The sequence below is a fragment of the Paenibacillus sp. DMB20 genome, from assembly GCF_000987955.1.
GTDB lineage: Bacteria > Bacillota > Bacilli > Paenibacillales > Paenibacillaceae > Paenibacillus_AQ.
Window position 1 is genome coordinate 115,344 of the sequence record NZ_LAZU01000041.1, and the last position, 94,898, is coordinate 210,241.

Here is a 94,898-nt window from a genome sequence, read left to right on the forward strand (position 1 = left end):
TATTTCTTCCCGTTCGCCTCCGCTTTAAGTTCCTTCAACATACTTTCATACGCCTTGGTAAGAAACAGAGGATACGGTGGCACGATCTCTCCAGACTTAAACACATAACCTTCTGGGATCCCGCCTGGCTGCTGCAATTCCGGTGCTTTGTATTTGGACAACATCTTCGTGTATTCGTTGTAATCTGAACTGGTTATACCGAGATAGCTAAATGACAGCGAATTATCAGTCCCATCATACAGCACGGTTAAATAACCTGGTTTTTTATCTTGGGGATGAAATATGTCCATAGCCTCTTTTTTCTGACGTTCAAGATTGCTCTTGTTTGATGTCGCCTGCGTCTTCGACTGTTTCTGCGGCGCAGCACCTACCTCTGTAGCAAATCCGCTTGCTGATCCCAACACTAGCAGAATGCTTGTTGCAGCAATGATCATTTTCTTCGTAAGGTTCATGGATGAATCTCCTTTCGGCCTTGTGGGCATGTGGTTTTGTTTACTTATATAACCCCTGAGCTTCTGAAAAAGGGACACTATGAAGTGAAGTTATTTCACCATGCTACCTGCAAAACGGATGAATTCGGACTTGGACGAACTCCATCAAGCCATCCTCCTCTCTACCTACATATAACACTTAAGGAGCGGTAAATGGGACATTTTTCAAAAAAAAGAATTAGGTAGATGCAGAAAAAAAGCCATGATCGCAATCGATCATAGCTGCGTCTTTATGCGCCAGAGACATGACTTTATTTGAGAAATAATAATAAGAGCAATCCTCCGATAACTACGAAGGTCGTTATGATTCTGGTCAGGAATCCTCCACTTGTCAATTTTGTGTCATAGCTACCAATCAAAAACAGGAAATTTGTGTCAAAAAAGATATAAGTGACTTAAGGTTAATTGTATTCTCTTCCCAACAAATAATCTTATTTGTCCATATTAATTACTGCATTTCGCTATGGGGTCAGTTCCCAGCGAGAGTCGCTCTGAACTTGCGCTTTTCTTCTATGCACAACTCCATGTTCCTTGCATCGGTCAACGGTAACGGCATGCGCATGGCAAGCTGCTCTAACCATCCGATGACAGCGGCTGCACTCCGTACCGCTCCAGCACCCGGTAAATCGCATCCGTTCCGAACCCAATGGCTTCTACGGGAATGCGTTCATCCGCCGCATGAATCAGTTTGGTAAACTGCATGTCCTTGGGCAGCGGCATTGGCAGGAAACCGTAGGTTTGGATGCCGAGCCTCGCAAACCATCTTCCGTCCGTCCCTCCGGGCAGCAGCATCGGCACCGGAACGGCCTCCTTATCCGCTTCTTTCAGCACATCGGACAGCAAACCGAACATCCCCATGTCGGGAACTGCGGCGCATGGGTCATGGCGCAGCACCTCCAGCCCGACCGAATCATGAATCGCGAATCGGCGCAGCTCGTCCATAAATTGCTGCGGAGTGACGCCCGGCAGCGTTCGGCCGTCCAGCTCGACCGTAATTTCGCTCGGATGAACGTTGATTTTCTCGCCGCCGCGAACGACGGTCGCGCTGACCGTATTACGCAGAAGCGGAGCGAACGTCCCGCTCTTTTCCCCCAGCAGCTTCAGGATGAGGCCGCCGAGCCGGGGAAGCAGCAGCCCTCTCAGCAGCAGCGCCGGCAGCAGCGGCAGCGCGGCGGCCATGCCTTCAATCATCAACCGGGCCGCCGGTGCCGCACGTATCGGCAGCTTATTCCTGCTAAGCGATTGAAGCATGTTCCCCAATTGCGCCATACCGTCGGTTCCCGGCTTGCCCATGGAGCCGTGGCCTCCGTCTCCTCGAATCGTCGCTTTGAGCCAACAGAGCTGCTTCTCCGCCACCATAATCGGATAAAAGGTTTTCCCCAGCGCATGAAACGCGAAGCCGCCAAATTCGCCGAGCGCATACTTTACGCCCGCAAAATAATCGGCATGCCGCTCTACCAGGAAGGAAGCACCGTATTCGCCCCCTGCTTCCTCGTCGCTGACAATCGCCAGAATGAGATCGCCGCGCAGCGGAAGCTTGCAGACATGCGCGCGGAGGAAAGCCGATACGAGCATCGCCACGCCGCCTTTCATATCAAGAGCGCCCCGTCCCCAGACGAAGCCGCCCTCAATGTCGCCCCCGAACGGGTCGCGGCTCCAGGCTTGCATGTCGACGCCAACGACGTCGACATGCCCGTACAGCAGCAGCGGCGGTGCCTCCCCGCTGCCCTTCATCCTGGCCAGCAGATTGGGTCGGGCCGGATCAAGCACCTCGATCCGCGTCTCAATGCCCGCATCCTCAAGCAGTTGCTGGATATACATGATGCATGCGGCTTCCTTGCCCGGCGGATTTGTTGTATTGAAGCGGATCAATGCCTGCAAAATCTCCACGGGAGACGGCAGCTCTGCGAGGCGCCGGACTCCATCCTGTTCCAACTCGTCATTGGCCACCCGGATACCCATGACAATGCTCCTTCCTATAATAGACTGCCCGTGTATGACCGGTCGGCAGGAGAAACGCCTGGCAAGCCGCGAAGGCCGAACTCACCCTGCAGCCTTGCGAGCCGCCGCTCCTGCTCTTCAGCTGACGTGCCTTTGGTGCGAAACACCGATTCCAGCATCGCCAGCGCTTGCCGAACATGCGCCTCCTCCACTTGCTCTCCCGTCTCCCGCAGCCGATCGACCAACTGCTGCACGCCGCGGTAAGGCGAAGTGACGCCTTGTTCATATTCGGCTGCGTTCCAGTTGCGGTTGCGGACGCAAGTGGCGATAGCCAGACAACGATTCAGCAGTTCAATCGAATAAGCGTCCGTCTGCCGGCTTGCGGCAAACAGATGCGCCTTATCCTCCTTGTCGTCAAAAGCGAATACGCGCAGTCCGTAGGGTGGAGCCAGTCGTTTCAATACATTGCCCGGACCCAGTTCCACGGCAGCGGCAACGCCAATGCTCTTCTGAAATGCAAGGACCGCCGGCCAATTGACGGGGTCCGTCAATCCCCTTGCCAGCATACCCGCGATCTCCGCCGTATACCCGTAAGGCAGACCCGTCAAGGAGGAAACTACGGGAAAATCTATTTCTCCAAACGAGACGCGGCTCAGCACTTCGGCAAAATGCGCCGCCGCCGGCGCCATCAACGGGCTATGGAACGGGGCGCTTACCTGCAGCGGAATGACTGCGGCCCCATGGGCGGACAGTCTTTCGGACGCTTCATGGACGGCCTCTTTGTGGCCCGAAATCACCGTTTGCCGCTCTGAATTCATATTCGATACCACAACAATACGGCTTTCGTCTGCGCAGCCCGCGCTAGTTTCCAAGCATACTTTGGCGACAACATCGGGACTCGGCCCATTCACGGCGGCCATCGCGCCGATCCCCGCAGCGGCGGCCCCTTGCATCAACTCGCCGCGGCGGCGTACGAGACTGAGCGCATCCGGGAACGTTATGGCCCCCGCGCAGGTTAAAGCGGTAATCTCGCCCAAGCTGTGGCCAGCAGCCATCGCAGGTAAGTATCCCCATTCCCGGCTGTAGACGCGGTACATCGCCACGCCAAGCGCAAGAATGGCGGGCTGGGCATTGTCCGTCCGCGTCAGCTCCGTCATCGGTCCCTCATACATCAGGCTGTCAAGGCGCATGCCCAGCGCTTCGTTCGCTTCCTCCATCGTCGCTTTGACAACCGCATGCCGCTCGCTCAGCGCTTTTCCCATTCCGACGCGCTGCGAGCCCTGACCGGGAAACCATATCGCATGTTTGTTCAGCATCTTTCATCACGCTCCTTACGGGTCAGATCGGGGCAGGCGCCTCGGTCAGCTTTTTGTTAATCACCGCTACAACATCGCGTTCCCGCTCATGCAGGAAAAAATGTCCGCCTTCAAACAGCATCAGCTCGCAGCCTCCCGTCGCATAACGCTCCCATTCACCGAGCGGGCCTTTGACGCAGCCGTCATCCTTGCCGCTCAAGATGGCGAGCCGGAGCGGCAGCGGCGGCCGCATCCAATGCTCGTATTCGCCGACAAGCTTGAAGTCGGCTCTAAGGATCGGCATAAACATATCCAGCAGCTCCCGATGGCGGAACAGCTCGCCCGGCATGCCGCCGAGCCGTTTCAGTTCCTCGAGAAACTCATCATCCGGTAGCATATGGGTCCGGCGAGCCTCCTCCTGCTCGCAATGCGGCGCCCCTCTGCCGGAGAGGAAGACCGCCCTAGGCAGCGGGAATCCTTCCTGCCGCAGCGCATGCAGCAGCTCATAACCAAGCAGGCTGCCCATGCTGTGGCCGAATAAAGCATATGAATCGGAGCCAAGCGCCGTCTCCAGCACCAGCGACAGCAAATCCTGCACGGCTTCTGCCACATCCGCATAGAAAGGCTCACCCATCCGGCTTCCTCTGCCCGCCAATTCGGCCGGCACCAGACGCACGCCAGGATGCAGCCGGTTCGTCCAGCGCTTGTACGCTTGTGCGGAGCCTCCTGCATATGGCAAACAAATTAATGATATCGTCATAACGCCCGCCTCCCGGGTAACATGTTGACGCAAGCGGCCTTTACGCGCCGGCGACCAGCGTGGTCCAGAACGCTTTTTCCTTCGCGAACAAATCGTCCGCGAGCGCCAGCTCTCTGCCGCGTTCGAAGTCCCCCGTCACAAAGCGGTCCTTCACCTGATCCCATCCATCCCTCACTGCGCCAAGCTGACTGGACAACGACTCATATAGTGTTTCGCCGATCAGCCTCTTCTCCCGCATGGAGCGGAGCAGCGACATGTTGGCGATTTGCCGGTTGCAAATGATATTGACGCCGACAAGGCCATAGGTCAAATGAGCTTGCTTCTTTTCCGGGTCGGAATCTACATTCCACATGCCCTCTATTGAGAACTCGCCAAGCTCCCTCGCCAGCCGCTCCGCATTTTCCACCACTTCAGCCAGCTTTAACTCGTAGGGCGGAACCTTTTCATGCAGGTTGTATACGTAGAAGGCAGGCCCCAAATAGTCCGGATTCACGTTGTATTCCGAGTTGCCGTACGCCTTGAGCAGCCTTTCCTCCGGCACCTCGTGCTCCTCGTAGCCCGCAAGCGTGTCGTCAATGACGTAGAAGACGCCGCGCTCCTTGTCGTATCCGTTAAACAGCGAATAATGATACCAATGGAACTTTTTCCAGGCCATGCTGCCCGGAAGCCAGTCGTACAAATCGACGTTAACGCTCAAGTTGCGTCCGCCCGTAAGCATCGCCCTGATTTCCTCCAGCACCGTCTCCTTGCTGCGGAAATGACCGGGCTCGATATAGCGGATCACCTGCGACAGCGGGAATCTGGCAGGATCATCCATATAATACAGCGTGTCAATTGTCGGATAGCTAAAATCCTTGTCGGTTGCAGCCTCCCAAGGATAGTAACGATAAATGTTCAAATACGCCGCATCCCTGTAGCTGGGCTCCTCCGACACCGCAATGGAAAACGCCTGGTTCAGCATGCAGTTCATCCAAAACTCGTTAAACGGTTTCCTTTTCATCGACAGCTTCATCTTTCGCCGCCTCCTTAGACTCAGAATGTTGGTTTAAGCAAGCTTGCTTGCCGCAAGCACAGCACTGATTTTTTTGCTTGCTCCGTCTTCGACCAGCGCGTGTAGAATCGCCGTATAATCATCCGCCAGCGCCCGGACGGTCTCTTCGCGGAAAAGACTTGTCGCATATTCCAGCGCAAAGCCGATCCTGCCGTCCCGCTCCGCCGCTTCAAGCGTCAAATCGAATTTGCTGACGCCCGGATCGAACTCCTTGGGGTCGAATTCAATGCCGCCCGAACGGTAAGCGACGCGATCGATATTTTGCAAAATAAACATCGTATCGAACAGCGGATTGCGGCTGCGGTCCTGTTCGATTCCCAGCTTTTGCACCAAATCCTCGAACGGATAATTCTGGTGCTCCAGCGCCAGCAGCACATCCTCATGCAGCTCGGACAAATAATCGCCGACGGTGCGGTACGATTCCGGGAAGCTGCGAATCGCGACCGTATTGACGAACATCCCGATCAACCCTTCCAGCTCAGCATGATTGCGGCCCGCTACCGGCGTGCCCATAATGATATCCTCCTCACCGCTCCATTTGCTCAGCAGCATCGAATAAGCCCCGAGCAGCACCGTATACAACGTCGTGCCGCGCTCGCGCGCAAACGCCTTGATCTTGAGCGTCAGCGCCTCATCCAGTCTGAAGATGATCAGACCGCCCTTGAAGTTTTGCAGTTCCGGCCTTGGCAGGGCCGTCTTGAGCGCAAGCGTCGGCAGCTCCCCTTCGAACGCCTCCAGCCAGTAGCGCTCATGCCCCATATAGGCCTCGCTGCCGATTTGTTCTTCTTGCCATACCGTGTAGTCCCGGTACTGGATATCCAGCTCCGGCAGCTCGCCGCCGCCGTACAAAGTGGTCAGTTCCTGCAGCAGGACGCTGACGGAGACGCCGTCGGTAATAATATGATGAAAGTCCAGCAGCAGCAGATGGCGCTCCTCGCCAAGCGGAATTAATCCGGCCCGGAACAGCGGGAGACTGCCGAGATCAAACGGACGGATAAAGCGCTCCATCAGCGCGCTGATGCCGCCGAACACTCCTTCGGCTCCGCCTTCCGCGAGCAGCTTGCCCGCCGCCATTCTCAGCCTGGCACCCCGCTCCAGCGTAAATACCGGCTCCGCATGCACGCGCTGGCGGAACTCGTCCTCCTCGTGGTGGAACGTCGTTCTGAGCGATTCATGGCGACGCGTTATCGCAAGGAAAGCTTCCTTCAGCCGCTCCACATCGAGCTTGCCTTGCATATGCACGGCGAACGGCACATGGTACATCGTTGCCTCGCCCGAGATCAGCCCCATCATAAATTGGCGGCGCTGCGGCCTCGACATCGGGTAATGCTCGCGCTCCGGCTGTTTCGGAATGCGCGCGGCCGCCACGGTTCCGCTAGTGTCCAGATGGGCCGCTAAACCTTCAAGCGTAGGATTCATAAAAATATCGCGCAGCGGCATTTGCATGCCAAAGCGTTCCGCAATGCGGCTGACCATGCCTGCCGCCTTCAGGGAATGGCCACCGAGCTCGAAAAAGCTGTCCTTGGCGCTGATCGCATCCGTACCGAGCAGCTCCTTCCAAATCTCCGCCAGCTTGCGCTCGGTATCCGTCGATAGCGGAACAAGCTCGCTTCTGCCAGCGTCGGCCGGTCCCGGCTTCGGCAGCGCCCTTCTGTCGATTTTGCCCGTTGGCGTAAGCGGAATCGCATCCAGAACGACCATGCAGGCCGGAACCATATAAGAAGGCAGCTTGTCCCCGAGATATTCGCGCAGCTGCCCGGTCAACCGGCCGGATGGCGTGGCGCCGTCCGGATCCGCATCCGCTGCCGCGGCGTTCTGCATGACGACATACGCACAAAGCGCATATTCCCCATCCTCTTCCTGAAACGCGGTGACGACCGTTTCCTTCACCTGCTCATGGCGAAGCAGCAACTGCTCAATTTCACCGATTTCTATCCGGTGCCCCCTGATTTTCACCTGGAAATCGCGGCGCCCCGCATAGGCAAACTCCCCATTTTCAAGCCTGCGCCCAAGGTCGCCCGTGCGATACATGCGTTCGCCCGGCGCATACGGATTCGGCACAAAAGCGACATCCCATTCGGGATGGCTGAGATACCCACGCCCGACGCCCGGCCCGCCGATGCAAATTTCGCCCGCCACGCCTGTAGGCTGCAGCTTCAGTCCTTCGTCAAGCACCATCATGACGGAACCTTGGATCGGCGTGCCGATCGAAATGTCCTCGCCTTCGGTCACTTCCCGGATCGAGGTCCACACCGTCGTCTCCGTCGGACCGTACAAATTAAACAATCTGGCTCCTGTAGCGGCGCGCAGCCTGCCGAGCACATCGACCGTCAGCGGTTCCGCCCCGATCATCAATATCCGCAGCTTTTGCAAACCGTCCGTTTCGCCTCGCTGATTCATCCACCATTTGAAGCGCGACGGCGTAATTTGCAGCACATCGACGTCGTGCGCGTCGATCAGGCCTTGCAGCAAGGCGGCGTCGCCCCGTTCCTCTTCATTGGCCAATACAACCCGCATACCCATTGTGAGCGGAAGCAGATTTTCAACGACAAAAATATCAAAGGAGACCGATGCCATCGCCAAGATGCTCTGACCCTTCTCAAACGGAATCCGGTTTCGGAAGCCGCTGATGAAATGCGCCAGCCCGCGATGCTCGATCATCACTCCTTTGGGACGCCCGGTCGAGCCCGATGTATACAGCACATACGCCAAATGGTCCGGCTTATGGACACACTCCGGATTGCCTCTGTCCGCCGCATACAGCTCCGGATCGTCCAGATACATCTCGGCAATGGCTCTCGTTACGACTCCCGCATATGCTTTTTCCGTCAGCAGAAGCGCTTCGCCGCAATCCTCAAGCATCCAGTCGATCCTCTCTTTCGGATAAGCGGGATCAATGGCGACATATGCGCCTCCGGCTTTCAGAACACCCAAAATGCCGACAAGCAGCAGCGGGCTGCGGGACGCCATCAGCGCGACAATGCGCTCGGGCCCCACGCCCTTCGCCAGCAAGGAATGGGCAAGCCGGTTCGCGCGTTCGTTCAGCTCGGCGTACGTCACCGTCTCCGGGCCGAATTGAATCGCCGCCGCATCCGGCGTGCGCGCCGCCTGGCGCTCCACTTCCTGCACAAACCCCGTCCATTCCGCCGTTGCTTGCGCGGAAGCCGTCGCTGCGTCCTCTTGCCGGCCCGTCATGCCTTTCTGAGCTCGGATTTCCATCCTACCATTGCTCCCCTCTCTACTCGCGGCCTGTACCGGCATGCCTCCTCCGGCCAACTGAGCTAGCAATTGCTCCCGCTCGGTTTCACTCATCAGCTCAAGCTCGCCGACCGTGCGACCCAGCGATCTGCACATCTCCCGCACGAGTACGGTATAACTCTCCGCCATGCGGCGTGCGGTTTCCTCATAAAACAAATCTGCTGCGTATTCCAGTTGAAGCTCGATTTCCGCTTCCCGCTCCACCGCTTCCAGAGTCAGGTCGAACTTGCTTGTCCCCGCCTCGAACGGCATTTCGCCAAAGACGATGCCGCCTGCTTCCATCACCGCCCGGTCCATATTTTGCAAGACAAACATAGCGTCAAACAAAGGATTGCGGCTTCTGTCCCTATCTGCCTTCAGCCCTTCGACGAGCTCCTCGAAAGGATACGTCTGGCGCGAAAGCGCCTCTACGACATGGTTATGCAGCTCCGCCATATAGGCCCGTACCGTCTTGTCTCTTTCCGGCCTGGTCCGCAATGCCAGCGTGTTGACGAACATGCCGATCATGCCATGCGTATCGGCATGATCCCTGCCGGCGGCGGGGGTGCCCACAATGACTTCGGTCTGCCCGCTGTATTTGGCCAGCATCGCGGCAAAAGCGCCCAGCAGCACCGTATACAGCGTCGTCTTCGCTTCCCGCGCCAGCTTTCGCGCCTCCGCCGTTGTCCACGCGTCCAGCCGGAACGAATGGCGTCGGCCCTTATAGCTCGGCAGAGATGGCCGCGGCCGATCCGTCGGCAGCTCCAGTACAGAAAGCTTGCCTTCAAAGAGCTCCATCCAGTACCGCTCATGCTCCGCATAAGCGGCATTTGCAAATCCGGCTTCCTGCCACACCGCATAATCGCTGTATTGCACGCGCAGCTCCGGCAGCGCTTGTCCGGCATACAGCTGCGACAGCTCACTCACCAGCAAACCGGAGGATACGCCGTCCGTAATAATATGATGAATATCCAGCAGCAGCAGATGATCTTCCTCATTCAGTCGCAGCAGCCCCGCCCGCAGCAGCGGCAGCTTGTCCAGATGGAACGGGCGCTGGAAAACTTTCATCAGCCTCGTCACCTCGGCGCCGTCCGGCGGCGCTCCCCGCAACGCATCGTCTCCGATCAACGCCGCGCGATCCAGCGCCTCCAACTTGAACGCATACGGCGGTTGAACCATTTGCCTAAATTCGTCCTTTGACATATGGAAGGTCGTCCGCAAGCTTTCGTGGCGGTCGATCAGCGCCGTAAACGCGTCTTCCAGACGCGCTGTATCCAGCTTGCCCTGCAAGCGGAGCGCGAACGGCACATGATACATGGTGGCGTCTCCGGCCAGCAACTGCATCATATATTGGCGGCGCTGGGCGCGCGACATCGGATACCACTCGCGGGGCTCCGCCTTCGGGATCGGCTCGGCCTCCTCTCCGGCGCCGTCCCGCTCCTTCAGCCAGGCGGCCAATTCCGCAATGGAGGTAAGCTCGAATATCAGGCTGAGCGGAACCAGGGTGCTCGTCGCCTGCTGCAGCTTGCCCGCCAGCACGGCAGCCTTCAAGGAGTGGCCGCCAAGCTCGAAAAAGTCGTCGTGAATGCCGATTGGCCCAGCCGTATCGCCCAGCACATCCTCCCAAATGGCGGCGACGCGCTCTTCCATCCCGTCTCGCGGCAGCTCCGGCTTTCCACGCTCCCGTAGCCCGAATTCCGGCTCCGGCAAGGCGCGCCGGTCCACTTTCCCGTTCGGCGTCAGCGGTATCGCGTCAATCGCCGCGATATAGGCCGGAATCATCGCCTCCGGCATCTTGTCTTTCAGCTTTCTTCGCCATTCCCGCGAAGGGAGCTTGTCCGAAGCGACCACATACGCGCACAACTCCTTGTCGCCGCTTGCCTGCTCGCGGACGACCACAACCGCATCCTCCACATCGGGAAGGGAAACCAATTGCGAGCGAATCTCGTTCATTTCAATCCGCACGCCTCTGATTTTCACCTGTTGGTCGGCCCGGCCCACATACATCACATTGCCGTCCGGTAGCCACTTGGCGATATCGCCGGTGCGATACATGAAGCGGCCCTCATGATACGGATGCGGTAAAAAGTGCTCGGCTGTCATATCCGGCTTGTTCACATAACCGTCGGCAAGGCCGCTGCCGGCAATATACAGCTCCCCGGCTGCACCGATAGGAGCAAGCTGGCCGCCATAGCCGAATATATAAATTTCGACATTGTGCATCGGCCCGCCAATCGGCACATAGCCGCCGCGATAAGCGCCCGGCTTGTAAACGTACATATTGGAGCAAACCGTCGCCTCCGTCGGACCGTAGCCGTTAATAATTCGAATCTCGGGATTTAGCTTCGTGTACAGCTCCAGCGTTTCGTCTTGAATCGGCTCTACCCCAACAAGCATTTTGTCTAGCGTCATCGCGGAAGCCGATGGCTCCAGCTGCCTCGCAACCTCTTTCAGCAGAGACGGCGGCAAATAAGCGAATGTAATCCGCTCTTCCGCAATCACCTCAGCAATTCGCCTTGGATCAAGCAATTTCGGCTCTGGATAAAGCACCGTGCAAGCCCCGAACATAAGCGGCATAAACAGCTCCGCTACGCTGACGTCAAACGAAATATTGGTCAGGCTGAGGCATCTGTCTCCCTCACCGTATTGCCCATCGAAGAACATCCTGAACGAATGTCCGAAATTGTAAAAGCTGCGGTGCGGTACAATGACGCCCTTCGGCTGACCCGTAGAACCGGAGGTATAGATGACGTACATCGGATCGGCGGCGTCCTGCGGCCATACGGCGGTGGCATCTGCATCGTCTTCGCCGGAGAACAGCTTCTCATCCGCAATGTCCAGCACCTGTAATGAGGACGGCATGACGTCTGCAGCTCCGGAACGCGCGCCGTCCGCGAATACCAGCTCCGCGCCGCTGTCCTCAAGCATAAAGCGGATGCGCTCCTCGGGATAATGCGGATCTACAGGCATATAAGCGCCTCCGGCTTTCATAACGGCGAGCATAGCGGTCAGCATGGGTATGGAGCGCTCCGCCATGATGCCGACTACGCTGCCGAGTCCCACACCTTTGGCGCGCAAGGTTCGCGCCAGCGCATCGGTGCGGCGATCCAGCTCCCGATAGGTCATGGATTCACCGCCGCAAGATACAGCCGGCAGGTCGGGAACGGCCGCCGCCTGTTCCTTGAAGCAATCATGCAGGCAACGTGGCGGCGGAAAATACGCTTTGCGTCTCCCCAGCGCCAGCATGTGCAAGCGCTCCTCCTCCGTCAGCATCTCTACTTCGCCGAGCGCAACGTCGGGACGAAGCGTCACGCAGCGAAGCAGCTGCACATAATGCCGCATGAACCGCTCGGCTGTCGCGCGGCGAAACAAATCGGCATTATATTCCACGACAAGCCGCAATTCCTCACCATTCTCCACAGCCTGAATCATCAAATCGTATTTGGCCGTGCCATGCTCAAAGCGCTGGTGGCGATACGACAATCCCTTCGATGAAGCATTTGGAATACCCAGATTTTGCATGATGAACATCGTGTCAAACAGCGGACTCCGGCTGGCGTCCCTTCTATCCAGCCATTGCGCGATTTCCTCGAATGGATAATCGGCGTTGGCGTAAGCCCCGGTCGCCATCTCTTTCACTTCGGACAAAAAGGCTCTGAACGGCTTGTCCGCGCGCGGATAAGCGCGCAGCGCCAGCGTGCCGGTGAACATGCCCGCGATTGCTTCCAGCTCGCGCCTGTTCCGTCCCGCAATCGGCGTGCCGACGGCAATGTCCTCGGCCCCTGTATAGTGGGCGAGGAAAGTGTAATACGCCGATAGCAGCACCATAAACGGAGTCGTGCCCGATTCGGCCGCTAGGCTGCGCACAGCCGTCGTCAAACCGGCCTCGACGTACACGTCGAACGTTTCGCCGCGGTTGCCTTTGACGGGCGGACGCGGGGCATCGGTCGGAAGCGCAAGCAGCGGCCAGTCTCCCCGGCATTGCTCGCGCCAATACCGTTCGGCGTTCCCGGAGAGCGGCGTGCTCTCCTGCCATACCGCATAATCCTTGTATTGCAGCTGCAGCGGCGGCAACGAACCGCCTTGATATAAAGTCATCAGATCGGACAAAAGAATGCCCGCCGACATGCCGTCGGATGCAATATGATGCATATCAAGAAACAGCACATGGCGCTCCGGCCTCAGCGTCAGCAAGGCTGCGCGGAGCAGCGGAGCCGTATCGAGCCTGAACGGCCGAAACAAGCTTTGCAGCACGCCGTCCGCTTCCGCTTCATCGGCCTCCATCCGAATCAGGCGGAAAGGAATGGCTGCATGAATGCGCTGCCTGATCTCTCCGTCGATGACGTGGAAGGTGGTGCGAAGCGTCTCGTGACGCTCCACGATGGCTTGCAGGACGGCCTCCAGCCGGTCTGCATCCATAGCCCCGTCCAAGTGCAACAATTCGGGCAAATTGTAGCTGCGATCATCCGGCATCGCCTGCTGTTGCAAGTACATGCGTTTCTGCGGCGATGAAACCGGATAATGTTCTTGCGGGGCCGCCTTTGGAATCGGCTCCAGCGTATCGCCGGACAAAGCGTCGGACGCTTGGCTGGTCAACGGTCCGACATGCCCGCCGGAAGCTCCTGCTCCGTCACGGCCGCAGGCCGCCGCTTGCCCGTCATGACCGCCGCTCCCAACGTCCGCACCTTGTCCATCGTGCCCAGCGTTCGTTCTTTGCGCTGTCGCCGCGTGGCTCTCCCCGACCCGCCGCTCGATCAGCGCCGTGAACGAAGGCAGATCCGCATGCCCCAGCAAATCCGCCGCCTGAATGCGGACGCCTGCAAGCTCGCTGAGCCGGTTTACAATTTTGAGCGCAATAATGGAATCTCCGCCCAGCTCATAAAACCCGGCATCCGCAGGCAATTCGTCATAACCGAGCAGCTCTCCCCAGACATCTGCGACATGCTGCTCCCATTCCAGGCCGGAGCGCTCCCCGATTAACGCAACGCCGCGGCGGCGCTGACTCGTCATCCCGCCGCTCTGCTCCAGCGCGGCTTGCCATCTGGCAAACGTCTCGTTCATTTCTTGCCCAAGCTCCTCGGGAATATCTCCACTGAGCGAATATCCGCTCCAGGCCGCAAATGGCGTATGAAGCACCGCTCCGGCGCGCGCCTCCTCCACCCAGCAACGGTGAGAATCGAACGGATACGTCGGAAGCGGCAGCCGTTGGCGGCGTTGTCCTAGGTAGATCGCCTTCCAGTCGATCTCGTATCCGGCCACGTAACGTTGGCCCAGCTCCAGCGCGTCCATTTCCTTTGGAACGGGTTGCTGCCGCATATTCCCGGCCGCAGCCGAATCGGCCGTTCCGAAGCGGACGTTCGGCAGCGCAAGGCCGGTAAGTCCGCTTTCGGCTGCGGCATGCAAGGTCTGGGCAAGTTCTTCCCAGCCGCTTACCGCAATCGCCAGGCGATAGCGATGGGCTCCCCGGCCGACGGCCAAGGTGTAGCAAAGGTCGGCCAGGCTGCGGCTCTCATCGCCGCGATGCTGCAAAACCCAGTCCCGCATCAGCAGCACGAGCCTTTCCAGCGCCGTCATGCTATACGCGGACAAGCAGAACAGCTCCGCTCTATCCGAACGACCCGAAGGCATCCCGGCGGGAGCCTCTTCCAGCACAACATGGCAATTGGTCCCGCTCATGCCGAAAGCGCTTACTCCGCATCTTCTTGCTTCGCCGTCCGTCTCCCATGGTGTCAATTCGTCATTGATATAAACAGGCGAATCCACAAACGGAATGTTGCGGTTCGGCGAGCGGTAATGAAGCGTTGGCGGAAGCTGCTTGTGGACAAGCGACAGGATCGCCTTGAGCAGCCCTGCAATGCCGGCGGCATGGTCAAGATGGCCGATATTTGTTTTCAGCGAGCCGATGGCGCAAAATTGCCGTTTATCGGTATATCTCCGGAAGGCGCGCGTCAGTCCGTTGATTTCGATCGGGTCGCCCAGCGAGGTTCCCGTGCCATGCGCCTCCATATACGTCACCGTTTCGGGATCAATGTCCGCATCCTGCCAGGCGCGTGCAATAACGTCCTCCTGCGCGAGGGCGTTCGGGGCGGTAATGCCGACCGAGCTGCCGTCCTGATTCATCGCGCTGCCTTTGATGACGGCATAAATATGGTCGCCGTCCTCCTGCGCGCGGGACAGCGGCTTCAGCAGCAGCGCAATCACGCCGTCGCCGATGCCCGTTCCGTCCGCCGAGTCGTCGAACGTTCTGGCCCGGTTGTCGCTTGACTCGATGCCAAGCCGTATGCCGGTATCCAGCGGCAGCACGTTAATTTTGACGCTGCCGGCAATCGCCGCCTCGCATTCGCCGCTGCGGATCGATTGGCATGCCAGATGGACAGCTACCAGCGAGGAGGAGCAGGCGGTGTCCACGCTGATCGCCGGTCCGCGCAAATTAAGCAAATACGAAATCCGGCTCGGTATCATGGAGCTCAGATTGCCGGGCGCCGCCATGGACAAGGCGTCCGGGTCCAGCGCTTCGATGATTCGCTTGTAATCATGCAGCGAATCCCCGTTATAGCCGATATAGACGCCGGTGCGCGAACCATGCAGCGCATCTCCGCCGTATCCCGCATTTTCAAGCGCGCCCCAAGCCGTCTGCAGAAACAGGCGCTGCGCCGGACTCATCAGCGAGGCTTCCTTGGGCGAAAGCCGGAAAAAAGAATAGTCAAAACCTGAAATATCTTCGATATACGCCCCGTCAAAAAAAGGAAACGGAGCCGTATTGCGCCTCCATGCGGCGCAAATACGGCCTCAATTCCTCCTTGCGTGAATCCGGAAACCCGCCTACCAGGTCCTTGCCGCTCCGGAGAAGCTCCCAGAAGGCTTCGTGCGATTCCGCGCGCGGCAGCTTGGCGGATATCCCGACAATCGCAATATCCTTGAGGGAAACATTGGAGACGGAGCCCCCGCTTCGCCCCTTCCGCCCGGTTGTGTCTTTTTTGGCATCCAGCAAATCCAGTTGAAACATGGCGCCCTTCCCTCCTAACTAGTAATGGAATCGCTGACGGCCTGTTCTTTTTCTGCCTTTCCGCCGCTCCCGCGCAGCAGCAGCAACACATGCGTCGCGATGCCAAGTCCGCTGATCAGAGTTAATAATCCAAGCTTACCGGACTGCCAATCGCCCGCCCATTGCAGCACGATATACAAGGTGCCTGTGCTGCACACATGGGCCGCAAGCGCCCCCCCAAAGCGAACGCGAGCCCACGCGAACGGTACCGTATACGATCGCTCCCAGTGCCGCAAATGCGCCAACCGTCACATTCATAAATACCGCGCCGAACAATGCGGCCTGGAGAAGAACCGTCCACAGAACCGAAAGACGTTGACTGAGCGTATGGAACAGCATTCCTCTGAACAGCCATTCCTCCAGCAAAGACCCCAGCAGCAAGCTGCCGAGCACAAATATGATCAGGCTGCCTCCGGCAACAAAAGCGACCAGATCCGAAATGGCCTGAAAGTTCGCTTTTATCCACGGGAGACGGGTAAACGCGGCGATAAACAAGCCGAGCCAGACGCCCGTCCCTGCGGACAGCAGCAACGTTCCGCCGCGCGCAGGAACAACCCCCAAATCCTTCAGCGAAATTTTTTGCCAGCGCAGCAGCGGAAGATAGACGGCAAGCACGATGATATTGGATACAATCAGCACAATGCCGGAATTGCCTTTGATCCACTCTTTCAGCCCGGGATCGCCGACCCAGTTGTAGAGCGCTTGATTGACAAGCATCACAATTGCCGCATAAATGACCAAATATAAGACGGTATTTCCCGCTATTCGCAATCCCTTCACAAAGGCGTCACCGCCTCGGAAGACGGCCGCCCGGAGATCGAAGAGCGATGCTTGACCGCAAGGAATATGCCAACCGCAATCATGGCGGCCGCCACAGCCATCACGATAAACATGATGGTGACATCCGTCGTCTCCGGCCCGTAATGCCAAAGCAGGTACTGACTGCCCTGACAGGCGACTTGCGCGGCAATCGGCGCCCAGATGGATTTAAACCAGACATACAAGAGCGCAAAAATAACCGCGCCGAGAAAACCGTACAGCGAGAGCGGAATGTCTCCGAAAAAGAACAACGCCCCGTACAACACGCCCTGAAGCACAATTGCGGTCCAAACCGGGAGCACGCGTCTGAACTCATTCATCAGAATGCCTCTGAATAATGTCTCCTTGTAAATATTTCCGAGAATCAGGAAAACCAGAAATACATACCATTCCGCGCGGTTCAGGTAATCAAACAATTCGCGGAACCGGTACTTGTCCGATGCAATGGCGGGAAGCCGGGAGAAAGCGACCGTAAACAGGCCGGCTCCAAGCCCGATCCATAAAGCGATCGCCACCGATTTGCCGCCCATCACGCGGAACTTAGCCGCCTTGAACAGATTTTCTTTGAATATAAACCTCCAGGCCAGCAGCATGAGCGGCAAACCCACCATATCGTTCAAAATAATGACGGTTACCGTATTCTGTTCAAACCATGTGCTTCTGGGGTACACATAATCGAAAAACAATGTCGTCACGATAAAAAACCATGCAAAATACAGGCCGATAACAACGGCCACGCGAGCCAACATCATTCCCCACGCCTTCATGCGGTCAGCTCCCCTTTTGTGCAGCAGACGGCGCGTCAGCCGTCAACGCTTGACCGGCGCATGCGCCGATGCCGCCGTTGCCGGAGGTCCGCCAGACATAGACGGAACCTCCAATCAACGCAGCCAGACAGAGCGCTGTAATGATATACAGCGAAACATCGCCCAGCTTGTCAAACCATACGTAGAACCCGATGTATTTAAATAGAAAGATTGTGCCCATTGCCGTATTCTGTACCAGAATAGGCGCCCACAGCGACCCGGTGCGTAAATACAGCGCCCCGTAAATCAGGCCCGAACCGATGCTGATGACCGAAAGCGCCGCGCTCGGCTGGAAGTAGGCGTAAGCCGCAGCTTGCAGCACCAAGGCCGCATATACCGGCATAACCCTGCGAAGCTCGCTGAAAATGAGGCCTCTAAACAATATTTCTTCAAATGCCGGGCCGATCAAACCAGCGCCCAGAATGACGTACCAGATCGAATCCCCTCTGATCAGATCGTCGACCAGCGCGGGAATGGACGGAAATTGCCGGGCAATATCGTCAATGACGATAAGACCGATGCTGAACAAGCTTCCGGCAAGACCCAGGCCAATCATCAGCAAGACGCGTGAGGCGCTCAGTCGTTTGAAGCCCGACGCGCGGAACAGATTTTTTTCCGCATGGGGCCAGATCCATCCTTTGATACGAAAGATGATCATGTACGCAAGCGTAATCAGCGTGAACAGAACGACCATAAACATGGCCGGGTTGCGATCCAGAAACTTGGCGAAGGACAGCGTCACTTCATAATTGTAAGTAGAGCGAAGCAGATAGAGCAGCGCATAAAAGACCCCGAGATAAAGCGCGATATTCCCTATCATGGTCAACACTTTTTTCACAGGAAAGCTCCTTTCTTCCTTCTGTCAGATGTATGCTCAGGGTCAGGCGCAACCCGGCTTGGACCATGCTACGCCCCCGAGTCGGCGCTGTGGGCTGCGGCACGATATTGCTCGACCACGCTCGACAGCAGTTCCAGATAATCGGAAGCCCAATCCAGCACCGCCTCCTTGCCGAGGCGCCGGGCGTCGTACGTCCATACCCCGCCAAGTTCTGGCCCTTCCGCCCCGCTTGGTGCGGCAGCGCCGTCCATATACAGCACAACATCGAATCGTTCCAATAGTGCCTCCCGCTCCTTGAACCCGTGCTGCGCTGCTCCTGCAAATAACGGGAACAAGGCAAATCCCGCTTCGGCTTGCGGCTGCTTTCTGATTTGCCGCGCGGTATAACATTCTCCCGCGCTCACCCGTTTGGCGGCATGCCGCAGCAGCGTATCGAAATCGCGCACCTCCGCAAAGTCGATTTCCTTCGGGGCAATCAGCCCGTTGTCCGTCATTGCCGGAAGCACAAGCCGGCCGATGCCGGACTCGCCGTGCCAGAAGTACAGATATACGGCATACACCGCGGCTTCAATCGTTACCGAGCTGGATGCCGAAAGTTCCATAAGCCCTTCCACAACCGCCCGGTCCAGTTGGAACTTAACGCTGCCGATACGCTCCGCGGCATAACCGCTACTGACGCAGTCGTCTGCCACCGGCAGACCGCTCCAGCTCCAGCTCGCGAGCTCGCGATTTCTCGACTCCAGATAAGCCGCAAGCGATGCGATCGTCGGATAGGTGAATAAATCCGTTACACCGAGAGCGCCGGGATAAAACTCCTCCAGCCGTTGATGCGCCCGCACCAGCAACAGCGATTCTCCCCCGACATCGAAGAAACGATGATGGATGCCGAAGTCGTCCCTTTGCAGGATTTCGCGCCATACGTCGGCAATTGCCAGTTCGATATCGCTTGCCGCTTCGACAAACGGAGTGCCGCTATCCGCCGCCAGCTCCGGCTCCGGCAACGCCTTTCGGTCGATTTTGCCGTTGGGAGACAGGGGCATGACTCGCAATTCCACCACGGCCTGCGGAATCATATAATCCGGCAGGCACAGCGCTGCAAAATCCCGCAGTTCCTGATGGTCCGCAGGTTCGGAGCAAACGATGTACGCGCATAAATATTCACTTCCGCTTGCGGCGTCCCGCTTCATGACCACCGCTTCGGAAACCGCCGGATGACCGAGCAGCACATGCTCGATCTCCCCGCATTCGATGCGCTGGCCCCTTATTTTTACCTGATGGTCGATTCGGCCCAAATATTCGATCGTTCCGTCCGGCAGCCATCTGGCAAGGTCTCCTGTTCGATACATCAGACTGCCCGCCGCAAACGGATTATCGACGAACTTTTCTTCCGTCAAATCGGGCCGGCCGATATAACCACGTGCCAGGCCCGCGCCGGATATGCACAGTTCCCCGGCAATGCCGACAGGCTGGAGCTTCATCGCTTCGCTCACGATATAAAGCGATATGTTGTCGATCGGCTTGCCAATCGGCACCCGGATCGGAATATCGCCGTCAGAGCAATCGTAATAGGAAACGTCAACCGTCGCCTCGGTCGGGCCGTACAAGTTCACAAGCCTGGCATCGAACGGAACTCCGATCCGCTCGCGAAACCGCCGCACCTGATCCGCAGTCAGCGCTTCGCCGCTAGCGAACACATGCCTCAGGCTCTCCAGCCTGGCCTCGCCGCGCAGCAAGCCGGGATGCTCCAGAAACAGGTGCAGCATGGACGGCACAAAATGCATCGTCGTTACGCCATGCCGCGCGATCGTATCCATCATAAGCACAGGGTCCTTTTCGCCGCCCGGAGGCAGCAGGACCAGCTTGGCTCCCGCAAAGCTCCACCAGAACAGCTCCCAGACCGATACGTCGAAGGTAATCGGCGTTTTCTGCATAATGACTCCGCTTGCGTCCAGTCCGTATTGCTTCTGCATCCAGCCGATCCGGTTGACGACGGAATGATGCTCGATCATGACGCCTTTCGGCTGTCCGGTCGATCCCGAAGTATACAGCACATAAGCAAGCGAACGTGAATCATGCAGCTTCTCCACAGGGGAGTCGTCCCGTTCCTGCGCCAGCGCCTCATGAACGTCCATAACTGGCAGGAACGTCTCCAACTCTTCGGGGGCCTTGCCCTTCGTCAAGACAAGCTTGGCTCCGGAATTGTCCAACATGTAGAGGATTCGCTCCGGCGGCAAGCCCGGCGCAACAGGCACATATGCTCCGCCCGCCTTCAGCACGCCAAAGATGGCAATCATCATTTCCAGGCTGCGATCCATTACAACGGCCACGCGCTCCTCGCGCTGGACGCCTTGTTTTCTGAGCGCCTGTGCCAGCCGGTTCGACCTCCGGTTCAATTCCGCATAGGTCAATGCTTCTTCCTCCGCGGCAACCGCAACCGCAACGGCCTGCGGCGTTTCCGCCGCTTGCCTTTCGAGGTAAACCTCTACCGTATCGCCGATTGCATACGGCACGGCCGTGCGATTGAACGCTTCGCTCTGCTTCTCCGCCGCCGCGGCGCCCTGCAGCCCGATCCCTCCGAGCGGCCGTTCCGGGTCGGCCAGTGCAAGGCCAATAATACGGAAATACCATTCCGCCATTTTGCATATACTGTCTTCTTTAAACAGTGCGGTCGCATATTCAATCGTCAAGGCCGCGCCTTTTGCGCCCTGATCCGCAATCTCAAACGTCAAGTCCAGCTTCGATACGCGATTGTCCGGCACTTGCGCCTCGAATTGCAAGGCGTCCGCCGCCGCATGTCCTGCCTCCATATGCTGCATGACAAACATCGTGTCAAACAGCGGATTGCGGCTCAGGTCGCGCGGCACATCCAGCATCGTCACCATATGCTCAAACGGGAGCAAGCCGTTATCCAGCCCCGAAAGCGCAGTTTCTTTGAGCTGCTCGGCGAACGCTCTGAACGGCAGTTCGTCAGATGGCCTGCTGCGAATCGGCAGAGTATTGACAAACATACCGACCAGAGACTCGGTTGCGGGATGGAAGCGGCCGGCAATCGGACTACCGACAATAAGATCGTCTTGCCCCGTCATCAGATGCAGTAACGTATGGTAAGCGGCAAGCCAGATATGGAATGGCGTAACTCCCCATTGCTCTGCTGCTGCGCTAACTCCCTTAACAATCTCCGCCGGAATCGGCAGCGCAAGCTTTGCGCCTTCGAAGCTTTGTTCGGAAGGACGTGGATAATCGGTCGGCAGTTGCAGCACAGGAAGCGTACCCGCTAGCTGGAACGTCCAATATTGCTCTTGCTGCTCTCTCGCCTCCGAAACCATCCACTCCTGCTGCCAAACGGCGGCATCCTTATAGTGAATGGGCAGCGGCTGCAAGGAGCCGCCGCGATACAGTTGCTCGAAATCGCGCGCCATCACATTCATGGACACGCCGTCGGCGACGATGTGGTGAATGTCCAGCAGCAGCGTATGGCGATTTTCACCGTCCGTCGCGAGAAACGCCCGAATTAACGGAGCCTTTCGCAAATCGAACGGGCGGACGACCGCGCGCGCAAATGTGTTCAAGTCCACCGCATCCATCAAAGCATGCACGGCGAGTTCAAACGAAACCCGCTCATGGACACGCTGCACCGGCTTGCCGTCTGCCCAGTCAAAGCTGGTGCGCAGCGGTTCATGGCGGTCAATCAACCCTTGAATCGCCTCGCGGAGCCTGTTCTGATCAAGCTGGCCCGTCAGGTTCAAGGCGAGCGGAAGATTGTAGGCCGTGCTGCCCTGATAAAGCTGCTGCAGCACAAACAGCCTGTTTTGCGCGAGCGACAACGGGTAGAACGGCCGGCTTTCCGCCCGCGCAATAACCGCGGCCCGCTTGGGGGCCGCATTGTCGATGCGGGCCGCCATTTCCCGCAGCAGGGGAGCGTCGAACACATCCTTCATCGCAAATGCCGCTCCACAACGCTGCTCAATCAAGCCTGCGAGCTGCGCGGCACGCAAGGAATGACCGCCCAATTGGAAGAAATGGGCTTCTCTCCCGATCGCCGCCGGGTCGTCCGGCCCGCTTGCGGCCAGACCGAGCACCTCCCGCCAAAGCTCGGCCAGCCGCTGCTCCGTCGGCGTAGCCGGCGCCTCGCCGCAAGCCGCCGGTTCAGCGAACCGGGGCTGCGGCAGGCGGCTGCGGTCGGCTTTGCCGCTCGGACTCAGCGGAAATGCTTCCATAGCAATAAAATACGAAGGAATCATATACTCCGGCAGCAGTTCCTTAAGTGCAGCCCGAAGGTTCGCTTCCTTCGGCGCCTTCCCGTCCGCTGTCGCGAGATATGCGCAAAGTGCCGGCTCTCCCATATGATCCCTCACCGCCGTCACCACGGCATCGCGGACTTCCGCCTGCAAGAGGAGCGCATGCTCGATCTCGCCGCATTCGATGCGGAGACCGCGCAGCTTGACCTGATGGTCAAAGCGTCCCAAAAATTCAATATTGCCGTCCGGTAACCATCTTGCCCGATCACCGGTACGGTACAGCTTCTCTCCTGCGGCAAACGGATTCGGAACAAAGCTTTGCTCCGTCAAATCCGGCCTGTTGCGATATCCGCGCGCAAGACCGGCACCTGCGATGCACAGCTCACCGGACACGCCGATCGGCTGTGGTCTCATCCGTTCGTCCACAATATAGAGCCGGATGTTATGGATTGGCTTGCCGATCGGAATCGATCCCGCCCCAGCATCCGGGCAATCGTAATAGCTGACATCGACCGTCGCTTCCGTAGGGCCATACAGATTAATGAGCCGGCACCCTCCGTCGCCGCGCTCCATCAGGCTGTAAAAACCTGCGACATGCGCGGGCTTGAGCGCTTCGCCGCTCGCAAATACGTATCGCAGGGAAGAAAGCTCGCCGCTTCTGCCGCTGTCCGCCGCATAGGGTAAAAAGACACCCAACATGGACGGCACAAAATGCATCACCGTCACCGCCTGCTCCTCAATCGCTTGCAGCATGACCGCTGGCTCCTTCTCTCCGCCGGGCTCCAGCAAATAAAGAGAAGCGCCGGCCAAGCTCCACCAGAACAGCTCCCATACGGAAACGTCGAACGTAATCGGCGTTTTTTGCAAAATAACGTCGCGCTCATTCAGCGGATAAGCCGTCTGCATCCAGTTCAGCCGGTTGATCACCGCGCGGTGCTCCACCATAACGCCTTTGGGTTTGCCGGTGGAGCCTGACGTATAAATGACATACGCCAAATGCTCGGGGCCCGCTTGAGGCGACAGGTCCGTTTCTTCTTCGCCCTTCGGCAGCTCCGATGCGGCGGCAGCCGCAAGCGCGTCCAGATCGAGCGTTTCTCCCTGGAAGGCCGGGAGCGTACGAATCCACTTGGCCCCCGCCAGAAGCAGCCTGGCCCCGCTATCCTCCAGAATGCCGCGGATCCGCTCGGGCGGATGCTCCGGGTCGATCGGCAAATAGGCCCCTCCCGCCTTGAGCACCGCCATGATCGCAATCATCATGGACAACGAGCGCTGAGCGGCAATCGGCACCATCGTTTCGACCGCAACCCCCTTGCCTCTTAGCACGGCAGCCATGCGTTCGGCGCGGTCATTCAGCTCCCCGTACGTCAGCGAGCCTTCGGCCGACCGCACCGCCGGGAAGTCCGGCCACCGCCGGGCGGACTCGGCGAACCATCCGTGAATCGTCTTCTCCGCGGGGTACGGATGTCCCGTATCATTCCATGCCGCAAAGGCGGCTTCTTCGGCAGGCGTCGCCATTGCGACGTCGCCACAGTTCAGGTCGGGGCTGGCGGCCATTTGCTCCAAAATATAAAGCAGCCGCGCCGCCAACCGCTCCATCGTGCCTTTATCGAACAATCCCGTATTATACTCCAGCTCCGCTCGCAGACCGCCTTCGCCATCGCTGTACAGATCGAGTTTGAAGTCCAGCTTGGATGTTCCGTGGCTGACGGGCAAAGGCTCCATGCTCCAGCCGTCGCCGCGCGCAACCAGCTTCTCGTCTTCAAACTGGTTGTGAACGATCAGCATCGTATCGAACAGCGGGTTGCGCGACGGGTCATGCGGATGCCGGGCAGCTTCCATCATGTGCTCGAAGCTGACATCGCCATGTTCGTATGCGGCAAGCAAACGCCCATGGGTCTCGCCGACAAACGTCAGGATCGGCAGCTCGTCCGCCACCCGCATCCGAATCGGCAGAAACTGGTTGAACATGCCGATCATCCGGGCGGTGTCCGGATGCGCCCGGCCTGCCGCCAAAGAACCGATTGCAAATTCCGACTGATGCGTCGTTCCCTTGAGCAACAGCGCGTAAGCCGCAAAAAGCAGGCTGTTCATGCTCGCCCCGGCGCTTGCGGCCGTCTCTTTCAGCCGTGCGGCGAGCGCCGCCGGAATGTGGAAGGTATACGTATCGCCCGCAAATGTCTGACGGTCGCCGCGCGGCCGATCCAGCGGCATATCGAGCGGCGTCGGCGGCTCTGCAAGCTGCTCCGTCCAAAACGCTCGGCTTGACCTGCCCCGCTCCGATCCGGACTGTCTCTCCTGCCAAACGGCATAATCCTTGTAATGCAGAGCCAGAGGCGCAAGCTCCGTTCCGTCGATCAAAGCGATCAACTCCTCCAGCAGCAGCTTGACGGATATGCCGTCCGCCGCGATGTGGTGGATGTTGAGCAGCAGATAGGCCTCCGCTCCTTCCGATTCGGGTCGGCAATAACATGCGACGAGCAGCGGCGCTGCGGCAAGCTCGAGCGGCCGGAAAAACTCGCTCAAGCATTCCGGCAGCGGCGTCTCCGCGAGCTCCGCCGTTTGCAGAACAAAGGCGGCCGAATCGTGCACGATCTGGGCCGGAACGCCGTCGATCCAATGGTAGGAGGTCCGCAGCGGCTCATGCCGTTCGATCAACTTCCGAAGCGCCGGCCCGATTCTAGTCTCACCCACCGCACCCGACAGTTTAAGCGCAAGGGGAATATGGTAGGTTAGTCCGATATCAGCCATGCTTTCCGCTAAAAACATGCGCCGCTGCGGCGGGCTGAGCGGATAGGATGCGGCTTTTGGCGCGCCCGCAACAGGTTCGTACGCTTCCTTGGCAGCCCTGTCGATCCAGGCCGCCTGCTCTCTGACCGTCGGCAGCTTGAAAATTTCCTGAAGCGGCATGCGCACCCGGCAATGCTTGTAGATGGCCGAGGTCAAAGCGGCCGCCTTCAGGGAATGGCCGCCATGCTCAAAGAAGTGGTCAAGCGCACCAACCTGCCCTGCATGAAGCACTTCTTGCCACAATCCTGCAACAATCATCTCCGTATCTGTGGCGGGCGCTTCATAGGGGAGCGCTCGCTCCGGCGCAGGCAGACGTTTCTTGTCCACCTTGCCGCTCCCGTTCAGCGGCAGCTTCTCCAGCTGCACAAATGCGGCGGGAATCATAAATGCCGGTAGCTTGCCTGTCAGTTGGCTCCGAACGCTTGCCTCCCCTTCGGTTTGCTCCGCAACGATATAAGCGCATAAATACGGCGCGCCGTCATTCTCGATCAGCGTCACAAACGCTTCCTTTACGCCTGCGCAATCCAGCAGCCTGCATTCGATTTCGCCCAATTCAATCCGGTATCCCCGCAGCTTGACCTGGCTGTCGATCCGGTCCAGAAACTCCAAATTACCGTCAGGCAAGCGGCGCACCAGGTCGCCGGTTCCATACACGGTTTCGCCTTCCCGGAACGGATGCGGCCGGAACTTCGAAGCGGTATGCTCCGGCAAATTCACATAGCCGGATGCGACACCGTCGCCTGCAATCCACAGCTCGCCCGGCACCCAGTCCGGCTGCAATCGGCCCTGCTCATTCAGCACCAGCGTTTCCGAACGCGCGATCGGCGCGCCGATCGGCACGGTGGCCGTTCCTTGTCCGTCCCATGTCTCCGTGACCCTATAGCAGGTAGCGAACACTGTCGTTTCCGTAGGGCCGTAAACATGCAGCAGCACGCCCGGTCCAAGCGCGCGGAGCGCTTTGCGGATATGCGGCACGGAAGCCCGCTCACCGCCAAATAAAATATGGCGCAGGCCGCGCAGCGAATTCAGTCCATGTTCGACCAGCGTATTGAACAGCGCCGTCGTCACAAAGAATACGGTAATGCCTCTGCCCTCAATCAACTCGGTCAGCCGCACAACGTCGGCAACCTCTTCCTCGCCGACCAGCGTCAGCTTCGCGCCGTTCAACAGCGCTCCGTACAAATCGAACGTTGAACCGTCAAAGGCGTAGTTGGAAAGCTGCAACAGCGCATCGTTTTCCGAAATGCTTACATAATCGGTATGGACGGCAATCCGGGACACATTGCGATGCTTGGTCATAATCCCTTTCGGCTTGCCCGTCGAGCCGGACGTGTACATGATATAAGCGAGATCGTCCGCCGAGCCGTCGAAGTCCAGATCATAGCCGGACTCGCCGGCCCATCTCGTATCGAGTTCATCCATGTCGACGACATCGATGCTGTCTCCGGCAATCCGGGCGCCCATCTCCATCGTCGCAGCCGCAGCCACGATCGTCTGCGCTTCCGTATCCTGCAGCATAAACAAAATCCGTTCTTCGGGATATTGCGGATCGATCGGCACATAGACGGCTCCCGCTTTCAGCACAGCCAAGATTGCCGCAATCATATCGGGCGAGCGACGCAAAAGCAGCGCCACCTTCGCCCCCGGCGCGACGCCGCGCCGCGCAAGCGCGCGCGCGAACCGGTTGGCACGTTCATTCAGCTCGCTGTAGGTATACGTACGCTCGCCCATTTCAACGGCAATCTGCCGCGGTGTCTCCACCGCTTGCCGTTCAAACAGCCTGTGCAGCGACAACTCCTGCGGCGGTGCGGCGAATGAACGGCCAAGCCGGAGCAGCCGTTCCCGCTCTTCTGCATCGATGGGTTCAAGCTCGCCAAGCGCAGCATGCGGCTGCGCGGCGACTGCCCGGGCCAGCGCTACATAATGCCGAGCCAATTGCACGGCGGCACGTTCATCGTACAAATCCAGTGCATACTCCAGCGAAAATGCGATACTAACGCCGTTATCCGCGCACTCCCAAGTCAGGTCGAACTTGGCCGAGCCGCTGTCCATCGCTTGGGGGGTATAAACGACATCCTTGCTCCGCCATTCGGGGAGCTCCATATTTTGCAGCGTAAACACCGTATTAAACAGCGGATTCCGCCCGTATTCACGTTTTACATTCGCCAGCTCGACTATTTCTTCATAAGGCACATCCCCGTTGCCGATAGCCGCCAGCGTCTCCCCATTGACCTGCTTCACCCATTGATCGAAGCGCAAACTGCTTTGCCCGCGCAGGCGGATCGGAACCATGTTGACAAACATCCCGACTAAGCTTTGCAGCTCCGGCCGCGCCCGTCTCGCGGCTACCGTGCCGACAACGATGTCGGATTCGCCCGTATATTTCGCAAGCAGCGCATAATAAATCGAAAGCAGGACGGTGTATAACGTTACGCCCTCGCGTCTAGCCAACGCCCGCAGCGATCCGGCAAGCTCAGGCTCCAGCTCGAAGCGCTCAATGGCCCCGCGATAGCTTGGCGTCTGCGGCCTTGGACGGGGGGACGGAAGCGCCGGAGACGGCACGCCATCCCGAAAGATTTCGCGCCAATAAAGCTTCTGACGCTCCAGCCAGCCGCCGCTTCGGCCTGCTTTCTCCCACAGCGCCATATCTCCGCCATGAATGGACAACGGCTCCGGCGCGTTCCCCTCGTAAAACCTCGTAAGATCGGACATCAAAATGCCCATCGACGTTCCGTCCGTAATGATATGATGCATATCCAGCAGCAGCACGCTTGACTCGCGCTCCAGGCGCACAAGCTCCATGCGCAGCAGCGGCGCTTGATCCAGACGAAACGGCTGCAGGAAGCTGCGCTGCCGCAGTGCCAGTGCAGGTGCCGGCCAGCCGCTTCCGTCAACGATGGCAAGCGGCGGCTCGACCGCCTGCTCGATGCGCTGCATCACATTGCCTTCCTCCATATAAAAGGACGTCCGCAGCGCCGGATGCCGCTCTATCAGCGCCCGCCACGCTGCGCGGAATCGTTCGATATCGAGCGGGCCCTTCACCTGTACCGTAAACGGCAGATGGTAGCCCAGCAGCCCCGGATTCAGCTCTTCCAAAATGAACAGCCGCTTTTGCGCCGAGGTCGCCGGATAAACCGTCCGCTCCTCCGCTTTGGCCACCAGCGGAGGAGCGGCGGCGGCAGTTCCTTCTCCCTCCTGCGCCTTTTGCTCCAGCAAAGCGGCCAGCGAACTCACCGTATCATGCAAAAACAGCTCGGTAAGCGTAAGCTCGACGCCAAACGCCTCTTGCAGCCTGGCGGCGGCATAAGCCGCCTTGAGCGAATTGCCTCCTTGCTCGAGAAAGCCGTCCTTCCGGCCTATGTATTCCTTTTTCAACACCTCGCGCCAGATGGACATGATCCGCTCTTCCGTCTCCGTGGCCGGCTCCAAGCCGACATCCCCGCGCAAGGCATCGCCGCCTTCCGCATCACGCCGCTCTAACGCGGCCGCGGCTTCCAGCTCCGCCAGCTCGGCAAGCGCTTCGGCAAACTCGCCTTCGTGCAGCGCTTCCGCCAATACGTAGCGTTGAATTTTGCCGGAGGTCGTTTTCGGAATTCGCCGAACGGGGACAACAAAGGCAACGTCCAGACCGGCCGCTCCGTTCAGCAGTTTTTTCACCTTGGCCATCAGCGGTACAAATCCGCCGGTCTTGCCGCGATGCTGAATAAAAACGGCGATCGCATCCCGTTTGGCCGTCGGATCCTGAACGGCTGCAATCGCCGTTCTCCCGATTTCGGCCCCTTTCAGGCCGCTGATCAACGCCTCCAGGTCATGCGGATACACATTTTGCCCGTTGACGAAAATGACGTCCTTCATGCGGCCGGTCACATATAATCGCCCTTCCAGCAAGAAACCCAAATCTCCCGTATTCAGCCAGCCGTTCGGGGAAATCGTTTGTTTGTTTACATCGGGCCGCTTATAGTAGCCGCTTGTAACGTTGCGGCCTCTAATATGAATCAAGCCTACGCTGCCTGCTGCTGAAGGGTTTCCCGCTTCGTCGCAAATACGCACCTCGCACTCTTGTACGGGGAAACCCAGCTCGACGATCTCGATCGCGGCATGATCCCCGTGCGCGGCCATTCGTACAGGCTGTCCGACAGCGAGCGATTGGCGCTCAAGCTTAACGGTATTCAAGTGATCTACCGTCCCCGGGAACGTCACGGCCAGACTCGCTTCCGCAAGCCCGTATACCGGGAAGATACAATTCCCCTTTAACCCGTACGGCTTCAACGCCTCCAGAAAATCGCGGCAATGGGCGGCCGATATCGGTTCGGCCCCGTTAAAAATCAGCCTGACGCAAGACAAATCCCATTCGTCCGCTCCTTCCGGCTTCCAATGCTGCAGAAAATGCACATAACCGAAATTCGGCGAAGAGAGGCATGTCACCCGATGCTTATGCGTAAGTTCCAGCCATTTCATCGGATGAAGCACAAACGTCGAGGTCGGCAAGTGCAACTGATTCATGCCGCAAAACAGCGGCGTAAGATGAAAGCCGATGAGCCCCATATCATGCGTCAGCGGCAGCCAGCTTAGCGAAGAATCCCGCTCCGTCGACTGCGCCCCATGGATAATGGCGCACATGTTCGATAGAAGATTGCCGTGCGTCAGCACGACCCCCTTCGGGTCTCCGGTAGAGCCCGATGTAAACTGGATGAATGCGGTGTCCGTCTCGGCTGCGTCATACGGCTCCGCCTCGGGACGGCCTGCATCCGCAGCCGCCGCAAGCACCTCCGCAATCGGCACGCTGCTAGACTCGAGCCGGACCAGCGCCTCCGTTTCTCCGTGCTTTAAAGCGTAGCCTTGAATTCCCGGCCAAAGCTCTTCATCGCAGAGCAATCTAAGCGCTTCCAACTGCTTGCATACCTGGATCAGCTTTTTGCGTCCTTCGTCCGTACGCGCCGCCGTCACAGGTACGGGGACAATGCCGCCGAGCACACAAGCCCAGAACAAAAGGATAAATCGTTCGTTATCTTCCGTCTGCAAGACGGCAAAGTCGCCTGGCCCAAGGCCCTGCTCGCGCAGCAGATGGAGCGCTCTTCCGGCCAATGCAAGTAATTGGCCGTACGACAAGTAGCGCTCCTGACCGCTTTCGCAAAATAAAATTCCCGCATCGTTTTCCTTGCGCTCCAGCAATACGCCGGACAAATTACGGATGGTTCTCATCGTCGGCAGCCCTCCGTTCTGTGTCTTATCACACCGTTGTGGAATGCAGTTCTTGATAATCCTCCGTTACGATGCGATTATGCTCGTCCATAATGACGACATGCGGACGATACGTGCGGGCTACCGATTCCTCCATCATCGCGTAAGAAATAATAATGACGCGGTCGCCCGGCTGCACCAGTCTGGCAGCGGCGCCGTTCAAGCAAACCATACCCGAGCCTCTTGGGCCGGTTATGACATACGTCTCTAGCCTGGCTCCGTTATTTATATTGACAACTTGCACTTTTTTCGTTCTCCAGTATGTTCGATGCATCCAAAATATCCTGATCGATGGTTATGCTTCCTACGTAATTCAAATTGGCCTCCGTCACGACAGCATGGTGAATTTTGGACTTATGCATCTCTCTAAACATGAATACACTCTCCTCTTCTTATAACGAACGTTATTTTCCAAATATTCTTTTTAAGGAACATTCAGAGTGCAAACAAACCTACATTGTTTCTCTGTCTTAACGAAAAAGAACAAGTAGGAGCAATCAAGATGTTCAAAAAAGAAATTCTGCTACAAATTCGTGCCGATGGGCTGTTCGTACGGAATTAGCAAGTTCATGCTTATGTGTGGAATCAAGCTGAATGGGTAATTTCATGCGATTGTGAGGAGGGCATGTTGACTGGCAAGCTCATGCTTTTTTGTGGAATCTTGCTGATTGGGCAAGCTCATGCTATTGGACGAGGTCATGCTAATTAGGCAGGTTGATTCTATTGTGAGGTTCCGGTTGATTGAAAATTCTGACAGTAGAAACAAAAAAACGTGGCTTGTACATCGCAGCAGCTCATCATACCGGCAATTTAGTGTAATCAGGTGTAGCGGTAATGAATTAAAGTGCTGCAGCGCAATATAGTTCTAAATAGGGAATTTCTTGAAATCTACCCTTATAGTAGTGCTAAACCTTCACTTGCGATAGGGTGATAATCTTACAATAGAGGGGGAAATTCTTTTTTTACTTTTTTGATCAGCCCTACCAGAGATTAAGAGCCCTATGCAAAAAAGCATTTCCGCTCTTGCTTGAAACCAGCAGCTTGACAAACAAAAACAGATTAAAAATCGTAACTTTGTAACGAAGCGATTGGCGGCAATAGTGGAGCGCTTTTTTGCGGTCGGAACGGTTCAGATAACTGAGCGTATAATATTTGCTTGCGATGCCGATGTCAATGTAAGAGAGCAGTTTCGCTTTATTGCTGACGGAATCGGACTGAGCGACCAAATCCCGGATATGCTCGCGCACCTTGATAGATTTGAAGCTAAGTCCCTCGATTTTTATATATATTTCCTCGTTAAGATGAATCGTATCGGGATCAAGCTGCCAGCGGTCGCAGAAGAAGTAAAGGCTGTCGGGAGACTCCCGGTAGACGGAATGAGGTTTGGTTTGCAGCGCAATTCTGTATGTGTCGAAAAAGCGGAGCAGATAGGTCGTATCTTCCCCCAGATAAAAATGTTCGTTGATCAAGCCGACTTCGTCCAGCAGCTCCCGGCGGAATACCATCGTGTTCAGTTGAAAAAAAATTGCGCGTATGCGACAAAAACGCCTCGAACAATCCTTTTTTGAATACGATCGTTTCTCCGTCATTCCATGTTTCGAACGTTGTTCGCATCGAATGCAGCAAAGACCGCTCAACCTTGTTGTCGAAGTTGTAGGAGGTAATATCCCCGTGCTGTTCCACCCACAGCGCAAAGCTGATATCCGCTTTTGTCAGCGCAAGCGTTCTCATGCTGTCGGTCAAATGGCAAGGATACCATTCGTCATCGGAATCAAGAAACGCCAAATATTCGCCTTGCGCCGCCAGCATCCCCGTGTTTCGCGCGCCGCCCGGTCCTTTTTCCCGTTCATTGCACACATAGCGGATTCGCGCGTCTTTGTGCGTCCACTCGCGGATTGCCTCTTTCGTATGATCCGTGCTTTGGTCATCCACGACGATCAGCTCCCAGTTGACGTAAGACTGGCTCAAGATAGACTCGATCGCGCCGGAAATCATCTGCGCCCGATTATACGTTGGCATCACAATGCTTATCAACTGCTCCATTCGTTTCACTCCGATCGTTACAAAATAAATGCCTTAAATCATCGTCAGTGTAAATGCGGAATGGGAAGCCGTCAAGTCCAATAAGCATACGGCGGTTTAAGCATGAGCAACTGCTTATGAGTTAAAAAGTCTCTGATTACAATACTGGATAGACACTTGCTCGCAAACTTCCGAAACGTAATAGGCCCTCCGCTTTGCGCAGAGCGACGCATTTGGTTGCCTCCCTTCAATTGCTCGTACTCCCTCACGGCATAGTGACGTTCTTCCGCAGTTTTGAACAGGTTCGCATGGTAAGGACTGTTTTATTTCCTTCTTCCACTAGAGTAATCGTCGATTCACATTGACCGGGGCTACAGCATCGCCATCACTGCCGGAATAAACCCACCACAAAGACTAAAGTACGCTTATCGATTAAAACATCCATGGTCGTAGCCGGAGTCATCATTCATGACCGTAAAATGTTATGCTCCTTTTCTTCCACAATCAAACATGCTTGTGCTAAACTCGTTAGTAACACTAGACTGGCCTCACCTCGAAGAAAAAGTGCGAAGATAACTGGAAAAAGAAGAATAATGGAGATCGCATAATTTCGTGAAAACTCTTTATCATCCTTCACAAATATCGCTCCAGCACGTTTTAATGAGATACTCATAGCAACTCACTTCCTGTCACTTTAATAAAGATGTCGCCTAGCCTTGGCTCTTTCGTTCCAATCGATCAATTAAGCCTTGTTTCATCCAATCGGCTATTGGATCAGCCGTTCCCTCACCTAGCGGGAGCTTGTATGGTCCCCCATTTATTAAGTCCACATAAACTACGTTTTCTGATGCTGTTTTTTAAGTTCCTTGGGTGAGCCTATGGTTTCCGCTAACAATGCATAACCGAAACGCTTCTCCGTTTTCATTCTTCTCGTAAGCTGTCCGTGATTGTATTTCCGCAAGGGTATGATCGGAACCGTGCCGTCTGCCTCCTGAGACGGAGACGAAAACCATTCTGCCGTCCCTCACTCCTAGTCAGAGCATAAGTTATCGTTATATTACACGCCTGTTGATATACCGTTAAGTATACTTAGGCATCATCCAATAAAAGCATTTATCAGTCAAAGAATACATACTCTCTCTGGATTTAGACACGCAGCTGCAAAAACATAGTTCGAACTGAAAGGGGCAAGAATGATGAAGCTGATCTATCAATTAGAACATGTGAATAAAAACGTACAAAAAAAGGAAAGGTTGTCGCCAATCAAAACATAAGCTTCCACGTTCAACAAGGGGAAATTCTCGGTTTGCTCGGTCCGAATGGAGCAGGCAAATCCACGCTAATCAAGCAGATGGTAGGTCACCTTGCACCCACCTCAGGTTCGGTACGCTATAAAGGAACCAGCGTACAGACACAAACAAAGCGAGTTGCCCAGGAGGTGGCCTACTACTCGCAAGAGCCTCACGCCCTGACCAGTTTAAAAACCTGGGAAGCTTTGTATTTTACAGGAAGATTGCGGGGGTTGACGAAGCAGTCCTCCGTAAAGCAATCAGAGGAATTGTTGGAACGCTTTGGTATGTTGGACCTCCGTCATAAGCTGTTGAAAAAACGTTTCCGGCGGACAGAAGCGTTTAATCGGGATTGGTACTTGCTTGATCGGCTTTTCCCCCGTTATGATCCTGGATGAACCGACCAATGAACTGGACCCTAAAAAGAGAAGGCTCGTATGGGATCTGATTCAGGAACGCAATCGCCAAGGAGTAACCGTAATCTTGGTGACACACAACGTGCTGGAGGCCGAACAGGTCGTGGACAGAGTAGCTGTTGTAAATCACGGCAAGCTATTGGCCATCGATCATGTCAGTGTCTTAAAACAAAGGGTCGATCAGCGGATGAAGCTGGAAATTACGACTTCCTTAGGCGAAAGCGATTATGTTTGCCGAAGCTTAAGCGCGCTGGGACAGTGGACCAAAATGGGAGAAAACCGAATCCGGACACTGATCGAGAAGCAAAACGCCAGCTACGCGATTGACTGCCTGACTGAGCAGCATTTACCGATTGAAGAATATTCGTTGGTCCCTCCTAATCTTGAAGATGTCTATTTTCATATCGATGACGAACAGGATAAGCCTGCCAAAACGGAGGTGGTCTAAACATGGAAAAGATGAAACCATCCATGCAAAGCCATGACTTGCAACTTCAAGAAGCGGCCTTTCTCCAAGGGCACGAGCAGCAGAGCATAATCCAACGCAGAATCACAGAATGGCTGATCTTAGCCCGCATTCAATTCACGATCATCCGCGAGGCATGGGTTTGGATTTTCATCATGGCATGCATGTTTCCGTTAACGACGCTGTTGTTTCTCAAATTCTTTACGGTCGCCCCCACGCCGGCTGTCATGACACGTATTATTACAGGGAATATGCTCTTCGGCTTAATCGTCATGGGACTCAATTCCATGGCTCAGGAGATATCTTGGCAGAAGCATCAAGGCCACTTCACGTACTATTCGTCCCTGCCGATTGCCAAGGTAAACTTCATCTTCGCCAATTTGCTGCGCGGCTTGATCATGAGCGTACCGTCTTTTATTATCCTGGCCATAATTGGTCAACTTGCTTACGGCATTCAATTCCACTACAGCTGGGGACTTGTCCCTGTATTGCTGCTCACCGTCTTTAGCGTGGTTGGCGCGGGTGTACTGATCGGCTTCTGGTCGCCTAGCCATCAATTGACGAATATGCTGGTCCAGGCGTTGATGATGTTCATCTCGTTTTTGACGCCTGTCATGGTGGATATGGATCAATTGCCTGTGATCTTGCAATGGTTCTCTTATATCTTCCCAACCACTTACGCCGCTGAGGCCATGCGGGAGGTATTGATATCGGGCTGGTCCGGTTCTGTCGCCTGGAACACGCTTGTACTCTTGTTTTTCTCGCTGATCTCCATCGTATTGATCTTGAAAAAGGTAGATTGGCGTGTTGAGAAGTAGATAAAAGTCCTCCTTGTTAGCGGTCGTTAACTAGCAAGCCCGACGAGAAAATAGATAATTACGAGCAGAGCAAAGTCGTCTTTACAGGCGACTTATCTTTTTTCACTAACCATCGGGTACTATTTTTGTAGGTAATAGACTAGCATGGGATCGTTCGAACTTTTCAAATCTCTGCGCTATGGGAATGATCTTATGCCTATAGAGGAGAAGTTTTTTAAAAAGGCGGTTTTCTAAAATATTATTGCTTTATAAAGAAAAAGTTTGTTGGTTTCCCCATTTAGGGTATAATTGAAATATAAATGAAACGAAGTTTCATATAGTGAAACAAGAGGGTGGCTGATATTAAAGCAATTGTTGTAGAACAGTTTGGCTCAACCGAAAATATGAAATATGTAGACGTTGAAATACCTTCAATAAGTTCAAAACAAGTCTTGATTCGTGTAATGGTGACAAGTGTTAATTTTGCAGATGTTAAAGCGAGATATGGCAACAAAGGACAAGTGAAACTTCCGTTTATTCCTGGACTTGAGGCATCGGGTATCATTGAACAAGTTGGAGATGAAGTAACCTCCTTTTTTTGTAGGTCAAAGAGTAATGGCGTTTCCTCAAAACGGTTCGTATGCAGAGTATATTGTTGCAGATGAAAATCTAACTTTTGCGATTCCTGATAATATTAGTTTTGACGTTGCAGGTTCATGTGGTATTGTCTCATTTTTTGTCCTATAAACTGCTTGCTGACGTAGCTAATTTACAAGATAGAAATAAGGTTCTCATTCATTCTGCCTCTGGAGGAGTAGGAACAACAGCTATTCAAGTCGCCAGAGCATTAGGTGCAAAAACTATTATTGGAACTGTGGGTAATGAAACAAAGATTCCTGTGGTATTAGAAGCTGGGGCAGATCACGTGTTATGCTACACAAATGAAAATTTTTCACAGAGAGTTAATGAATTAACTGATGGTAAGGGTGTCAATATTATATTGGATTCCATTGGTGGAGAAATAACGGAGCAAAGCATGAATTGTCTGTCTAAATATGGACGCTTAGTTGTATTCGGAAATTCAAGCGGAAAATATGGACAACTTCAAACAAGTGAACTCCATTCAAGTTGTCGTTCTGTTCTTGGATTTAGCTTGGGAACAACAAGAAAAGAACAGCCAGAAGTATTAAAGGATACTTCATTGCAAGTATTCCGCATGTTAGAAAGTGGGCAAATTGCGATTAAAATAAGTGAAAAATTACCCTTGAAAGATGCTTCGTTAGCACATCAATTAATCGAAAGCAGGAATAGCACAGGAAAGGTTATATTGTATACTGAGAACTCATAAACGGTAGATGTAATACAGAACTCCTTACAAGAATCCAATAGCATCGGGTGTAATGCTAATTAATTCTTGTTTTTTCATGCAAATTATCCCACATTGAATGATTATATCGTAGTGAATTGGGTTTATGGCACGATGCTAAAAGTATCGCGTTGGATACTAATTTATCATCTTGGTTCTTGTTCAGTTCAAGGAACCGATGCCAAAACAAGTAGTTATCTAAATAACGGGTCGCTACACCATCAAATCGTTTTAACCACTCTTTTAACTCACCATGATAATGATTCACATGTTGGGTATGATAGATCCCTTGCTGTTATGAATAATGTGATAAAATGTAAATTAATAATAAATTTAAGGGGGCTGATTTTATGAACTTATCGATTTTAGCTCTTATCCTTGTTGGGATAATCACCATTTATGCCATTGCATTTACAATGATAATTAGGTTACTTGGCCGGAAATTTAAAGACAAATCCAATATGTATTTTTTTATATGCATCTATTATCTTGGTTATCCAATCTTATCTTATAACTAAGGATTTTTTTAGGAAAACAGCCTTTAAGTTCAGTTAATCTTTTATTTTTCTTAATGGCGTTTATGCTGATTTTCCAAGGAATAAAACGAAAAAAAATCAAATATGTAGATGGTAACTTATATATAGCCTATCCGGTAATCGGACCATGTTCTTGTCCCTCGACAATTGTTCCATCTGCCTTTTTTTTCATAACAAAAAAACCGTTAACCGGGTACTCAGATTAACGGTCTAAAATTCAATTTTTTTATTTTATTCCGCCCGTAAAATCCCTTATTTTCTCAGAGATTTCTTTTGGATGGGAACGATATAAATAATGTCCCGCGTCCAATAAGACCATTTCTCCATGTACAGACTCCTCTATTTGCTTCTCATGTTCGGGGATCCATCGGTCCGTCACAGGGTGATTCGCTTGGACGAAGAAAAGGACAGGCAAATTGGGAGGAAAAGTCAGCTGTTTTGCTGCTTTAAAGTTGGAATACATGCTCACCGCCTCATTTAATTGAGTGTTGTTATACATGTTTTTGCGCATCAAAATGTTCAATTGTTCTTTGGTTTGTTGATCATACGGCAGTCCTTCATAAGGGTCAGCGCTTAGTTTCAATTGTAAACGGGCGAAGCCCAAGTTGCGGAACCATTTAACCGGTTCTGTGTCTGACGAATCAATCTTCTGTTCGCTCAGTGACGGAACGCTGCTATCCAGTCCGATAAACGCACTCACTTCATTTGGATATTGGTTCACATAATCCAGACTATAGAGCCCCGAAATGGAATGAGCCATGAGAATATAACGATCTATCTGGAGACTTTGTAACGCTTCATGTATTTCACTTACGATATTTGCTGTACTGCGCTCCTTCAGGGTTTGATCGCTCAATCCGTAACCAAAAGGTTCAATCACGACGACTTTATAATAAGGGATTAACTCTGATATGAGTGGTTTAAAATCAAGTGCAGGCGCCGCTGTTCCATAACCGGGAAGAATCACAATGGTTTCTTCACCTTGACCTTGAATGAAAACATTCATCTGTTTTCCATCTACAGATACATGCTGACCGTATTGTTCCATTCTTTTTTTGTTCTGAGTGACTGCTGATTTTATTTACGGTATACACGATGGCGATAAAAAGTAGGATGGCTATAACTACTGCGACGATTACTTTAAGCAAAATATGTAGTACTCTCTTTGTTTTTGTACGATTCCTTACTTCCTTTCCTTCTGGTTGTGTCAAACTCTTCAGCTCCTCTTGTTATCTATACAATGGCCTTGCGGTCCACTAATGCAAGTCTAACCAACCAAGATGTCCTCTCCATGAATGGAATATGAACGGAGCATGAACAAAGTTTTTCGGCAATCGGGACAAAAACTTGTACCGACAAAACAAAAAAGCCGCTAAATTAGCGACTTTCAATGGGACATATTCTTATCCTCGACAAAAATCCCCTCGACCTGATGGGATTTTTTCTATAAAAGTAATCAACCCTTCCGCCTTCAACCGCGCATATGCGAGCATCGCTGAAGAGATATCTACACCGGTCATCGTTATGCCGGCTTTCGATAGGGTATCGTTGTTAAGAACTGATATTTGTCCATTTCACCGTCAAAAAATCCACTGGTGAGCAGCCCTCCTGTTCTTTATGGCAACTTTAGGCTTGCTTTTACCAAAATCACCCATAACGTCAACGGCATACACACAGCGTTCTTGAATCAGCTGTTTCATGTTGGGGAACTACATCGTACTACTCATTGTCATTCCGTGAAGGAGAAACAATGGTTTCTTACTCGTATCACCGAAACATAGTACATGTGTATCTCCGAATGTTGTCGGGATATAACATGACGTCATCTCCATATCAAACATATCTAAACTTCTTTGGTAACAAAGATAGTATTCTTTTTCGGAAGCTCCACTCTTAAAGATAGATCCCATCAAGAAACCCCCATTTCACTATAAATTCCTATCATTCTACTATAGAATACTTGCCGTTACTTATGGTACAACGCCTTCATGCCCTTCTCTACCACGGATCTTACGGTGCATCTGATCAACCAGATATTTCCTAACGGCTTTCTTAACCGCTTCTGGTTCATCATCCCACTATGTATGAAAAAACGAAGCCATTTGGCGACTACCTCCACATTCATCTGCCACAGTAAAAGTGGACATTTCCGTACCTCATAAACGGATGTCCACAAATGGTGTGTAACACTATTTGAAAATACTGTAGAATCATAGCATCGTCAACAAAACTTACTAGGCAAGAAAAAGGGACCCCATCCACATCGTTCGGGTCCCTGCTTCATTTTCTTACGGCTGGATGTTCGGGTCGATCTTCTTGAAGAACGGGGCCAGCTTGGAGACGAGCTGCTCAAACTGCTGCTGTTCTTCTTTGGTCAGCTTTTCCTCATATTTGATTCCTTTTTCATCGGTCATCTTCAGCTTTAATTGCACCATCTGCTTGAATAGCTCCGTAAATTCCTTGAATTCGTCTTCCGTGAGCTTGCCTTTTGCTGTTTGAAGCATTCCCTCAATCTCTTGATAACTTTCCTGTGAACCGCCGTGCTGTTCAATGGTTTTAACAGAACCGAATATTTCATCGGCCAGATAGGAAGAAGCAAATACGGCAGACGGAATCAGGATTGCGACTGCGGCAATACCTGCAAGCATGCGTTTTTTCATGGGAGATCTACCTCTCTTTTCGTTCACATAGTGTTGATAGGACTGTCGGACACGTCCATACAAATCGGGCGGGCAGTGCATCGAATCTGCCACCTGGCGCAGCTCTTCACGCAATTCCTTGTCAATGGACATACGCGTCTCCTCCCGTCATTTCGAATCGTTTCCGGAGTTCTTTCAGTGCCAGATGATGCCTGGACTTCACTGTGCCAACGGGGATCTGCAGCATGTCTGCGATTTCTTCCAGAGCATAGTCGTGAAAATAGCGCAGGATGATGACCACACGTAGTTTGTACGACAACTGTCGGACAAGGCTGAACAGCTCATGCTGCAATTCGGACTGCAGGACAGCTTTGTCCGTCCAGTCGAACTGTTCGCAAGTCATTTGGCGGTTGCGTTCAAAGATGCGAATTCGCCGCCAGGCCTTTCTTTTCCAATCCTGAACAAGACGGACAGTGATCCCGTGCAGCCAAAATCGGAACGGCCGGTTCGGGTCGTACGTGTGAAACGACCGCCACATGCGCATGTAAACTTCATTCACGATATCCTCAATGTCCTGTTTGTTGTAGACAAGAAAAGCAACCGTCCGATAGACGTCTTGGTGAGTCGCCTCATAGACAAGCTGAAAGGCCGACTCGTCGCCCAATATCGCTTTTTCAAGCCACGGAAGTAATTCTTTATCATTCATGGGGGCCCCTCCTGAACGTGTTACAACCTTTAATTCGCTCCCGTGGGGAAAAAGGTTCAGTAAGAGAATAAACTTTTTTGACGCTACGCGCTATTTTAGGAACTTCTTCAGGTGTATCACCAATTTTTTACACATGTTTGCCCCTGGTGTCACGGACGCTGGTACTACCCCAAGTCAGGGAAATCTCCTTCAAAAGTTCCTCGTTTTAGGCGTTTGTCGTCACAACACAAAAAGCCGCAGCTATGCGGCTTTTAAGTTTAAGATCTTGTCATATGACAACTTTTCATTCATTACCCTTCTACGATATCTGCCCCAAAATCAGCTGCAATTTCGATCATGAGGGGCACGATTTCTTGATGGGAGACGGCTACATACAACTCCCCCATATAGTGCCTGAATGGAATAAGGGCTTCCCCATGTTTCCACATAAAGAAATCCCCTTCTATAGACATGGTGCTCTCCTCCCCTTTCACGGTCAGCACCGTCTGATAAGTGAAATCCGCCTTGGATGAAAAATAAACTTGGCATTCATCCAATGAAATCTCTTGATCACTAGTGTTTGGCTTCATGGATCTCGTAATTCGAAAACGTTGATTCATAAATATCCTCCAAAAATAAAATGACCTTGTATCCTCCAATACATTAATTGTTATGCTGGTCTCTGTCAATTGAGTTGGTTGACTCTTTCGGGCAAAATATACTTAAAACGAAAAAAGCCGCAGGAATTTTTAGGAAAAATTGAACAACCGTTCTCCGGTGGAATACCGAGAAACGGTTGCTGCTTAAAGCTGTCTTTTTAGCTCTGTCTACTTGACTGGGGTATGAACAATTCATGCGTACTTTTAAACAAATACATTCGCGTTACTTCACATTTATTAAGATTCTTTGATTAGGTAAATACCCGCCTGATCTCTTCTGCAATGACATTCATTAGATCTTCCGCCTGACTATCTATGACCCGGCTATTTTTCCTCCCCTTGGCTGGCTGCTGTTGGCGTCCGGTTCGACGGTGATCCCGATTTGATCAAAAGTCTGACCTCCGGCGAGCCGGTAAGTCAGTATTCCGGATCCGTTTTCGTCCGGCTTGAATATGCCGCCATTTTCCCTCGCGCCGTTTTTCAGCAGCCAAACCTGGTAAACCTGTGCACCTTCGACGCCGGGCAATTCATGAACCTGCACCACCAAATTTTTCTCTGATCCCTGCTGGACAATATAGGCGATGCCGTTTGTTCCCGGGTGGCTTTGATTGGCTGCTTTTAAGGGAATGGCGGTTAAAATTTCAATGGGGATATTTGCGGCATGGCGACTTTTCCCCTGCACATTCACTATTCCAAGACTAACAATCGCGAGCAACAAGACGGCCACGATACTGGCTGAAACAGGAGTGAACTGGCTTTTGAGCATCACGGCAAGCTTGCTTATCATAGCTATGAATGATTTCGTACCGCTTTTCCTTTTGTGATCAAAAACAACCCCCAGCACTTCGCCTTTTAGCGATTCAGGCACCTCGATTTCGGTATAATCAAACGGCAAAGCATGCCAGGCCTGGGACAATTCTCGATATTCTTTCTTACAGTCCGCACAATTCTTTAAATGTTCAACAAAGGCCATGTGTTCGCTCTCCTTGAGCTCATTTGCTATATATGGAATTAAATGTTCACAATCTCTTCTCATTTTATATCCTCCAGTTCCAGATGCTTCCTCAATCCTTTTAGAGCCTGGTGAAGCCTGCTTTTAATCGTGCCGAGCGGCTCTTGTTCCAGCTTGGCGATCTCTGAAAGAGAATACCCTTTCCAATAAAGCAAATCGATTAATTTTCTTTGCGCCTTCGGCAATTTGTTTTTCGCAATCGCAATATTATTCGTATTTACTCGTTGTTCGATTTCATTGGCAGGGTCGGCGATCTCCTCATGTTCCTCTTGATGGTGTTGTATATGCCTCTTCTCTTTGCGGAGGTAATCAATGCAAATATTGCGGGTAATCGTGAGGAGCCAATTGACAAAGCTGCCTTGAGCGGGATCGTATTGGCTGTTTGTTGTCCATAGCCTCAAAAAGACCAACTGAATAATCTCTTTCGTCTTATCCTCATTCCCATTGCAAAACTTCATAACAAAGCTGTAAACAAGCTTTATATATCGATCATAAAGCTCCTCTAATGCGTGACGGTGTTTTTCGTTTACCAATCTCATTAATTCCGCATCGTGTTTTTCTTTCATATGGCACTCCCTGCTATTGGATAAAAATATATTGCCATTTTACTATTTTAAAAGAAAGGAGGAACGACCGCGACTGATCGTTCCCTGGGCAGGCTTATTCAAATTCTGTTTCGCTGTTTACGACAAACCATACATCTTTTACACCTTGCCCGTTTACATCCCCTTCTTGCTGGTCTTTTGCAAAATAATAGAGAGGAAAGCCTTTGTACGTGACCTGCTTCTCCCCGTTGTCTTCTCTTGTGATCGTATCGAAATCCTTTTTGTCAAAACCTTCCGGGACGGCGAAATCCTCCTGGGTAAATGCCGGCCAGCTTGCCAAGCATTCTCCGCTGCAACTGCTTTTTCCTGCTTCGTCCTTTTTAAAGTAATACAGGGCTCTTCCCTGTGGATCCGCCAGGTACTTTCCAATTTTCTCATTCTCCAAAAGCCGGAGGCTGTCAGCCGAGGCTTGTTCCGATTTGGTTTGTTCCGTTTGGGCTTGAGCGGGTTGATCAGCCCCAGTTTTTTCCTCAGTGCTTTTTCCGCAAGCAGCCAAAACAAAAATAATCGAAAGTATCGCGAGAGTAAGTATTCCTTTTTTCATGTATGTTCCTCTTCCCCGTTTTTAAGATTTAAGACTCATCCTTACTTCCAGCCCCATTTTTGAAAAATTTGATGAGATTTTTCCGTTTTTAAATAATCAATAAATTGCTGTGCCTCTTTTTTCTGATCGGTGATTTTCGTCAGGGCGATCGGCGTTCCACGATAGAGCTTTTCTTCTTCGGGCAGTTCGACCAGGTCGGTCACATCCTTAAGCCGGTAATGCCACGATTCATAGGTAATCCAGGCGTCCAGGCTGGAATTCGATTTCCATCGTTCAATGGCTTCGGCACTCGACTTTACAGAAAGGTTAATATTTTGGGAGATGCCTTCGATCAGCCCTTTTCTGCCTGCCAGGTCTTCCCATAGGCCAAGCTGGCCTGCCCCGTTCACATCGATTATTTTTACACCCTTTTTCGTTAAATCCTCCAGTCCTTCAATCTTCTTAGGATTTCCTTTCCTCACCAATATTCCTGCAGCACGCGGGTAAAGCTCCGTTCGTGATTTAGTGTCGATCATTTCCGGGTGGTTGAAGATGAAGTCCTGCAGCATATATTCGGAACCACCGAAGATAATATCTGCATTTTTCTTTGCCTTGCCGATCCAATTGCCCTCTGGTCCGGCGGTTACTTCCACTTTGATTCCCGTTTCAACTGAAAAATGTTCAGCAGCTTCCTTGATCGGTCCAAGTGGTCCGCCCGGCCCGTACACCCGGATGACATGATCATTTTGGCTGGAATTCGGTGTCGCCTGGGACGCCGGCTTATTGTCCATTTTTGCATAGGCTGACAATCCGGCAGCCGTAAAGACAAAGAGCAGTAGAGCTGACAGGAACACGATCTTCTTCATGATTCTTCCTCCATTTCATTCATGATTTTTCCGGTACTATTAAAGGAAACGAAGGGAGGCTGTGAACGGTTTGATTATAATTGCAAAATATATAAATTGATTTAGCAGCTTGAGAACCACTATCTTTGACATCAAAGGCGGGTAACTCACCTTGCTGCCGCGAAAAAAACACCTCCAAGGTATTCTCCATATCATTCGATATGGTTGATGAATTTTCTTGGAGGTGTTTCATTTTGCCTCACACCATGAAGACAATCCTTGTAGCTATATAATCGTTCTGATTTAGGACACCAGCGCCCTTTACTTTCTACGAAGCAAGAAGAACGAGAGTATACGGGGCAGGATCTTCCTGAACTGGGTGAGGCCTCCTCCCTGACCGGCGAGAAGTTAGAGAGCGCCGTTCAGCAACTGGAAGCTAGACTACAAAAGCAGTCGAAAGACAAACCTTTAAAGAAAGCGGTCCGCATGCTGCGTAAGGACCTGCTTCCGAGGCTCCAGAAATACGAAACTCAGCAAGAGATTCTCGGAAGCCGAAACAGCTACAGCAAAACCGATCCGGACGCTACCTTCATGCGGATGAAAGAAGATCATATGCGTAATGGTCAGCTCAAGCCAGGCTACAACGTGCAAATCGGAACGGAAAACCAGTTCATCCTGGGCTACAGTCTGCATCAACGCCCCACCGACACGCGCTGCTTAAAACCTCATTTGGAGAAGGTCAAGACTGCTCTTGGCAAGCTGCCTAAAACCGTCATCGCAGACGCCGGATATGGCGGAGAGGAAAACTACGCTTACTTGGAAAGTGAGCAGCTGGAAGCCCTGGTAAAATACAGCACGTACCACAAGGAAAACACGAAGAAGTGGCAGCAAGATATTAGCAAGCTGGATAACTGGCAGTACGACAAGGCGGAAGACACCTGGACGTGTGCGGCTGGACGCAAACTGTGGTTTCGTTATGAAAGTAAGGAAGAGACGGAAAGTAGGTACGAGATCCGAAAGCGACACTACCGAAGTGAAAGCTGTGAAGGTTGTCCACTTAAAGAAGCTTGCACCAAAGTTAAAGGGAATCGGGAAATCAGCGTAAGTATGGAATATCTGCGGTACAAGCAGCAAGCCCGCGAAAAACTCAAAAGCGAGGAAGGATACGCGCTGTCGGTTCGAAGGATGATTGAACCAGAAAGTGTATTTGGTCAAATCAAGAACAATCGAGGATTCAGACGTTTTCTGCTTCGAGGCCTGCCGAAAGTAAGCCTTGAGGTCGGGTGGCTTTCGCTCGCCCATAACCTATTGAAGAAGGCGGCAATAGACCAAAACAAAGGCATGGCGGTGTCGGGATGACCTCCCTGACATCACCATGCCTTTATATTTAGCGTAATTTTCACTCAAGTGAGCAGCCTCGTCAAACAAGAAACCTACTTTTGAGACAGCCCCTCCCATTAAACATAAGGTCAGACTAATAAGTTTTTCGTTGCTCAGCGGCTCTAAAAGTTCACTTGTGTTCTTGTCTTTTAGATATATTTTTCTGTAACTATCCTTATAGCATCCTTAGTTATAATGAACGTATCACAATTTAGAATATCATATACATTCAGCGAGTTGGCTTCAGTTGTCTGTACTTCTGGAATGTTATTTGCGCTTTTATACACGATGTGATCCGCCTCAGGTGTTACAATAAGCACTTTCTTATTGGCATGAAGAGCTGTAAGCATGGCAACGATCGATTTTGTCCTGTAACTTTCAAGTTTAATCCGGTCAACTACAATGAGTTCGTTATCTTGTACCTTGGCGGATAAAGCTGATTTGATCGCAAGTCGTTTAACCTTTTTATTGAGGCTATAACCATAGTCACGAGGTTTGGGGCCAAACGCAATACCTCCGTGACGCCAGTGCGGCATACGAATGGAACCCGCTCTCGATCTATCAATTTTATTTTGTTTATAGGGTTTTCTACCTCCACCTCTAACTTCGCCACGAGTTAAAGTCGAGTGTGTCCCACTACGCTTGTTCGCAAGATGGTTAACAACAGCTTCATGCAGAACCGATTCGTTAGGTATAATACCGAAGATGGATTCTTCAAGTTCCATTTCACCCGTAATCGTACCTTCCATATTATAAATAGAAACGTTTAACAATCTTAGCTACCTCCTGATTATCATCGTAAAAAGTGGATTTTATTATGGGAACGTACAGCTCGAAAGTGAGCAGAAATAATGATAATCAGTTGTTTTATTAAATTTAGAATATCAACTTTTTCATTCTACTCACTTTATTAGCTATCGAAGTATTTACGATAACATCCATCACTTCGACCTCCTCCTGGTGCAAATTTAAATGGTTTATACCCCCATGTTTCCCTTACATCTTCACGATAACAGATTGAAAATTCATGATCTATATACAAAACGATGCTGTAGTATTTTATATTTGTTAACTTAAAAACTATTGCTAATTAACATGTAAGTGGCTGCTTTGAGTTCCCGATTTCTTCTCATTATAAAAATCCCTTCAAGTAATAGTGCTCGATTTTAGCACGCTTGAAGGGAATAGTAGCTATCTATTTCTGATATATTATTTTTCTGATAGCATAGGTTGATAAAAAGAATGATTCTGAAAGTTCCTCGACTGAAGCGCCGGATAAATATGCATGCAAAATAGCATCATTTCTTTTGTTAATCTCTTTTCGTGCGCCAGACAGTTCTCCCCAGACTTTATATTCATTTTTTCTAGCTGGTATATAGAGGTATTTGCCTTGGACATATTCCTGCAATTTTTCAACTAGTTCCTCCGGCAAGACGACAGAAGCATTAATATATCTCACTTCGACTCACTCCTTGAAATTATTGTTCAAGCAGCAAAGCCCGTTTCAATTTTATTGGCTACTCCATGCATATACCCAAAACCGGCTTTGCATGGAGTAACACATGTGTTATAGATGTATTTTTATGGAACATTGTATTTCCCTCCGCTAAAAATTTTTAAAACCTTATTTTGATCCATACAGTTGACCGCATGCTGCGTTGATTTCCGATCCAAATTGGGTTCTGACGGTGACATGGATTCCCTTTGACTTCAGGATTTTAAGGAATATATTTATACTGTTCTGATCCGACTCTACAAAACTCTGTGCTGTGGCATCGGTGGAATTGTAAGGGATTAGATTGACGTGATATAAATGTTCCCACGACCCTCTTCCACGCAACAATTCAGCAACGGCTTCAGCGTGTTTAGTTGAATCGTTTATCCCCCTTAGAAGTATATAAGCAATGTAAACCTTTCGCTTCGTTTGTTGAATATGCTCGTCCAACACGTTCAAAACTTCTTCTAATGGAAAATGATTGTTAATGGGCATTAACTCGCTTCTCTGATCATTAAATGGTGAATGAAGGGAGAAAGTTAAATTAATCTGTGGAAACTCCTTCGTCAACTTTTTTTACTCCAGGTAATAAACCTATTGTGGAAACCGTAATTCTTCGATGTCCTAAACCGAAAAGTTTAGGATCCGTCAGCACATGCAATGCATCAAATACATATGGGTTTGCAAGGGCCTCTCCCATCCCCATAAAGGACACACTGTCCAAGGGATAGTTATTCAAAGTAAAGTAAAGAAGTTGATCCGTTATTTCATCTGTTGTGAGATTCCTTTTCAAACCGAGTGTTCCCGTAGCGCAAAATGTACAACCAAATCCGCAACCGCACTGCGAAGAGATGCAATAGGATTCCCATCCCGTTTTATAACTTAACTTTACGGACTCAATGTATTCATCACCAGGGATGGCAAACAGAATTTTGCTAACTTGGTTGGATTTCTGCTCCATTTTTGGCGTGATGCTCAACACATTGTTTCCAAGCTCTTTGATTAATTCATTTCTTAATGGCTTAGGCAAGTTGTTCATTGCTTCGAAATTTCCGATCTTGTTCTTGAAGATTGCCTCTGTTATTTGCGAATATCTATAATTCGGTTGTTTTAGAGCCGATAAGATCTTACGTATTTTTTCGTACTTAGATAAATGTTTCATATCTATCTCCCTTTAAACGGAGAAAACGCAAAAAAAGCACCAGCTTACCGGTGCTTTTTTGCGTACATTAACCTAACTATACCTATACAAAAATAAGAGACTTTCTATAAATAAGTCACGAACTGTATATATGCATAGAAGGATAAAGTTCCGGTATCTGATTTGTTATTTTGTGAACCTTGTCAAACATCTCTTTACATGACAGGTTCACGTTTACATCTACAATTTCAGAAGCAGTCATCACTTTATCCCTCCCATAATTTAATCATAGTTATTATATGAAAAAATTTAACACAATATATATATTACGGTCAAGGAGAGTTAGATAGCAGGCGTATATCCTGCCCGCTTCGGGCTTTTTATTGATCCTTCCTCATCTACTATCGTTCAGTAGCGAACTTACGAGTCATGTTCCTATACTTTGTAGGTGAAATGACTTTTTTTAGCTTGAAATTGCTTAATAAAGTAAGTGTCATACTCGAATCCGGTATCGCGTGCAATTTCATCAAGCTTCATACCTGTATGTGTCAGAAGATCGCACGCAACGTTTAAACGATAGGAACCTAGAAATCGTAGAACCGAAATCATATGTGGAGGAGTTTCGCAATTATTTGCTTAAAATGGTCGATAAATATTCTTAAAGGGTCCTATCAAATCAATATGTCGGCAACTTCTAACGGATAGATGCATCTTTGCTGCCAACACAAAAACACCTTCAAGACCGTCTCCATCTCTTACGACATGGCTTCGTTCTCCTGAAGGTGCTCTTCTTTACCGCTTCTTCACTTCTCCATCCCCGTACCGGCTCCCGCTAGGCCGAGGCGGCTGTTGAACAGCTGCTCGATCCGGTTGCAGGTATCCGCCGGGGTCTCCATGCCGGCCCACAACAGATTCAGTTCATCCAGCAGCGTCAATATTTCAGATTGGTTCATGTTGAGGACATGCAGCGGATAAGCATGCGGCAGCACCTCGAGATAACGGTTATAGTGCTGCGGATGAATGTCCGGATTCAGCAGGCTGTCATCTTCGGCCACAGACCGCAACACCGGAATCGTGCATCCGTACTGTTTCAATAATTTCTGTGCTTCCTCGCCCGTCATAAATTCCACGAGTTTTTCGGCGATATTCCGATGACTGCTCGCAGCGTTGATCGACAAACCCCCGCCTAGCAATATAGTGGCGGGTTTGGTCCCTTTCGGCAAGGTCATCACATCCCAGTCGATGGAATGGTCGCGGAATTCATTCATGAAATAATAAGTGGACATGATCATCGCAACCCGTTCTTTCATAAACAGGCTTTCGGCTAAATGGCTGCTGCCATGGGAAAAGATCGGCGACACATGCTCCTTGTACATCAGCGATACGCAATACTCCAGCGCTTCGATGTTCCGCTCGTCCGCCATCGTGCTCCGGCTGCGGTCTGCAGCCATGATGCTGCCGTCATTTTGAAGCAGGAAGACCGGCCAGCGGTTGGGGGACGAAGAGAAGCAGAAGCCGTAATGATCGGTCATTCCGTCTTCGTTAGGGGCCGATGTGCTGGCTTTGGCCGTTTCCAGCAGCTCCTGCCAGTCGCCGAGACTGACAGGGTGAGACAGGCCGTGCTGACGGAAGATCGAACGGTTATAACAGATGACTACCGGAGAGAACACAAACGGCGCCGCGAGCATGCCGCCTTCATGATTGAACAGCTCGAGACCCGCGGATAGCTGACCCCTTCCTCCATGAGACGGGGAGGAACATACCCTGTCAGCAGATTCGTGCGCCCGCTTTCGGTCCATTCCCGGAAATGCTGATCCGACATAATGAACAGATCAGGCCCTTGACCGTCCTCAATGGACCGGATGATGGTTTCGGTGTAGAAATCCTCGGAATACAGCACCATCTCCACCTGAACGAACGGATGCTTCCGCTCGAACGCCTCGATCATTTTTTCGATAATCGGAATCTCATAGGAGGAAGAGAACCAGGCGAGTCTCAGCACGACAGGCGTTCTGTCCTCATCCGGCACCTTCACCCGGTTGCCCTTGCCCGCGATTTTCTCGATCAATCCTTCGTTCACCAGCTCATCCAGCGCCTTCCGGATCGATACCCGGCTCATTTCATATTTCTGGCTAAGCGTGTTTTCCGGCAAAATAAATTCACCCGGCTGAAGAATACCGGCAACGATTTCATTCCTTAATTCCTGGACAAAACGCTCATAACGCTCATGAAATTCATTTCTTCTACGCAACAATATATACCGCTCCTATACATGTCTATAAAAATCAGTATATCATGAGGGACATCAGGATTCCATTCATCCCGGATAAAGAACGCGTATATATTTTACTCCGCAAGCTGTTTTTCAAGAAAAGCATAGGCTCGCTGCCGGATATCCGGCGGAAAATCGTGTCCTTCATGACCGATCCAGCACTCGAAAGCAGATGAAGCGCCCAGAAAATCATACAAACCATCCAGCTCCCCCAGTCCCGTGACAATCTCCCTCCAGTTCGGAAAAATCGGGTCTTGCGTTCCGCACCACATCAACATCGGCACCGGAGCTGCAAGCGCCGCGATTTCGTGCCACTCAAACGGAAGGAATCCGCTGCTCAGGCTGTCTGTAAGGGATGGGATATGGGAAAACCACTCCCGAAGGCCCCAGCGGTTCGGCTCCGGATCTCCGCGGAACATCGTAAATCCGCAGCTCGAGACAACGGCCTTGATGCGTCTATCCATTCCGGCCAGAAACCAGCCGTTATAGCCGCCAAGCGAGTGGCCGATGACGCCGATCCGGTGTGGGTTTACCTGCGGCAGCGAGGACAGCACGTCGACCCCCGCCATGTGATCGGAGAGCATTTTGCCGACTGCAGTCCACGCAGGGTGCCGTTGATAGAATGGACCCGTTTGAAACGGCGCTTCCCCTGGAAAGATTCGGTCGCCGAACGTGATGGAGTCCGGAGCCAGCACGGCAAATCCGCGCCGTACCAGCTCTAGACCGTACCGCCGGTTCGCCCGTCCGGAAGTCAGACATACATCGTCTTTTCCATTCTCGGTTGTCGGGTGAAGGGCCAGTACAGCGGGAAATCCTCCTACAGCAGGCTTTCCTGAAGGGATCAACAGATAAGCCGGGATCGAATCCCCGTCCGGTGATTCGTACATGATCACCTGTCTTGTGTGATCTTCTTCCTCATGCACGGAAAGCACCCGGAAGCCCCCGCTGTCTGCGACGGCTCTCGGCTTGTAATCTACCGGCTCCGGGGGCTCCCCCAACAGCTGCAGCCAGCGTGCTTTCAGCCTGGACTCCTTCACCGTCCAGTCCTCAAGGGTATGGATTCCCTCAAGCAGCGGCATTATTTCCCCATTAAAGCGAGTCATGAAAGCAATCACCCTCCTCTTCCATCCGATACCGCCACAGCTCAGCACCGGAACCGAAATACACGTCTCCGTTCAGGCAGGCGATTCCGCTGGTCGCTTCGACCGGAAGCACTTCCAGCAGTTTCGGCTGCATACTCACTGTATTTACGGTGAACAAAGCCCTGCTCAACAGACCCAGAAGGAAAGAATGCCCCTTCCGCTCGATCATGAGCAGTCCCTGCCGGACAATACCGCCCCAGGACGAAAGATCACGGCAATGAATGATCTTTTGCAGTCCTGAATCGTAAACAAAGAACACCGATTCCGAGGTCATGCCATAGAGAAGACCGTTTGCGCCGGAAATCAGCTGAGCGATTTCCCTGGCACCCGGAACCGGTACCCAGCGCCGAATCACTTTTCGCTCAGGCCAATTCAACTCATACATCACCGCCTCCTCGGCCGAGCTGATTCCTCCGCCGGGCGTCTCGATGCTGGTGCCGCCGAATACCCTGCCATCCGGCAGCACTGCAAGTGAAATCGTACTCTGCCCGCTGACGATTTCCCGGTTCTCCAGCATCTCCACCTGACCGGCCGGAACATCCACGATGCCGAGCCCGCCGCCGGCCGCACCATAACCGGGAAAGCCGCCGTACAGCACATGGCGGCCATCCGGATGCGCGGCTGCGCATCTCGGCCTGTGGACAGCGGCATTCTCATAGATCCGCAGGGGATTCCGCTGAGGTCCTGGTTCCGTGCACCATTCTTTCGCCGTATCCAGCAAATGGACCATGCCGCCTGCATAAGCAGCACCCACGATGAGGCTGCCTTGAGCCGCATAAGCGGCAATATTGCCGCCTCCTCCCCGCTCCACGATATCCCCGCCCCCAATCGGTCAGACGCCCGGCTGCGGCATCGTACGTGAACAGATGAAGCGGGTGATTGGAAGTGCCGTATAGAATGCCGTCCGGACCTCCGAACAGCGGGGAGAGTGACGTTCCGCCTCCCTTGTAGGCAAGCGGAAGCCGGCTCAGGCTTCCGTCCGCTTCCATGATTTCGATCTGCCTGTCGGACAGCTGCCATTTCAGCAGCACTCGACCGGCGTCAAGGTCCCGGTGCAGCTTGTTGTATCCTGCCCCCTTATACAGGGACGGGTTAACCTCCTCTGCCGCCACTTGCTCTGCCCCCTGCTCGCCCAGCAGGTACCATATGCCATCTCCGTTCTCTCCGGATGGCAGCCAGCCGTAAACGGCGCCGTCGCAGCCTTGGTGAACGGCAGCGCTGCCCGTCGTATCCGGCGGCCCCTCCAGTACGATCTCCAACACTCCGGTTTCCTTATGAAAGCAGGCGATGGCCGGCGACGTCGTGCCCAGCCCGGCATAGACCTTCCCCCCGCTTCCGCAGGCGAGCGTCATGGCATACTTCCTCTCGGAATCCAGCCTGCATAATGTACATGAGGAGTTTGACGAAGCATGGAGCTCAATCAGATAGCTTCCCGGGTAAGTTGTTGCGTAGACCCGACCATCTCCATTCAAGGCAAATGCAAAGCCGGCTCCCTCTTCCCCTTCAGGTACCCGGTGCTGCCCGACAAAAGCCGGAGTGAACGGATCGATAACGTAAAAAATAGCGGCCGGCTCCCGTATAGAACCATCCCCGGGAATCACTGATCGACGCAAACGGATACTGGCCCTCGCCTCCAGGAAAATAAAGCTGGGTGCTGTTTCCTGTTCCCGGATCCGCGATCAGCACATATCCCCGGGCTGCGATTACGATGCGCTCGGTCCCGTCGGCTCTCCGGCACACCGCCGCGGATCTGCTCTCGTCGACATCAACGGGTACGCCGATCCGCTCAAAAGCCCCCATCCCCGTTGCCTTGCTGCCGTTCACTTCTTCCGTATTATTCATCGCTTTTCGCATAATAGGCGCCCACCTTGGCAACCGCCTGAATGATATGCTCAATATCCTCGGGCGAGTAGAATTCGTTCATCGGAATCTGCACCGCCGTGTCTAATATCGCCTCCGCGACAGGACAACGGCCAGGCTCATAAGAGACGCTGCTGCCGTCAAACGGAAAATGGCTCCCCGGATAAGCCTGCCGGTTCTGGAACAGCGGCTGCAAATAGCATACTTGCGGGATATAGCCGGCACGGTTGGGAATCCCCTCAGCCTCCAGCGCCCTGCAAAACTCTTCGCGGCTGCACGTCAGCTTGCCCAGATCAAGGCGCAGCATGTAGAACCAGTATGTACAGTCATGCTCCGGGTCGACCTGCGGCGGAATGACGCCCTGGATTCCCTTCAATCCTTCATTGAGCCGGTCGCCGTATTGCTGACGCCGCCCACAAATCCAGGGCAGCTTCTTGAGCTGGGCGATTCCGACGGCTCCCTGCAGCTCGGTCATCCGGTAATTCGGCGCAATATAGCTTGTTCCCCGGTCAACCGTGGTGCCGAGACGGCGGTAGTTTTTGTCCGCGAAGGCGTGAGCGGTTTCGTAATCCTCGCGCTCTCCCGAATTGATCAGCACCATGCCCCCGTCCCCGGTGGAGATATGCTTGAAATCGTTCGTGCTGAAACAGCCATAATCGCCGATGGTGCCTGCCAGCCTCCCCTTATACCGGGTCATATAGGCCTGTGCGCAATCCTCAATGACCTTGATGCCATGCTTTCTCGCGATCTCCATGATCGGGTCCATATCGCACGGATATCCAGCCAGATGGACGACAAGGATCGCTTTCGTTCTCGGCGTAATGCAGGCTTCGACCGAGGCCGGATCCAGATTGTAAGTGTAAGGCTCCAGATCGGCAAATACGGGGATCGCATTCTGGTACAGAATGCCGATCAGCGTTCCCTGGTCCGTAATCGGGCTTGTAATGACTTCATCCCCTACGGAGACCCCAGCCGCACCCAGCGCCACATGAATCGCCGCGGTGCCGGAGGATGTCGCTACACTGAATTCCCGGCCGTACATCGCATTGAAATCGGCCAAAAACTGTTTAACCTTGGTGCCGAAATGATAAAACAGCGTGTTCTGCTCCAGCGCTTCGAGCAGTTGCGCGGCCTCCTCTTCCCCGAATCTTTTGCCTGTGCCAAAAGGACCGGTCTTGACCGGCGCTCCCCCATGGATCGCTAACGCTTCCACTGTCTATTCCTCCTCATTGCCGTTATTCGGCTGCTGGTTTCATAATACTCGCCGCTTCTGCACACGGCCGCCCAAAGCGAATGTCCGTCTGCGAAGCTGACGGGTCCGCCTCCGCAACCAACGGCTGGCGCACGACCGCTCCCTGCGGAAGATTCTCGGTGATGAGGGTACCGTCTGCGCTTACCCGGAGCACCGCAGCTCGTCTGGCCTGCTCCCAGCGGGTGATCTCCTCGCTCGTCCAGAACGCATAACCGAGCCGCTTCGCGGTTTCGACCGCTAGCGAAAACGCATGCCGGACGTTCCCTAGATGATGAATGTGCTGTTGGTGAAACAGAAAATGGGCGACGCCGCGGACTTCCTTCACCTTTTCGAGAAACGGGGCAATCACCGACGAATCCGATAGCGTGGGATGCTCCAGGTCCTGGGTCAGAAAGCCGATCTGCAGCACCCGGTATAGCCGGTTGCGGTCATCCGAACGAGCGATCGGGTAATACGGATGGCTGGTACCGAACGGAAAGCCGACATTTCCTTTTTTGCTCGGACCTCTAGTTTGATCCGCTTTGATGCCGTTCTGCTCGCACCATTCATAGAGCTCTCCCCAGCCCTCAAAGCGGGTATAGTGGTTCTTGTTCGAAATGATCGGCGCGCCGCTGGTGCTCCGGATTATGTTCAATTGACGGGAAAACTCCTCGGCGCTCCATATCCCCTTCTCCTGCTCCAAAGCATTGTAGTGAAATGCCAGCTCATGGCCGGCAGCCTGAATTTCTTTGTAGAGCGACGGGGAGTAGCCCGGTTCGATCATGCACCAGGTCGAGCGGACGCCGTTTTCCTGAAGCACGCTCAGGGTCGTTTGGGCCGCCTCCTCTATGTTGAAATCGCTGTCGTGCGAGATCATGGCCACCTGATTGACGCCTTCCGGCCAATAGTCCAGAAACGGAAGCGTCATTCCCAGCGCATCTGCTTCCTCCATCAGCTGACGGACAATCACCTCGCGCCACCAGTCTGCATACGGCGTATCAAAGTATGGCATCCCGGTCTCCGTCACCGAGCGGTCCTCATTCCAGTCCATCTCACACCGGTCATCGGCCTTCAAAATGCCTTCGTCTACCGCTCCCGTACCGTCCGGTGCCGGGATGCCGTCCTGGACGACCGGGCCGCCGCCCTGCTGAAGCATAACGATATTCGCGGAGATGTCCACATTCCAGCGAATCAGCCGGCCTGCACCTAGCGGAAACTCCAGAACGGCTGCGGCTGCCTCTGCTCCAGCTTTATGGAGCCGGCACAGAACGCCATCCGCTTGAACCGGAATGTCGGATTTCTCTGACACCATCCACGGATCGCTGCTTACCGCCCTTAAAACCGGTATGCCTTGCGCATAGCTTAATCCTGACAGGTCCCCATACACCGCATCCCTGATGGCAGACCGGGTACAGCCCAGCCGGCCGGCCATGCGGTTCAATCCGCCGTAACTGATGAGCGTCGCTCCGCGGCGGGCCCACTGCTCCAGACGGTTCAGATCCTCTTCCTTCTCTCCCGGATGCAATACGACGATGATATCGGGTTCATATGACTCAAGGGTTTCGGCATCATCAAACCTTGCATAAGGAATGCCCGCATGACCAAGCACCTCTTCCACATAAAGCTGAAACAGGTCCTGGCCGTGCCCCCAGAAGTATTCCGCCGACTGCCTGTTAAACCACAAACCGATTTTCGCTGTCTTTTTCATGATACAGGTCTCCCTCCTCCACAGCTCGCATTCCCATAGGCGCTAGTTATTCCAATGCAGAACAGGGGCAAAAAGATTTGCCCCGCTGTCCTACGGATCATGTTTAAAGCGTCATTTCCAAAGTCTCACTTAAACAGTGCCTTCGGATCCTTCTCTTTGATATTCGCGTTGTATTCCTGGATGACCTGGGCACCGCCTTTGTCCAGATACTCCTGAACCAGTTTATCCCAATCCGAAACCGGACGGGTGCCTGCAATCATTTTTACCTGCTCATCCATGACATACTTTCTCAGCTCTGCGCCTTTCGAGTTGTCGGTCGGCGACTCCAGTCCATTGATCGGGTTGATATAAAGCTTGATATCCTTGTACATCGTCTCGATGGCGGCTACAAGATCCACCAGCTGCTTGGTCTGATACGTAATGGAATATACGTTGTCCGAGTCCTGCGGTACCCAGGAGGAATTATCAACATAATACGTTGATGGGCCAAGGCCGTCTCTGCCGAAGTTCTCGTTGAAGACAGGCAGGCCGTTTTTCATGACGTAACCTGAACCGACTTTGCCTGAATACCAGTCAAAATCGGCATTCTTTTCATTTTTCTGATCCTGCGGGTAGAATTTGCGTCCGAAATCGATCATCTCCAGTACCTTCTTCAGCTTTTCCGGTTCATCTTGAAGTTTGGCACTAAGCACGGTAAGACCGTTATAACCTGCTCCGGCCATAAGTCCCTGGTTTCCGTATTTGTCCATAAACGGATCCAGATGTACAAACTCGGCTTCGGGATGGATCGCCAGCAGACCGTTCATATAATCCTGCGACATTCCGCGAGGCGTTCCGATGAAGATGCCTGCCTTGCCGGAGTAAAACTCTTTGTTCGTGTCTCCCCAGTTCAGTACCGCGTAGTCTTTCGTCATCGCTCCCTGCTTATAAAGCTCGGACAGCATGGTTATGAACTCCCGGCGGCCATCGCCAATGATGCCCGGGATGTAGTTGCCCTGAGCATCCTGATGGTACCAGGCATCCGGATCCCAATACGGTCCCTGGTTAAAGTTTGGGTTAATGTCCTGGCCGATGGCGATCCCGTAGGTGTCCTTTTTGTTGTTGCCGTCCGGATCTCCGTTCGTAAACGCCAACGCTACCTCTTTCAGCTCCTCGTAATTTGTCGGTGGTTTCAAGCCCAGCTTATCGAGCCAGTCCTTGCGGAGCACCGTGACGACCTGATACTTCGGGGCATATTGCGGAATCGCATGGATTTTGCCGTTTACCCGCATGGAGTCCCATATGTAATCGGGCACAACCTTCAAGGTCGGATAATCGCTGATGTACGGCTCGAGATCCAAAAACGCCCCCTGCTTCGCAAACTTATTGTAGCGGTTTTTCAGGTCGGTCGACATTAAGCCGATCATATCCGGAATCTGACCCGATGCAAATACGGCGTTGATCTTTTCATCAAATGCGGTATTCGGTACAAAAACAGGCTTGTAGTCTACATTGAATTTTTCGTTGATCATGTCAATGCCCGGACTCGAGGTCGGCGGCGGATCTCCGTAACGGAAATCGATTGCCGTAATCGTAAACTTTTCGTTAGCCTCCACCGGGTTATTCCCTCCCGAGGCCGGCGCTTTCGGCTGCTCCTCCGCTTTCGGCTGTCCGCCGCATGCAGTCAGGCTGACGGAGAGCAAGGCCGCCATCACTGCGGTTAGTTTGTGTTTCTTTAACATGAGCTTTCCCCCATTCTTATCAATGTTGGAGTGTGACCTCCATTTATGATTCATTCGGACAGCTCCATAATCCAGCCGTTCGAAGTCATCAACCCTTGACGGCGCCCAGCATGACGCCTTTGGCAAAGTGCTTTTGCAGGAACGGATACACGATCAGGATCGGCAGGGTCGCCATCAGAATGGCAGCCATCTGAATCGTTTCGGGAGGCGGCGGATTTTCCAGGAACATGTTATCTCCTCCGAGCGTGCCCGTCGTTTCCCCCACCACCACAATCTGTCTCAGCACGACCTGGATCGTCCATTTGGCCGGATCATTGATGTACAGAATCGGCGCAAAATAGTTGTTCCAGTGCGTGACTGCATAGAACAGGCTGAATGCCGCGAGCGCAGGCTTCGAGAGCGGCAGGATGATGCGCCCGAAAATCTGCAGGTCATTCGCGCCGTCCACGATGCCCGCCTCGATCATATCGCTTGGTATGTTCATGAAAAATTGGCGGATGACAATCAGGTTGAAGGGCGCGATGGCCACCGGCAAAATAAGCGACCAGATGGAATCAAGCAGCCCCGTTTCCTGGACGACCAGATAGGTCGGAATCATGCCGGCCGAGAACAAGAGCGCAAATACGACCATAAACATGACGGTACGCTGGCCGACGATCGGTCTTGACAAGGCGTATGCCATCGTCGCCGTAAAAAACAGATTGACGATGGTACCGAGCACGGTAACCAGCGACGTGTTCAGCAGCGCCTGCCGGAACGTCCTGGAGGCCCAGATATATTCATAGGCGTCGGTCGTCCATTTGGACGGCCAGAGCAGCAGTTTGCTGCCCAGAAAATCCTCGAACGAGGAAAATGAAACCGAGAACAAATATACAAACGGAAACAGCATGACTGCGGATATGACAAGCAGCAGACTGATATTCACGCCGCTGAACAAGCGGTCCGCGATGGATTTTTGCTTCATATGTCGTTCTCCTCCCAGAAAGAATCGAAGCCCCTAATATACGCCCTGCTCGCCGAACCGCTTGGACAGCTTGTTGGCGGCCATAACCAGCACAAGACCGACCAGACCCTTGAATACGCCGACCGCGGTGGAGAAGCTGTAGTCCGACTGCTGGATCCCCTTGTAATACACGAAGGTGTCGAGCGTATTGCCGATGTGCATGTTAAAGGCGTTCAGCTGAAGGAACACCTGCTCGAAGCCGACCTCCAGCACATCGCCCAGACGTATGATCAGCATGATAATGATCGTGCTGCGGATAGCGGGCAGCGTAATATGCCAGATTTGGCGGAAGCGCCCTGCGCCGTCCATGACGGCCGCCTCGTAAAGAGCCGGGTTGACGCCTGCCAGCGCCGCCAGGAAAATAATCGTTCCCCAGCCGGCTTCCTTCCAGATGACCTCCAAAACCAGAAAAGCTCGGAAATAATCGGGCTCGGTGAGAAAAGGGATCGTCTGCTGCAACCCGAACAGTTCGCGCAGCACGTCGTTGATCAATCCCTCGTTGCGGAAGAAGATCGTCACGATGCCGACCACCACGACCCAAGACAGAAAATGCGGCATGTAAACGATGGACTGCAGCCCTCTTTTCAAGAGCGGATTTGCCACCTCGTTCAGCATGATGGCCAGAATGATCGGCGCCGGAAATGCGAACGCGATTTGCAGAAAGGAAATGGTCAGCGTATTCCAGATAACCTGGATAACCTCCGGGCTTTCGAAAATCCGGGCAAAGTTCGCAAAACCGACCCAAGGACTCTCCGCGAACCCCCGGAACGGGCTGTATTCTTTAAAGGCTAGTGATATGCCCAGCATGGGCAGATAGCGGTACACGATAAAGTAAAGCAGACCCGGCAGCAACAGCAGGTATAGATAACGGTCCCTCCACATTCGGGTCCGGATTCGCTTCCAAGCGCTCTTTTTGACGGGAGCGGATGGATTGACCTCCGAAATCACGGTTTCCATGCAGCTTCTCTCCCTTCCGCCTGACCACCTCTGCCGGTATTCATAAGATTCCATTCATAATAGCCGGGTGGTGCGGTTTGATTGACTTCCACGCTAGCAGTTATCTGCTTCAGCTTGAAGGAGACCTCCACAGGGTGGGGGTTATGCACAATGCAGGTTGTGCGGCGGTCATCGCTGTATAAACTCAGAGGCAGCTCCGCCTCAAAAACGATGTCTCCGCCGGACAACCGTTCAGCCTTCCACAAATTAAGCAGGCCGTTAGCCGATAAGCGGGCGGCTTCTCCCAGGAAGGTCATGCCCCGGTAGCGGGCTTCCACGGCGTCAGCGCAAAACAGCCAGATATCCTCGGCCCCGCCGTGCCTTTTCACCGTTAAACCGGAAGTCAGGCTTCCGGCATCCTGCTCCTCCTGACGGATGACCAACCTCTCGCCGTAATGGATCCGCGGATTGATTAGCGTGATGAACCGCCGTCTTTTTCCCCTCGTGCCACCGACAGCTACATAAGAACCATAGATTTCAGCCCCGGGGTATTCACGGAGGGTGAGCACCTTCTCCTGGGGGTAAGGAAACATGAGCTGCAGTGCGGCGCTCTCCCCCTGGAATACAACGGATTCACTTCCCAGGTTCTCGCCCGGAGCCTTGGGCTCTTCTCCATCCAGAACCGCCGAGGTCGTATGAAACAGGAGCTCGGCCTCATCCGATTCCTGATGAAGCTCCACGTCATCCACGATGAAATAATATGACGAATCGATATGTAGGACAGATCGCCGATAGCGTTTCAGCAGCCCGCCATAGCTTTCGGCAGCGTCCCCGACAACCGCCTCAAATGACGGGAGTAACAATTCCTCCCGGAGACCCCCGCCTCCCAGGTGGATCTGCCCCTGACCATTGACGAGCAGCGAATTGTGGCCGACCGTGCCGGTAGTGTAATCTGCCTTTGGACCGGGTACATAATCCTGGTAGCCGGGATTCGTCAACAGCCACTCTCCGCCGACATTGATCACCAGATTGTTCTGGTCCTTGTGATTATGGTCCTTCGCCGAGCTGCTTGAAGTAAAGCACAGCAGATGATCCTCATCGCCCCATCCCGACCGCAAGGCGGCCCAGCCTACGCTCCGGAATACCGCGGAATCGCGCGCACCGTACAGTTCCGTAGGACTTGCAGGTGAAGTCTCTTTCCGTAAATAAAGGAGCGATGCGTGATGCGTTGCAGCATGCTTGTGCAGGTACCACACCGCTGCCGGATGGTCGTAATGGGTAGCTGTCATGGCCATGAGGTAAGCGATATCCAGCTTGTAAAACGAATCCGACAGATTCGGGAACGAGCTTTCTTCTCCCGGTGCCAGCAGCCGAAAAAAAACGTTCAGGAAGCTCTTCCCGCAAATACGGATGCTGAACCAGGCCGTCATCGCCGCTGATTCTCCGATAAAGATCCGCCGCCATCCAGGCATGGCGCGCAGCCACATTGTCGTACAGCAGCCCCTCTGTTTCACCGGACACCCTTTTTCGGTCCAGATAGCTTTGAAGATAAGTAAGTCCGGCTTGCAAATATTTGGCGGCAAACGGGTTCTCATCCATAATGGCCGCCGCGCCGTACACCATCGCCACCTGCTTGGCTGCCACGATGTTGTGCATATCATGGCTTCCAATATCAATGGCCAGCGGATGCAGCCCTTTTTCCAGGATGGCTTGGCGAATGGATCGCCGCTCTTCTTCCGTCAGCAAGCTGTGTATGGCATCATAGGCGCACGAAGCGCCTAGCAGCAGATGGGCGTTGCTCAGATTTCCTTCCGCGCCCCGCTCGTCAAACTCATACCATTTGCCGAAGGCAGTCAGGGACAGCAGATGCTGCTTCACTCGAACCGCATACTTCCTCTCTCCCGTCACCAGGAAGGCCGTGGACATGACGACCAGCCGATCCTCTATCGCTCTGGCATACATCGTCCAGAACGGGAAAAAGGTATGGCCTTGCGGTTCTGGTACCCGCTTCGGCTCCGTCAGAGGCAGCGCAACCTTCCACTGATTCGATATGGACGGATACAGCACCTCGAAGCTTTCTTCCTCCACATAGGCGTCTGCTTTTGATAAATATTCCTCCCATAGCAGGGATGCATCGATGATCCTCGGAGAACTACCGTCACCCGGCTTAATCCGTTCCCGAAAATCCGCGATCTCATCGATCGAAAACAAAATCCTCGGACGGTCCTTCAGCTTCAATTTCGCGGGTTGACCAGCCGGCCTTACAAGAACCTTCCATTTGAACACTGAAAATCTATCGTCCAGAAAGTCTATGGCAATTTCGGTCTCGCCCGGCTTCAGCCCGGTGATCACGCTGCCGTTCACCTCAACGATCTCCGGGTCGCTGCAAGTCATGCTAAAGGTCATATCCGATTGCGGCTCCATTCTTCCGCAGGGGTGCACAAGCATGAAGTTAAGCCGATGTTCCTCCCCGGCCTCCAGCAGCGAGGGCTTAATAAATTCCATCCGCAGCAACAATCGCAAGCTCCTCCTTTAATTTTCTTTTCAGCCGATCAAGAAAACGCTGTCATAAGTTTCTGCAACAAAGCGCCAATCGAAGCCATCCGCCGTTACGTGACTTCTGGTCGCCATGCTTAAATTGAATCATCTTTTTAATATACATGTATATTACTTGTATTTTTAATGATCTGTCAATTCAAATTTTTGTTGTATTCTTCCAACTGCAACATGATCAATCGGAAGGAAATCCCCCTCATACGGACTGCTATAAGGAAACTTGACCGCTCCAAAGCGCCAGGCTGCAACCCTATTTATTTCCGACTTTAAATCCTTGTTGTTAATCTCAATCCTTGATTTGCGGCGTCCGGTAAGGCGAAATCCAAATGTAAAGCGGCACCCAACATTCCATTTGGTGCCGCCTCTTATTGTCTTGCTATTTAACCGTGACTACACATTCCGCCGTCTTGCTGCCATCCAGTGTCGTGACGTTAATAACCGCCGTGCCCGGCTGCAGTCCTTTGACGACTCCGGCAGCGCTGACGGAAGCAACCGCGCTGTTGCTGGAGGTCCAGGATACATTCTTTACCGTTGCAAAAGATGGCTGCACCTCCGCTTTGATTTCGGCCGTTTGATCGACGGACAACTCGAGGGTGCTGACGTTCAGACGCACCTCGGTAACCGCAGCTTTGTTATCCTCGATCACATGGCGCCAGAGCTCGTTACCGGTCACAAAGTACAGGTTGCCCATGTGATCCCGTGATAACCAGGCGGCCTGATTCCTCATAATCGTCATTTTTTTTGTCCTCAGGATGGATGGAGAACAGCTTGCCGCTCATTGTTCCGTAGACGAGGCCGTCTTTCCCGATCAGAAGGCTCGCATCTCTCCATTGTCCGCCCGCTTCCGGAAACTTCTCGTCCTGATACACCACCTCTCCGGAAGAAGGGTCATAAATGAACAGCGTGCCCATGGCAAAACCCCAGATGTTCCCGTCCGGACCTTCAATCAGCGAAGTGATAGCTCCTTTTCCGGGAACAGGAACCAGCTCTTTTTCCTTGACTCCCTTCGCAATGTCCCACACCAATAACTTCGCTTCGCTTTCGGTCGGCGTGCTGCCGAGGCCTCCACGGATCGAGCTGCCTGCATAAATCTTTCCGTTCTTGTAGGCCAAGGACACGATGCTCTGATTCGGCACGATCTGCGTATGAACCGACAAATCATGGGTTACCGGGTCATAGACGCTGAAGGCACCGCCAAGCTTCCCGTAGTCCGGAACCGTGCCAATGAACAGCTTGTTTTCCGCTCCCAGCATGGCAAACGGACGATCCTGCAGATGCTCGGTTTTCAAATCAAACAGCTTGTTCACCGTTCGGTTGGTACCGGAGCTCCTCCAGGGCTTCGTCGTGTCATTTTCAAAAATATTGGCGCCCGGATAGGTGCCGAAGTACATTTTGTCTCCGATGGAAGTCATCCCCTCCGTCTGCCCGATCGAGTTATTGGTGGAGAGCCCGGTGCCCGGATCATAGATGCCCATGCCGCCGGGAAGAAATCCGCCGGCATAGATTTTCCCGTCCGGTCCCTGTCCGGTAATATGCAGATCGATAGGCTGCTTAGGAAGCGGCATGACGCCCTGCTTCAGCGTTCCCAGCTCCAAATTGTATTTGATCACTTTTGCCGAAGCATTACCGGCAACGCCGATCAGCGTCGGACCGGGATAATCGGGGTCATCAATCCAGGCTGATCCCCAACCTATTACGTTGGAGACAAAGTTGATCTTTTCACTGCCTGTGTATATTTCCTTCACTTCGTTGGTCGACAGATCATAGCTTTTTAGAATGCCGCCGTAAGTAAAATACACCTTGCCCTCGTGCGGCTCGGACACACCTCTGGAGTGAATCAGCTCATCATCTTTAATCACTGCGCCGGTTCCTTTGTCCAGCACGATCATTTTGTAGCCGGGATCCATCTTCAAAAACAGCTTGTCGCCTACGATGTTCAGATCATAAGTGCTCGTCAGATTATACTGCGCCGGCATGATGTTGGTCTTCTGATCGGAATTCAAATCATGGCGAATGAGATAGTTTTTCGTTCCGCCGCCTCCGACATACAGGACGTTCTCCTCCTTGTCGTAAGCCACGCTCCGCGGATAAATCTGACCCGGCACAGGGTTGCCGAAATTCGTAAAGCCTTGTACCGGGTCGTATTCGAACACGGAGCCTGACGGGTAAACACCACCGTAGATTTTGCCGTCCAATCCCGGGGTCAGCTCGAAGAATTGAGTGGTTTGACTAGCCGTACCCTCGGCCGGGTCACCGAGATTGACGATCGTATCGGTCGACGGATCATAACGATAGAGTGAAGCGGTGCCGTAGGAACCGAGATAAACCCTGCCGTCCGTTGCTACTGCCATCCCCCAGGCCCCGGTTGCCCCCGGCAGATCGATCGCCTTTAACGTCTCCTCGGTTTGAATATCAACGACGACGAGCTGGGCCGGATCGCCGACCTGAACCATATAAGCGACATCGCGTCCGTTTTCGTTGCCGAACACAGCCCGCATGACATAGTTGTTATACACCTGGATGCCCAGATTTTGATAGGCGGGAACGACTTCCACGGATTCCTCGTCTTCTGCCAGCACGTCGCCGCTTATGCCGTCGATCAGCCGATAGCTGAAGGTGTAGGTGCCGATTTTCGAAAATTTAATGCTCCAGTCCTTTGTGGAATGGTACTCTGCTGGCAGCTCGAAGCCCGGTGTTCCATAATCCCCGCTGTTCAGTATCGAGTGATGTCGTCCCTCTTCGTCCTGAACCGAGAAAATAATATCGCCGTCTCCCTGGGTTTTGGACACCTGTAAATAAGCGAATTTGTTTCCTTCGTTCTCGTGAGCTTTCGTGGAAATCGTGACGGGCAGCGTCAGGTATTCCCCCGCACCGGCCTGATCTAGATCCGTGATCTCGATCTGATACGGCGATTGGCCCGTGGTCACATTCACCTTCTGTACCGCGGCAGCAACCACGCTTCCATCCCGACTGATGACTTTATAGGTCACCGCATATTCGCCCGGCTGATCGAACACGGCCGTCCAATTCGAGGTGTTAGAGTATTGGGGAGGCAGGCGGAAGCCCTCTTTATGCAATTCCGACCGGTCAGTAAAGGATACCTCTCTGGCTCCCAGAACCTCGGGAGAGCTGTAAACCGCGTGGCCCGGCCCGCTCGTATCCACTGCAAAATAAACATTGCCATAGGTTGCAGGGGCCATCTCATAGGTGGCAAGCGTCACTGTATAATCTATCATGTCGCCTGCGGCCGCTGTGTCCGGCAGCGTAAGGTCCAGACGGTACGACGAGTGTGCGGGCTTAGGGGTAGGGCTTCCCTCGGCATCGGCGACCCCCGGCATAAAAAGCTGGGGAAAAATCAATGCAAATGCAAGGGTCCAGGTCCAACCTTTGGAGCGGAATAATAATCGGGGTTTCATTTCATCAATTCTCTCCTTTGGCTCATTAGATTTGTAGACGCTTTCAAAATAAACAGCTTTGTTCTGTTATCTCCTGGTATGTAATTATATTCCCCCTTTCAGAATACATGTATTTAACATGTATTTGATGTTCCTAAGTTACCATGTATAAAAGGCAGCGTCAACGCCTGATTATTCGCTTCTCTTCTACCCATTTTAAGTCGATCTTCCCGAATGTCAGGGCCCAAGAAATTATATTGATAACAAAAAAAAGCCGCATATCATGCGACTTATATAAAAAAACTACCTGCCGGGCAGTTGGATGCCGCGCCATTTGCTTACATTGCATTGGCCATATTCATTATCACCCACGGCTACGACCGTGCCGTCCGATTTAAGGCCGAGCGTATGAGCGCAGCCGGCAGCTACCGCTACAATGTCGCGCCAGCCGCTTACATTGCATTGGCCATGCTCATTCCGGCCCGCAGCAATGACCGTACCGTCCGACTTTAGGCCGATGGTATGATAACTCCCCGCCGAGACCGCCACGATTCCGCTCCAACCGCCTACATCGCATTGGCCGTGCTTATTCAAACCCACAGCCGCCACCGTACCGTCCGATCTAAGACCGATGGTATGAGCATTTCCCGTGTTCGTTGCCATATGAACATTCCCGGCCGCGACCGCTACCATATCGCGCCAGCCGCTTACATCGCATTGGCCGTAATGATTATCTCCTGCAGCCGTGTACCGTGCCGTCCGATTGAAGAGCCACGGAATGGCGTCGACCCGCCGCTAGGGTATGTTTGGGCCACCGTTTCACGTTTAACGCCGCTTCTTTCGGCGAAATGTAATCCATCTCTTACCTCCTTGAAAACAAAACCTTCTATAATATAAATTCATGGCAAAGAAATAAATACCAACCGTTCTCATTTCGTAACATCTAGTCTCTGATGAAATAGTACTCTTTGTTCGTTTTATCATATACGTATAAGCTGATCCATCGGGCTTTTTCGTATTGATACGCGTTTCTGGTTTAACGGCTTTGTTTAGTGGATTGATCGTCAATCGCTTGAACAGCTAGTTCCAACGCTTTAATTCTTCTTTCTAAAAGCGTTTTTTGGGGACTGCCATCCTTTGACTTGGCATAACTGTTTTTAATTGAAGGAATTAAACCAGTAATAACATTATGAGCTGCTGCTAAATCATCCTGGGTGTAATGATGGGGTCTTTGATTCCAAATGTTTTCTAGCATGGATAAACCGATGGAAACAGCTTTGAGTCGTTTCTTTACTAGGGTAGTATTTGCGCCATTTTGGGTCATCTGGGACAAGGCATTCTCGAGTTTGCTGATTGTCGATTGTAAAGATTTTATTGATTCCAATCTAACTTCAACTGGTACGTTTTCCATGTTAATGCTGTCCTTTCTTCGTTTCTGAATTATTTTGCTGGATGCTTGATAAAACTTTAAGAACCTGATTTCACTCGCATAGCTTAATTGTACAACATTTATGCAATTGCTAAGGTTAGTCCGTCCTGTCCCTTGATTTCTCAGTATCAATTCAAGAAATGTTTAGAATACGTACTTTAATGTTTTTCTAAAGAGATGACATTTAATTGGAGAAGAATTTAATTTCTTTACATATCGAAGTAAACTTCCGTTATTTTAATTAGGCCTCTGTCGTTGAGTCACGACAAGAACCTACATACTTAGTAACAAAAAAAGCCGCATTTTATGCGGCTTTCAAAGTCTATATGTTATTGGGTCATCGGACATCCATTTCCTCTCTTGTTACACTCATAGTAATAACCAAATGCCCTTTTATAGCAACCCAATTCAGTTTCTTTGTACCTCCTAACCGTACATCTACTTAAAATATGATACTAATTTTTAATAAAAATGCCATGCGTCTTGAAGCCCTATTATCCGCTCCACCCACGCCTTCTTCTAGTTCTTGTCCTCTTGAGATTGGGCTGAATATACATTGTTAAGAAACTCGATAGAGATGCGTTCTGCCTCCGCTTTTGTTACAATTTCCGAAACCTGGCGTAAACTTTGGTACATATTTATCGTATTTTTTAAAGCCTGATAGCAACTATCAAAATTGTGGAGGGAAATCGTTCCTTTAAGCTCCTCAAGTTCTTGGACACCGTATTTCTCTAATTTTCGAACCCCTCGAGGTTGCTGGCCGTTACGAATGAGAACCAACGGCCCCAAAACGGTGCTTCGCATAAATGTTAAAAGATCTATTAATTCAAACAACTCGCCTCTCCCTAGTTTCGTTGCTCCATAATGAACCCATACCCAAAAGCGGTCCTCAATCCATTGCGGATCAGGGTAAGGGAAAGTCATCGTTGTTTTGTTGAGTATCGTTGTAATGTCAGAACCTCTCTCCCAAAGAATTTTCGGATTTTCGATTCGGGATTCAAGTTCTTGCGGTTGTACAAATTTTAGGTCGACATGAAGAGGAACGGGACCATAAAGACAAATAACCAGACGAGGCTCACCAACATGCTCGCCCGTGAATGCCGAGAGTAGGTTACCAAGCCCTTCTGCAATGCGAAGTCGTTGTTCCATGATCTCACTTCGGAATTCGGTGCGGTAGACAATGATTAAATCCAAATCACTGTACTCGTCCATAGCTCCGTGCACCATAGAACCTCCTGCAAGCAGACCTGTAAGTCGTTGATCTTGGCGTAAATACTCTATTGCCTTTTCAATGAATCGTTCATGTACGGGTAACCTCATCCAAAACACTCCTTAAATCGTGACCCATAAAATGGGTATTACTAAAAAATAACATTTAGATCATGTGAGTGTCAACCATGACCGGCCTTGGTATATGTTCACTAATAAAAAGGCCTTTTCTTAGGTTAAAATAACCACTTAATACCGGAGAGGACTGGAAATTAGTTGAAAGAGAAAGGAGCAGATGCCTTATACTGTCTGCTCCTTGTTTCGTATACTTACACATCGTATTTATCCATCCAGTACTTTAGTTGATTGAAACATCCTACTCTTCTTGCCGGCTGCCTAACGTATTCCGTTAGTTTTCTTTCCTCTGATCGCTTCCAACGCTTGGCGTGCCATTCCCGTTCGCGGATGCATCGATTCCAAACAGCCGATCGGGCTACACACACACACACGCTCATAAGTAACTCCGTTCATCCGAACATGGCTAAACTCGCACGTCATGAACTGTTCCCTGTACAGCCAAGCCCCGCTCCGGACGAATCCGTACACGATGTGGGTACCTTTGATGTGCATCCAGATAAATACTCCATAGGTTCACCGCTGATTCCCAAGTAAAAAATGGTTCCGCTAATACCTCTACTCTGTAATAATTGTAAGGGCTTTCTCACTTTATTATTCTTCGAACAATTTCTCGCCGCGATGGAGCCGCCATGCAATTTTAGCCGTATGAGGCGTCTCACGGGAAGTCGGAGCATGCGAGGCCAAATAACGGGTAACCGCAAGGATCAGCGTTTCGCGGGCCTTCTCAGCGAACGGCCCAGACTCTGAAGCCCAGCGGTCATATTCCGCCACGGCCGCCTCGTACATCTGGAAGGTATGGAATTCCGCATCCTCTCGAAGCAGCGCATGACCCAATACGTTAAATAAAGGCTCTAGCTTTCCGCCACTGCGCAAGTAGCGGATCACCCATGCCGCCGCCGACGCCACTTGCTGTTGCTTGTCGAGAATTTCAAGCAGCTCCGTGGGCTGCGGTACTTCCTCAGTCGCGCCCATTCCATCCGGTCTCGGAGCAGCCGGGATGTTCAAAAACCGGTCGAGGTAAATCGTAGCCGCAGTATGGAAAATACCGCGAACCAGCGATGAATCGGCAGAGCGGATCAAACCTTCGTGAACGGCGTGAGCATGCGTAAACGTGTGTAGCACCGAAATCCAGTCCCCGAAATCGTTATGCATATGGAAGCGGACGATCCGTTCTGCCGCAGCCAATGCGGCAATTTGCGAGATGCGCACTGGAGAGGCGCCGCTGAGCAAAGCATCCTTCAGCATTTGAACCGTCCGAAGCGGATCGTCTCCAAGCAGCGCTTGGAGCAGCCCCTCGTCGTCGATGTCAGAACCCCCGCTTCCAGATGAAACTCCCTTATTAGACAGTTCCTCGAACGCTTCCTTCAACGGCTGAATCAAATTGACCGGAGACTGCCAACTATGAAGCTCTTCGCTTCGCGATGCGTTCCCGAACATCGGAACGAGCGAAGCGAGGACATAATTGCGCTGCTCGTGCCCGACATACTTCAAGCTCTCGAATGCCTTATTATGGAAATCTAGCGTATGCCCTCCATTAATATAGAAATGGTCCGTCGCCGCCATGCTCATCATAGAGAATAACCGCTTCTCATCCGCCCCCGCCTGCACGGCGGTCAGTAGTACCCGTTCCGCTCCGCGCGTATCCCGAACCTCGATGCAATCGCGGTACCATTCCCTCAACCGTTCTTCGGAGACGCCTGTATTCGGAAGTGGATTGAGTAAGAAGCGCGTTCCGCTTCCGACTGATTCGCGCGCCGTGTGCTGCAATCCTTGAAACAATGCAAGGATCCGGCCTTGTTTATCAAGCTTTGGCAGGATGTTGGCCATCGCGGTCAGAATCGTTAATCCGGAGCCCCACCCTTGCCTGCGCTGTTTGACCCCAAATTCGATCCCAATCGCTGCGATTTCCGTCTCTGGAACACCCGCCTCCATTAATCCGACTATGGCCTTGGCTATGACAAGACCGATATTTTGCTCAAGGCCGCTCAGAAGCCGGTCTTTATACAGCTGTACTTGATTGCTGTTCCGGGAATTCGGGTTGACCCAAATCAATCCGTTATGAACGGTTATATCGTGTACCGGAACATCGTCCGCCCAAGGGTCGAGCGTTCCGCCGCTGCATACGTCAAAACGAGCATGATGCCAATGGCATGTCAAAATTCCGTTGCACAAACTTCCCATGTGGAGCGGAAAACCGAGGTGTGGGCACCGGTTGTCAAGCGCATGCACTTCATCCTCGTGATAAAGTACTACGATTCCCCCCTTGATCAGCTTCGGTCCTTGCTCTCGGAGCTCTACTACCGTACCCGCCTGAATCCAACCATTCATGAAAACGCCTCCATTTTTCAATATCATACGCTCATGCTTTCCATGCCTATAGAACATATTATTTCGAACACTTTTTAAACATTCACATTTAAAAAGTAAATTCTTTTTTTATGCCCAAAAATGAATCCGAATCTGGATATCTATTTACTATGCGACCATCATTCTGGAAGAGCCATTCGATAGAGTTTAACGTCATTCTCTTGCGGCGTGTCCATCTGAATGGTTACTGATAAAATAAAGGTAGTTGTCTTCGATCCGCATATTCCGAATTCTTCCTTGACTCCTAAGTTTTTGTGCAGCCTCATGCCCCATTTCCCGATTTTACTTGCCCAAAAGACCTTATAACCATTCGAAACCAATTGTTCGACCAGCTCATATTCACTTCCTCGATTCCCGCCGATGTAAAGAGGCACACCAGTCGGCGTGCCCCTAGAGTAGGATTAATCCTTATTCACTCCCTATGGTGCTGATATCGATGACAAAGCGATATCGGACATCAGAAGCTATAACACGATCCCAGGCTTCATCAATCTGGTCAGCTGAAATGACCTCGATCTCCGGGCCAATGTGGTGTTTGGCGCAAAAGTCAAGCATTTCCTGCGTTTCGCGAATTCCGCCAATCATGGATCCGGCGAACGGCCGACGATGACCGATCAGTGAGAATACGTTAACTGATAAGGGCTCCGCTGGGGCACCTACATTGACGAGTGTACCGTCCAGCGCCAGAAGCGAAAGTAGGCACTCATATCGATCTTCGCGCTCACGGTATTCACGATAAGGTCAAACGGACCAGCCAGTTGCTTAAATGTCTCCGGATCACTAGTGTCATAGAATGGTCCGCGCCAAGCCGTAAACCGTCTTCTTTCTTCTTCAAAGTTTGGGATAAAACCGTAACCTCAGCACCCATAGCATTAGCGAGCTTCACAGCCATGTGTCCGAGTCCGCCAAGTCCAACAACGGCTACCTTCTTGCCGGGAGCGCTCCCCAATGGCGCAGCGGCGAATACGTTGTGATTCCGGCACACAAAAGCGGAGCGACAACGTCAAGCGCCATACCGTCGGGAATTCTCACCACGAAGTCTTCCGTTACGACAATGTGGGTGGAATAACCGCCTTGCGTATATTGCCCGTATCTGTCGAAAGCAGCATAGGTGTCCGATTTTCCATTCAGGCAATACTGCTCCTCTTCGTTACGGCAGTTATCGCACATTCTGAAGGAGTCAACCATGCAGCCTCCCCCTACTTGGTCGCCAACGGTATATATTTTGTGACTTCGGAGCCTACCTGGGCGACAATTCCGGCGATTTCGTGACCTGGAACGAGCGGATAGTTTACCGGCCCCCCCTCGCCTCGAACGAAGGTTCCCTCCCCTCCTGTGCTGTACGAATCTGTTTCTCTTGTTGATTAAATTTGTAGAGGCAATTTCAGTCAATGCTAAACAGGCTTCCGAAGATCGGAAGCCTGTTTTAACATATCTGGTAAATTATTTCAGAAAAAAGTTACATCTTACAATTCTTCATAAAATTAAAACTAGAGGCTTTCAGGAATATCCTCTCATTTTAAGTGGATGCAGCTTATTGCTTATTAAAATAATACTGTCGGAAATTTTTAATATGTGCATAGTTATACCTTGAAATTCTTATAATTCGTTTTAGGTTTAAGTCCTTTTTATACCAAAGTGATTTGAGCACTTTTTTTTGTTTATACATTTTTTTAATTTCAGTTGACAACTTCGGCTCAGTTACATATTTTTGTAATATGATTTTCGGAACATTTGTCCAAAGACCTATCTTGTCACTGTATATACATTCTTCCTCCTTACCATAGACAACGTTGTCTATTAGTGCAGCTATCATATTAAGTCCTGCTGCCCTGACAAATAAACTGCTTCTACCAAGTCGCGGATTAATTTCAAACATCATATACTTGCCTGTTCTGCTGTCGTATTTCATATCCATATTCGAATAACCTATATAACCGATTTTTTCAAGAAAAGCCTTTACCTTCAAATATATATCCATATCGGAACGAGAAATGATCGCAGCATAATTTCCAAGTGTTTTGGGTGCATATTCCTCAAGCACGGGCTGTCCTAGACACATCATCTTTACTTTTCCATTGTCATCAGAATAGCTATTGATGACTCGCATAGAACTGTCCCCACCAGGAATAAATTCTTGTATAATTAATTTTCCATTATAATCGGAATCATTCATGTTTCTAACCATCTTTAAATAGTCATCCTTAGTGTTAAAGAAAAACACCTTTTTTTTGCCCTCAAAGTCACTATGCAAATAAGCGTATGCATTGCTGTTTTCCGGCTTTACAACAATGGGAAATTCAAAATCCATTCCCTCCAACGCTCTTTCACGCTCATGCGCCTCGCAAACAATCGTTTTCGGATAATCCAGACCATGTTTCTCACATAGTTTGTAAAATTTATCTTTCGTATCAAGCGTATCAAGCAATTCCTCGGAAATAAAGTGATTAGCGATGAGTCCTTTGAATTTGCAATAATGTCGGGACAACATCCCGGCATAATAATCCGAACAAGGGATAACGATTAATTTTTTGTTAGGAGCAGCGTGTTTCTCCAATATGGAAAGCAGAGCTTCGGGAAATACTTTTTCATGGTCAAATCGATCGATTTGGACAAGATCAAACAAGTTACTGTTCATGGTTGGTATTAACAGCCGTGTGCACAACAGAAGTGGCTTGATTTGATAAGTCTCATGAATTAGTCTGGCGTTGCCATATGCGTTTTCATCGCTTCCTAGTATAATTGGTAGAAAATCGTAATGTCCCATATCTTCTCCTTTTCTCCAGCGACAATGGACTTTTATATTGACCTCAAATAGTAATTTTCAAACTATTATTACTTGAACTAAATTTCAGGCTAGCTCCTAGTCCCTTTGCAAAAACTTGCGCAGGAACATATGTAACTCCATTTATTATTTTTGGTGCTGCACTGGTAGTTTCAGTTGATCCATTGTAATAAACTGTTTTGCTGCCTAACGTAAGAGTCAATTCTCGAACTCCCTTTTTTACACCGACCGTTCCACTGGACTTATCGTAAGTTACCGTTGCCCCTAAACCTTTTGCAATTTCACGCAAAGGAACAAGGTTAATGTTTTGGTAAATCACAGGTTCACTACTAAAAGTGATTTTTTGTTCATTTACATATACATTTAGCCCAGACTTTTTATAGGATGGTGTTTGTACAGTTGAATCATTATCAAAACTAATTGCGAATTGTTTTTTTACTAAGGGATTCTCCATCCATTTTTCCATTTCTTCTGATGAGTAATCATACTCTAATTTAATTAAATTTTTTTCTTCAGCAATTACCTGGCTTGAAGAAAAGAAAATAAAACAGATTAATAATAAACTTAAAATCTTTAATATGGTTCTTATCAAATAATGCCCCCCCATCATCCTCATTGTAATCGAGCCTAAAGCATTAAACTAAGGATAGATGTCAAGCCAAATATTATCAACGAAATAAAATTTATTTTTTTTGCGACTTGATTCGATAAATGAAGGAAACTATATTATTATGTTTATTTATAGTAATTATCGTCTTTTTACAACTAGCATTTTTCTTTAATGCCCGGTGACCTGCATACGGTTGACAGTTAAATCATCCTTTAACCCGGGACTCTCGTCCGTTTGTTGTGCAATTCTTTCCAGCTTCGGCTTTCCCGGTGCGGCAGAGCATAACGTCGCAGGTCACAATGGCTAAATGGTTTTATCAATTGCAAACGATATATGTTCTTATCAAGATCCAGGATTAATCTGAATAATAGGTCAATATTGTAATTATGTTTTTTGTCCCCTTGCTCGTCTTAAAAAGTAAATAAATCATATACCGACTTAAGAGAAAGATATTTATAAGGTTTATTGATATCAATATTTTGCTGGCTATGCCGTAAAAGCAGACGCTCCCAAACTTCCCGAGTATCTAAACCTCCGTATTCTGCCTTCGGAGATAGTAGCCATACTGCTGTTCCATTCGGATACGGAGTTTTTTGACACTCATCTAATCGGCTATGGATATATGTTCTTGTCTTTTGGTTTGGACAAGAACATTATCCTTAAACAAAAAAACGAGTAGCTACGCGATTCCTATGCATATATCTTGTTGTTCACTGACATGTATCGTAAAAATATATTTGGTGTCATACACTATATAGTTCTCATTGTCTTTTTGTAAAAAAAGTTGTTTTTCACCTCTCATCCTAAGAGAAAAAAATGACCGGTTGAACGTCGGTCATTTTTACTTTAAACTCTTATGACAACATAAATCTCTCCATTCGTTCAAAAACCCTATTTTCGCCCATGACTTTCATAATATCAAACAAATCAGGTGTATTGGTTCTGTTAGTTAGAGCGGCCCTAAGTACCATCGCTACATCACCAACATGCCCCTTGTAACGGTTAGGGTTGGCTTTAAATTGCTTTATTTCCTTTGCAAATCCGAGTTCCACAGCAAGTTCTTTAATTTCATGGAACCAAGCTTCCTTTTCATTATTAAACCTATAAGTTTTGCTGAAACCTAGTACAATTTCTTTCGCAACATCTAAACTTACATTTGTAGGTATCTTGTAGCCACCCAATACATCCTTTTCAAACCATTCGTCATAAAAGAAAGCAATTATTGTCTTTAGATCTGACCACTTTGAATAATCTTTTCTTGGTTTCTCAATGGTTCGACCTATATTTAGAATTTTAACAGTGTATTCCTTATTTTTGTCAATTAAAGTATATAGCTCAGAATCAAATTCCTTTGACCAGGTGTATAAATGGTCAAATACTTGTTTGCCCGTGAGCCTTGAGATAACATCCTTGCTGATGTCACCTAGTTTATTCATGTCTAATAAGGCACCGCTGGCATTCATTTTATCGGTATAGATAAAAAAGTCTCTAAATGATTTATGAGGGTTTACCATTCTCCATTCTTCAAAGTCAGAATTGATGAGATTCATGAAGTATTCACCTATAGCTATTCCTGGGTATCCTTGTTCTCTGTAATACTCAGCGGTACCATCAAGATCCTTACGTTTACTGAATTTCCGTTTTGAAGCTCCGACTTGCTTCATTATTGGAGCAATATGTCCGTATTCCGGTATTTCAAAACCTAAGGTTTCAAACAACTGAATATGGATAGGCACAGAAGAAAGCCATTCATCGCCCCTAATGACATGGGTTGTACCCATCAGATAATCATCAATGGCATGAGCAAAGTGATATGTTGGTAAACCATCCGTTTTCATTATAACAATATCTTGGAAATTTTCAGGTAGCTCAATCGGACCTTTCACCAAATCGTTGTATATTATTCTCCTGTCTGGTGAACCTGAAGATCTAAGTCTAATAACAAACGGTTTACCATCTAAAATCTCTTCTTTGGCTTGCCCAAAAGAAATATCTCGATGTTTGGCCCATTGACCATAATAGCCTGTTGTTACTTTTAAGTTTTGCTGGCTTATTCTTATCTTTTGTAGATCGTCCTTATCACAGAAGCAGGGATATGCTAATCCTTTTTGCACTAAGTGTTTAATAAATATCTTATAGATTTTTATTCGTGAGCTTTGTTTATAGGGTCCCAAAGCACCCTTTTCGCCACCTGATAAGGTAGGTCCCTCATCAAAATGAATCCCGAAGTATAACAATGAATGGATAATGTTTTCGATGCCACCTTTTATTTCGCGTTTTTTATCTGTGTCTTCGATACGCAGGAAAAATACTCCATTACTTTGGTGGGCTAATCTTTCTGATATTAAAGCTGCGTAAAGCCCACCAATATTTAATGAACCCGTTGGGCTCGGTGCAAAACGTGTAACCATAGCAGATATAGACAAATTTCTTGGCGGATATAGTGAATAAATATCAGTCGGTAACTGCCCAACATCCGAAAATAACAGTTCTGCCATGTTCTCATTTGACATATCCTATCCTCCGTAGGTTCAAAATAAAAAGCCCTTCATCCTGTTAAAGGACGAAAGGCTTGCTTCCGCGTTACCACCTAAATTGGTTAAAAACCCACTCAATATGCAGCAATACATTATCTTACTGCACATTTCTTTAACGGGAAATCCCCGATAGACCTACTCCAATTTTTCGATCTACTGCTCCAAGGCTTCTTTCATTAAGCTCGAATACCCAATTTCACCAGCATGGGCTCTCTAAGATTCGAGTGATTAATTACTCTTCCTCTTCATTGCATTTTACAATATGTGGATATGCTTGCTGATACAATAATTCATTATTACCAAGTTGTCAAGAATCGATTCGGACTTGGAGTTACCAAATATCCATGGGTATTGTTATGCGCTGTTTCGAAGAAATTACGTTCGTGGTAGGCTCAAACCTAATTCGGCTGTGGTGTTATTGGCATACAATATCGCATGAACAAAACCCTTGCGAGGCGAAACTCATAGAGGCTTTAAGGGCTTAAACCAGTTGACGTAATCGGATAATTCCAGTTCTAACTTTTAAAGGCTCTGGAAGTTCATCTGGTTCGACGTCTGGATACGACGAAGCCGCGCTCATTGAGCTTAACTTTCCGTAGGCTTTACGATTCTTGTGGAAAAGCTCCACTATTTATCACGGTTGTTTTGGATGATAGCTACTTTCGTCCCATGATCAGCGCGGCTTGCTTTAAAAATGTCATTCTCCATTTTGAGGCGCTGGTTCTCTTTTCGTAAGGCAATGAGTTCATTTTTTTCCACAGAGCGATTGTTCTTCTCAGAGAACGAGCCTGAGATTTGAGATTGCTTAATCCAACGATCCAAAGATGAGGCTGTGAGGCCTTATTCCTCCACAATCGCCGCTCTGGACTTCCCATTCTCATAGAGTTCTACCATTTGTTTCTTGAATTTATTGTTGATCTTACAGGCCCCGGGCCCTCTTACACCCCAATTTTTCGCCGTCGGTTCCCCAATATCATCCCCTCTTGTATTCCGTCTTTTGAAACCCCGCTTTACAAAAGTCATATCGCTTATCAAGACTTAAATTAAAAGAGGATAAGATAAATAAAAGGACATTACATATTAGTCAAAATAAAATACGTAATGTCCTTCAATTCTTCATATTCAACTACATAGATATCGTTTTTGTTGCAACTGTTTGTTGAAATGCTTGATCATGCTCAACAAAAACCATTGTTGGATTAAATGTTTGAATAAGCTCTTCAATCTGCATGCGCGAATAAATATCAATAAAATTTAAGGGTTCATCCCAAATATATAGATGAGCCTTTTCACATAAACTTTTGGCTATAAGCAGCTTTTTCTTTTGTCCACCAGAATAATGAGATATATCTTTCTCGAATTGAATTCGGTCAAAATCCATCTTACGTAAGATTGATTTAAATAACGGTTCATTAATCTCATGTTCTTCAATAAAGTCCGATAACAGTCCCTTTAAATGAGAAGTATCCTGCTGAACATAGGAAATGATAAGTCCAGAGCCTAAATTCATTGAGCCTGTATGTTGTATCGGATCTCCTAAGATTAGTTTTAGGATACTGCTTTTTCCGCTTCCATTCTTTCCATCAAGTACAATTCGGTCACCTGGCTCAACCTTAAAGCTAATTGGCTTATTCACGATTTGGTCATCATACTTAACAGACAAGTTAGACAAAACAATCAGTTCTTTTGACTGAAATTCCAATGGTTCTAATTTTAATGATTCGGTTTTTTCCACATTTTTTAGCAGTTTTGACTTTTCTTCAATAGCTTTTTGTTGCCTTGATTCAATGTTCTTTGCTCTCTTCATCATCTTTGCCGCTTTATGTCCCACAAATCCCTTGTCCAACTTAGAGCCCGAATTCGTCGTCCCATTTTTTGAAGCTTCCACTTGATGAGACCAACCTGCTGAACGCTTTGAGGAATCTTTTAATCTCCCGATGTCTTTTTGCAGACGCTCATTCGTTGCTTCTTCATGTTCCTGCTGTCTATCAAAATTTAACTTCCATGAAGAATAGTTTCCACTTTGAACTTCAATATTCGCTCTATTGATCGAGAGAATATGGTCAACGCATCCATCTAAAAAGATTCTGTCGTGTGAAATTAAAATAAACCCTTTTTTCTTCTTTAAATAACTAGAGACAATCTTACGTGCATCAGTGTCTAAATGATTGGTAGGCTCATCGATCAATAGAAATTGACCTTCATTCAAAAATAGTGCGGCAAGCAATACCTTTGTTTGTTCTCCATTTGATAATGTTATAAATGGCCGGTACATGACCTCGGCATCAACGTTCAGATAGGATATTTCGCGAAGAAATTCCCAATCTTCTGCTTGGGGGCAAATTTCTTCAAGAATTTCATAGGTATACTTATTTTTATCCGAAACTGGATAAGGGAAATAATTGAATTCTACCGAAGACGTGATTTTCCCACTATACTCATAATTCCCTAATAACAGATTAAAGAAAGTTGTTTTTCCTCGTCCATTTCTGCCGATAAATCCAAGTTTCCAATCCGTATCTATCTGAAAGTTTACGCCTTCAAAAATATTGTCAAAGCTGCTCGGATAAGAAAAAGTTAAGTCTTGTACTTGTATCATTGACATGTTAATTCCTCCGTATAAGTTTAATAGTATTAGCGACTTATACGGAGCATTACATGTGTAACGATAGTGTCTGAGTTACTCATTTCTTTCTCCCCTTTATTTTACAGATAATAAAAAATATCAATCTTTCCATGAGAGAATAAAAAATCCCCCCAATTTATAATTGGAAGGATTAGTCTTTCACTTAACTCAAATAAGTTCATTGCCAATATTAGAATCATGGCATTTAAGTGTTAACTGATTTATAAAAATGATAGACTAATCCTATATTTTGTATTTTGAAGTTATTCATTTCAAATAAAATATAGATTAGTTAATCATTGTTCATCCATCAGTCCTCTCATTATTGTATTTTTATATTAACAACTTTTTTAATGGAATACAACATCAGCATCAATCTCCCCTCAAATCACTGATTTAGCAACATGACCTTCATCTACTTACCCGAACCTTAAGGGAGAGTTGACAGTTGGGTTATATCTGATTAAATTACATGATTTAGACGCCTTCTTTATATCGACCTTTTAATAGAGTCTAATAAGAATATTGGATCAAGGGTAGAGCTAACGGACAGGTCAGTGTTTCGAATAAGTGAGCCTTTACTTTATCCACTTCCTAGGGTGTTCGATGTACAGCAAGGAACACGCTTCCTCGAAATCGACTCCAAATCCTTCACTAACAAGACAAAAGAGGTCCTAGCGGACTCACTCCTGGTATGGAAAAAATATATCTAGGGATGCTGGTAAGCCCCTTCATTGTTGCCAAACGTTAAATTTGTTGCCATCCGGATCTTTAAAGCGGAACTGCAGGCCACAACTTCCATAATCCGTAACCGTTTCAACCTGCGCTCCATTCTCCCGCAATGACTCGTGAAGTGCCACGATATCCTCCGTCTCGAAAGTTAGGGAAAACATTTCAAAGTTTTCACCTTCCCAGTCGTCCGTAGTAAAGTTGGCGTTTGGCCTATCCTTAGATTCGATAAGAAACAGCCACTGCCCGCTACCCATAATCATAATTCCGCCTTCGGGTGAGCGGGGCTTCAGTCCCAGCACGCGCATATACCATTCCCTTGCCCGATTCACATTGGCTACCGGAATGTAATTGCAGTGAACTCCTTTTAACAATGGATTCATTTCCTTCTTTCGTTGTAGATTGGTCTGTTCTGCAGACGATGGATTCATTTATGATCCTCCTTATGTTGTGTTTCGATATATAGACGAACGAGGTTTTTAAATCCCGTCATCACTTAATAAATTTTTTTATTTTTCCGAGAAAATGCCGAACCGGTTGCCTTCCAAATCAAAGAAGGAAAAGTTATCCCCCTCAATCCCGGTTTGTTCTCCCTTTTCCACTTGAATGCCTTGCTCCCTCAAAACCTCATAAAGTGTTACCGGATCTTCGACCAAGAAAATAAGAACAGGTAGTTTGGAATCACTATACTCGGAAAGTACCGATTCATTCACTTCAATTAGATATAAAGTATGTCCCGAGGGAAGCTGCAAGTGTCCATTGCGATCCAATGAAAGACCGAAATATTCGACAAACCAGTCCGTCGATTTTACCCGGTTGGATACCGGAATATAATACTGTCCAGCCTGCTTGACAATCCGTTCCACAACTTTGGTAACTATCGTTTCCGTTGATTCACGGTTGCCGAAATACATTGACCAAGCCGCTAAGTAATCTTCTCTCAGCAGCTTTCGGCTTCTCCTGATACGGCTCTCCACCGCACTAACGGATACGTTCAATGCTTTAGCGATCTCAGGCATGGACATTTCGCTAATATAGTACGATAGCACGACCGTTCGATTCATTTCATCGAATTTCTCGAGCGCTTTCAAGATATCGAAACGCAACTCATTCTGCAAAATGCTTTCTCCAGTAGAGTGTATAGCAGGGTCTATTTTAAGTTTATCTCTCAGCCGTGAGTCCCGGTTTTGCTTCCGCTTCATATCTATACTGAGCCTTGTAGCGATTGAATACAGCCAACTTCCGAACTTTTCAGGCTGCTTCAGAGTATGTAATACCGTATATGCCTTCACAAAAGTTTCCTGCGCTATATCCTGTGCAAGGTGATAGTCTCTTAATACTCCATATGCCACTGCACAGACTGCATTCGAATAGGTTCTGACTAAAGTAGTGAATGCTTCAATATCACCGTTGCCGGCTGACTCGACTAAATCAATATCATGCTGAATATAACTCCCCTCCTTTTCTTTCCAGATGTTTGATTTCGACAGTCTTAGTTTATTTCCTTCGAAATTGTGGGGGGGAATAAACCTGACTATCGAAAAGCCATCATTTAGCATGGAGCAACAGAAGCACTTTCAAATCATCCTTTAATAAAGTGTCGTATAGTCTGTACATTAAGTTGCCTTATGTCGATGTTGTTTTCATTTCCAGTATCCAGCCGATCTCATGAAGGAGCGCAAGTCCTTGTTCTTCAGCCACTCTAGCCTGTTTCAATAACTGAGCTGCGGCATGGACACACCACGCTTATTGCTCGTCTTTAAAGAAAAGGCAACCGATACAAAAAGCCGGCTGCCTTCAAAAGCTCCACGGATTTCAAGGTACCATCCTTCAAAATCCTTTATAGTCAACCTTGAAATGAGGATATAGATGGATTGGCTGAAACGCATGGATAACGCAATGGAATATGTCGAAACACACTTATCTGATGAAATCGATTTCGATCAAGCAGCTAAAATCGCTTGTTGCTCCACTTACCATTTTCAGCGGATGTTTTCGTTTGGGTCCCTGTATTTAAGAAGCCTGATGCTTAGAAGATTGATAATCTTTACTGAGTAAGAACAGCAAAGAAACAGCAAAATGGGAAGCCAAGAGCTCTTATTCTCGGCTTCCCATTATGTTCATAATGAGCTATTAAATTTCTTTAATTATAGTCAGATCCCCACTGCATAGCGTTTCAAGATTATCAAAAATTTTACGAACAGGCCAATCCCACCATTTAATGGTAAGGAGAACATCGATGAGTTCATCATCCCTTTTCTTAATAATTTTGCAAGGATTCCCGCCTGCAATATGGTAAGGTGGAACATCTTTTACAACGACAGTATTGGCTGCAATGATTGCTCCATCACCAATATGCACGCCGGGCATTACGGTGACATTTTGACCGATCCACACATCGTTTCCAATTACTGTGTCACCTTTAAGGGGTAAGTCTGCCAGTGTTGGAGTCGATTTCTCCCAGCCATTGCCCATAATGTTAAATGGATAGGTAGTGACACTGCACATTCTATGGTTTGCACCATTCATTACAAATTCAATACCCTTTGCTATTGCGCAAAATTTTCCGATAATCAGCTTATCTCCAATAAATTCATAGTGATGTGTGACATGCTCTTCAAACTTTTCAGCACCGTTTATGTCGTCATAGTAGGTGTAGTCACCGACAATAATATTTGAGCGTGTTACAACGTTTTTAATATAGCATATACTTTTAATTGCCTCATTTGGGTAGATTGCATCAGGATCAGGTCCATAGTGCATATAAAAATCCCTCCTTCGTGATATAAAAATAACAAAGAATACAGTGTTCTACTCGATTATTTCTGATATTTTATTATACCTCGATTCTGTATCAAAATATCTCAATGAGATCCGATACCAAAGACAAACTTAACATGTCGGGATTGTCAATGACACAAAACAACCCTAAATCAAGTCATCTAATTCAGGGTTGTTTTGTGTCATTATTACTTTAATTTTGATTCGCAGTAATGTTACCTTCTGGACGTGGTGGTCTATCGTCATTGAACTATCGTCTCCCGTTAGCGCAACGACTTGCTCAGTTGAATATCATGTTCCTCAACATAATTGCGGTAATGTTCACCACTAAAGTAATCAACAATATCCTCATTAATCTCTGGATACAGTTGAATGGAATGTAACTCCGAAATTGGGATCCATTTGACACCAATCTGGTGAGGGTCTGGACTTTCAGGAAGTTTGGGAAGCGATCCTGGTTTCAACCTACATTCAAATGTAACTCCTACTGAGTGAGTATCTCCGTAAATATAGTTGTTTTTCGTTGGTTGATATTCGTAAACAAAAGCAACCGGACCAACTTCTACCTCGACACAAGCCTCTTCTTTTGCTTCCCGTTGCGCAGCTTCAATCAATGTTTCACCTGGCTCAAGGCCACCTGCTGGAAGATTGTAATGTACGCCGCCATCATTATCATTTTTGAACTCGACTAGTAAGATTGCCTCGTTTTCAATGATTAATGCACAAGCGCGAAGTCGTATCTTTTCCATCCTCTTTCACATCCCATTAGGTTTCATCTCCGCGCTTTCGTCATTCGATGGTTGAGTTTTCCAATGAAAATCAGAGTGTCAATACGGTGATTAGCTCGTCTCCTAAGATTTCGCCGTTGTCACGGAAACCGAAGCTTTCATAAAGTTTTTTGGCGGGCAAGTTATCTTCCTTATAAGAAATCCAGCAGTAATGTGCAGGCCCAGCCGGAAAGGTGCGGATAAATTCCAAGATTTTTTTCATGGCTTCCCGACCGGCTGCCCATCCGAGTAAATGGCAAACGGAAATGGATGCCCCCCATTAGTTGCAAGGACATAGCAGGAAGCCACGCTTGACAAATTGGACGCAACGAAGCGCCGTTGTTCTTCGGATACTTCCAAGTTAAATATGGCGCGTCGGTTTTCCAGCGTTATTTTTCTGAGCGTAATCATGCAGGTCTTCTCCCTTCATACATTATCGCTTTGCGCCGCGGTCGCATAAATAACATACAGTTTTCACCAAAAAAATAATAGACTTATGTTGAATTTTTTTATAGACTATTATGTATCTATGGCTTTTTTAGGATGGTCAATTGGTACATAATTGTGCCGGTTTTTTTTATTTCCTTTGCGTTAGGTAACGAGCCTGCCATAATAATTCGCGCAGCCTTGATGATCCTTAGGAGACCACGTCGCGATCCGGAAGGGTCGCAGTCTGATATGTACGGATTTCCGGACAAAGCATTCTGGAAATGCTGGATGACGCAGTCCTGGGCACCGAACGACAGACTAAGGGAACCGTGGTGCTTTTCTATGTAACGGGAGGTGAAACGCCCGGCAAGCTGCTCCTTACATCACCAGTTTATTTTATCGGCGCATAAATATCGAAATCAAAATAATCAATCACATCTGCCGGGATGTGAAATGGATTTACCGGTGTGAGACGATTCATCTCATATCCATACGAACCTTCCGTCATATCTCTTTCCATCCCCCCGCTTTCGAACCATTTCCACAATGCCTCGTAAGTACGATCCATTTGGCTATGGTCACCGCGCACTGTAGTTTCGCATACTTTTTAGCTGGGATCGTTATGGTTTCCAACCCTTCCGGAACGCGTTCCAGAGAATTGACTTGCACTCCGACCCACAGGGTTTCGACCCTTGTCGCCCATTGCCACTCCGGTATGAATACGAGTCCTTCGTCTGCATTTGGCCTACCAGAGTGATCCGCCATAGCGGCTTCAATTTCTTTCCATGCCAGACGTACATCGCGTTTGTTAGCGATCGTACGCAATACGATGGCCTTCATCTCGGGACGTTCGACGATGATAATTTCCGGGTCACTGGATTTCATTTTCAGTCCTCCTCGTATTAATTGTAGGGCTTTCGGTGTTACAATCGGCCGATAATCCTCTGGCGGTCTGTGTTGCGGCATTTTATTCATTTGATCCCTCTCCATTCCGAATCGCAAACGATATTTCCAAATAATGGATATGGTATTAGCATGGTTTATACCCGACAAATCATCAGCTTGTTGCCATCCGGGTCGTTCACGACGAACCAATGATCGTGCTGTATATCCGTAACGAGCTCCACGCCGAGTTCTTTCATATAGTCTAATGAGCCTTGAAGATCCTCTGTTAATAACATAAAGGCTGGCGTCTCAATTGACGGCGCACCACCCGGCTGGTCGCCACCCCACATGGGCATGGTATCCAAGATAATCCCTGCCCCATCCATCATTGGCAGCGGGCATAGGTGACCATTCATAATTTGGACATCCGCCTCATTCAGACCTAGAACCCGGCAGTACCAGCTTCGAGATTTCTCAATATCCCGAACCGGGACAAAAATGCTTCCCACTTTGTTCATAATCGGACTGGTTATTGTCATGCCATCGTCGATTTGCTGTTGCTCGATCATTGGTTTCCCTCCATGAATCATTTTTAACGCTTTCGGAACCATATGCGGTCGATAACCCTCAGGCGGTTCCTTGCCTATCGGCATTTGGCTCATATGCAATCCCCTTACTCTAAATTCGTATACTGATTGGTACGCAGCACTCCACGGATACCTGCTCCTCAAAGACCCTATAATGGGCATACCAGCAACGAGTGCCATCCAACTCGTAATCTGCGGAAGATCCGATCCATCGATAGATTCGTTCAAGAGCACCGGTCATCATACCGTAGGGGCCAGTCGTCAAGCATGCAAACAACCCGCCTTCCAATCGTGACAACCGATGTTTATCTTCTTGAAAAGGTACAAATCCCTTCGGTGGCGCAATGAAAACCTCGTATGTGTTGCTCTCTCCAGGCGGAAAGCTGCAACTCATGAATAACTGAAGTCTGCTATCCCCGGCAAACCCGTTGCGGGATAACCAATCGATAGATTCGTTATCGGCGCGTGATACGCAGTCGTCGTCTTCGGCTCGGAAGCATATGACTTTCACTGCTGGCCGCTCCACGATTTCAATCGTTCTCACAACCTGTTCGCGTCTGACGGGAAGGTAAAGTTTTAGACGTGAGATTTTGTCCCCGTATTGCTGGTATTCCTCTAGAAAACCATGGTCCCCGAGCTCGAATGTACTTCGCGGCAGCCATTCCGATAGCAGCCGATTCCATGCAGCAATAATAACGGTGCCTGAACCTGCTGGCGTGCGAGCAACGGCATACAGGCCGCCCGAAAGTTCGATGGGTTTCAGTTTAGGGGATCCCGCAAGGAACGCTTTGTCGCTGACAGCAGCCAATTGGTAACCAAAGCGCTGTGATCCTTGATCCAGATCGACGTTCCAGCCGAACAGCCTAATTTGGCCTGGATCGATTCCACATTTTTTTAAGTGCAATCGAAATATGGCGAGTGCGTCTTCTTCCAGGCTATTCTCACGATCAGCCGTGTGCAGATAGCCGAAACCTTTGAGGGGGGCGAGCTGAATGACCCTGACTTCCGGATATCGTTCGGACACCTCCCGTTCTTCCAGATACGTCACGCGCTCTTTCAGTCCTATCCGTTCAAAGCTGAAAATCGACTCTGTCTGGCGGTATAAACCCGGGGTCAGGTTCGTATTCCGTTTGAACGTTTTTATAAAGGTCTGATACGAATCAAAACCGCAGCGAAACCCGATATCTATCGCCGGAAGGTCCGTGGATCTTAATAGGTAGGCCGCCTCGCTAGTTCTTCTTTTACGTATGTACTCTTTAACGGGGTGACCCGTCATCGCATAGAACATGCGGTACAAATTCGGCACCGACATCGCGGCTGCCGTCGCGATCTGCTCTAGCTCAAGAGGCTCATCAAGGTGCTCCTCTATAAAATCGATCGCACGTTGGACAATATCGATCGTGTGCATAACGGCCCCCTATAATTTCCTTATACTGGTTGAATCCTTCCGTTGAATTCATCATAGCAGAACGTTTCTTATGTAGAGTATACTTTTTTATCAAAAACCTCTGAGATTGAAGTACCTACTCTTCTGTACCTTTGGCTCACTGCAGTAAGTGAAAGGTCTCCTTCTCGGATCAGAATGGTTATTTAACCTGCCTATTATTTGAGAAAAGGCTGCCAAATGGCAGCCTTAATGCAATTGAACTATCGTGACCCGTTAACTCGATGCTTTATGCTGCCAGATTCCATTTCAGAATGAAGAACCGAGGCGGAAGGTTCGCACCGTTATTCTCGTAAGTTTCTTCCTCTTGGTTTCCGCCCGGTTCCGATTGTATGCCTGATTGTTCTGCGTCTCCTGCTCAAGAACCTCGAATTTTCGAGCTGCCGTTCAATTCGTTTTGAAGACGGTTGACCAAAGAATGCTCTAGTCAATCGATTAGATTTTGCTTTAAGGACTCGAGGCAGCTCTGAGGAATTCGACATCCCCTTAACAAATAATGTTCGATACTCCCATACTGTTCCATAATCTCATTTAGTACGTCTTCCAAATAGTCACGGCGCACTTCCAACATGGGCTTAATGCGTTCAGATGAAATTCTGTATAGGCTCATCAATCGAATAAATTTCTCTATTTTTTTCATTTTTGGACCGATTCGCACGTTGGAATACAAGTAATCCATCATGACGGACTCATAATGCACCCCCAGAAATAATTGAATTATAGCCGTGACAAAACCTGTACGGTCCTTCCCTCCAGTACAATGGATCAAGGCGGGAACGTTTTCCGCATCGGACAGCAGGCAAAAGATCTCCCTGATTTTATCCTGGCTACCGAACGCCATATGATGATACATATCTTTCATCATTTGTTCAAAGTTCAAGTTCTCAGGGTTGCTGACAAGAAGTTTCATGAATTCAAAATGGGTATATTCCTGACTTTTATCCTGAATGGAAAGAGACTTCATCTCGATCCCCTGATTGAGCATTCGACTTTTCTTGGACGCTTGTTCTCTTGCTGTTCTCAAATCACATATCAATTTAAGTCGTAATTCATCCATGAGTCCGATATCTCGTTGGGTCATACGTGATAACTCATCGGAACGAAACAGGACTCCAGTTTTTATTCGTTTTCCATCCATTGTGTGATGCCCTCCGATGTCCCGAAAATTGGTTAAGGCATCGAAAGATATGATGTTATTAGTTGCTTCCACGATTCTGTTTTCCTTCCGAATTAGTTTTATGGTGATGTTATTATCCTGCCAAACCGCTACATAACGTTTGGCTGACAGTTATCTGTTTCACTATTACTAGAGTATTACGACTTATTGGTTTTGTAAAGAACTTAATGTTCATAAAGCTATTGACTTTGTGCTTATTACTTCCAAAAGCCTGTAATGCCTCTCTTTTTTGTTTAGACTCCATGCATCAAATCTTTATTGACACACGATGCTATCATCGTTACTATTATGAATGACCAATAGGTTTTTTATAAAACTTAATGTTTTTAAGGGGCGGAAATATCAAGACCTATTCTACGATTTTACAAATGTCGGTTTTCTGCTCCACACATCTTCTAGTAAAAATTTCAAAGAAAGTAGGTTCACCTCATGTCAGATCAATCTACAATCGTCCACGACACATCAGAAGAAAGTGCTTTTACAATCAGACGCATTATTGCGCCCCTTCTTGCTGTCATCATCGGCACCTTTATGGTCCTGTTAGATAGTACGGTCGTTAATGTCGCCATTCCAACGCTCGTTCAGTACTTTGATAGCCCCCTCCATACCATTCAATGGTCAATAGCCGCCTATACGCTTGCTTTGTCAGCGGTTATCCCCCTCGCCGGGTGGATGTCAGACAAATTTCAGCCCAAACGGGTGTTTCTTGTATCCATTGGACTGTTTACGATTGGATCCGTTTTGTGTGCTTTTGCCCAAACCGCGGAGCAGTTAATTGGGTTCCGGGTTCTTCAAGGCGTGGGAGGCGGCATGGTATCGCCGATCGGAATGGCGATGGTGTATCGCCTGGCACCGCCTGACAAAAGAGGATCGGTTATAGGTTTGTTCGGCATCCCATTGTTACTCGCACCGGCGCTTGGCCCTGTTATATCCGGATGGTTGATTGAGTTTGTCAGCTGGCAGTGGATTTTTCTGGTCAATCTCCCCATTGGAGTAATCGGGTTGTTCGTAGGGTTAAAACATCTGCCGCTCTTTCCGGGAAAGGAAGCACCGTCCCTGGATATTCTCGGCATGATTCTTGGACCGTTAGCCTTTGCCATGATTACCTTTGGGGTCAGTGAAGGAGGGGTAGACTGGACTTCTGCCAAGACTTTATCCGGTCTTATCATTGGTGGGATCACCCTTGTTCTCTTCATATGGTCTTGCTTGCGACAAGAACAGCCTTTGCTTGAGCTGCGTGTGTTCAAATCCGTTGATTTTACACGAGGCATTATCATTTCCTGGATCATGCAAGCCGCCATGTACGGCTCGGCCCTTCTCTTCCCGCTGCTTCTTCAACAGATTAGAGGCTTTACACCGCTTGTGACAGGGCTTATCCTGCTTCCTCAGGCGATCGGTTCCATGATCTTTATGCCGATGGCAGGCAAGCTTTTTGATAGGGTTGGAGCGCGTCCCCCCCTTCTGGCTGGGATGACATTAATGACGGTGGCCTTGTTTACGATGTCCTTTGTTCGAACCGATACTCCGTTGGCACTCATTATGGGCGTATTATTTTTAATGGGTTCCGGTATGGGGTTATCGATGATGTCTTTGAATACCCATGTATTAAATGCAACACCAAAGAAACTTGTAAGTAGAGTCACTCCACTCACAAGCGCTTCACAGCAGGTTATCGCTTCGTTTGCCGTAGCCGGCTTCACGGGTTACTTGTCCTCTCAGATGACATCAAACCTATCGAATAACCCGGTTGGAACGGATAACCTGGAATCCAATGCAGTATCATTCGCCAGCACCTTTTTCTTGGCAGCATGCATTGCTTGTATTGGACTCGTTCTCAGCTTTTTCCTGAGAAAGCCAAAACAAATAGCCGAAGAGACAAACCTCCATTGAAAAGGTCACAGTCCTGTCGGTTCTTGCCTCATGTATTCATACCGGCATTCATGATCATTACGCTTTTCAGCCAGAGGATTTATAACCAAGCGGCCTGGCTGATCTACTTTTTCTAGGAGGAACTTTCTTGGGAGGCGGAGAAATGGTTATCATTATTTTCATTATCGTTTTAGCATTAGCCACCATTTGGGGGCAAAATACGAAAAAAAGCTGGCTGATGTACTCGTTAATCGCTCTATACGCCGTAACGGTTGTGCAGATTATTGTGGGGGATTACCGTTGGCAAATGATTCCTTGTTATGCGGCTTTGGTCATCCTTACGATTTGTATCATTTTTAGAAAAAACGACAGGAAACAACGCCCCAGAAACAGGAGATATTTCTTAGCCTGGTTGTGGACCTTGATGTTGATGCTCTACACGTCAGTCATGGTCGCTTTACCTGCCCTACTGCCTGTGTTTACCTTTGATCAACCCCAGGGTCCCTATTCTGTAGGAACAACACTGTACCACTTTGTTGACAAAGAACGGTTAGATGATTACTCTGCCGATCCAACTGACCACCGCGAGCTGATGGTACAGCTCTGGTATCCTTCCGAACAAAAAACAACGGAAGAAGCCGAACCCTACATCCGTGATGTATCAGCTATTACGCAAGGTCTCGAACATGCGCTGTCATTCCCGGCTTGGACGCTAGGCCATCTAGGTCTTGTTAAGACCCATGCTCAAAGCAATATCCATTTGTCTTCTGCAGAGCAAAAATATCCGATCTTGATTTTCTCTCATGGTATGACCGGTTTCCGCAGTCAGAATACCTTCCAAGTTGAAGAGCTGGCCAGCTATGGCTATATCGTCGTAGGGATCGACCACCCCTATGATGCGGCTGCAACGGTATACCCGGACGGCCGAGAGATTTTGATACAAACGCATAATCTTTCAGGTTTTGAAGGGCTTGACGAGCACATGCCGCTATGGACCGAGGATGTATCCTTTATTTTGGATCGACTTGAACAATTGAATAGACAGGATGAACAGGACCTATTTACCGGCCGTCTTGATTTAGACCGAATCGGCATGTTCGGACATTCTTACGGCGGGGCAACCGCTGCTCAGATGTTAATGAAGGATGCCCGTATCAAGGCTGCGATCAATATGGATGGAACCTTATATGGAGACCCTATGCCCAGCACTGGACTAACTAAGCCATATTTACAGATGAATGGTGAAAAAAGCATCGATAAGGCGGTATTCAACAATAAGCTGGATCAAGCAATAGCCCAGAGCGGTAAAACAAAAGAGGATTACGAAGAATTTTGGGATGAGACAGTGAGACGGCGCTCGAATGCTCTGCAGGGAGGCGGATATACGATGACGATACCGCATACTTCCCATATGAGTTTTACGGATTTCCATCTATTTTCCCCGTTATTGCCTAACCCAGGAGAAGATCCAAGATCGGTTCATCGCATCATCAATGAGGTAAGCGTTACTTTTTTTGATCAGTTTCTCAAAGGTGTTTCGAATAGCGATATGGATCGGCTCGCGGAGAAATATCCCGACATTGAATTGGTTCATAATTGAGTACGGATTCAAAGAGCCTGGATTCGTTCCTCAAATAACGATATGATCAATATGGATTAGCGAAAGAATATAATATCCATGTATACTTAAATTTGGCCTGTCTCTGTTTTGTTTCGAATCCGGCACATGTGTATATCGTTAGGGGGCTGCTCTATGAGCTTGTTAAAGGAAAAAATATTACAATCGGCCATTCGTTTTTTTGCTGAAAAAGGATACCAAGCTACGTCGATTCAAGATATCGCCGATGATTGCAGCATCGCAAAAGGCTCAATCTATAAATACTATGGCTCCAAAGAAGAACTGTATATCAGTATACTGCAGAAACGGCAGCAAGATATGATTGATGCTGTCGAGAATATCCGCAAAAGAGAATTGCCCAGAAGGGAAACATTTCTTGAGGAGATCGCTTACCAGTTCGATTTTTTCATTGAGCATGGGTATTATATATCGCGTGATCACAACGAGCTTCCACCGGCGAACAGCGATAAAATAGGCTCTGTCATCCATCAGCTCCAACTGAATATGTTCCGGTATTACCAAGATATTTTGATCCGTCATTATGGGAATGCGATATCCGAATGGAAATGGGATGTCACAGCCATATTCAACGGATTGATCCGCGAGTATACCTTTCATGTATTGTTTGGGTTCAAACCGCTGGTTCAAAAAGAATTAGCTGCTTTTATTGCTGAACGAATGGATGATCTCGTGCAGGGACTAGCCCAACGTTCTCCCCGTCCCTTGCTCACCGATGAACTCATGAAGGAATATTCCATGATTAATTTAGAAGCACTTCCTTATACACAAGAGATACGGAGAGCCGCGCTTATGGATATGATCGAGTCCATAATCCCGGATCTGCCAATTACAAATTCCAGAAAAAAAGATTTGTCTGAGGTAGCGGTAATGTTACGGGAAGAATTTATCAATGAACACCCAAGGAACTTCCTAATCCAAGCGCTGCTCCGGGATCTGTCTTCAGAGAATGAGCTTGGCTTTTACACCAGTCAGCTGCAGCAATTCATTCGGGATCGTAACAAAGACCACTAAATACATATTGAAATGATTCTTCATCATGTAGTTAGTAAATATGTATCCTTGAATTGGAATACATTTCTCGCTCGACAAAAACAATATAGCTTTACCTGCCTCACCCAAAAAAGGGACTGAGCCGAAATTCATTCGGCTCAGTCCCTTCAAATAAGCGGTTAATTTCAAACGGGATGGAGCCAAAGAATTAGCGTAACTATTTATTACCCGTTTTCGGAAAAAATCATATTGATAAAGTTAAGATAAAAGCCGCATATAATGCGACCTTCATAGCCTTCATGTTCATGTCGTCGTACACGAAGCAGAAGGACCAGGGTTTTATAACGACCCCGTAGCCATCCATGAAGTTACTTCTGCACGATCTGAATAAGGTTCCCGCATGTATCGTCGAAGACAGCTATGGTGAGTTCGCCCATTTTTGTCGGTTCCATGGTAAACTTCACGCCTTTTTCCTTTAATCGTTTGTACTCTTTGCGAATATCTTCAACGCCAAACATGGTTGCTGGGATGCCATCGGCAAATATCTTCTTTTGATACTCCTTTGCGGCAGGATGCTCATTCGGTTCGAGCAAAAGCTCGGTACCGTCTTGAACATCGGGAGAAACAAGCGTTATCCACCTAAATTCCCCGACAGGAACATCCTCCTTTTTTACAAACCCCAGCTTTTCTGAATAAAACTCCAGTGCCTTGTCTTGATCTTGTACGAATATACTGGTAACAATGATTTTCATGCTGTTATTACCTCCTTTGATATTTGTGACGCATGATGCCGTGCCAACAATCCGGCTGCAAGCAAAACAACCCACACATTCGTCAGCAGCCCTGCTCCGATGTTATAAAATTACTCTATCCATCCTTTCAGCAAATTCTTAAGTGGTTCGTTGTTGAATATAATTACTCGATATTTTCCCTTACGCTTTGATATTACGAGTCCTGCATCTTCCAATGTAGAAAGATGTTTGGCTATCGCTTGCCGCGAAATGGAAAGGTTGTGCTTCATGATGAGACGTACCGTAAGTTCATACAACGTCAGCTCATTGCGTTCGGATAGTTCGTCTAGTATAAGCCGCCGAGTCGAGTCGCCAAGTGCTTTGAATATTGCGTCTTTGTCCCACTTCATATATCGAGTATAAGCAACCCTACGGTTGCTTGTCAACAATAAGTAACCGTAGGGTTGCGTGAATAAACCGTACTTTGCAATAAACAGGTTAAAGTCAACCAATGGAGCCTCTGCAGATTCCTATCCATGAGTATATGCTTTCGTCTTCCTTGCGATTTGTTCAAAAATTGAAAAAGCCGCGAAAATGAAGTGACCCCCAAAAGTTAGACACGGTAATTTCATCAGGCAGCTTTCTCAAAATGAGTTCGGTACTGTACCGGACTCATTTTTAATTTTGTTTTCAACCGTTTGGTATTGTAGTATTCAATATACTTTTTCAATTCTTCTTTGAAGTGTTCCACATTTTCAAACTCGTTGTAGTAAAGAAACTCCGACTTGAGAATGCCAAAGAAACTCTCTATGACGGCGTTGTCGTAACAATTCCCTTTTCGTGACATGCTTTGGAGAATGCCTCTCGACTTAAGCGCATGGCGATACGGCTTCATTTGGTAATGCCATCCTTGATCTGAA

The 94,898-nt window shown here is 49.9% G+C and carries 63 protein-coding genes, 11 pseudogenes and 1 other annotated feature (1 of these 75 only partly in view); of the genes and pseudogenes, 7 read left to right on the forward strand and 67 right to left on the reverse strand.

All coding sequences use genetic code 11. The features are described 5' to 3' along the window. From XI25_RS24860 to XI25_RS24920, 15 genes and pseudogenes are all read right to left on the reverse strand, one after another. Positions 1-452, reverse strand: partial view of a DUF4367 domain-containing protein gene (locus XI25_RS24860; protein WP_046680715.1) — the 5' portion only. The gene continues 328 nt to the left of window position 1, outside the view; only the first 452 of its 780 coding nucleotides appear in the window; the start codon lies at positions 450-452; its stop codon lies beyond the left edge, outside the window. Positions 453-1,064: 612 nt separating this feature from the next. Further along, entirely contained in the window at positions 1,065-2,453 is a 1,389-nt protein-coding gene (locus XI25_RS24865) for a M20/M25/M40 family metallo-hydrolase (protein ID WP_046680716.1), read from the reverse strand. Between the two features lie 14 nt (positions 2,454-2,467). Then, entirely contained in the window at positions 2,468-3,748 is a 1,281-nt protein-coding gene (gene fabD, locus XI25_RS24870) for an ACP S-malonyltransferase (RefSeq protein ID WP_046680717.1), read from the reverse strand. A 22-nt stretch (positions 3,749-3,770) separates the two neighbouring features. Then, positions 3,771-4,487: a thioesterase II family protein gene (locus XI25_RS24875; protein ID WP_052759763.1), complete on the reverse strand. Its 717-nt coding sequence runs from the start codon at positions 4,485-4,487 to the stop codon at positions 3,771-3,773. Positions 4,488-4,527: 40 nt separating this feature from the next. After that, a complete protein-coding gene (locus XI25_RS24880) occupies positions 4,528-5,499 on the reverse strand; it encodes a hypothetical protein (RefSeq protein ID WP_046680718.1) in 972 nt (323 codons plus the stop codon). Positions 5,500-5,532: 33 nt separating this feature from the next. Continuing rightward, positions 5,533-15,558 (reverse strand): non-ribosomal peptide synthetase, encoded by a 10,026-nt coding sequence (locus tag XI25_RS24885; RefSeq protein ID WP_327204859.1) that lies wholly within the window; start codon positions 15,556-15,558, stop codon positions 5,533-5,535. Beyond that, positions 15,512-15,781 (reverse strand): beta-ketoacyl synthase N-terminal-like domain-containing protein, encoded by a 270-nt coding sequence (locus XI25_RS35935; RefSeq protein ID WP_268794566.1) that lies wholly within the window; start codon positions 15,779-15,781, stop codon positions 15,512-15,514. The genes XI25_RS24885 and XI25_RS35935 overlap by 47 nt, the downstream gene beginning before the upstream one ends. A gap of 14 nt (positions 15,782-15,795) precedes the next feature. Further along, a complete protein-coding gene (locus XI25_RS35345) occupies positions 15,796-15,951 on the reverse strand; it encodes a hypothetical protein (RefSeq protein ID WP_235440314.1) in 156 nt (51 codons plus the stop codon). Beyond that, a complete protein-coding gene (locus XI25_RS24895; RefSeq protein ID WP_235440316.1) occupies positions 15,917-16,600 on the reverse strand; it encodes a CPBP family intramembrane glutamic endopeptidase in 684 nt (227 codons plus the stop codon). Before XI25_RS24895 ends, XI25_RS35345 begins: the two co-directional genes overlap by 35 nt. Continuing rightward, complete coding sequence (locus XI25_RS24900; RefSeq protein WP_046680719.1) at positions 16,597-17,406, reverse strand: CPBP family intramembrane glutamic endopeptidase; 810 nt, start codon at positions 17,404-17,406, stop codon at positions 16,597-16,599. Before XI25_RS24900 ends, XI25_RS24895 begins: the two co-directional genes overlap by 4 nt. A gap of 4 nt (positions 17,407-17,410) precedes the next feature. After that, on the reverse strand, positions 17,411-18,283 hold the full coding sequence (locus XI25_RS24905; RefSeq protein ID WP_046680720.1) for a CPBP family intramembrane glutamic endopeptidase: 873 nt from the start codon (positions 18,281-18,283) through the stop codon (positions 17,411-17,413). Between the two features lie 68 nt (positions 18,284-18,351). Continuing rightward, entirely contained in the window at positions 18,352-30,510 is a 12,159-nt protein-coding gene (locus tag XI25_RS24910; protein ID WP_046680721.1) for a non-ribosomal peptide synthetase, read from the reverse strand. A 28-nt stretch (positions 30,511-30,538) separates the two neighbouring features. Further along, positions 30,539-30,923, reverse strand: a pseudogene (gene panD, locus XI25_RS24915) (aspartate 1-decarboxylase). A 606-nt stretch (positions 30,924-31,529) separates the two neighbouring features. Further along, the gene (locus tag XI25_RS35350) at positions 31,530-31,775 is read right to left on the reverse strand and encodes a hypothetical protein (RefSeq protein ID WP_235440318.1); all 246 of its coding nucleotides are present in this window, start codon (positions 31,773-31,775) and stop codon (positions 31,530-31,532) included. Positions 31,776-31,866: 91 nt separating this feature from the next. Further along, positions 31,867-32,592, reverse strand: a complete 726-nt coding sequence (locus XI25_RS24920; protein ID WP_235440320.1) for a glycosyltransferase family 2 protein — start codon at positions 32,590-32,592, stop codon at positions 31,867-31,869. A 1,172-nt stretch (positions 32,593-33,764) separates the two neighbouring features. Here XI25_RS24920 and XI25_RS24930 point away from each other — a divergent pair. From XI25_RS24930 to XI25_RS24940, 3 genes and pseudogenes are all read left to right on the forward strand, one after another. Beyond that, positions 33,765-34,724, forward strand: a pseudogene (locus XI25_RS24930) (ABC transporter ATP-binding protein). 2 nt (positions 34,725-34,726) lie between these two features. Further along, positions 34,727-35,560, forward strand: coding sequence for an ABC transporter permease (locus XI25_RS24935; RefSeq protein ID WP_046680722.1), 834 nt, complete (start codon positions 34,727-34,729; stop codon positions 35,558-35,560). A 341-nt stretch (positions 35,561-35,901) separates the two neighbouring features. Beyond that, positions 35,902-36,887: pseudogene (locus tag XI25_RS24940) on the forward strand (quinone oxidoreductase family protein). A gap of 55 nt (positions 36,888-36,942) precedes the next feature. Here the strand turns inward: XI25_RS24940 and XI25_RS37065 are convergent. From XI25_RS37065 to XI25_RS24980, 9 genes and pseudogenes are all read right to left on the reverse strand, one after another. Then, positions 36,943-37,200 (reverse strand): annotated as a pseudogene (locus tag XI25_RS37065) (hypothetical protein); the annotation flags it as partial. A gap of 467 nt (positions 37,201-37,667) precedes the next feature. After that, positions 37,668-38,652 (reverse strand): annotated as a pseudogene (locus XI25_RS24945) (alpha/beta fold hydrolase). A gap of 1,077 nt (positions 38,653-39,729) precedes the next feature. After that, positions 39,730-40,233, reverse strand: a complete 504-nt coding sequence (locus tag XI25_RS24950; RefSeq protein ID WP_046680723.1) for a DUF3600 domain-containing protein — start codon at positions 40,231-40,233, stop codon at positions 39,730-39,732. Further along, positions 40,223-40,786, reverse strand: a complete 564-nt coding sequence (locus XI25_RS24955; RefSeq protein WP_046680724.1) for a sigma-70 family RNA polymerase sigma factor — start codon at positions 40,784-40,786, stop codon at positions 40,223-40,225. Before XI25_RS24955 ends, XI25_RS24950 begins: the two co-directional genes overlap by 11 nt. Before the next feature lie 290 nt (positions 40,787-41,076). Beyond that, the gene (locus XI25_RS24960) at positions 41,077-41,385 is read right to left on the reverse strand and encodes a hypothetical protein (RefSeq protein ID WP_046680725.1); all 309 of its coding nucleotides are present in this window, start codon (positions 41,383-41,385) and stop codon (positions 41,077-41,079) included. Between the two features lie 352 nt (positions 41,386-41,737). Beyond that, entirely contained in the window at positions 41,738-42,460 is a 723-nt protein-coding gene (locus tag XI25_RS24965; RefSeq protein ID WP_046680726.1) for an anti-sigma factor, read from the reverse strand. Continuing rightward, positions 42,457-43,002: an RNA polymerase sigma factor gene (locus tag XI25_RS24970; protein ID WP_046680727.1), complete on the reverse strand. Its 546-nt coding sequence runs from the start codon at positions 43,000-43,002 to the stop codon at positions 42,457-42,459. Before XI25_RS24970 ends, XI25_RS24965 begins: the two co-directional genes overlap by 4 nt. A 94-nt stretch (positions 43,003-43,096) precedes the next feature. Beyond that, on the reverse strand, positions 43,097-43,585 hold the full coding sequence (locus tag XI25_RS24975) for a hypothetical protein (RefSeq protein ID WP_046680728.1): 489 nt from the start codon (positions 43,583-43,585) through the stop codon (positions 43,097-43,099). 41 nt (positions 43,586-43,626) lie between these two features. Further along, entirely contained in the window at positions 43,627-44,430 is an 804-nt protein-coding gene (locus XI25_RS24980; protein WP_046680729.1) for a substrate-binding domain-containing protein, read from the reverse strand. Positions 44,431-44,769: 339 nt separating this feature from the next. On the opposite strand from XI25_RS24980, the pseudogene XI25_RS24985 reads away from it, so the two are divergent. After that, positions 44,770-45,768 (forward strand): annotated as a pseudogene (locus tag XI25_RS24985) (transposase); the annotation flags it as partial. A 170-nt stretch (positions 45,769-45,938) separates the two neighbouring features. Here XI25_RS24985 and rplD read toward each other — a convergent pair. From rplD to XI25_RS25160, 40 genes and pseudogenes are all read right to left on the reverse strand, one after another. After that, positions 45,939-46,538 carry a 50S ribosomal protein L4 gene (rplD, locus tag XI25_RS24990; RefSeq protein WP_046680771.1) on the reverse strand — a complete coding sequence of 200 codons (600 nt, stop codon included), beginning with the start codon at positions 46,536-46,538 and terminating at the stop codon, positions 45,939-45,941. 446 nt (positions 46,539-46,984) lie between these two features. Continuing rightward, positions 46,985-47,248 carry a CD3324 family protein gene (locus XI25_RS24995; RefSeq protein WP_046680730.1) on the reverse strand — a complete coding sequence of 88 codons (264 nt, stop codon included), beginning with the start codon at positions 47,246-47,248 and terminating at the stop codon, positions 46,985-46,987. A gap of 165 nt (positions 47,249-47,413) precedes the next feature. Further along, positions 47,414-48,446: pseudogene (locus XI25_RS25000) on the reverse strand (Cfr family 23S rRNA (adenine(2503)-C(8))-methyltransferase). 414 nt (positions 48,447-48,860) lie between these two features. Further along, a complete protein-coding gene (locus XI25_RS32540; protein ID WP_235440331.1) occupies positions 48,861-49,034 on the reverse strand; it encodes a helix-turn-helix domain-containing protein in 174 nt (57 codons plus the stop codon). A gap of 194 nt (positions 49,035-49,228) precedes the next feature. Continuing rightward, on the reverse strand, positions 49,229-50,113 hold the full coding sequence (locus XI25_RS35940) for an extracellular solute-binding protein (protein WP_268794568.1): 885 nt from the start codon (positions 50,111-50,113) through the stop codon (positions 49,229-49,231). Further along, a complete protein-coding gene (locus tag XI25_RS35945) occupies positions 50,080-50,679 on the reverse strand; it encodes a winged helix-turn-helix domain-containing protein (RefSeq protein ID WP_268794569.1) in 600 nt (199 codons plus the stop codon). Before XI25_RS35945 ends, XI25_RS35940 begins: the two co-directional genes overlap by 34 nt. A gap of 92 nt (positions 50,680-50,771) precedes the next feature. Next, positions 50,772-51,800, reverse strand: coding sequence for an alpha/beta hydrolase family protein (locus XI25_RS25010; protein WP_046680731.1), 1,029 nt, complete (start codon positions 51,798-51,800; stop codon positions 50,772-50,774). Beyond that, entirely contained in the window at positions 51,787-52,560 is a 774-nt protein-coding gene (locus XI25_RS35355) for a hypothetical protein (RefSeq protein ID WP_235440334.1), read from the reverse strand. Before XI25_RS35355 ends, XI25_RS25010 begins: the two co-directional genes overlap by 14 nt. Continuing rightward, the gene (locus XI25_RS35360) at positions 52,493-53,191 is read right to left on the reverse strand and encodes a hypothetical protein (RefSeq protein WP_235440337.1); all 699 of its coding nucleotides are present in this window, start codon (positions 53,189-53,191) and stop codon (positions 52,493-52,495) included. The genes XI25_RS35355 and XI25_RS35360 overlap by 68 nt, the downstream gene beginning before the upstream one ends. 151 nt (positions 53,192-53,342) lie before the next feature. Further along, on the reverse strand, positions 53,343-53,693 hold the full coding sequence (locus XI25_RS35365) for a hypothetical protein (RefSeq protein ID WP_235440338.1): 351 nt from the start codon (positions 53,691-53,693) through the stop codon (positions 53,343-53,345). Next, positions 53,674-54,912 carry a DegT/DnrJ/EryC1/StrS family aminotransferase gene (locus XI25_RS25020; RefSeq protein WP_046680732.1) on the reverse strand — a complete coding sequence of 413 codons (1,239 nt, stop codon included), beginning with the start codon at positions 54,910-54,912 and terminating at the stop codon, positions 53,674-53,676. Before XI25_RS25020 ends, XI25_RS35365 begins: the two co-directional genes overlap by 20 nt. A gap of 22 nt (positions 54,913-54,934) precedes the next feature. Next, complete coding sequence (locus XI25_RS25025; protein WP_046680733.1) at positions 54,935-56,638, reverse strand: hypothetical protein; 1,704 nt, start codon at positions 56,636-56,638, stop codon at positions 54,935-54,937. Between the two features lie 125 nt (positions 56,639-56,763). Then, complete coding sequence (locus XI25_RS25030) at positions 56,764-58,359, reverse strand: extracellular solute-binding protein (protein ID WP_046680734.1); 1,596 nt, start codon at positions 58,357-58,359, stop codon at positions 56,764-56,766. Between the two features lie 88 nt (positions 58,360-58,447). Then, positions 58,448-59,323, reverse strand: a complete 876-nt coding sequence (locus tag XI25_RS25035) for a carbohydrate ABC transporter permease (protein ID WP_046680735.1) — start codon at positions 59,321-59,323, stop codon at positions 58,448-58,450. Between the two features lie 33 nt (positions 59,324-59,356). Next, positions 59,357-60,319, reverse strand: a complete 963-nt coding sequence (locus XI25_RS25040) for an ABC transporter permease (RefSeq protein WP_046680736.1) — start codon at positions 60,317-60,319, stop codon at positions 59,357-59,359. Next, positions 60,307-61,416, reverse strand: coding sequence for a heparinase II/III domain-containing protein (locus XI25_RS35370; RefSeq protein WP_235440340.1), 1,110 nt, complete (start codon positions 61,414-61,416; stop codon positions 60,307-60,309). Before XI25_RS35370 ends, XI25_RS25040 begins: the two co-directional genes overlap by 13 nt. Beyond that, the gene (locus XI25_RS35375; RefSeq protein ID WP_235440342.1) at positions 61,394-62,815 is read right to left on the reverse strand and encodes a DUF4962 domain-containing protein; all 1,422 of its coding nucleotides are present in this window, start codon (positions 62,813-62,815) and stop codon (positions 61,394-61,396) included. The genes XI25_RS35370 and XI25_RS35375 overlap by 23 nt, the downstream gene beginning before the upstream one ends. Before the next feature lie 415 nt (positions 62,816-63,230). Beyond that, positions 63,231-63,545 (reverse strand): Ig-like domain-containing protein, encoded by a 315-nt coding sequence (locus tag XI25_RS25050; protein ID WP_052759765.1) that lies wholly within the window; start codon positions 63,543-63,545, stop codon positions 63,231-63,233. After that, positions 63,517-66,270, reverse strand: coding sequence for a PQQ-binding-like beta-propeller repeat protein (locus XI25_RS25055; RefSeq protein ID WP_046680737.1), 2,754 nt, complete (start codon positions 66,268-66,270; stop codon positions 63,517-63,519). Before XI25_RS25055 ends, XI25_RS25050 begins: the two co-directional genes overlap by 29 nt. A 300-nt stretch (positions 66,271-66,570) precedes the next feature. Next, positions 66,571-67,108 (reverse strand): annotated as a pseudogene (locus XI25_RS25060) (RCC1 domain-containing protein); the annotation flags it as partial. A gap of 177 nt (positions 67,109-67,285) precedes the next feature. Next, on the reverse strand, positions 67,286-67,660 hold the full coding sequence (locus XI25_RS25065) for a hypothetical protein (RefSeq protein ID WP_046680738.1): 375 nt from the start codon (positions 67,658-67,660) through the stop codon (positions 67,286-67,288). Positions 67,661-68,197: 537 nt separating this feature from the next. Beyond that, positions 68,198-68,998 (reverse strand): nucleotidyltransferase domain-containing protein, encoded by an 801-nt coding sequence (locus XI25_RS25070; RefSeq protein WP_046680739.1) that lies wholly within the window; start codon positions 68,996-68,998, stop codon positions 68,198-68,200. A gap of 285 nt (positions 68,999-69,283) precedes the next feature. Next, positions 69,284-69,517 carry a hypothetical protein gene (locus XI25_RS33125; RefSeq protein WP_152669219.1) on the reverse strand — a complete coding sequence of 78 codons (234 nt, stop codon included), beginning with the start codon at positions 69,515-69,517 and terminating at the stop codon, positions 69,284-69,286. 99 nt (positions 69,518-69,616) lie between these two features. Further along, positions 69,617-71,353: a Rieske (2Fe-2S) protein gene (locus tag XI25_RS25075; RefSeq protein WP_046680740.1), complete on the reverse strand. Its 1,737-nt coding sequence runs from the start codon at positions 71,351-71,353 to the stop codon at positions 69,617-69,619. A 158-nt stretch (positions 71,354-71,511) separates the two neighbouring features. Next, positions 71,512-71,766, reverse strand: a complete 255-nt coding sequence (locus XI25_RS25080; RefSeq protein ID WP_046680741.1) for a hypothetical protein — start codon at positions 71,764-71,766, stop codon at positions 71,512-71,514. A gap of 34 nt (positions 71,767-71,800) precedes the next feature. Further along, positions 71,801-72,702: pseudogene (locus tag XI25_RS25085) on the reverse strand (NAD(P)-dependent alcohol dehydrogenase); the annotation flags it as partial. A gap of 224 nt (positions 72,703-72,926) precedes the next feature. Continuing rightward, positions 72,927-74,159, reverse strand: a complete 1,233-nt coding sequence (locus XI25_RS25090) for a carboxylate--amine ligase (protein ID WP_046680742.1) — start codon at positions 74,157-74,159, stop codon at positions 72,927-72,929. 43 nt (positions 74,160-74,202) lie between these two features. Then, entirely contained in the window at positions 74,203-74,769 is a 567-nt protein-coding gene (locus XI25_RS32545; protein WP_235440344.1) for a copper amine oxidase N-terminal domain-containing protein, read from the reverse strand. An 872-nt stretch (positions 74,770-75,641) separates the two neighbouring features. Beyond that, complete coding sequence (gene gltX / locus XI25_RS25100; protein WP_046680743.1) at positions 75,642-77,300, reverse strand: glutamate--tRNA ligase; 1,659 nt, start codon at positions 77,298-77,300, stop codon at positions 75,642-75,644. A 43-nt stretch (positions 77,301-77,343) separates the two neighbouring features. Further along, positions 77,344-77,582: a binding site (T-box leader), on the reverse strand. Between the two features lie 372 nt (positions 77,583-77,954). Continuing rightward, positions 77,955-78,218: pseudogene (locus tag XI25_RS35380) on the reverse strand (transposase); the annotation flags it as partial. Positions 78,219-78,450: 232 nt separating this feature from the next. Then, positions 78,451-79,929: an Lsa family ABC-F type ribosomal protection protein gene (locus XI25_RS25110; protein WP_046680744.1), complete on the reverse strand. Its 1,479-nt coding sequence runs from the start codon at positions 79,927-79,929 to the stop codon at positions 78,451-78,453. Positions 79,930-80,681: 752 nt separating this feature from the next. Beyond that, entirely contained in the window at positions 80,682-81,110 is a 429-nt protein-coding gene (locus XI25_RS25115) for a VOC family protein (RefSeq protein WP_046680745.1), read from the reverse strand. Between the two features lie 78 nt (positions 81,111-81,188). Then, complete coding sequence (locus XI25_RS25120) at positions 81,189-82,238, reverse strand: sigma-70 family RNA polymerase sigma factor (protein ID WP_046680746.1); 1,050 nt, start codon at positions 82,236-82,238, stop codon at positions 81,189-81,191. 574 nt (positions 82,239-82,812) lie between these two features. Next, positions 82,813-83,442, reverse strand: coding sequence for a Vat family streptogramin A O-acetyltransferase (locus tag XI25_RS25130; protein ID WP_046680748.1), 630 nt, complete (start codon positions 83,440-83,442; stop codon positions 82,813-82,815). Positions 83,443-83,723: 281 nt separating this feature from the next. After that, positions 83,724-84,209 carry an NUDIX domain-containing protein gene (locus tag XI25_RS25135; RefSeq protein WP_046680749.1) on the reverse strand — a complete coding sequence of 162 codons (486 nt, stop codon included), beginning with the start codon at positions 84,207-84,209 and terminating at the stop codon, positions 83,724-83,726. Between the two features lie 70 nt (positions 84,210-84,279). Beyond that, a pseudogene (locus XI25_RS25140) lies at positions 84,280-84,638 on the reverse strand (GNAT family N-acetyltransferase). A gap of 522 nt (positions 84,639-85,160) precedes the next feature. Beyond that, positions 85,161-85,541, reverse strand: a complete 381-nt coding sequence (locus XI25_RS25145) for a GyrI-like domain-containing protein (RefSeq protein WP_052759766.1) — start codon at positions 85,539-85,541, stop codon at positions 85,161-85,163. A 155-nt stretch (positions 85,542-85,696) separates the two neighbouring features. Next, positions 85,697-86,203 carry a VOC family protein gene (locus tag XI25_RS25150; RefSeq protein ID WP_152669220.1) on the reverse strand — a complete coding sequence of 169 codons (507 nt, stop codon included), beginning with the start codon at positions 86,201-86,203 and terminating at the stop codon, positions 85,697-85,699. A 16-nt stretch (positions 86,204-86,219) separates the two neighbouring features. Next, positions 86,220-87,536 (reverse strand): AraC family transcriptional regulator, encoded by a 1,317-nt coding sequence (locus XI25_RS25155; protein WP_046680750.1) that lies wholly within the window; start codon positions 87,534-87,536, stop codon positions 86,220-86,222. 463 nt (positions 87,537-87,999) lie between these two features. Then, on the reverse strand, positions 88,000-88,782 hold the full coding sequence (locus tag XI25_RS25160) for a tyrosine-protein phosphatase (RefSeq protein WP_052759767.1): 783 nt from the start codon (positions 88,780-88,782) through the stop codon (positions 88,000-88,002). A 396-nt stretch (positions 88,783-89,178) separates the two neighbouring features. Between XI25_RS25160 and XI25_RS25165 the strand changes: the two genes are divergently transcribed. The 3 genes from XI25_RS25165 (at position 89,179) to XI25_RS25175 (ending at position 93,268) form a co-directional block, all read left to right on the forward strand. Next, on the forward strand, positions 89,179-90,639 hold the full coding sequence (locus XI25_RS25165; RefSeq protein WP_046680752.1) for an MDR family MFS transporter: 1,461 nt from the start codon (positions 89,179-89,181) through the stop codon (positions 90,637-90,639). A gap of 142 nt (positions 90,640-90,781) precedes the next feature. After that, a complete protein-coding gene (locus XI25_RS25170) occupies positions 90,782-92,218 on the forward strand; it encodes an alpha/beta hydrolase family protein (protein ID WP_046680775.1) in 1,437 nt (478 codons plus the stop codon). A gap of 153 nt (positions 92,219-92,371) precedes the next feature. Then, entirely contained in the window at positions 92,372-93,268 is an 897-nt protein-coding gene (locus XI25_RS25175) for a TetR/AcrR family transcriptional regulator (RefSeq protein ID WP_046680753.1), read from the forward strand. Between the two features lie 347 nt (positions 93,269-93,615). Here the strand turns inward: XI25_RS25175 and XI25_RS25180 are convergent, their stop codons facing one another. The 3 genes from XI25_RS25180 to XI25_RS25190 all read right to left on the reverse strand — a co-directional run. Then, complete coding sequence (locus tag XI25_RS25180; protein WP_046680754.1) at positions 93,616-93,999, reverse strand: VOC family protein; 384 nt, start codon at positions 93,997-93,999, stop codon at positions 93,616-93,618. A 110-nt stretch (positions 94,000-94,109) separates the two neighbouring features. Continuing rightward, the gene (locus XI25_RS25185; protein WP_046680776.1) at positions 94,110-94,388 is read right to left on the reverse strand and encodes an ArsR/SmtB family transcription factor; all 279 of its coding nucleotides are present in this window, start codon (positions 94,386-94,388) and stop codon (positions 94,110-94,112) included. A 221-nt stretch (positions 94,389-94,609) separates the two neighbouring features. Next, a partial coding sequence (locus XI25_RS25190; RefSeq protein WP_046680777.1) for an IS3 family transposase occupies positions 94,610-94,898 on the reverse strand: 289 nt, incomplete at its 5' end.

Coding starts and splice junctions, on each gene's coding strand:
- XI25_RS24865 (WP_046680716.1), bottom strand. CDS start 2,453: ATGGGTATCCGGGTGGCCAATGACGAGTTGGAACAGGATGGAGTCCGG.
- fabD (WP_046680717.1), bottom strand. CDS start 3,748: ATGCTGAACAAACATGCGATATGGTTTCCCGGTCAGGGCTCGCAGCGC.
- XI25_RS24875 (WP_052759763.1), bottom strand. CDS start 4,487: ATGACGATATCATTAATTTGTTTGCCATATGCAGGAGGCTCCGCACAA.
- XI25_RS24880 (WP_046680718.1), bottom strand. CDS start 5,499: ATGAAGCTGTCGATGAAAAGGAAACCGTTTAACGAGTTTTGGATGAAC.
- XI25_RS35935 (WP_268794566.1), bottom strand. CDS start 15,781: ATGTTTCAACTGGATTTGCTGGATGCCAAAAAAGACACAACCGGGCGG.
- XI25_RS24900 (WP_046680719.1), bottom strand. CDS start 17,406: ATGAAGGCGTGGGGAATGATGTTGGCTCGCGTGGCCGTTGTTATCGGC.
- XI25_RS24910 (WP_046680721.1), bottom strand. CDS start 30,510: ATGAGAACCATCCGTAATTTGTCCGGCGTATTGCTGGAGCGCAAGGAA.
- XI25_RS24920 (WP_235440320.1), bottom strand. CDS start 32,592: ATGGAGCAGTTGATAAGCATTGTGATGCCAACGTATAATCGGGCGCAG.
- XI25_RS24935 (WP_046680722.1), top strand. CDS start 34,727: ATGGAAAAGATGAAACCATCCATGCAAAGCCATGACTTGCAACTTCAA.
- XI25_RS24950 (WP_046680723.1), bottom strand. CDS start 40,233: ATGTCCATTGACAAGGAATTGCGTGAAGAGCTGCGCCAGGTGGCAGAT.
- XI25_RS24955 (WP_046680724.1), bottom strand. CDS start 40,786: ATGAATGATAAAGAATTACTTCCGTGGCTTGAAAAAGCGATATTGGGC.
- XI25_RS24960 (WP_046680725.1), bottom strand. CDS start 41,385: ATGAATCAACGTTTTCGAATTACGAGATCCATGAAGCCAAACACTAGT.
- XI25_RS24965 (WP_046680726.1), bottom strand. CDS start 42,460: ATGAGAAGAGATTGTGAACATTTAATTCCATATATAGCAAATGAGCTC.
- XI25_RS24970 (WP_046680727.1), bottom strand. CDS start 43,002: ATGAAAGAAAAACACGATGCGGAATTAATGAGATTGGTAAACGAAAAA.
- XI25_RS24975 (WP_046680728.1), bottom strand. CDS start 43,585: ATGAAAAAAGGAATACTTACTCTCGCGATACTTTCGATTATTTTTGTT.
- XI25_RS24980 (WP_046680729.1), bottom strand. CDS start 44,430: ATGAAGAAGATCGTGTTCCTGTCAGCTCTACTGCTCTTTGTCTTTACG.
- rplD (WP_046680771.1), bottom strand. CDS start 46,538: ATGGAAGGTACGATTACGGGTGAAATGGAACTTGAAGAATCCATCTTC.
- XI25_RS32540 (WP_235440331.1), bottom strand. CDS start 49,034: ATGATTTCGGTTCTACGATTTCTAGGTTCCTATCGTTTAAACGTTGCG.
- XI25_RS35940 (WP_268794568.1), bottom strand. CDS start 50,113: ATGCTCGCGGCGCCGTTTGTGTTCTCTCCGGTAGTCATCTGTTATAAC.
- XI25_RS25010 (WP_046680731.1), bottom strand. CDS start 51,800: ATGACTCGCTTTAATGGGGAAATAATGCCGCTGCTTGAGGGAATCCAT.
- XI25_RS35360 (WP_235440337.1), bottom strand. CDS start 53,191: ATGACGCTCGCCTGCGGAAGCGGGGGGAAGGTCTATGCCGGGCTGGGC.
- XI25_RS35365 (WP_235440338.1), bottom strand. CDS start 53,693: ATGCGAAAAGCGATGAATAATACGGAAGAAGTGAACGGCAGCAAGGCA.
- XI25_RS25025 (WP_046680733.1), bottom strand. CDS start 56,638: ATGAAAAAGACAGCGAAAATCGGTTTGTGGTTTAACAGGCAGTCGGCG.
- XI25_RS25030 (WP_046680734.1), bottom strand. CDS start 58,359: ATGTTAAAGAAACACAAACTAACCGCAGTGATGGCGGCCTTGCTCTCC.
- XI25_RS25035 (WP_046680735.1), bottom strand. CDS start 59,323: ATGAAGCAAAAATCCATCGCGGACCGCTTGTTCAGCGGCGTGAATATC.
- XI25_RS25040 (WP_046680736.1), bottom strand. CDS start 60,319: ATGGAAACCGTGATTTCGGAGGTCAATCCATCCGCTCCCGTCAAAAAG.
- XI25_RS25050 (WP_052759765.1), bottom strand. CDS start 63,545: ATGGGCAACCTGTACTTTGTGACCGGTAACGAGCTCTGGCGCCATGTG.
- XI25_RS25055 (WP_046680737.1), bottom strand. CDS start 66,270: ATGAAACCCCGATTATTATTCCGCTCCAAAGGTTGGACCTGGACCCTT.
- XI25_RS25065 (WP_046680738.1), bottom strand. CDS start 67,660: ATGGAAAACGTACCAGTTGAAGTTAGATTGGAATCAATAAAATCTTTA.
- XI25_RS25070 (WP_046680739.1), bottom strand. CDS start 68,998: ATGAGGTTACCCGTACATGAACGATTCATTGAAAAGGCAATAGAGTAT.
- XI25_RS33125 (WP_152669219.1), bottom strand. CDS start 69,517: ATGCACATCAAAGGTACCCACATCGTGTACGGATTCGTCCGGAGCGGG.
- XI25_RS25075 (WP_046680740.1), bottom strand. CDS start 71,353: ATGAATGGTTGGATTCAGGCGGGTACGGTAGTAGAGCTCCGAGAGCAA.
- XI25_RS25090 (WP_046680742.1), bottom strand. CDS start 74,159: ATGGGACATTACGATTTTCTACCAATTATACTAGGAAGCGATGAAAAC.
- gltX (WP_046680743.1), bottom strand. CDS start 77,300: ATGTCAAATGAGAACATGGCAGAACTGTTATTTTCGGATGTTGGGCAG.
- XI25_RS25110 (WP_046680744.1), bottom strand. CDS start 79,929: ATGTCAATGATACAAGTACAAGACTTAACTTTTTCTTATCCGAGCAGC.
- XI25_RS25115 (WP_046680745.1), bottom strand. CDS start 81,110: ATGAATCCATCGTCTGCAGAACAGACCAATCTACAACGAAAGAAGGAA.
- XI25_RS25120 (WP_046680746.1), bottom strand. CDS start 82,238: ATGCTAAATGATGGCTTTTCGATAGTCAGGTTTATTCCCCCCCACAAT.
- XI25_RS25130 (WP_046680748.1), bottom strand. CDS start 83,442: ATGCACTATGGACCTGATCCTGATGCAATCTACCCAAATGAGGCAATT.
- XI25_RS25135 (WP_046680749.1), bottom strand. CDS start 84,209: ATGGAAAAGATACGACTTCGCGCTTGTGCATTAATCATTGAAAACGAG.
- XI25_RS25145 (WP_052759766.1), bottom strand. CDS start 85,541: ATGAAATCCAGTGACCCGGAAATTATCATCGTCGAACGTCCCGAGATG.
- XI25_RS25150 (WP_152669220.1), bottom strand. CDS start 86,203: ATGAGCCAAATGCCGATAGGCAAGGAACCGCCTGAGGGTTATCGACCG.
- XI25_RS25155 (WP_046680750.1), bottom strand. CDS start 87,536: ATGCACACGATCGATATTGTCCAACGTGCGATCGATTTTATAGAGGAG.
- XI25_RS25165 (WP_046680752.1), top strand. CDS start 89,179: ATGTCAGATCAATCTACAATCGTCCACGACACATCAGAAGAAAGTGCT.
- XI25_RS25170 (WP_046680775.1), top strand. CDS start 90,782: ATGGTTATCATTATTTTCATTATCGTTTTAGCATTAGCCACCATTTGG.
- XI25_RS25175 (WP_046680753.1), top strand. CDS start 92,372: ATGAGCTTGTTAAAGGAAAAAATATTACAATCGGCCATTCGTTTTTTT.
- XI25_RS25180 (WP_046680754.1), bottom strand. CDS start 93,999: ATGAAAATCATTGTTACCAGTATATTCGTACAAGATCAAGACAAGGCA.
- XI25_RS25185 (WP_046680776.1), bottom strand. CDS start 94,388: ATGAAGTGGGACAAAGACGCAATATTCAAAGCACTTGGCGACTCGACT.